The organism is Mesorhizobium sp. M7A.F.Ce.TU.012.03.2.1 (assembly GCF_004006095.1).
Lineage (GTDB): Bacteria > Pseudomonadota > Alphaproteobacteria > Rhizobiales > Rhizobiaceae > Mesorhizobium.
The window spans coordinates 2354600-2455755 of record NZ_CP034779.1; the positions used below are offsets into that span (position 1 = coordinate 2354600).

Genomic DNA, 101156 nt, shown 5'->3' on the forward strand with positions numbered 1-101156 from the left:
ACCGGCTATATGTCCGACGCCGGCATGTGCGGCGACTATGATTCCTCGCTCGGCATGGACAAGGAGGAGCCGCTCAACCGGTTCCTGTCGAAGGTGCCGAAAGGCCGCTTCGAGGCGGCGACCGGACCGGCGACTTTGTGCGGCGTCGGCGTCGATATTTCAGACCGCACAGGGCTGACCGAGCGGATTGCGCCGTTTCGTCGCGGGCCACGGCTGGAGGAAACCGCACCGTCCTTCTGGTCGTGACATTGATATAGGCACGCTTAGTACCTAACTGCCGGCGACACTGCTCTAGATCGTTAAAAGAGGGGACGACCTCCATGCAGCTCATCGAATTCCTGGCGCCGCATTTTCAATTTGTTTCCGACCCGACGGCCTGGGTCGCGCTGCTGACGCTGATTGTGCTCGAGGTCGTGCTCGGCATCGACAATCTGATCTTCATCTCGATCCTGACCAACAAGCTGCCGGAAGCACAACGGGCCCGTGCCCGCCGGCTCGGCATCTCGGCGGCCCTGATCATGCGGCTGGTGCTGCTGGCCACCATTTCGATCATCGTCCAGCTGACCACGCCGGTGTTCACGGCCTTCGGTCACGGTTTTTCCTGGCGCGACCTGATCCTGATCGCCGGCGGCCTGTTCCTGGTCTGGAAGGCGACGAAGGAGATCCATCACACCGTCGATCCCGACGACCACAAGGATACGATGATGGGCGAGACGCTGCAGATCAGCCTTGCCGGCGCGATCTTCCAGATCCTGCTGCTCGACCTGGTCTTCTCGATCGATTCGATCATCACCGCCGTCGGCATGACCGACGAGATCGCCATCATGTACATCGCCGTGATCGTCGCGGTCACCGTGATGATGCTGGCGGCCGGGCCGCTGGCCAACTTCATCGCCAAGAACCCGAGCATCGTCATGCTGGCGCTGGGCTTCCTTCTGATGATCGGCATGACGCTGATCGCAGACGGCATGGGCTACCATGTGCCCAAGGGCTACATCTATGCGGCGATGGGCTTTTCGGCATTGGTCGAGGGGCTCAACATGCTGGCGCGGCGACGTAAGAAGTCGGGCGGCGGGCATTGAGGCAGACCCTGAATACCTAATGTCCTGGCACGCCCTTCGGGTGACGGTCGCCGATCAGGCCGAGCGTCAGGCCCTGTTCCAGCCACGCCTTGGCGCCGGCCAGCACCAGCGTGAAGCCGCCGGTTGAGCCGACGGCCTCTTTCACCTGCTCGTCGCCATCCCCGGCGAAGCCAAAATTGCGAACCTCGAGAAAGGTCGTCTCGTCGGGCATTTCGGTGAAGGTCCAGACCACCGCGGTCGGCGGATCGCTCCATTGCATGACGATCTTTTCATTCGCGACGATCTCGCTGACGTCGACGGTCGTCGAGACACCGTACATGCGCCACTCCCAGAGGACTTGCTTGCCGCTGTCCAGCCGGCCGCTGCCATGGGTGAACCAGAATTTCGTGGTTATGGCCGGATCGACGATGGCCTCGAACACATGGGCGACAGGCCGCCGGATCAGCATGCCGGCTTCGGCGGTCGGCTTTTCGCGGATGTCCATCGGATGCTCCTTTCGGGGTTCGGCGCTCACCAGGCGTCCGGTTCGCGCAGCATGTGAATAATGTTGGCAGGGTTGGTGATCCAGCCGCCGCGGAAGCCCTCGCCCAAAGGCTCAATGGCGTCGCAACGCACAACACCGGCCTTGGCGAAATGATCCGCAGCCATGGGGAAATCCTTGGTGAACAGCTCCAGCCACACCTCGGCCTGGCTCATCATCGGCGCCTCATCGATCCACAGGCGGTTGGGGCCAAGCTCGAAGCCGATGGCCGGTGCTTTGTCTGTGAACGGCTTCAGGCCGACGACGTCGCGGTAGAAGGCGATCGTCGCCTCATATTGGTGCGGCGGTACCTTCATGGCGATGTTGATGCCGCCGGTGATTTTCGTGGTCATAGCTGGCTCCGTTGTCGTGTTCGGCTGTTGTCGCCTTTGCTCAGGCTGGTCATGCGAGATTGATCTGCCAGGAGACCCCGAACCTGTCGTTGAGCCATGCGAAACGGCGGCTGAAGCCGTAATTGTCCGGTGGCATCAGGAACGCGCCGTCCTTGCCCAGCGTCCCGACAATTCGGTTCAGCTCTTCTTCTGAGGAACAGTCCACATAGAGCGAGACCGACGGCGTGAACGTGAAGGCGTGGTGCACGGGGCTGTTGAAGACCATGACTTCCAGCCCAGCGATCGACACCCGCGCCAGCTTGACCGTTCCTTGCGGGCCGTCTTCGCCGGGGCCGTAATTCGTGACGTCAAGCACGCTGCTGCCGGGAATGGTCTCGCAATAGAGGATCATTGCCTCTTCGGCCTTGCCCTCGAACATCAGGAATGGCGATACTTTCGTCATCGCAAGGTCTCCATCTTCCTTCTGTTGCTCGGATATCGGGTCGCTCAAACATTGGTCTCGTTGGCGGGTTCGCCCTTCATCTCGGCGCGGTAGTAGCCGTCGCGCAAATTGATGCCGTATTCGACATAGGCCTTCATGCAGGCCAGCATCTGCGACCAGCCCTCGCAATTGAGGTAGGACTTTTTCAGGCCGACCGCGCCTTCCGGCCAACCGCTCTCGGCGATGGTGACGAAGGTGCCGCCATCGTCCAGCGGCTCGAAATTCATCTCGATGCGGGTCTTGTAGGCCGGCTTGCCGTCGGCGTCGGTGGCATCCCAGCGCAGCACGATGCGGCTGTCCTTGACCACTTCGTCGACCTCGACCGGCACCTTGCCCCACCAGACGACGCCGGCGCCAGCTTCCAGCGGGGCGCTGGCGCCGCCGATCGTGGTGAAGTAGCCGCTCAGTTTCTTCGGATTGACGACCGCGTCGAAGACGTCGGCGACCGGCTTGCCGATGCGTCCGGAGACACTGAATCCAAGTGACATATCCACAACTCCTTCCCTTGATCGGCCCAACAATATGTTATAGAAACATAACATGTCAAGCCAATCGCAAGACGACAATGTTTTCAAGGCGCTGGCGCATCCGCGCCGGCGTGAAATGCTGGATCAGCTGAAGGACACGCCGAAGACGACCGGCATGCTGTGCGAGGCCTTTCCCGACATCGATCGCTGCACCGTGATGCTGCATCTCAAGGTGTTGGAGGACGCCGACCTGATCGTTGCGCGGCGCGACGGCCGCGAGCGCTGGAACCATCTCAACGCGCTGCCGATCAAGCAGATCCACGACCGCTGGATCAGCCAGTATGCCGGGCATGCCCTCAGCATCATCGACCGGCTGAAGTCGGACCTCGAGGCGTGAGCGGCCGCAGCAGGTCATGTCGGCGGGTCCCATGCGTGGTGCGGCTGGACGAATTGAGCCGATTTATCTATAAGCCGGGCCATTCCGACAGAGAACGCCGTGCTTCCACGAGTTGCACCTGGGACGCTCTGAAATTTGAATTCGGGCATTGCGGCAGACGAGGTCAGATCACTTCGCTTCGGGATGCTCTAGCCGAGAAGACGACAGGGGTGCCATGGCTGGCCATTCACAGTTCAAGAACATCATGCACCGCAAGGGCCGCCAGGATGCGGTGCGGTCTAAAATGTTTTCCAAGCTGGCGCGCGAAATCACCGTCGCCGCCAAGAGCGGGACGCCCGATCCGTCGATGAACCCGCGCTTGCGCCTGGCGATCCAGAACGCCAAGGCGGTGTCGATGCCGAAGGACAACATCCAGCGCGCCGTCAACAAGGCCTCGATGGGCGATGCCGAGAACTACGAAGCCGTGCGCTACGAGGGCTATGGCCCGGGCGGCGTCGCCGTCATTGTCGAGGCGCTGACCGACAACCGCAACCGTTCGGCATCCAATGTGCGCGCCGCCTTCACCAAGGCCGGCGGCGCGATGGGCGAAACGGGCTCGGTGTCGTTCATGTGGGACCGTGCCGGCGAGATCTACTATCCGGCATCGGCCGGCAGCGCCGACAAGATCATGGATGCGGCGATCGAAGCCGGCGCCGACGATGTCGAATCCGACGAGGAAGGCCACACCATCTATTGCGGCTTTGAGAACATGGGCGAAGTGTCGAAGGCGCTGGAAGGCGCACTCGGCGAGGCTGAATCGGTCAAGCCGATCTGGCGGCCGCAAAACAACGTTCCGGTCGACGAGGAGCGGGCACAGTCGCTGATGAAGCTGGTCGCCACGCTCGAGGATGACGACGACGTGCAGAGCGTCTACGCCAACTTCGAAGTCGACGACGAGACCATGGCCAAGCTCAGCGCGGCATGAGCGAAGCTCAGTCCGAAATGAGCGGAGCTATACCCGCCACGAGCGAAAAGCCGTTGCCGGTCATCCGCATCACCTATTGCACGCAGTGTCAGTGGCTGCTGCGCGCCGGCTGGATGGCGCAGGAGCTGCTGTTGACCTTCGGCACGGACCTTGGCGAAGTGACGCTGGTGCCCGGCACCGGCGGCATCTTCACCATTTCCTGCAATGACGTGCTTGTCTGGGATCGCAAGCGCGACGGCGGCTTTCCGGACGCGGCCAAACTGAAGCAACTGGTCCGCGATGTCATTGATCCGAACCGCGACCTCGGCCATTCCGATCGGAAGACAAAGGCATAGGGGTCGCCAGCGCTGCCGTCACTTGCGTCGCCACGCACCGACGGCGGCGCCAATCGCAATACCCACGGCAACGCCCATCGGCAGATCATCCAGAGCGGTGCCGATCGCGGCACCGACACCAACTCCGATGGCCATGCCGAAGGCCATATTTGCGTAGTCCTTCATCGGTCGCTCCATCCATCGTCGTCAACGCGCGGCGAACCAGAAAGATGCCAGCGCGGCTATGCCGCTGATGGTGCGGACATGATTCCACATCACCCATTCATTGAGGTAGCGCGACCACACGGTTGCACCGTTGCCGCTTGCCGGATTGACGGCGGCGAGCGCATCGTTCAGCGGGACGTTGAAGATCATCGTCACCACCACGATGCCGATGAGATAGAGCAGGCTGCCGGCAATCAGCCAGAGCGAGCCCGGCTGGCTCCAGCCGATCGCCGCACCGATGGCGACAACAATGCAGACGAGCGCCGTGCCGAACAGCGCCGTCATGAACAGCGGCGTCACCGCTGTGACGTTGATGGAATTCATCGCGGCAATGCCGCTTGCGGCTGGCAGGCGGGCGAGGCCCGGCATGACGAAGCTGGAGAAAGCAAAGAAGACGCCACCGACGACGCCTGTGCCGATTGCGGCGATGAGGATGAGGGTGGGGAGAAGCTTCGCGATCATGTCAGTTGCTCCAGATGCCGGTTGCGGTGGTTTGCGTTGCGTAGGCGGAGAAGTCTCTTGGCTGGCGACCAAGCACGCGCTGGACGCCGTCGGTGAGCGACTCGTTGCGGCCGTCGAGCACCTGGGTGAACAGCTCATTGAGCAGCCAACCGAATTCGGGTGGTAGGTCCTGCGACGCGACAGCGGCAGTGAATTCGTCATGCGAGATCCTGACAAAGCGGATGTCGCGTCCGGCCGCCTTGGCAATCTCGGCGACCGCGTCTGCGAAGCTCAGCAGCCGCGGCCCGGTCAACTCATAGAGCTGGCCGACATGGCCTGGCTCCGTCAGCACGGCAAAGGCGGCGTCGGCGATGTCGTCGGCATCGACAAAGGGCTCGCCGACATTGCCGATCGGCAACGCCACTTCGCCTTCAGCCAGGGACTCGGTGAAGAAGCCTTCGCTGAAGTTCTGCGAGAACCAAGCGCAGCGCAGGATGGTCCAGTCGGCGCCCGAGGCCTTCAGCATCTCTTCGGCGCGCTGGGCTTCCGTTTCGCCGCGCCCCGACAGCAGCACCAGTCGGGTGACACCGTTTTGCACCGCGAGCCTGGCGAAGGCGTCGACGGTTTCAGCGGCGCCCGGCACGGCGATGTCGGGATAGTAGCTGATGTAGACGGCGCTGACGCCTTGCATTGCCGGTCCCCAGGTCGCTGGGACTTCCCAGTCGAAGCGCGGTGTACCGGAGCGCGAGCCGATCCGCACCGGCAGGTCGTGCGCCGTCAGCCGCTCGGCGAGACGGCGGCCGGTCTTGCCGGTGCCGCCGAGGATCAGAATTGGTTTGGTTGTCGTGTCAGTCATAACCGTTTCCTCTATTTAAAATATGAATAATCCTCACATTTGCAAAATGTGATAAACCCTCGTATTTTGCGAGTCAAGCGATTTTGCTGGCATTGGAGTCAGTCATGGAAGACACGGCCGCGCCGGTTTCCGCGCGGGAGCAGATTGCTTCGCCGCGCCGGGCGCCGAGCCAGCAGCGCAGCCGCGAGCGGGTCGAGCGCATGCTGACTGCCGCCTCAGCGCTGATCGCCGAGCAAGGCAGCGACGCCATGCGCATGGGGGAGGTGGCGGAGCGCGCTGGGGTGTCGATCGGGTCGCTCTACCAGTTCTTTCCGGACAAGCGGGCGATCATCTGGGCGCTGGCCGAGCGCTACACCGCCGAAAGCCAGTCCTGCATTTCGGCAGCACTGGCTGGTGTCAGGGACGCCGAAGGGCTCGGCCGGGCGTTTTCGGAACTGGTTGATATCTACTACGGGCTGTTCCTGGCCGAGCCGGTGATGCGCGACATCTGGTCGGGCACGCAAGCCGACAAGGCGCTGCGCCAACTCGAACTCGCCGACAGCCGGGCCAATGCCGAGTTTCTGACCGCGGTGCTGAAACGGCTGCGGCCGGCAGCCGATCCGGTGGCGCTGGAAACGACGGCGTTCCTGATCTGGCAAATGGGCGAAGCCGCCATGCGGCTGGCGATCTCGGTCGATCGGCTGGAGGGCGACAGGCTGGTCGCCGCGTATAAGCGCATGGCGTTGCGAGAATTGCTGGCCGAGTAGGACAGTGCACTAGCGGCCAAAATAGTCCTTCAGCATTTCGCCGCGTTCATCTTCTGTGCACATCGCCATGCGGCCGAGATTGAACCGGCCGCGACAAAGCGCGACGACGGACAATGCGCAGTTCACCGTCTCGTCATCGGTGGAAGTTGCCAGATCCCGCAATGCCAAATGCAGAAGCGTTCGCCACGCTGCCCTGTAATGCGGTTCGATCCAAGCAAGAATCTTCGGGTTCCGGTCGTCGAGTAGGCGCGCTTCTTCGATGGTTGCGGCCAGACCATAGGCACCCCAATAAGCCGGAACGTGACCTTCGGAGATGCGAACGATTTCAACGACCGCTGCGTAAGACGCGTCTCCAACATCCCCCTGATGATGCAACTCATTCCAAAGCTCGTCCCAGACCGTTTTGTCATCATAGCGAAGGGCCAGTGTTCGCAAGGCCGGTCGAGGATCGTAGGCCACCTTGTATCCGCCTTTAAGGCTGGAACATCGATCGTCGTCGAGAATAAACATCTTGCCCTCCGAGAACCATTGCGTTCCACCAAGGCTGCCCCGTGGTCAACAAAAACCCGCCACAAGGGCGGGTTTTTGATCTGCGTAAAGGTCGTCGAGCTTAGATGCCGAAACCTTCGAAACGCTTCTTGAACTTCGACAGGCGGCCGCCGCGGTCGAGCAGGGTCTGCTGGCCGCCGGTCCAGGCCGGATGGGTGGTCGGGTCGATATCGAGGTTCATCGTATCGCCTTCCTTGCCCCAGGTCGAACGGGTCGTGTATTCGGTGCCGTCGGTCATGACGACCTTGATGGTGTGGTAATCGGGATGAATAGCGCTCTTCATGGCTCGGTTCCTGGCTTGCCGGCGCGGCTGACGGGCATAAGCCTGCGTCGATGCGCCTCTTTTTAAAACTCGAAGCCGCAGCTATTGAGGAGCCACGGCTTCTAAAACGGTCGGCGAGCCTATACATCAGCCGGAATTGAATCACAAGGCCGCGGCAAGCGCATATTGAGGCGCAGACCCCAAGGGCGGCTGGAGGAAACATCGGGATGGCGCAAATCACCAGCGCAGACGAGCGCCGGCGTTCGCTCAAGCCGCTCCGGCGCCTGTTCCCCTACATCACGCACTATCGCACACTGGTCGTCGGCGCCATCATCTCGCTGGTCATCGCGGCGGCAACCACGCTGGCGCTGCCGCTGGCGGTGCGACGCATGATCGATCATGGTTTCTCGTCGTCCAGCACCACCTTCATTGCCGAATATTTCGCCGCCCTGGTGGCGATGGCCGCCGTGCTGGCGGCGGCATCGGCCGGCCGCTACTATTTCGTCATCACGCTGGGCGAGCGCGTCGTCGCCGATATAAGGCGCGATGTGTTTGCCCATGTGACGACGCTGTCGCCTGCCTTCTTCGACACCGCCCAGTCGGGCGAGATCGTGTCGCGCCTTGCCGCCGACACGACGCAGGTCAAGTCGGCGGTCGGAGCGACGGCCTCGGTGGCGCTACGCAACGTCATCCTTGGTCTTGGCGCGGTGGGGATGATGGTCATCACCAGCCCGAAACTGTCCGGGTTGGTCATTGCCGCTATTCCTGTCATCGTCCTGCCGCTGGTCGCCTTCGGCCGTTCGGTGCGGCGCAAATCACGCCAGGCGCAGGATACGCTTGCCGATGCCACCGCCTATGCCAGCGAGCAGATCGGCGCGGTGCGCACGCTGCAGGCTTTCACCAACGAGAAGCTGGTTACCGGGCATTTCTCGGCCGCGGTGGAAGCCGCTTTCGAGGCGGCACGCTCCTCGATCTTCGCGCGCTCCTTCCTTACCTTCTTCGCCATCTTCACCATCTTCTCGTCCGTCGTGGCGGTGCTGTGGTTCGGCTCGCGCGACGTGCTCGAAGGTTCGATATCGCCCGGTACGCTCGGCCAATTCCTGCTCTATTCGGTGTTCGCCGCCGGCGCGTTGGGCGCGTTGTCGGAAGTCTGGGGCGAGCTTGCGCAGGCGGCGGGCGCCGCCGAACGGCTGACCGAAATCCTGGCCGAGAAGCCGGCGATCCAGGCTCCCGCCGATCCGAAGCCGCTGCCGGCCGTCGCCAAGGGCGCGATCGCCTTCGACAATGTCTCCTTCTCCTACCCGGCAAGGCCGGACCGTGCCGCCGTGCATGGCTTGAGCTTTCAGGTCATGCCGGGCGAGACGGTGGCGATCGTCGGGCCGTCAGGGGCCGGCAAGAGCACGGTGTTTTCGCTGATCCTGCGCTTCTACGATCCCGAAACAGGCAAGATCCTGATCGATGGCGTCGATGTGCGCGAGGCTGATCCCGTTTCGGTCCGCCAGCGCATCGCGATCGTGCCGCAGGACGTCACCATCTTCGCGGCAAGCGCGCGTGACAATATTGGGTTCGGCCGGCCGGGAGCCAGCAAGGCCGAAATCGAGACGGCGGCGAAGGATGCACTTGCCGACGAATTCATCCTCAAGCTGGAAAAAGGCTATGACAGCCAGGTCGGCGAGCGCGGCGTGACGCTGTCAGGCGGCCAGCGCCAGCGGGTTGCGATCGCCCGCGCCATCCTGCGCGACGCCCCGATCCTGCTGCTCGACGAGGCCACCTCCGCCCTCGACGCCGAAAGCGAGACGCTGGTGCAGACGGCGCTGGAACGGCTGATGCAGGGCCGCACCACGATCGTCATCGCCCACCGCCTGGCAACGGTGCTGAAGGCCGACAGGATCCTGGTCATGGATGGCGGCTCGATCGTCGAGGAAGGCACGCATCAAAGCCTTGTCGCCAAGGGCGGCATCTATGCGCGGCTGGCCAAGCTGCAGTTCGAAACCGGCGCCAGTGCTTTCAGGGGCGCGGCTGAGTAGGCAGAAACATCTGCCGCTGTGCCGGCAAGCCGCTATACGGCTCCGTATCGCTGCTTCAGATGGTTCACGAAATAGGTGGCGTTGAGCTTTTCGCCGGTGGCGCGTTCGAGCAGGTCCGGCGTCGACCAGCGTGATCCCTGCGACCAGATTTTTTCGCGGCGCCACTCGTTGATCGCCTCGAAATTGCCTTTGGCGAGATCGTCATCGGCGGCAGGATGATCCCGCGTCAGCGCTGCCCATTGCTGCGCCGCCATCATCGCGCCCAGCGTATAGGAGGGGAAATAGCCGAAGGCGGCCCCTGGCCAATGCACGTCCTGCATCGGTCCGTCGGCGGGGTTGTCGATGGTGGAGAGGCCGAGATAGTCACGCATCTTGGCGTCCCAGGCTTCGGGCAGATCACCCACCTCCAGCCGGCCCGCGACGAGTTCCTGCTCCAGTTCGTAGCGCAGGATGACATGCAGGGGATAGGTCACCTCGTCGGCATCGACACGGATCAGGCCGCGCTCGACGCGATGCACATGCGGCAGGATATCGTCGAGCGACCAGGCTTCGCCGAGATGCTTTTCGACCACCGGCAGCGCCCAGTTCCAGAAGGCCGGGTTGCGGCCGAGCTGTTTTTCGACGAACAGGCTCTGGCTTTCATGCACGGCCATGCCGCGCGCCTTGCCGAGCGGCCAGTGCGACCATGCCTTCGGCAGGTTCTGTTCGTAGAGCGCATGGCCGGTCTCGTGCAACACGCCCATCAGCGCCGACAGGAAGTCTGTAGTCTTGTAGCGGGTGGTGATGCGCACGTCGCTCGGCACGCCGCCGCAGAAAGGATGGTGCGACACCGACAGCGATCCGTGCGTCAGGTCGAAGCCGACCGCCGCCATCATGGCAAGGCCGAGCTCGCGCTGCCGGTCGATCGCATAGGTGCCTGAGAGCGGCTTCAGCGGGCGCTTGCGCAGCCGTGCGTCCTGGATAGCCAGCGCCTCAGGCACGAAGCCTTTCAGAAAAGCCTTCAGGTCGGTGAACACAGGCGTGATGTCGTCGGTGCGGTTCCCAGGATCGTATTGCTCCATCAGCGCGTCATAGGGGGCTAGGCCGAGCACATCGGCACGCAGCGCCGCCTCCTCGCGCACCAGCGCCACGACGCCCTCCAGCGCAGGCTGGAAGCCCGCCCAGTCGTTCTTGGCGCGCAGGCCGCGCCACAGTTGCTCGCAACGCATGCGCGCGGTCGTCTGGCGTTCGACGAATTCGACCGGCAGGCAGGTCAGGTTGGTGTATTGCCGCCGCAGTTCCGAGACCGCAGTGCGCTGCTCTTCACCCAATGCTTCCTGCTCGGCCGCGGCGATCCAGTCCGCTATCTCCGGCGCCGTTGCCCTGGTGTGATACATGCCGGCGAGTGCCGACATCGCCTCGGCACGTTTCTCGCCACCGCCGACAGCCATGTGGGTGGCCTCGTCGGCGCCGAGGATGGCCAGCGCATGCTCAAGCGCTTCGAGCTTGTGGCCGAGGTCATCGAGTTTCTGAAAGGACATGGTGGCTTCCGTGATTGGGGACGGCGCGAAAAGACACCAACGCAAATGCGTTGGCAACCCTCGGATGCCGTCCGGCAGATGCACCTTGCGCAGGCGAGGCCGCGCATGAAATGCTGCCGGCAACACATCAAGGGGGAAAAAAATGATCGGCAACATCCTTGTCGGGCTGGTGGCCTTGATCCATGCCTACATCGTCTATCTGGAGATGGTGCTGTGGGACACGCCGCGCGGACACAAGGCTTTCAACCTGACCCCGGAATTCGCCAGTGCCTCGAAAGTGCTCGCCGCCAATCAGGGGCTCTATAACGGTTTCCTCGCCGCCGGCCTCATCTGGGGGCTTTACCTCGGGGCGGTCGGTTTCCAGGTCAAGGTTTTCTTCCTGCTGTGCGTGGCTGTTGCCGGCCTCTATGGCGCGGCAACGGTTGGCCGCAAGATCCTGTTCATCCAGACCGTGCCGGCGATTGCCGCGCTGATCGCGGTCTGGCTGGGCTGGTAAAAGGACGCCCGCGGGATGGCTCCCGAAAGCGCCAGGTGGTCCCTTCCTCTTGGACCGTTTCAGCCGCTGTGGTCTCAGCCGTTCGGGTAGTTGCCGCCGTCGTCGCCGTCGCCCATCAGGAAACCGCTGCCGGTATCGACCCTCAGGCGCTGGTCGACATTGTCGAGCCGGCGCAGCAGGTCATGATATTGCGCGGCCGGTATCCTGCCGTGATCGGACGCGGCGACTTTCTCTGCCGCCTGACCGATGTGGGCCGTGCGCATTTCCAGGCGTTCCGCCACGGCCGGGGTGATGTTGTTGGCCTGTCTTGCGTCCACGATGCCCTGCCGGACGCCCTGCACCTGTGCGATAAGCGCCTCGACACGCGGGCCAGTCATGTCGGTCGGATCGGCCGCGTCGAGAGCGCCCTTGTGATGGCCCGCGGCATAGGCGCCGGCAAGCGGAACGGCGATGAGGAGCGCCGTGAGTGTAGCAGTTCTAAGCGAGGTCTTGAAAGAGCGCATCACGCGTCTCCTCTTGTAGAGGAAGGCGGCGGTTGTCCGCCTGCCTTCCGGCCTTGGGCCGTCCGGTTCCGTCGCGTCGCGATGAGGGGGTTCATCGCCGGCGGTTCTCGGCCCGGGCGGCAAGTTAGGATCGCCCTGCGACAATGTGTAATTAAAAAAAGATAATCTTTTCAGGCCTTGTCGGCCTCTATCTGCGCCCTAGAGTTGAGCCGACGAACAAGTTCGCGTGATTTTGGATCAACGTTCGGTGAGCTTCAGTTCAATACGGCGGTTCTTATTGCGCGCCTCTTCGGTGTCGGCGGGGTCGAGCGGCTGGAACTCACCGAAACCGGCGGCTACGAGCCGGTTGGCAGGCACGCCGTTTTCGATCAGGAATTTCACCACCGAGGTCGAACGCGCCGTCGACAGCTCCCAATTGTCGCGGTAGCGGCCGGCGCCGGAGAGCGGCTTATTGTCAGTGTGGCCGTCGACGCGCAGCACCCAGTTGATCTCGGGCGGGATTTCCTTCTGCAACTCGATGATGGCGTCGGCGAGCTTCTTCATCTCGACCTTGCCGGCATCGTTGATCACCTCGGAGCCGGTCGGGAACAGCACTTCCGACTGGAAGACGAAGCGGTCGCCGACGATACGGATGTTCTCTCGGTCGGCGAGGATTTCGCGCAAGCGGCCGAAGAAGTCGGAGCGATAGCGGTTCAACTCCTGCACGCGCTGCGCCAGTGCGACGTTGAGGCGGCGGCCGAGATCGGCGATCTTGGTGTTGGAATCGCGGTCGCGGATTTCTGAGACGTTGAGCGCATCCTCGAGCGCGCCGATCTGCTTGCGCAGTGCCGCGATCTGCTGGTTGAGGATCTCGACCTGGCTCAGCGCCTGCTGGCTGATCTGGCGCTGGCTGTCGAGTTCGCCGCCGAGCGCCGCGGCACGCTGGTTGGCGGCGTCGCCGGCACCGGCACCTTGCGCCAGCAACTGTTCGAGCCGGCTCTTTTCCGCTTGCGCGGCCGACAGCGACGCCTGCAGATTGGCCAGTGAATCATCCTTGTCCTGCGCCGTCGAGCGCTCCAGCGCCAGCAACTGGGTCAGCTCGTTGATCTGCGAGTTGAGGCGCGAGAGTGCCGTATCCTTGCCGGAGATTTCGCGTCCCAGCAGGAACTGCGCCAGCACGAAGACCGTGAGCAGGAACATGATGGCCAAAAGCAGCGTCGACAGCGCGTCGACGAAACCCGGCCAGTAGTCGATGCGGCGATCGGTGCGCCGGCCCCTGGCGAGTGCCACTTCAGTGCACTCCGGGCTTCTTCAGGGCATCGGCGATCTTTTCCAGCGTGTTGCGCATCGCCTTCTGCTCGTCGGACTGGGCCTCGACCCAATCGCGCATGATCTGCTGTTCCGAGCGCATGTTCTTGACCAGGCCGGAAATGCCGTCGGCGAGATTGGCCATGGCGGTGGCGACGCGCGGGTTGGAGCCGCCGCCATTCTCCTGCATCGAGCGCAGCCGTTCCGACAGCACCCGGATCTCGTCGGAGGATTCGGTCTTGGCTGGGTCGGCGACGACGATGTCCGACGACAGGTCGGTCACCGAGGAAAGCCAGTTTTCCAGTTCGGTGTAGAAGCGCGTCTGGGCGCGGCCGGCCTGCAGGTCGAGGAAGCCGAGCACCAGCGAGCCGGAGAGGCCGAACAGCGAGGACGAGAAGGCGGTGCCCATGCCGGCCAGCGGCGCCGAAAGCCCCTGCTTCAGGGAATCGAGCACCGCGGCGGCGTCACCGGTGCCGGGATCGAGCGATTCGATGGTCTCGCGGATCGAACCGATGGTGTTCAACAGTCCCCAGAAAGTGCCGAGCAGGCCGAGGAACACCAGCAGGCCGACGAGATAGCGCGAGGTGTCGCGGCTTTCGTCGAGGCGGGTGGCGATCGAATCGAGCATGGTGCGCATCGAACTGGTCGAGAAGGCCGTCGCCGAGGAGCGGCCGATCATCGCCTTCATCGGCGCCAGAAGCACTGGTTCTGTCGTTTCCGAGCCGGCACGGAAGGAGTTGACCCAGCGCACTTCGCGAAACAGTCGCCCGACCTGGGCGAAGGCCAAAAGGATGCCGACCACCAGCACGCCGACGATCAGGCCATTGAGGCCGGGATTGCTGCCAAAAGCGGTTGAGATCTGTCGGGTGAGGATGGCGGCGATGAAGGCGACGATGACCAGGAAGATCACCATGGTCAGCAGAAAGACCTGCGGGCTCGATAATTTATGCGGGTCGTAGATCAGGACATCAGAACGTCTGCCCATGCCGAAGGATCTGAGAAAAGCCATCCGTGCCCCGTTTCCGATGCCGCCGCCGATCACGTAAACCGCGACTCTAAACGGAATTGTGACCAAATTGAATGGCGCTTGGCAATATTGCCGCGTCGAGAATGTCAGAAGCGATTGATGACCAGACAGTCGACCATGGCGGCCAGATGCAGGCCAGCACCGGTGACGACGAAACCGTGCCACAGCGCGTTGTGGAAGCGCAGCCCCTTCCAGGCGAAGAAGATGACGCCGCAGGAGTAGACGATGCCGCCTGCGACGATGAGCGCTATCGATGTCGTCGGCAGCGTCTGGATAAGCGGCTTGACAAGGATGATGCCGCTCCAGCCGATGGCGAGATAGAAGCCGATTGCCAGCCGGTCGAAACGGCCGGGAAAGAACACCTTGATGGCAATGCCCAGCACTGCTGCGGTCCAGACCAGCACGATCATCCAGCGCGCCAGCGGCGAGCCTTCGAGTTGGGCCAGGAAAGGCGTATAGGTCGCGGCGATCAGCAGATAGATCGCGGCGTGGTCGAAACGCCGCAACACCCATTTTGCCGGCGACGACACCGGCCACAGATTGTAGGTCATCGACACCGAGAGCACGGTGAGCAGCGAAACCACGTAGAAGGCGGCGGCGATGTATTCGCCAGGTCCGACACGAAACGCCGCCAGCGCCAGCAGTGCCGACCCTGCCGCGATCGCCAGCACGATGCCGATCGCGTGGACAACACCGTCTGCGATCATCTCGGCACGCGAATAGTGCCAGCGTCCGATGAACGGGATATCGGGGTAGGGTTGGTTGTCTCTCACTAAGCCGGGTTCCTGCACCGCGCCCTTCAATTTGGGCGCATGCCGGGCAGTATTTCAAGCTTCCATTGCGGTTTTGCGACTGCGGCGCATCAGCGCGGCGTGGCTGTCAGCGGGAGGAGAGCGGCTTCTTCACGACCTTCAGCAAAGCGCGCTGGATGATCTCGTTGCCGGCGACGACCGAGCCGTTGTCGAGCATGTCCTGGCCGCCATCCATGTCGGAGACGAAGCCGCCCGCCTCGCGGATCAAAAGCAGCCCGGCGGCGATGTCCCAGGCCGACAGGCCGGTTTCCCAGAAGCCATCCATGCGGCCGGCGGCGACATAGGCGAGATCGAGCGATGCGGAGCCGAGGCGGCGGACGCCGGAAACCTCGGCCATGACATTGCGCAGTTCCACCAGGAAATTGCCGTGGTGGCCGCGGCCGAGATGCGGCATGCCGCAGCCGATCACGGTGTCGACCAGCTTGATGCGGCCGGCGACGCGCAAGCGGCGGTCGTTCATGAAGGCGCCGCCCCCGCGTTCGCAGGTGTAGAGTTCGTCCATCGCCGGATTGTAGATGACGCCGGCGACGATCTGGCCCTGGCGCTCCAGCGCGATCGAAACGGCAAAGAGCGGAATGCCGTGCAGGAAATTGGTGGTGCCGTCGAGCGGGTCGACGATCCAGCGATGCTGGCCGTCGTCGCCTTCAACCACGCCGCGCTCTTCCATCAGGAAGGAATAGCCGGGCCGAGCCTTGGACAATTCGGCAAAGACGATGTCCTCTGCCTTGCGGTCGGCCTGGCTGACATAATCGCCGGGGCCCTTCATCGAGACCTGCAGGTTCTGCACCTCGCCGAAGTCGCGCGACAGCGAGCGGCCGGCCTTCATTGCGGCCTGGACCATGACGTTGAGAAGGGCTGAGCGTGCCATAGTGCTTTTTCCCGGTGCTGCGCTTAAATTCTGCCTCGATGCATGTCGGTGACCCGGAACCCGGCCACTTTTGGGCGACATGCGTCAGTCGGCGCGGCGCACGTAAGTGATTTCGTTGGTGTCGACGATGATGCGCTCGCCGGCGCCGATGAAGGGCGGCACCAGGACGCGGATGCCGTTCTCCAGGATCGCCGGCTTGTAGGACGATGCCGCCGTCTGACCCTTCACCACCGGGTCGGCCTCGGTGATGGTCAGCGTCACATAGTCGGGCAGCGAAATGCCGATCGGCCGCTCTTCGTAGAGCTGGACCGTCACCATCATGCCGTCCTGCAGGAAGGCGGCGCGATCGCCGACGAAGTCCTTGTTCAATTCGAGCTGCTCGTAGCTCTGGGTGTCCATGAACACCAGTGCGTCTTCCTGCGCGTAAAGGAAGGAAAAATCCTTCAGGTCGAGCCGGATCTGTTCGACGGTCTCGGCCGAGCGGAAGCGCTCGTTGAGCTTGGTGCCGTTGATGAGGTTCTTCAGTTCGACCTGATTGTAGGCGCCGCCCTTACCGGGCTTGACGGTGTTGGTCCTGACCGCCACCCAAAGCCCGCCATCATGCTCGATGACATAGCCGGGACGGATTTCGTTGCCATTGATCTTGGCCATGATGAGATGATCCGGAATGATGCCAACGGCCACGCCGTCGGTATGGATGTTCGCTGGGAAAGCGATTTCGGGCTCCCAAGACCACAAATCGCCAGAAGAGGCAAGGGAGCGGGCAGGTCGGTGCCAGGCGAGGGGAGCCGAGGTTACACTTGCAATGACCGCGAGAACCGCCGTCAAGGCAGCCGGTTGGCCTTCTGCAGCGCCTGCTTGGTCTGGTCGTCGTCCAGCCCCTGCAGGAAGTCGTCCATCTGTGGGTCGATGAGGCCGGCACGGCGGGCGACGACGTACCAGGCGCCGGCAAGCACAAGGTCCGGATCGGTGCCGATGCCTTGCATATAGAGCTTGGCCAGGCGGTTCTGGGCGGCGACATTGCCGCCCTCCGCCGCCTGCTTCATCCAGCCGAAGGCGGATTTCAGGTCGCGCGCACCGCCGCGGCCTTCGATCATCCAGGCGGCGAGATCGATCTGCGCGGTGTCGTAGTTCTGCCTTGCGGCCTGCGCCAGCAGGCGCCTTGCCTGGGCGTCGTCACGTGGCTTGCCACCGACACCGTTGGCGTAGATCTGCGACATTGCATATTGCGCGTCCGCGAGGCCGGTCGCGGCGGCGCGCTCATAGTAGGAAACCGCCTTGGCCATGCCGGCGTCGCCGGGGTCCTGCTGGACCAGCATCTGCGCGAAATTGAATTGCGCCAGCCGGTTGCCGGCTTCGGCGGCGGCCTGCATCAAGGCGTAGGCCTCTTTTCCATCCTTTTTGACGTAGCGGCCGTCGAGCAGCATCAGCGCATACTGGAACTGCGATTCCGGCACACCCTGTTCGGCGGCCAGCGCGTACCATTTCGCCGCTTGCGCCGAATTGACCGGCACACCGAGCCCCCGCGACAGGATCTCGGCCACCAAGGTCTGCGCCGCCGGATCGCCGTTTTGCGCCCGGACCAATGCCAGATTGTAAGCTGTCTTGTAGAGACCGCGCTGGAAGGCGCCATAGGCCGCGTCGGCGGGTTTTGCGCCGAAGCGGTCGGGATTGACCGTGTCGGCCGACGGCAGCGGCGCGGGCTCGGCCGTGGTAGCGGGCTGCGGCAACGGCTTGTCGATCGGCTTGTCGGTGTGGACGCCGATTTCCGGCTTGGGCTGCGGCAGGGGGATGGTCTCCGCGGCGGCAGCCTGGACCATCAGCACCGCAAGCAGAGCCTGGAGGGGAAGCGTCGCCGAGGACATTTCAGTCCTCGAAGCGCGGCGCGGTCTCGTCGAGCAGCGCGTTGGCGGTGGCGACCGCTGTCCTGGGATCGGTGCCGTCGGCAAACACGGCGCTCGACAGCGCCACGAATTCAGCGCCGGTGGCGCCCACCGCTTCGACCGAGGCGATGTCGGATCCGGCCATGACGATGCAAGGGATCTGGATCATGTCCGCCCACCATGCGCCGAGCGACAGGTTGCGCGGGTGCGGTTCGGGCTTGTTGTCGTAACCGAAGCGGCCGAAGAAGATGTAGTCTGGCCGCGTTTCGCCAAGCTCGAGCGCGTCGTCACGTGTCTTGGCGCCGCCGGTGCCGACCATCATCTTTGCCTGGAAATGCTCGATCGTCTCGGCAAGTTCGGCCTTGGAGACCTCGACATGGATGCCGTCGGCCTGGACGCGGCCGGCTATGCGGGTGTCGCCGGCGATGATGACAGCAACGCCGGCGGCTTGCGCTGCTGGCACGATCTGTTCGGCGAAAGCCTGGAAGGAGGCTTCATCCATGCCGTTCTCGGGCAGGATCAGCGAAGCGACATCGCCGCCATCGAATGCCGCGACAATACGGGCCGCCGGCACGCCGGACGGCGCGATCAGCACGATGCGACAGCGATTGGGGGGCGTTGCTTCATTCATGGTTCTTCGGGTCCCGCGTTTCGCCTATGCCGGGCGAAGATGGTTGGATTGCGGCATAGAGCAAAGTGCCCGCTTTGAACAGGCGGGCAGCCGGGATCGCGATGTTTGACCCGCCGGGCATCCGGCGGGGCGCTTCATTTGATCGGGTGCGGGCTCGCCACGGGCGGTTTGCCCTTCCACAGCGTCCAGCCGAGATTCATGCCGGCGGCGGCGATCAGGATGGCGGTGGCGCCGACGACCTGACTCAGATGCAGCCGATGGCCGAAGGCGACGACATCGACCAGGATGGCGACGACCGGATAGATGAAGGACAGCGATCCCTGCAGATGCGTCGGCAGCTTCTGGATGGCGCCGTACATCAGTATGTACATCAGGCCGGTATGGACGATGCCGAGCGTCGCCAGCATGGTCCAGCTCCAGGCATCGGCCGGAAGCTCTGCAAGATTGGCGAAAGGCGCCAGCATGACGACGCCGACGCAGACCTGGATCAGCGCGATGAGGTGCGGCGGCGTGCCCTTGAGCTTCTTGGTGACGATGGCGGCGACGGCCCAGAAGAAAGCCGCGCCCAACGCCATGACGATGCCGGTGAAATAATCCGTGCCGATATCGCCGGCATCGGGAGCCGACTGCACGATCAGAACCATGCCGGCGAAGGCGATGGCCAGCCAGGTCAGCTTGGTCAGGGTCAGCCGCTCGGCGAAGAAAAGCGCACCGAAGCCGACCAGCATGAAAGGCTGCGTGTTGTAGACAGCGGTGGCGATCGAGATCGACGCGCGCGAGAATGCGCTGAACAGCAGCAGCCAGTTGACGACGATGGCGACGCCGCCGAGCGCGGCGATGCCGATGATGCGCAGCGACAGCCTGTTGCGCAGCAATCCCAGCCCGGCGCAGATGATGAGCAGCGTCAGCGCACCGAAAGCGCAACGCCAGAACACCACATCCATGATCGGCTGGCCGGACAGGACGACGAACCATCCGATCGTTCCCAGGATGGCCATTGCGGCTGACATTTCGACCGTGCCGCGCACCGTTTCGTTCACAACAAACCTCCATATCGGTTGAGCCGCCATAATCTCATGCTGCCGCGAAGCTTTCCATCTGATTGGAAAGGGTGTATGGCCGGTTGGCCTAATTATATTAGGAGAAAACTCCAAACTATCGGGAAAGAAAAAGATGCTGGACGATCTCGACCGAAATCTCCTTGAAATCCTGGTCAAGGATGCACGGACCTCGCTGAAGGAACTGGCCGCCCAGGTCGGGCTGTCGTCGCCAAGCGTTTCGGAGCGGCTGCGACGGCTCGAGGAGCGCGGCGTCATCCGGGCGTTCACTGTCGAGATCGATCCGCTGGCGCTCGGTTATACCCTGCAGGCGATCGTGCGCATCCGGCCTTTGCCGGGCAAGCTGCACATCGTCCAGAAGCTGATCGAGGAGATTCCCGAATTCGGCGAATGCGACAAGGTGACGGGCGATGACTGTTTCGTCGCCCGGCTGTTCGTGCGCTCGATCGGCGATCTCGACGGGATTTTGGACCGTATCGCCGACAAGGCGGAGACAAGCACCGCCATTATCAAGGCGCAGCCGATCCGGCGTCGGCCGCCGCCGCTTGACGCAACCGCCTCTCGGGATAGGGCAAAGGTCTTGCAGGCCTCCTGATCGAGTTGGGTGGAAAGCCGGTGGCCGGTTGGTTAGTGTGCCGGCCCAAACGAGGCCGGAACCATGGCGCAGAATATATACGATCGTGAGGATTTCTTCGCAGGCTACAGCCAGCTCGGCCGTTCGGTCGAAGGGCTGGAGGGTGCCGCCGAGTGGCCGGCACTGCGCGCCATGCTGCCCGATGTCGGCGGCTTGAGGGTCGTCGATCTCGGCTGCGGCTTCGGCTGGTTCTGCCGCTGGGCCCGCGAGCATGGGGCGGCGCAGGTGCTTGGCCTGGATCTGTCGGAGAAGATGCTTGCCCGGGCAAGGGCCGCCGGCCCCGATGCTGGCATAAGCTATGAGACGGCCGATCTCGATCGGCTCAGCCTGCCGGAAGCCAGCTTCGATCTCGTCTACAGCTCGCTCGCCTTGCACTATGTCGAGGATGTGTCGCGTCTGTTCGGGACCGTGCATCGGGCCCTGGCGCCTGGCGGGCGTTTCGTCTTTTCGACGGAACATCCGATCTTCATGGCGCCGACCAAACCCGGCTGGGTGATCGATAGCGAAGGCCGCAAGACGTGGCCTGTCGACCAATATCTGGTGGAAGGACCGCGCAGCACCGACTGGCTGGCCAAGGGCGTGGTGAAACATCACCGCACGATCGGCACCACCCTCAACGCACTGATCCGGTCCGGCTTCTCCATCGGCCATGTCGAGGAATTCCGGCCGACCGATGCGCAAATCGCAGCCAAGCCGGAACTGGCGGAAGAGCTCGAGCGGCCGATGTTCCTGCTGGTCTCGGCTCGGCGCTAGGCACTGGCCGGCGTCGGCCGAGTGTGCCGCCGCCACGCTCATATTTGCTGTCGCTCCGCCGGGCATTCTGGGCTATTCAAGCGTCGACCCGCTTTCCCTCCGGACCAGTCCCCCCTCCCATGTCAGGCCTGCTTCTCGATCCGTGGTTCTATGCGGCTGCCATTCCGGCGGTCATTCTGGTCGGCCTGTCCAAGGGCGGCTTTGGCGGCGCCGTCGGTTTCGTCGGCGTGCCGCTGATGGCGCTGACCATGCCGCCGGTGCAGGCGGCGGCCATCCTGCTGCCGATCCTGTGCCTGATGGACATCGTCTCGGTATGGACATGGTGGGGCGTTTACGACCGCAAGATGCTGGTCGACATGATGCCGGGCGCCGTCATCGGCATCGGCCTTGGCTGGCTGACGGCGGCACTGGTGACCGAAGAGGCGGTGCGGCTGATCGTCGGCGCCGTCGCCATCATCTTCGTCCTGCGCTGGCTCTATCTGCAGTTCCGCCATGGCGCCGATCACGCTGCCGCGCCCAACCGCGTCGCCGCCGCGGTCTGGGGCACGGTCGCCGGGTTCACCAGCTTCGTAGCCCATGTCGGCGGCCCGCCCTTCCAGGTCTATGCCTTGCCGATCCGGCTCGATCCGAAGGTTCTGTCGGGCACGGCGGCGATCTTCTTTGCCGCCACCAATGCGCTGAAGCTGGTGCCCTATTTCGCGCTCGGCCAGTTCGACACCGCCAACCTGACGGCATCGGCGGTGCTGATGCCGCTGGCGCCGCTGTCGACCATTGCCGGGGCCTGGCTGGTGCGCCGGATGCGGCCGGAAACCTTCTATCCCTTCACCTACGCAACCGTCGCGGTCGTGGCGCTGAAGCTGCTGTGGGATGGCATCGCAGGTCTGATGTAGAAAGGCGGCTGCGCCGCCGCCCGTCATCAGGGTAAGGCAGCGCTCGGCACGAGACGGCGGTTGCCGCCAAAGGCCAGTGTGGCGCCGATCAAGACGGCTAGCACCATCCCGGCAAGGATGCCGATGTCATGCACGGTCGGCTTGAGCACCATGTCGGCAATGATGACCACCATCACGGCATAGTCGAAGCGCGCCGCGCTCATCATACGCTGGCCGATGGCAAGAACCTCTGGTGTGACGCCCTCCCTGGCGATCATTGCGTCCATGCGCTCGCCGGTCGGTTTGAAGATGAACATGCCGATCGAAAAGGTCGTGGCGTAGCCGGCCAGGCCGATGAGGATCCACAGGTCGGAGAAGCCGACCCAGAACCAGCACATGATGAGGCCAAAAATCAGCGTCAGCATCGACATCGGCGCGAAGAACCTGCCGCCCAGCTGACCGCTGGCGCGCATTGCCTGCAGTTTTTCCTCTATGTTGCCCGCCCGCTCGGCAAGTATGCCCAGCAGGAACAGCACGAAGCCGCCTCCGACCCACAGAATGGCGGTAGTGACGTGGAGGAATTTGACGATCGTGTACCAGTCCATGGGTTGCTCCTGCAGTGTTCCGGTCAGGTTGCGGCGGCGCTGATTTGCGCCGGCCGTCAGAGGAGCGGGCGTTTAGCGTGGCGCCTGTTTCGGAACGATGTCGCGAAAAAACCGGATCTGTTTCAGGCAATGAAGAAGCGGCTGAGATAGTGAACGCGCTATCTGATTTCCTGCTAATGTACGAATCGTCGGGAGGGGTTGGCGCGACATCGTCCGGAAACATCGCTGATGCTAATGCGCCGACGCCGGGAGCCCGGTGGCGACAAAAGTCGTCTGACGATCAACCCATTCCCGCAAACGGGAAAAGGCAATTCGGGGGACAGACATGCAAGGGGTAGCACGGAATTTCTTCACACTGGCCGTCATCTATTCGCTGTGCGGCATGGCGCTCGGCCTGCACATGTCGATCAGCCAGGATCACGGCCAGATGCCGACTCACGCCCACACGATGGTGGCCGGATGGCTGATGTCGGCGGTCTTCGCCTTCTTCTACCATTTGTTCCCTGCCATCGGGCAAAAGACACTCGCCACCGTTCATTTCTGGCTGACTGCAATCAGCGGCATCGGCCTGCTGATCGGCCTCTACTTCCTGCTTGCCGGCAATGCCGCGATCGAACCACTGGTGGCGGCCTCTTCGATGGGCTTCTACGCAGCCATGCTGCTGTTCGCCTTCATCGCGCTGCCGGCCGTCTGGAGGACGGCCTGAGCTGGACCTGAGGTAAGGTGAGGCTGTGCCGGCGATCTGGAGGACAGCCTGAGCTAGCCTGAGGCCGGAAATGCTGTCCTGTTACGGCACAGTATGGCGGCGTTCGGCCAAAAAACATCCGCGCCGTTAAGGCTTCATTAAGCTTTACAGGTGTTTACTATGTTCATCCAGTGATCTGGATTCTTACCGAGTGGTTGGAGCCACTTTGTTTGACGCCTCCCTGTTAAACTCCTGAGAGCCGCCTTATCCGCGGCTCTTTTTTTGTCTTCATTTCTCTTTTTTGTCCGCATCTCAGCGGGGCCGCCCAATGGTGGCTCGCCGTTAACCTTCTGTTAAACATGTGCTTGCCTTCGCCGGTGACGAAGCGCATTTTCAAGCTTCAGTCAGATAGGGTTCCGGGTGTATCGGCAGGAAGCCGAATCGGCCGGTTGCAAGTGCAGGGGCGTATCAATGAACGAGCCTTCGAAGGGCAGTGCGAAAACCGTCAAGCTGGCGGAGCGCCGGGTTTTCTCGCAATCCTTCAAGCCGCTTTACCAGGAAGGCATGGGTCTGGTCGAACAGGCCGCCGAATATCTCGACGGCAAGGGCCGGGCCGAGGCAAAGAAACTGTCGCGGCTGGGCGCCACGCTCTATGCGGCCGAATCGATGAGGCTGACCACCAGGCTGATGCAGGTTGCGTCCTGGCTGCTTTTGCAGCGCGCCGCCAATTCCGGCGAGATGACCCGCGACCAGGTCGCGTCGGAAAAGTCCAAGGTGCGCCTCGACACCGCTTCCGCCCATGATGAAGCCGGCGGCTGGGCCGAGCTGCCCGAGGATTTCCTCGATCTCGTCACCCGCTCGCTGCGCCTCCAAGCACTGGTGCGCCGCATGGACGAGGAGATCTATGGCTCCGGGGCCGTGGTCGACATGCAACCGATGGCTCGCCGCCTCAATCCAGTTTCCGACCAGATCAGCCTGCTCAACACGGCTTTCGCTCGGGGTTAGACCCCGGTCTGTCTTCTGTTTCCGGTTTGTTCACATTTCGCTGGCATCGCTGTGGGCCGGAGGTAAAGTCGGCAAATGGCGGAAGCGATTCGCATCATCGGTATCGATCCTGGGCTTCGACGCACCGGCTGGGGCATCGTCGAAAGCCTCGGCAATTCGCTGCGCTTCATTGCTTCCGGGACCGTGAAGTCCGAGGATAAGGCGGCGCTGGCAACGCGGCTGTGCCAGCTGCATGACGGGCTCGCCGAAATCCTGCACAGCGCGATGCCGCACGAGGCGGCGGTCGAACAGACCTTCGTCAACAAGGACGCGGTGGCAACGCTGAAGCTCGGCCAGGCGCGTGGCATCGCCATGCTGGTGCCGGCGCGTGCGGGGCTTGTCGTTGCAGAATATGCGCCCAACGCGGTGAAGAAGGCGGTGATCGGCGTCGGCCATGGCGACAAGAAGCAGATCCACATGATGGTGAAGGTGCTGTTGCCGAAAGCCGTCTTCGATACCGAACATGCCGCTGATGCACTGGCCATCGCCATCTGCCACGCGCATCACCGGCAGAGCGTGGCCTACAGGATGGCGCTGGCCGGCTAGCTATGTTCTTGACTTGTTCACGCTGCAGGGATAAGTAATACCGCAGAGGTATTACCATGCGCGTGACCACCAAGGGGCAAGTCACAATCCCCAAGCCGATAAGGGACCGTCTGGGCATCGCCCCGGGCTCCGAGGTGGAGTTCGTGGCCACCGACGAGGGTGTTCGGCTGGTTGCCGTCAACGAGAACCTCTCCCAGGAAGAGAAATTGCGCAGGTTCAGCGATGTCCTCGACCAGATGGAGGGGACGTTGGATTTGGGAGGCATGACCACCGATCAGTACATGGAGTGGTTGAGGGGGCCGCGTGAAGATCTCGACGTTGATTGACACAAATGTCCTGATCGATGTTTGGGGGCCAGCCGGACCGATGAAAGGATGGTCGGCATCGGCAATCGCCTCCTGCCGCCGCGACGGCGCGTTGGTGGTCAACACGATCGTCTGGTCCGAGTTGGCGCCGCTGATTGCGACGGAAACGGCGCTTCGAAAAGCAGTCGACATGCTTGGAATGGATCGCGAACTTGTATCTTGGGACGCGGCGTTCCTTGCCGGCGTCACGCATTCCCGCTATCGCCGGGCCGGTGGCGTCAGGGAAAGAACCTTGCCCGATTTCTTTATCGGCGCTCACGCGACCGTCGCTGGACATCGTCTTTTGACCCGCGACGCTGCTCGTTACCGCAGTTACTTCCCGGAGCTCGACATCATCTCTCCTGAGACGCACCCATGAGAGCCCATCTTCCATGAAAGGTCTGGCATGATCGGCAAGCTCAAGGGCACGCTCGACGAGGTCGACGAGGATCATTGCCTCGTCGACATCCATGGCGTCGGCTACGTCGCCTATTGTTCGGTGCGCACGCTGGCGGCGTTGCCTTCGCCGGGCGAAGCGGTGGTGCTGTTTATCGAGACCTATGTGCGCGAGGACATGCTGCGCCTCTACGGCTTCCAGTCGGTGCTGGAACGCGAGTGGTTCCGGCTGCTGATGAACAATGTTCCGGGCGTCGGCGCCAAGGTGGCGCTGGCCATCCTGTCGACGCTGGCGCCGGCGGATCTCGCCAACGCCATTGCGCTGCGCGATATCGCCATGGTTTCGCGCGCGCCCGGCGTCGGCAAGAAAGTGGCCGAGCGCATCGTCACCGAGTTGAAGAACAAGGCGCCGGCCTATGCCGGAACCGCCTCGGGCACCATCGGCCTGAAACAGGAACTCGGCGACGGCGTGGCATCCGCGCCCATCACCGACGCGGTCTCGGCGCTGGTCAATCTCGGCTATTCGCGCGACACCGCCGCCAATGCTGTGGCGGCGGCGCTGAAGACGGCGGGCGAGGATGCCGATGCGCCAAAGCTGATCCGCTTCGGGCTGAAGGAACTGGCGCGGTGAACTGTCGCTTGTTCAGCTCCTTGCCGTGTGCAAGGAAGGCGTCATGAGCCTGTCGCCCCGCCTGATTGCGCCGGAAAAACGCGGCGAGGATGCCGAGCAGACCTTGCGGCCGCAGACGCTCGACGATTTCGTCGGCCAGGCGGCGGTGCGGGCCAATCTCAAAGTGTTCATCGAGGCCGCCAAGGGCCGCAACGAGGCGCTCGACCATGTGCTGTTCGTCGGGCCGCCCGGTCTCGGCAAGACGACGCTGGCGCAGATCATGGCGCGCGAACTCGGCGTCAATTTCCGCTCGACCTCGGGTCCGGTCATCGCCAAGGCGGGCGATCTTGCCGCCCTGCTGACCAATCTCGAGGAAGGCGACGTGCTGTTCATCGACGAGATCCACCGGCTGAGCCCGGCGGTGGAGGAAATCCTCTATCCGGCGATGGAGGATTTCCAGCTCGACCTGATCATCGGCGAGGGACCGGCGGCGCGCTCGGTCAAGATCGACCTCGCCCGCTTCACCCTGGTTGCCGCCACCACGCGGCTCGGCCTGCTGACCAATCCCTTGCGCGACCGTTTCGGCATTCCGGTACGGCTCAATTTCTACACGGTCGAGGAGCTGGAGCAGATCGTGCGGCGCGGCGCGCGCATCCTGCAGATGCCGCTCGGCGACGACGGTGCGCTGGAAATCGCGCGGCGTGCGCGCGGCACGCCACGCATCGCCGGCCGGCTCTTGCGCCGCGTGCGCGATTTCGCCTCGGTGGCCGGCGACGGCCACATCGACCGCAAGATCGCCGACGAGGCGTTGACCCGGCTGGAAGTCGATGCGCTCGGCCTCGACGCGCTCGACCGGCGGTATCTCAGCATGATCGCGCGCAATTTCGGCGGCGGGCCGGTCGGCATCGAGACGATCGCCGCCGGCCTGTCCGAGCCGCGCGACGCCATCGAGGACATCATCGAGCCCTATCTGATCCAGCAGGGCTTCATCCAGCGCACACCGCGCGGCCGCATGCTGACGGCCAATGCCTGGCGCCATCTCGGCCTCGACGCGCCGAAGGATCTGGCGCAGCAGCAGATCAACCTGTTCCAGGAAGAGTAATTTTCCAGTGCGCCGCCCGTCGTCTCGGGTATTGGCTCAGCACTGCGTCGGTACGTTTTTTGAATGCGCCCGGAATCTTCTCGGTCGATCTTGGCTGAGCGATCAATGCAGCCCGCGGATCACGTCCATCACATCCGGCTCGGCCTTGTCGCCATTGAAGGCGTCGACGATGCCGAAGGCGCCGCCATAACTCCACACCGACCATGAGAAGCCATGTGCTTCGGCACGCCCGATCATGTCCCTGACATAGGCGGCCCGGTACCCGGCGGGCATCACATAGGAATTGCCATATTCCTGGCGGATCATGCCGAACTCGCCCAGCGTGATGTTTTCGGGCCTGATGCCGTTGGCCTTCGCCCATGCCTCGACCTTTTTGAACGGCGCATCCATGAGGCCCAGCAACTTGTCGGGACTGTCCATGCTGGCGACCTGTTCGTCGAGATAGGCAAGCAGGCCGCTCTGCCGTGTCCACGGGGCCTCGGCCTTGATCCTGGCGCGGATGGTGTCGAGCGTCACGTCGAGCTGTGCCTTGGGCACCGCGGTCAACGGATAGGGCAGGCCAGTCACATAGGGGATGAAGTCGCCGGCCCAGGTCGCGCCCTGATGGGTGAGCAGGAACGGATCATAGGAGTGGAACGTCCAGATGACATTGTCGTCAGGGATCGTCTTGGGATCGATCTTCTCCAGCGAGCTCGCGGCGGAGTAGCAGGCGCCGGTCAGCACTAATGTCAGTTTCGTCGCCGAGGATCGCGCCGCGGCGAACAGTTTGCGTTGGCGGTCCGGCCACAGGCTGGTGCCGTCGCTGTCGCAGTCGACGATTGGTTCGTTCATTGGCTCAAAAGCGACCTGGGCGGGATTTTCGCCGGCCAGCGTGCGGGCCATCTTGCGGACCATCTCGAGATAGGCGTCGAAGGTCCGCGGGTCGTCCATCACTTGCGCCATGCCGATCTTGCGGCTGCCGCCGGCCGGGATCAGGTGCATGTCGACGATAACCTTCAGGCCGGCGCGGTTGATCATGCGCACGGAGTCCAGCACGCCGGCATAGAGATCGTCACGCAAGGTCACGGTCTGGTCGGACAGGAAGGGCGATGGATCGACCGGCATGCGCAGGAAATCGAAGCCGGCGTCCTTCAGTGCCTTGAGGTCGTTCTCCCCAAGGAATTTGCGCCATTCCGGATAGGGTAGGATGGCTTTGGCGTCGCCCCACTGGTCTTCGCCGGGCCATGTGACCCATTGGTCGAGGTTGAGGCCGCGCTTCATCGAGAATGTTGCGGCCTGGCCAGGCAGCGCCAAAGCCACGAGCACGAACAGCGCCGCCGTCAAACTCTTGATCATCGCCGTCAACAGTGCCATCCGATGTTATGTTCCGCGGGAAACTGGTGCCTCGTCGGGGCTGAAAAAGGAAGTGCAATGGGCGATCATGGTGAATCGGCGACGCTGCTGGCCGGGCTTTCCGGCGCGCTGACCACGTTCGGCCACCGGCTGATGGCGCGGGTCTATTATGCCGACACCGATTTCTCCGGCGTCGTCTACCATGCGCGCTATCTCGAATTCTTCGAACGCGGTCGCTCCGACTATCTCCGGCTGACCGGCGTGCACCACACAGAGCTTGCCGATGGCAAGCATGGCGAAAGAATAGTCTGGGTGGTGCGGCGCATGGAGATCGACTTTCGCGGCCCCGCCCGTATCGACGACATCCTGACGGTCGACACCCGCACCGACGAGATTTCCGGTGCGCGCATCTTCATGGCGCAGCAGCTCAAGCGTGGCGACGAACTGCTGGTCGAGGCCAAGGTCGAGGCGGCGATCATCGGTGAGAATGGCCGCCCAAGGCGTTTTCCCAGGGAATGGGTGGCGGCATTCATGCCGAGGGTGCGCTGATATTCAGGTGATGCCGGCCTGCAAACAGCAGCTTCCTGCGCTTCCCCGTTCTACCGCATCGCGGTAGAACTGTGCTCACGTACGAAAAGTACGCTCCGCTCCGGTTCTCGGAATCTACCGTTTTCGGCTCGGCCTGACCTGAATCTCAGCACACCCTAGGCGCAGCCATTGAATTGATGGCCTTGCCATTGGGCGTGGCAATGCGCCGCGCCTTATATACTAACCCATCCTTAACCATAACGGTTCATGAAGAGATTGGTGAAGATTGGCGTTATCGAACGCCTTCCTTTCACCAATATTTGCCCCGAAAAGGCCGATGATGGCACAGTTTGGGGTTGTTCCGGTAGCTTCGTGCGAACCGACCACAAGGGATGCCAGGGGCCAGCCGCCAGCTTCGCCCGGAAAATCTTAAGGACGTAACGATGGAAAATATCGCACTCGCCGACCCGGGCGCGCAATTGTCGGTTTGGTCGCTGTTCGTTTCGGCCAGCTGGGTGGTCAAGCTGGTCATGATCGGCCTGCTCTGCGCCTCGGTCTGGACCTGGGCGATCATCGTCGACAAGCTGGTTTCCTATGCCCGTATGCGGCTGGCGCTCAACCGGTTCGAACAGGTGTTCTGGTCGGGGCAGTCGCTGGAAGAGCTTTACCGCACGCTCGCCGATCGCAAGACAACCGGCATGGGCGCCATTTTCGTCGCGGCCATGCGCGAGTGGAAGAAGAGTTTCGAGAAGGGCGCCAAGTCGCCGCTCGGCCTGCAGACCCGCATCGACAAGGCGATGGACCTAGCGCTGACCCGCGAGATGGAAAAGCTGGAAGGCCGCCTAGGTTTCCTCGCCACCACCGGCTCGGCGGCACCTTTCATCGGCCTGTTCGGCACCGTCATCGGCATCATGACCTCATTCCAGGCGATCGCCGGCTCCAAGAACACCAGTCTCGCGGTGGTTGCGCCCGGCATTGCCGAAGCGCTGCTGGCGACGGCCATCGGCCTGCTGGCCGCCATTCCGGCCGTCATCGCCTACAACAAGTTGTCGTCCGACGCGAGCAAGATAGCCGTGCGCATGGAAGGGTTCTCCGACGAGTTCTCCGCCATACTCTCGCGCCAAATCGATGAAAAAGTGGCCCCCAAGGCCTGAGGAGTAGCAGATGGGTATGTCCATGGGCATGGGAGGACGGGGCGGGCGCGGCCACAGGCGGCGCGGCCGTCACCATGCACTGATGTCCGAGATCAACGTCACGCCGATGGTCGACGTGATGCTGGTGCTGCTGATCATCTTCATGGTCGCCGCACCGATGCTGACGGTCGGCGTGCCGATCGACCTGCCGGATACGCAGGCCAAGGCGATGAATGCCGACACGCAGCCGATCACCGTCTCGATCAACGCCGCCGGCCAGATCTATCTGCAGGAAACCGAGATCCCGATCGAGGAGCTGGTGGCCAAGCTGCAGGCGATCTCGAAGACCGGCTATGAGGAGCGCATCTTCATCCGCGGCGACAAGTCCACCGACTATGGTACGGCGATGAAGGTGATGGCCCGCATTTCGGCCGCTGGCTACAAGAACATCGGCCTGGTTTCACTGCAGGAACAGGACCAATAGACGCGCGATGAAGACCGGCCTCACCACATCGGTGATCTTGCATGCGGCGGCGCTGACCTTCGGCCTGTTCACGCTGACGGCGCCGGCGGCACTTCCGTCGTCCGACGTCGAGTCGGTCGCGGTCGATATCGTGCCCATGGAAGCCATTGCGCAGACGTTGCAGGGCGACAAGAAGGCCGTGATGCATGAAAAACCGGCACCCGTGCCGACGCAGCGCCCGGACATCGTTCCGGACGCGCAGAAGGTCGGCGAGAACAGCGTCGACACCGACAAGCCGATAACGCCGGAAGCCAAGCCGAAGCCCGTCGACATGACCTCGGCTCCGCCGCCCGCGCCGACCCCGATCGAAAAGCCGAAGCCCGAGGACGTGCCGAAGCCGCAGGAAAAGCCTAAGCCCACCCCGGCAACGGAAGTGGCGCCGGCGCCGACGCCCAAGGAAGAGGTTAAGCCCGAGCCGGTCAAGCAGGCCGACCCCAAGCCGACACCGGCCAAGCCGGCGCCAACCCCGCCACCGCAGGACAAGACCGCAGCCATCGATCCGACGCCCGACGCCGTCGCTGAAGCCATAGCGCAGGAGCCGCCCGCCGAGGCGACGCAGCTGCCGGATTCCGCTCCCGCGCCGGAAGCGCGGCCGAAGCCGCAGCCGGCGCAGGCCGAAAGCGCCAAGGCGCCGGAACGCAAGAACGCCGACAAGCCGGTCAAGGAAGCGTCGTCGAAGCCGAAGTCCGACGACAAGCAATTCAACGCCGACGAGATTTCGGCGCTCCTAGACAAGCAGAAACCATCCGGCGGCGGCGCCAAGCGCTCGACCCAGCAGGCGTCGCTCGGCGGCGACAAGGATCAGGGCCAGAAGCTTTCCAGGTCCGAAATGGGTGCCCTGGAAAGCCAGCTTGGCGGCTGCTGGACCCTTCCCGCGGGCCTTGAAGGTTCCGAGAACTTCGTCGTCGTGGTGCGGTTCAACCTGGATGCCTCCGGCAAGCTGGATGGACGCCCGGCGGTCGAAACGTCGAGCGGAAACCGCCAGTTCGACGAAAGTGCCGTTCGTGCGGTGCAAAAATGCGATGTCACCGGCCTGCAGGTTCCCGCCGGCAAGCAGGACATCTGGGCCGACGTCCGCGTCACCTTCGATCCAAGGGAGATGCTGGGCCTCTAAGGCGGCCCGCGTATCCGGAAATCAGTACGAGAAGCGAGAAGACATGAAATCAATCCTCAAGCCGCTCCTGATGGTCGCAGCAATGGCGATGGGCATGACCGCTGCCAGCACGTTGCCGGCGCTGGCGCTGGTCGAGCTCAACGTCAACAAGGGCAATGTCGAGCCGCTGCCGATCGCCATCACGGATTTCCAGGGCGGCGACGCGCTTGGGGCGCAGATTTCGCAGATCGTCACCGCCGATTTGAAGCGTTCGGGTCTGTTCGCTCCGATCGACAAGAGCGCCTTTATCGAGAAGATCACCAACCCCGATGCAGCACCGCGCTTCGACGACTGGAAGGTGATCAACGCGCAGGCGCTGGTCACCGGCAGCGTCAGCAAGGAAGCCGACGGCCGCATCCGCGCCCAGTACCGGTTGTGGGATACCTTTGCCGGCCAGCAGATGGCCGGCGAGCAGTTCTTCGCCAACGACGCCAATCAGCGGCGTGTCGCCCACATCATCGCCGACGCCATCTATGAGCGGCTGACCGGCGAAAAAGGCTATTTCGACACCCGCGTCGTCTTCATCGACGAATCCGGCGCCAAGAATGCGCGCAAGAAGCGCCTCGCGATCATGGACCAGGACGGCGCCAATGTGCGCTATCTCTCGGACGGCAGGTCGATCGTGCTGACGCCGCGTTTCTCGCCGAACCGGCAGGAAATCACCTATATGTCGTATGAAAGCGGCCAGCCGCGGGTCTATCTGCTGCAGATCGAGACCGGCCAGCGCGAACTGGTCGGCAATTTCCCGGGCATGACCTTTGCGCCGCGCTTTTCGCCCGACGGCCAGAAAGTCATCATGAGCCTGCTGCGCGACGACGGCAATTCCAACATCTTCGCCATGGACCTGCGCAGCCGCTCGACGACGAGGCTGACCAACTCGACCGCCATCGACACCTCGCCGTCCTATTCGCCCGACGGCAGCAAGGTGGTGTTCACCTCCGACCGTGGCGGCCGCGCGCAGATCTACGTGATGGGCGCCGACGGCTCGGGCCAGACCCGCATCTCCTTTGGCGACGGCGTCTATTCGACACCGGTATGGTCGCCGCGCGGCGACCTCATAGCCTTCACCAAGCAGACCGGCGGCGAATTCCAGATCGGCGTCATGAAGACCGACGGCTCGGGCGAGCGCATCCTGTCCTCCGGCTTCCAGCAGGAGGGGCCGACCTGGGCGCCGAACGGCCGCGTGCTGATGTTCTTCCGCGATTCCGCCGGTGGGCCCAAACTGGTTTCGGTCGATCTGACCGGACGCAACGAGCAATCGATCCCGACGGCGAACTTCGCTTCGGACCCGGCCTGGTCGCCGCTGCTTGAATAGAGGAATTGAGGAACTGGGGAATTGAAGAACTGAAGAATGGAGAAGGCGGGCGGCTACATTAATCGCGCGAAGGATCTAGAGGTATATAAGCGCGCTTATGTGGTTTCTCTTGACGTCCATAAAGCTACGCTCGCTTTCCCGAAAATGGAGCAATACGCACTGGCTGATCAGTTGCGTCGCTCCAGCAAAGGAATCTGCGCCAATTTGGCTGAAGGATTTGCCAAGCAGACTCACTCCAAACCCGAATTCGCGCGGTTCATTTCGATGGCAATGGGGTCATGCAGCGAGGTGGAGACGTGGATTTCCTATGCGTTCGACCTTGGATACATCAGCCAGGCACAACACGACGATTGGCTGCGATCCTATGCGCATATCTACGGCATGCTGATCAATCTGAGAGAAAAGCTGAAGTGAATTCTCTCTTCAGTTCCTCAATTCCCCAACTCTTCAATTCCTCATTTCCATCTCTTTGTCGCGTTTTGGCCGTATTTACGCCTAGGGTCCGCGTGAAATGTGGCTTCAGGCCAAAACGGCTGCGGACGGGCAGCTTAAACCAAAATTTAACCGTGTTTCTTGAATGCCGGTTAACCCAAACGTGGTTACTGGGTGATCAACGAAATCACTCAAATTAGATCACTCGAAATACGAAGGAGAGGCGGCATGGGCCGTATTGCAGCACTTACCAGAAACCCGGTCATGATCGCGCTGGTGGCGATGCTCGCCATCGCAGGTTGCGCCTCGAAGAAGACGCCGAACAACGCGGCCGATCTTGGCCTTAACGGCGCCGGCGCCGCAACACCCGGTTCGGCGCAGGACTTCACCGTCAACATTGGCGACCGCATCTTCTTCGATACGGACTCGACCTCGATCCGTGCCGACGCTCAGACGACGCTCTCGCGCCAGGCGCAGTGGCTGAACCAGTACAAGCAGTATGCCATCGTCGTCGAAGGTCATGCCGACGAACGCGGCACACGTGAATACAATCTGGCGCTCGGCGCCCGCCGCGCCGCCGCCACCCGTGACTTCCTTGTCGCCAAGGGCGTCTCGGCCAGCCGTCTCAAGACCATTTCCTACGGCAAGGAACGTCCGGTCGCGGTTTGCGACGACATCTCCTGCTGGTCGCAGAACCGCCGCGCGGTCACCACGCTTAGCGGCGCTGGCTCCTGAAGCATCACGCAGCCGACCGGCGCGTCAAGAACGGCGGCCGTCTAGCGGTAAAAATGCAACATACCTGTGCGAAAGGCGGCCCTGGGGCCGCCTTTTTCATATCCGGACGCTCGAAACAAAATTTGGCCGAAGTCTCGGCTCCTGCTATGAGCCGAGGGCGCTTGGCTGGTCCCATTCTGATTGGAAGGCGCGAACAAGCTAACGAAATCACTGCGAGAGGCACATGCATTTGAGATCGGTTCTGAGCGGCACGCTTGCGCTGCTGCTCCTATCAGGCATCACCGCCCTGGCTAGCGGCACCGGGGCGAGCGGCACGGGGCAATCAACCGACAGCGGCTTTACCTTCCATCTTCCCAGTGTCGAATTGCCCAACCTTTTCGGTCAAAAGAAGAAACCGGACCAGGTTCAGCTGGTGCAATCCGATCCTGCCGCTGTCACCAGCCTGGAAGAGCAGCTGCGGCAGATGAACGGCAAGATCGAGGAACTCAATTTCCAGGTCCTGCAGATGCAGGAGCAGATCCGCAAGCAGCAGGAAGACAATGAATTCCGCTTCCAGCAGCTGGAAGGCGGCGGCACGCAAGGCGGGCAGCCGCCGGCGCAGAAGAAATCGGACGCCACCACCGGCACCGACAACGATGTGGCGGCGGCCCCGGCGATACGGGCGCCGGCCGATGCCGGCGCCGCGCCCGCCAACGATCAGTCGGCAGGCGGCAAGACGGTCGAGGATGTCATCGTCGAATCTCCCGACGGCAACCCCGGAAAGGTTATTCCCGGTACGGGAGCGCCGGAAAAGAATTTCGGCACCATCACCGTCGACAAGAACGGCAATGTGATCGATGCCGGCGGCAACACGCAATCGACCGCGCCGGCGCAGGACACCGCGCCAGTCGCCGGGGCGGCGCCCAAGGCCGGAAAATCCGATACGGTGGTCGCGGCGTTGCCCGCCACCAACAACCCGGAAGAGCTTTACCGCAACTCCTACCAGTTCATCCTCTCGGGCGACTACGGCACCGCCGAGCAGGGTTTTCGCGACCACATCGCCCGCTTCCCAAGGGATGCGAAGGCGGCGGACGCGCATTACTGGCTGGGCGAGTCATTGCTCGGCCAGCAGAAATACCGCGACGCGGCCGAGACGTTCCTTGCCGCCAGCAAGGACTACCCCAAGGCCAAGAAAGCTCCCGACATGTTGCTGAAGCTCGGCGTGTCGCTGGTCGGCCTCAAGCAGCATGACGTTGCCTGTGCCACCTTCAGCGAGGTCGGCAAGCGTTACCCTGATATTTCCAGTGCGCTCAAGGAACGCGTCAAGCAGGAGAAGGCTCTGGCTGCCTGCTGATCCTTGTCCTACATGTCGTTGTCCTGAAACCGGGATCACTTTTGGGCGACATGCATTATGCTCGACACCGAGCCGGACCTTTCGACTAACCCTTTTTCGCATATCGATTTTACCAGCGGCGCTGTTGCGGCCGTGTCCGGCGGCAGCGACTCGACCGCCCTGCTCCTTCTTCTCAGACACCATCTCGACCGTAAGGCGCCGGCAACCAGGCTGCTGGCGGTAACGATCGACCACGGTTTGCGGTCCGGTTCGGCTGCGGAAGCGCAAACAGTGGCGAAGCTGTGCGCCAGATTCGGAATTTCACACCGCATCCTGACATGGTCGGGCCCCAAGCCATCGACCGGCCTGCCCGCGGCTGCTCGCGAGGTGCGCTACCGGCTGCTGGCCGAGGCGGCACAAGCTGAAGGCATCGGCCTGATCCTCACCGGCCATACCGCCGATGACCAGGCAGAGACGGTGCTGATGCGGCAAGCGCGCGAAGAAGGATTGGCGCGGGACGGGGGCCAAGGCCATGCCGAAATGGCAGGCCGGGGACTTGCCGGCATGGCGCCGGCCACCTTGTATGACTGGCGCGAGTGGATTGTTCGGCCGCTTCTCGGGTTGCGGCGCGAGGCGCTGCGCGACGTCCTGCGGCGTGAGAATGTCGGCTGGGCCGACGACCCCACCAATATCGACGCGGCCTTCGAGCGGCCGCGTGTGCGGGCCGCCCTTGCCGACAGCAACGGTGCGCAGCGCATCGACGATGCACTGGCGCTGGCCGCGCATGAGGGCCGCGCGCGCAGTCAACTCGGCCTCGCCGCCGCAAGTTTGATCGGCGATTTCGCGACCAGGCTGTCCTGCGGGCTCATTCGTCTTGATCCGCTCTTGCTGAACACAGGCGACGAGCGAGCGGCCGTCTATGCGTTGCGTATCCTGCTGGCCATGACCGGCGGAATTGCCTTCCTACCGGATCAGGCCCGCAGCGAGGCTCTGTTCGGTCGGCTGAGGGCTGGATTTCTTTGCGCCACATTGTCGCGGACGGTTGTCGATTCCCGGCGCTCCGGCATCTTCCTGCGCCGCGAGGCGCGCGGCCTGCCCGCCGCCGCAACCCTTACTGGCAGCACCCTGTGGGATGGCCGCCGGCGCATCACATTGAACGACAGCAGCAGCGCATTGTTGATTGCCCCGCTAGGCACGGCAGCGGCGAAGCGGCTGGCGACGGGCCAAGGAAAAGCCCCGCCGAGCCTGATGCGCGCCGCGCTCGCGGCCGAACCGGCGTTGTGGCACGCCGGGGAATGCCTTGGTTTGCCTGGATATGGACTGAAGTCTGCGATGATGGAAGTGCGGCCGGTCGTTACCCCCTTTGCCCGCTTCCTGCCTTCCTTCGACCTGGCGCCGGCGCAGGCCGTCGCCGGGCTGATTGGCGCGGCCCCGGTCCCGCCCTTGCCTTTCAGCGGCCATAGTGCCGGCTGATGGTTGCGCGAAAGCTTAACCCAGACGTGCTGTTATGCTTGGCAAGGGGAGGTGCTCTCCCTATGTTAGGCGCAAGTTTCCTCTCATGACGCGTGTCCGCCCCGCGGACACCAACGGGACAATTGATGAATCCGAACTATCGCAACCTCGCGCTCTGGGCGATCATAGCGGTCCTGCTCATAGCCCTGTTCAATCTGTTCCAGACGCCGCAGACGCGAGGGGCTTCCAGCGATGTGCCTTATTCGCAGTTCCTGCAGGATGTCGCGGCGGGCCGGGTCAAGACGGTAACCATCGCGGGCGCCCGCATCAGCGGCACCTACACCGACAATGCCAGCGGCTTCCAGACCTATTCGCCCGGCGATCCTTCGCTGGTCTCGCGGCTGCAGGACAAGAACGTCACCATCAATGCGCGGCCTGAAACAGACGGTTCCAATTCGCTGTTCGGCTATCTGATCTCTTGGCTGCCGATGATCCTCATACTCGGCGTCTGGATATTCTTCATGCGCCAGATGCAGTCCGGCTCCGGCCGCGCGATGGGCTTTGGCAAGTCGAAGGCCAAGCTGCTCACCGAAGCGCATGGCCGCGTCACCTTCCAGGATGTTGCCGGCGTCGACGAAGCCAAGGAAGATCTGGAAGAGATCGTCGAGTTCCTGCGCGATCCGCAGAAATTCCAGCGGCTCGGCGGCAAGATTCCGCGCGGCGTGCTGCTCGTCGGCCCTCCGGGAACCGGCAAGACGCTGCTCGCCCGCTCGGTTGCCGGCGAAGCCAATGTGCCGTTCTTCACCATTTCCGGTTCTGACTTCGTCGAGATGTTCGTAGGCGTTGGTGCAAGCCGCGTCCGCGATATGTTCGACCAGGCCAAGAAGAACGCACCCTGCATCATCTTCATCGACGAAATCGACGCTGTCGGCCGTCATCGCGGCGCCGGCCTCGGCGGTGGCAACGACGAACGCGAGCAGACGCTGAACCAGCTGCTGGTCGAGATGGACGGCTTCGAATCCAATGAAAGCATCATCCTGATCGCCGCCACCAACCGGCCCGACGTGCTTGACCCCGCCCTGCTCAGGCCAGGCCGCTTCGACCGCCAGGTCGTGGTGCCGAACCCTGACATCGTCGGCCGCGAGAAGATCCTCAAGGTGCATGTGCGCAACGTGCCGCTGGCGCCCAATGTCGACCTCAAGGTGATCGCGCGCGGTACGCCGGGCTTTTCCGGCGCCGATCTGATGAACCTCGTCAACGAATCCGCGCTGATGGCGGCACGGCGCAACAAGCGCCTCGTCACCATGGCCGAATTCGAGGACGCCAAGGACAAAATCATGATGGGCGCCGAGCGCCGCTCGTCGGCCATGACCCAGGCCGAGAAGGAGCTGACCGCCTACCATGAGGCCGGCCACGCCATTCTCGCGCTCAACGTGCCATCGGCCGATCCGCTGCACAAGGCCACGATCATTCCACGCGGTCGCGCGCTCGGCATGGTCATGCAGTTGCCCGAAGGCGACCGCTATTCGATGAGCTACAAATACATGATCTCGCGTCTCGCCATCATGATGGGCGGCCGCGTCGCCGAGGAGTTCAAGTTCGGCAAGGAGAACATCACCTCCGGCGCCTCTTCGGATATCGAGCAGGCGACCAAGCTGGCCCGCGCCATGGTCACGCGCTGGGGCTTTTCCGACAAGCTCGGCCATGTCGCCTATGGCGACAACCAGGAAGAAGTGTTCCTCGGCCATTCGGTGGCGCGCACGCAGAACGTCTCGGAAGAAACGGCGCAGATCATCGACGCCGAAGTGCGCCGCCTGATCGACGAGGCCTATTCGTCGGCGAAGTCCATCCTGACCAAGAAGAAGAAGGAATGGATCGCGCTGGCACAGGGCCTGCTGGAATATGAGACGCTGTCCGGCGAGGAGATCAAGCAGTTGATCGCCGGCCACAAGCCCGCGCGCGACCTTGGCGACGACACGCCGCCCAGCCGTGGCTCGGCCGTGCCGAAGTCCGGCGGCCGGCGAAAGAAGGGTCCTGAGCCCGAAGGCGGCATGGAACCGCAGCCATCGAGTTGAGCTTGACCACTGATTTCATCGAACGCCGCGGCTTGCTCCGCGGCGTTTTTTGTTTTTGGCGTTGGGGAGGAGTTGTCCGCGACCTCGCATCTGCGACGGTGACGATTGGCGAAAGCCAAGGTGATAGCTAATCTCCCCGCAAGGGGGAGATTGGCAACGTCGCCGCTGGCGTGCCCTCGAAGGCAACAAAAAGGCCCGCGAACCCTGCGGTTCGCAGACCTTCTCTTCTTCAGATGTCTTGTCGCTCAGCTCTTCAGCTTGGCATTGCACAGGCTGTAATAACCGCCGCCCTTCTGGATCCAGCGAAGGCCGTTCAACGTGCCCGCGTCCTTGTTGCCATGGTAGCCCTGCAGACAGGTCTTCATGCGCGCCTTCGCGGGCTTTTCGGTCTTGAACTCGGCGGCCAGCGTGGTCGGGAATGTCACGCCCGCGGGCGCTACAGTGGGGGCGACCGCCGCGCTGGTTTCCTTTTTCGTCTGCGGCTCGGTTTTGACCGTATCCTCGCTGACACTGTCCGCTGCTGATGTCGCGCACTTCTCCTTGCGAAAAGCCGTCCAGTCCATGCCGTTCAGAGTGCCGCCTTCCTTGGCTGTTCGATAGGTCTCGCCGCATTCCTTCATCGTCAGTGCGCTTGCGGGGGCGACGCTCCAAGCGACAAATGCGGTCGCAGCCAATACCGCCAATCTCAAACCGTGCATAAGACCCTCCTGGTTGATAATAAGTTTGACGTCTTTTTGTATATGGTTTGTTCTTGATATGTTCAACCAGAATCTTTACGGGCTACCGATGAGCTTGGCGGTGGGCAGTGTAGGCGAATTGATGATGCCGACAGCCCGGCGACATGCAGATGCGAGCAAGGCAGTGTGCGTCTTCGCGCAACAAAAAAGGCCCGCGCATCTTGCGATGCGCGGGCCTTTGTTTGGAGACTATGGCTAAGCGATCAGCCCTTCAGCTTGGCATTGCACAGGCTGTAGAAGCCGCCGCCCTTCTGGATCCACTTCAGGCCGCCGAGCGCGTTGGCGTCCTTGAGGACATAGTACTGGTCGAGGCAGGTGTGCATGCGGCCCTTTCCGGGGGTCTCGCTGGCATATTTCGCCGAGATCGCGGACGGGAACTTGACGCCCTTGGGCGCAGCCGTCGTCGGCTTCGCCGGCTCCTTGGTGTAGCTGGCCTCGTCGGCGGCCGGCACCGTGTCGTCATCCGATGCGCCGGCGCCGCATTCGGTCTTGCGGAAGTCGTTCCACTTCATGCCCTTCAGCGTGTTGGCCGTCTTGGCGGCCTGATACTTGGTGCTGCATTCGGCCATGCTCAGACCCTTGCCGTCGGCGGGGGCCGCGGCAGCCTTGGTGGTTGCCGGCTTGGCGGCGGCAGCGGCGGATGCACCGGCGGCGCATTCGGACTTGCGGAAGTCGTTCCACTTCATGCCGTTCAGCGTGCCGGCAGCCTTCGCCGCCTGGTATTTGGTGCTGCATTCCTTCGCCGTCAGGCCCTTGGCCGTGCTGTCGTCCGCAGCGGCGGCAGCCTTGGCCGCCTTGGCCGGCTTCGTCTCGGCAGCCTTCTTGGTATCGGCCGGCTTGGCGTCGGTCGTCGCGGCGGCGTCGGTGCCGCACTGAGCCTTGCGGAACTGGTTCCAGGTCGCGCCGGCGAGTGTCCCCGCATCCTTGGCGGCGTTGTATTTCGTGCTGCACTCGGCCATCGTCAGTGCGTTGGCTGGCGCGGCCAGGAACAAGGTCGCGACGGCGAGGCCGGTCAAAGTGGCAAGTCGGTGGATGAGCATAGCGTTTCTCCGTTGCAGCAGCCCATGAGACGTCCCTGCAGATCAATATCGCTCAACGGGCGGTTGCGCCAGATGCTAAGTGGCGTATATATCGCCGAAAACCGGTTTCTCCCGATAAGGTGATGAAATCGTTGTCCGTTGTCTGGTTCAGAGCAAGATTTTCCTCGTGCATCCGCGCTGAAAGGCTCGCATGACTTGTATATTGCAACATGGCAGTCTGGGCATGTCAGGTTGCGGCCACATGTGTGCAGTGCACAACAATGGTTTTCTAAGGATTGGTAACGTACAATCACACAATGTGATCATAGCGCCCTGGCCAATTGTGGCATGACGTGCCGGGGAAGAAACGTCGAGGAAGCTGACTAGCATGGCAGGGAATTATTTCGGCACCGACGGCATTCGCGGACGCGCCAACAAGTTTCCGATGACGGCTGAAATCGCTATGCGGGTCGGCATGGCCGCCGGCCTTTCCTTCCAGCGCGGCAGCCATCGACATCGTGTCGTGCTCGGCAAGGACACCAGGCTTTCCGGCTATATGATCGAGAATGCCATGGTCGCCGGTCTTTGTGCCGCCGGCATGGACGTGTTCCTGCTCGGCCCGATCCCGACGCCGGCTGTCGCCATGCTGGTGCGTTCGCTGCGCGCCGATATCGGCGTCATGATCTCGGCCTCGCACAACCCCTATTACGACAACGGCATCAAGCTGTTCGGACCCGACGGCTACAAGCTCTCCGACGAAATCGAGGAGCGCATCGAGAGCATGCTCGACAAGGATATCGAACTGGCGCTCGCCGATTCCGACGGGCTTGGCCGCGCCAAGCGCGTCGACGGGGTGCATGACCGCTACATCGAATTCGCCAAGCGCACCTTGCCGCGCTCGATGTCGCTCGCTGGCTTGAGGATCGTTGTCGATTGCGCCAATGGCGCGGCCTACAAGGTGGCGCCCGAGGCGCTGTGGGAACTGGGCGCCGAAGTCGTCGCCATCAATGTCGAGCCCAACGGCTTCAACATCAACAAGGAATGCGGCTCGACCCATCCGGCCGGCCTGCAAAAGAAGGTGCACGAAGTGCGCGCCGACATCGGCATCGCGCTCGACGGCGACGCCGATCGTGTCGTTATCGTCGATGAAAACGGCGCGATCGTCGATGGTGACCAGATCATGGCGCTGATCGCCGAATCCTGGCACCAGAGCGGGCGGCTTGCCGGCGGTGGTGTCGTCTCAACCGTGATGTCCAATCTGGGCCTCGAACGCTTCCTCGGCGACATGAAGCTGCAATTGCACCGCACCAAGGTCGGCGACCGTTATGTCGTCGAGCATATGCGTGCGCATGGCTTGAATGTCGGCGGCGAACAGTCGGGTCATATCGTGCTGTCCGACTTTTCGACGACCGGCGACGGCCTGGTCTCGGCGCTGCAGGTGCTCGCCTGCATCAAGCGGCAGGGGCGGCCGGTCAGCGAACTGTCGAAGAAATTCGAACCCGTGCCGCAACTCCTGAAGAACGTCCACATTTCCGGCGGCAAGCCGCTTGAGGAGGCGCCGGTCAAGGCCGCCATCGAAGACGCCCGCAACCGCCTCGGCAAGACCGGACGGCTGGTTATCCGGCCATCAGGGACAGAGCCGCTGATCCGCGTGATGGCCGAAGGCGACGACCCGCAACTGGTCGAGTCCGTGGTCAATGGCATAGTGGACATCATCTCGGAAACGCGCAGCGCCGCTTGATCCCAGCGCGTCCAGCAGGACGTGGATCTGACAACCAGGCGCGCCGCGCTCCCTTAACCGGTCCAAGGCCCGCCCCTCGGCGGGCTTTTTCTTGTCAGCCGCCACTTTGTTCGGTGTCCGTAAATCTCGCGCCTATCCCTAGAAGTTTCGAGATTCGTGGTTAAGCAACAGGGTTAAACGCCTTTTAACCTTTGCAATTCATTATCCACGACTGAAAGCCAATCGCATTTCGGGCGGGTTCGCCGTTCCGAGCTTCTCAGGGGTGACAAGCATGTTCAAGACAGCAAGAAAGGCCCTGCTCGCCTTCCTGTTCGCAGGGTTGGCAGGGCCGTTGTTCGCGGCCGATCTGCCGGAGCCAATGGTTGAAGAGGCTCCGCCTCAGGCCATCTACGAGCAGCCGGTCGAGGTCGGCGGCTGGTATATCCGCGGCGATATCGATTATCACAAGTCGAAGGTAGGTGACATTGACTACATCACTTACGGAGCCGAGCCTTGCCCTTGCGGACCTCCTGTCGGAGTCGCCGGCAGCAAGTCCTTCGACTACGGCAAGCTCAAGGGCGGCTTCTCGCTCGGCGCCGGCGTCGGCTACAAGATCAACGACCGCTTCCGTACCGATCTGACCGCCGACTATTGGTTCAAGTCGAACTTCAATGGTGGCACCTCGGATGCCACCACGACCTCGACCGAAGTGTCGAAGATGAGCGCCCTGCTGCTGCTCGCCAACGCCTATGTCGATATCGGCACCTGGCACGGCATCACGCCCTATGTCGGCGCCGGTATCGGCGGTGCCCGGGTCAAGTGGGATACCGTCTACGACCCGAACACCACCGAGACCAACCCCGGAGCATCCAACTGGCGCTTCGCCTACGCAGTCATGGCCGGCGCCTCGTACTGCCTCACCGACAAGGTCATCCTCGACGCCGGCTACCGCTTCTCCCATATCCAGGGCGGCCGCATGTTCGAATTTGATACGAGCAGCGCGGGGCCGGGCTTCGATCACGGCTTCAATACCCACGAAGTGCGCGGTGGCCTACGCTATCAGTTCGGCGGCAGCAACGGTTGCGCCGCGCCGGTCGTGGCCTACCAGCCCGAACCCGAGCCGATCTACACCAAGTAACAGCATCTACATTACTTGCATTCTTCACAAACCGCCCGGCCTCAGCCGGGCGGTTTTTCGTTGGGCCGCCTGGAATCGACAGGGGAAATGAATTCGCTAACGCTCTGTTAGCCTTAACCGGCACTTAACCACTATGGTTAACAATGCTCCTTGAAACGATGGCTGCCGCTGCGATTGCGGGCTGCGCCAAATTCGGGAGTCGGGGACCATGAAACTTACATCGCGTATGGCGCTGGCGCTCGGTGCACTGGCCTTCCTGCCGCTGACGCCGGTGCACGCGGCCGACTACGATCCGCCGATCTATGTCGACCAGGCGCCCGACTACGTCCCGGTCGAGGTCGGTTCCGGCTGGTATCTGCGCGGCGACGTCTCCTATCTGGCGCAGAAGAGCTTCGACAATCATGATTTCGCCACCGAAACCGCAGCCTTCAGCGACAAGGAAGATCCGATCTTTGCCAGCATCGGCTTCGGCTACCATTTCAACGACTATCTGCGCGCCGACCTCAATCTCGGCTATCTGCCCGGCAACGAGATCGGCGTCGGCTATGACGATTCAGCGACTGCCGCAGAGCCGACCGTGGCGTCGGCATCCCTTAAGAACTACGCCTTGTCGGGCATACTCAACGGCTATGTCGATCTTGGCACCTATGTCGGCATCACACCCTATCTCGGCGCCGGTATCGGCATCGTCCGCAGCAAGCGCACCCTGTCGGCAAGCTATTTCACCGACAATGGCGACGACACGGACGATTTTGCTGTAAGTGACAGCAAGACCCAGTACTCGCTGGCCTACACGCTGAATGCGGGCCTCGCCTATCAGGTATCGAAGAACGTTTCCGTCGACCTGGGCTATCAGTATTTCTCCGCCCCGGACGCCGAATATGTAGCCGCCGAGAGCCTAGATTCCTATCCGATCCGCAAGGGGATCAGCAATCATCAGGTCAAGCTTGGGCTGCGCTACGATCTTTGGTAGTAGGTACGGCATGCACGAAAACGCAGACGGCGGATCTTTCGGGGTCCGCCGTTTGCGTCTGAAGTCACGACATCCTGATCAGGGATCGCCGGTATCCCGGCAGCGACAAAAACTTTCCTCTTGACGCCCGAAGTCTGAACGCATATCGCCGTCCGTGGGCCACCCCTCCCCAACGAGGGGCCACTATCTGGAAGGATAGACCACGATGACGACGCATACGAAGCCCGGACTCCGTCCGGCAAACCCCAATTTTTCCTCAGGTCCCTGTGCAAAACGTCCCGGCTGGTCGGTCGAGGCGCTGAACAATGCCGCGCTCGGCCGTTCCCACCGCGCCAAGATCGGCAAGACCAAGCTCGAACAGGCGATCGAGCTGACGCGGGAAATTCTCCAGGTCCCGGCGGGTTACCGCATCGGCATCGTGCCGGCGTCGGACACCGGCGCGGTCGAGATGGCGCTGTGGTCGCTGCTCGGCGAGCGCGGCGTCGACATGGTCGCCTGGGAGAGCTTTGGCTCCGGCTGGGTCACCGACGTGGTCAAGCAGTTGAAGCTCGCCGACGTGCGCAAGATCGAAGCCGGCTACGGCGAACTGCCTGATCTCACCAAGATCGATTTCGACCGCGATGTGGTCTTCACCTGGAACGGCACCACGTCGGGCGTGCGCGTGCCGAACGGCGATTTCATTCCCGCGGACCGCAAGGGCCTGACCGTCTGCGATGCGACTTCCGCCGCATTCGCGCAGAGGCTCGACTTCGAAAAGCTCGATGTCGTCACCTTCTCCTGGCAGAAGGTGCTGGGCGGCGAGGGCGCTCACGGCATGCTGATCCTGTCGCCTCGCGCCGTCGAGCGGCTGGAGACCTACAAGCCTTCATGGCCGCTGCCGAAAATCTTCCGCCTGACCTCGGGCGGCAAGCTGATCGAAGGCATCTTCAAGGGCGAGACCATCAACACCCCCTCGATGCTGTGCGTCGAGGATTACCTCGATGCGCTCAACTGGGCGAAGTCGACCGGCGGCCTCGACGCGCTGATCGCCAGGGCGGATGCCAATGCGGCCGTCCTCGATCGCTTTGTCGGCAAATCCTCCTGGCTCGGTCATCTCGCCGTCCAGCCGGCGACACGGTCGAACACGTCCGTCTGCCTGTCCTTCACCGACCCGGACGTGTCCGCGCTCGACGCCGAGGGGCAGGCGGCTTTCGCCAAGGGGCTGGTGTCGGTGCTCGACAAGGAAGGCGTCGCCTACGATATCGGTGCCTATCGCGACGCACCGCCCGGCCTGCGCATCTGGTGCGGCGCGACGGTCGAGACGTCGGATCTCGAGGCGCTGCTGCCCTGGCTCGACTGGGCCTTCGCCGCGCAGAAGGCGTCGCTCAAAGCGGCGGCCTGAGATCATTCGCGGCGGCCTTCGGGCCGCCCATTCCCATCAGGATCAAATCCATTTCAAGGAGGCCGCCATGGCGCCCCGCGTTCTCGTCTCAGACAAACTCTCCCCCACCGCCGTGCAGATATTCAAGGATCGTGGCGTCGAGGTCGACTATCTGCCCGATCTCGGCAAGGACAAGGAAAAGCTCGCCGAAGTGATCGGCCAGTATGATGGCCTCGCCATCCGCTCGGCGACCAAGGTCACCGAAAAACTGATCAACGCCGCTACCAATCTCAAAGTCATCGGCCGTGCCGGCATCGGCGTCGACAATGTCGATATCCCGGCGGCAAGCCGCAAGGGCATCATCGTGATGAACACGCCGTTCGGCAATTCGATCACGACAGCCGAACATGCGGTGGCGATGATCTTCGCGCTTGCCCGCCAGATACCGGAAGCCAACGCTTCGACCCATGCCGGCAAATGGGAAAAGAACCGATTCATGGGCGTCGAGATCACTGGCAAGACGCTGGGCGTCATCGGCTGCGGCAACATCGGTTCGATCGTCGCGACGCGCGGCGTTGGCCTCAAGATGCACGTCATCGCGTTCGACCCGTTCCTGTCGGACAGCCGTGCCGAGGAGCTTGGCGTCGACAAGGTCGAGCTCGACGAACTGTTCGCCCGCGCCGATTTCATCACCCTGCACACGCCGCTGACCGACAAGACGCGCAACATCATCGATGCCGCGGCGATCGCCAAGATGAAGAAGGGCGTGCGCATCATTAACTGCGCTCGTGGCGGGCTGGTCGTCGAGGCCGACCTGATCGCGGCGCTGAAGAGCGGCAAGGTGGCCGGCGCCGGCGTCGACGTCTTCGAGGTCGAACCGGCCGAGAACAACGAACTGTTCGGCATGGAGAATGTGGTGGCGACGCCGCATCTCGGCGCCTCGACGACGGAGGCCCAGGAGAATGTCGCGCTCCAGGTTGCCGAGCAGATGGCCGACTATCTGATCAAGGGCGCCGTCTCCAACGCCATCAACATGCCGTCGATCACCGCCGAGGAGGCGCCGCGGCTGAAGCCTTTCGTCAAGCTTGCCGAAGTGCTCGGCGCCTTCGTCGGCCAGGTCACCGAGGATCCGATCAAGGAGGTCGAGATCCTGTTCGACGGCTCCACCGCGACGATGAATACGCGCGCGCTGATCAGCGCCGCACTCGCCGGGCTGATCCGGCCTCAGGTCTCCGACGTCAACATGGTGTCGGCGCCGATCATGGTGAAGGAGCGCGGCATCATCGTCGCCGAGGTCAAGCGCGACAAAACGGGCGTGTTCGACGGCTACATCAAGCTTACGGTGAAGACCGAGCACATGACGCGCTCGATCGCCGGCACATGCTTCTCGGATGGCAAGCCACGCTTCATCCAGATCAAGGGCATCAACCTCGATGCCGAGGTCGGCCAGCACATGCTCTACACCACCAATGCCGACGCGCCGGGCATCATCGGCCTGCTCGGCACCGTCTGCGGCGAGAACGGCGTCAACATCGCCAACTTCCAGCTCGGCCGCAACCGGCCGGGCGGCGATGCCATAGCGCTGCTCTATCTCGACGCGCCGTTCCCGGAAGCCGTGCTGGAAAAGGTCAAGGCGCATAAGTCGATCGACTCGGCCAAGCGGCTGCAGTTCGACATCAACGCGATGTGATCGAGGACAGGCGGTCGCCGACCCCCTCGTTGAGGCCGGCCGCCGCGGCGGCCGGTTCAGGTCAACTCGTCGGATCCATCGGAGACAGCCACGCGATGTCGGTAGACCAGTTCCCAACCCTTCCAGCCCGTAAACAGCAGGATGAGAACCACGATCAGCGATAGGACGAAGCCGGTTGGCATCACGGCCGCCGCTCCGCCGGCATACCGCGAGTACCAGTTGTAAAGCTCGATCAACACGACGAGTACATTGCCGCCGGCATGGAGCCATGCCGTCGTGAGATTGCGGATCTGAACATCGCCGAGAACATCCGTCAGGCCGGCAAGCGCAGCCAGGGCTGCCATGATCAGGCCTGCGCCGAGAAGCCAAAGCGACCCGGTGACCCATCCGGGATCGGCTGTTCGCCAGAAGATAAGATCGCAAACGAAGGCGCCGACAAAAAAGGCAATCGGAAACGGAATCAGCATGGGATGGATAGGGTGACCGGCAATGCTTGCCGTGCTGCGAGGGTTCGGGCTCATCATGTCGCCTCCCTGCCGTTCAAACTCCGCTGGAGGTGAAATGTTCCAAGTGAGGACGCGGCAGGGTTTATGCCGCTGTTTCCGGGCCATTGGCTAGATCCATGCTGTTCGCGTGAATCGCTGCAACGGGGAGAGCGTCAGCCGCCACATGTCATCTGCGGTGGTCCGCCACCGCCATCTTGCGCCCGCTGTATTCGGCAAGCCCGATGCCGCCCAGCACGAGCACCAAAGCCAGTGCCTGATAGAGGTGGAACGTCTCGCCGACGATCAGCGCCGACAGCAGCGTGCCGAAGATCGGCACCAGATTGATGAACAGGCCGGCGCGGTTGGCGCCGATCAGTTCGTTGCCTCTGATGTAGAAGATCTGCGAAACGACGGAGGCGCCGATCGCCGTATAGACGATGACGGTCCAGCCGCGCGCATCGGGCATGATGACCTTGCCGGCGACGACCTCCCACAGGAAGAACGGCAGCGAAGTGACGAGTGCCGCAACCGACAGGGCCAGCATCAGGCTCTGCCAATGCATCACCGGTTTCAACCGCAGTCCGACCGAATAGCCGCTGTAGAGAAACACGGCGACCAGCATGATGGCATCGCCGAAATTGAGTTCCAGCGTCAACAGCCGGCGCGGGTCGCCATGGCAGGCGGTGAGGATCACGCCGGCGATGGTCAGCACGACGCCGACAATCTGCGCCCAGTTCACGCGCAGGCGGAAGAAGACGAAATTGGCAGTCATGATCAGGATCGGCATCGCCGCCTGTTCGATCGAGACATTGATCGCTGTCGTGTAGTTGAGCGCCGTGTAGAAGATGGTGTTGAACAGGGTGAAGCCGCTGGCGCCGAGGGCGACCAGCACGAACCAGTGCTTGCGGACGACCGGCCAGTCCTTCTGGATGGTCTTCCAGCCGATGGGCAGCATGATCGCCACGGCCAGAACCCAGCGCAGGAAGACCAGCGTCATCGGCGAGACGTGATCGACCGCCAGCTTGCCGGCCACCGAATTTCCGCCCCAGAGCAAGGTGGTGAGCAGCAGGAATATGTAGGCGCTTCGATGCATCGCGGGATTCCAGTCGCCGGAGCTGCGGTGTTTGCCGGCCTATTGCCCTCGCTCGCCCAAGTAAATGATGTCAAAGCCGAAAATTGTTGTGCCTCAGGGCATTTTCGACGGCAAAGAAAGGTCGCGCTCGCGAGGTCTTGACGTTATAGAGGCCTGTCGTTTCGAACCATATTCAAGCCGCTTGGCGGCGTCTCAAGGGAAAAGAAACATGGCCAATGTGGTGGTCGTCGGCTCGCAGTGGGGTGACGAAGGCAAGGGCAAGATCGTCGACTGGCTGTCGGAGCGGGCCGATGTCGTGGTGCGTTTCCAGGGCGGCCACAATGCCGGCCATACGCTGGTCGTCGACGGCAAGGTCTACAAGCTGTCGTTGCTTCCGTCGGGCGTCGTGCGCCAGGGCAAGCTGTCCATCATCGGCAATGGCGTCGTGTTCGACCCTCATGCTTTCGTCGCCGAGGTGGCCAAGCTCAAGGCGCAAGGTGTCGAAGTCGCACCGGATCGCCTGAAAATAGCCGAAAACACAGCGCTTATCCTGTCCCTGCATCGGGAGCTGGACGGATTCCGTGAGGACGCCGCATCCAATTCCGGGACGAAGATTGGCACGACCCGTCGTGGCATCGGCCCCGCCTACGAGGACAAGGTGGGCCGGCGCGCGGTCAGGGTGATGGACTTGGCGGATTTGGAAACACTGCCCGTGAAGGTTGACAGGCTGCTGACGCACCACAATGCGCTGCGTAGGGGGCTTGGCCATGCGGAAGTCACGCATGACGCGATCATGCAGGAATTGACCTCGGTCGCCGACGACATCCTGCCCTATATGGACCGGGTCTGGAAGATCCTCGACGACAAGCGCCGGGCTGGCGAGCGTATCCTGTTCGAGGGCGCGCAGGGCACGCTGCTTGACATAGACCACGGCACCTATCCGTTCGTAACCTCGTCGAACACGGTTGCCGGACAGGCTGCCGCCGGCTCCGGCGTCGGCCCAGGCGCCATCGGCTATGTGCTCGGCATCACCAAAGCCTATACGACACGCGTCGGCGAAGGTCCGTTCCCGACCGAGCAGAAGAACGAGGTCGGCGAATTCCTCGGCACGCGCGGCCATGAATTCGGCGTCGTCACCGGCCGCAAGCGCCGCTGCGGCTGGTTCGACGCGGTGTTGGTACGCCAGGCCGTCGCTGTCAACGGCATCAAGGGAATCGCGCTGACCAAGCTCGACGTGCTTGACGGGCTGGACGAGATCAAGGTCTGCACGGGTTATCGTCTCGACGGCGAGATGATCGATTATCTGCCGGCCAGCCAGGGCGCGCAGGCACGCGTCGAACCGGTCTACGAGACGCTCGAGGGCTGGAAAGGCACCACTGCCGGCGCGCGCAGCTGGAACGATCTGCCGGCCCAGGCCGTCAAATACGTCCGCTACATCGAAGAGCTGATCGGCGCCCCGGTCGCACTCCTTTCCACCAGCCCGGAACGGGACGACACGATACTTGTGACCGATCCGTTTCAAGTGGCGACGAGACGCCGGAAAAGCGTACGCGCATCTATGCCAGCGTTCGCACCATGCTGGCGAAGAAGCTTGAGGAATATTCGCCGCCGCCGGCCGCCGAAGCCATAGCCACGCAGATGCGTTCGCTGGAAGACGCGATCGCGAGTGTCGAGCGGGACTATGCCAAGAGCCTGCCGGAGACCGATCCGCTGGCGGAGCTGGAACACATCTTTTCATCGATCGATCGCAACAAGAATCAGCCGAGCCATACACGGCAGCCGGCCAAGGCTGAATCGGCCTGGCCCGCACCGCCCGCTGCAAAGCCTGAATCTTATCAGCCCGCGCCACCACCTGCCGCCAAGGTCGAGCCGAGCTGGCAAAGGGCGACGCCGGCGCCTTCCCAGCAGGCTCGCGCCGACACGCCTCTTCCAGGTATGGATGCCGACGAGGCGGAGGACGAGGCAGATGTCTTTTCCAGCGACGAAGAGCCGGTGTCGGACACCTTCCAGCGCCTGCGTCCCGCCGAGCGCAAGCGCAGCTATGGTGGGCTGATCGCGGCCGTCGTCGCTCTTCTGGTCGTAGCCGGCGGCGGCTACGGAATCTGGCTGAACAAGGATGCCTTCGGCAAAATGCTTGGGCTTGGCGGCAATCAGGTCGCCAAGACCGAGCCGGTGAAACCAGCGCCTGCCAAGCCGGCAACCGATGCCGCGGCAACGCCTCCGGCGCCCGCGGCTGGCGGCACGGAGGCCGAAAGCACGAAATTCACGCAGCGGCTGACGCCGCAGGGCAGTGAAGTCGACCCGGGTCCGGCCGGTGGCCAAAGCGGCATCGGCGAAGGCGAATCGGTCGCCGCGCTGACCACGCCGCCCTCGGCGACGAACGCACCGGCGATTTCCGCTCCGGCCGCAGGCACACCTGCCGCGGCAGCGCCCCCCGCTACAGGTGCCGCCCCCGCAACGCCGCCTGCCAACGGAGCTGCCCCGGCAGCGCCGCCCGATGCTGCCGGAACGCCGCCCGCACCGGCAGCTGCGCCTGTGGAAACCGCTCTGCCTGTCGGCCAGAAGGCGATCTTCTACGAGGAGCGCACCAGCACCGCCCAGGGCTCCGCCGAGCCCGGCAATATCGTCTGGTCGCTGGTGCAGGAATCGCCCGGTGGCGACCTTCCGCCGGAGCCGGCGATCCGTGCCGAGGCCACCATTCCCGGCAAGGACATCCAGTTGCGCATGACCATCCGCCGCAACACCGATCAGACACTGCCGGCCAGCCATATCATCGAGATGATCTTCCTGACGCCCGACGGTTTCGAGGGCGGCGGTGTCGACAACATCCTGCGCGTCGCCATGAAGGGTTCGGAACAGGATGCCGGCAGCCCGTTGATCGGTATCCCGGCGAAGATCGCCGACGGCTTCTTCCTCGTCGCGCTCAACGATACCAAGGCCGACGAAGACGCCAACATGACCCTGCTTCGCGGCCAGGACTGGATCGACGTACCGGTCGTCTACAAGACCGGACGGCGGGCACTGCTGACCATGGAAAAGGGCATTCCCGGCGAGAAGGTGTTCGACGAGGCGATCAAGGCCTGGCAGGCCAAGACGGCTGGCTGAGAAGGAGCAGTTCAGAAGCCTTGGAACAGCATGTCGAGCGCGGAGACAATCTCGTCATGGTGCCTGGAAAGGCTTCCTTCTGGATCCGGCAATTCCGAGGCAGAGAAGGCTGACATAAACTGGGTGACCATCACATGATCTTTGCCATTTACGGCGAAGGTCGGGTTTAATCGGCGACCAGGAACCGGGGCTATCTTGGGCGGCATCAGCGGAATAATGATCCTGGTGCTTAGTCCTTCAAGAAGGTCTGATTGCACGTCGAGAAGATAACCGCCGCCCGCGGCATTCCTGTAGAAATCATAACGCGCCATCAGAACGGCCGTTGTTTGGCCAGTGGCAGTCCGTTGTGTCTGACATACTCATTGGAGCTGTCGATGGCTTCCTTATTTTCTTCCTGCCATCGGCGCGTTTTTTCTGCCGAGATTGCTTTTGCAATGCCTTCTTCGGCGGCGCGTGAGATATTGATGCCCAAAGCTTTCGCATCGCTGATCAACCGAGAGTCGATGGACGTATTCACAGATTGTCGCTGAGGTTTTGACGTCGATTGAAGCATAAAGATCGCCTCCTTTTATGCGCATAATCTAGGCGCATAAAAGCCCCCACGCAATCCTTCACCCTTCCATTTCCTCGCGCAACATCTCCAATTCCAGCCATTCTTCCTCCAGCGCCGCCAGCGTCGCGCGCTCCTTGTCGAGGGCGGCGATGGTTTTCTGGAAGGAGGCCGGGTCGCGCTCGTAATAGGCCGGATCGGCGATGTTGTTCTCCAGTCTTGAGATCGAAGCTGTCACAGCCTCGATTTTCTTGGGCAGCGATTCCAGAGCGAATTTCTGCTTGAACGACAGTTTCTTCGCCGGCCCCTTTGGCGCGGCCGCTTCACTTCTGGTCGTCACTGGCGCTTCGCCGTTCTCGGCCTTCGCGCGCGCCTTGCGGTCGTCTAGCCTGGTGCCGCCGCGCTGCGCCAGCATGTCGGAGTAGCCGCCGGCATATTCGATCCAGCGGCCTTCACCATCCGGCGCGATCAGGCTGGTCACGGTGCGGTCGAGGAAATCGCGGTCGTGGCTGACCAGGATGACGGTGCCGGCGAAACCGGCGACCAATTCCTGCAGCAGTTCCAGCGTCTCCATGTCGAGATCGTTGGTCGGCTCATCGAGCACCAGAAGGTTTGCCGGTCGCGCCAGCACGCGCGCCAGCAAGAGCCGCGCCCGCTCGCCGCCGGATAACTCGCGCACCGGCGTGCGCGCCTGCTCCGGCTTGAACAGGAAATCCTTCATGTAGGAGACGACGTGGCGCTGCTCGCCATTGATGACGAGGTTCTCGCCGCGCCCGTCGGTGAGATATTGCGCCAGCGTCTCCTGCGGGTCTACCGCCTCGCGCTTCTGGTCGAGCGTGGCGATCTCCAGATTGGTGCCGAGCCGCACCGAACCGGCGTCCGGCTTCATCTCGCCGGTCAGCATCTTCAAGAGCGTCGTCTTGCCGGCGCCGTTCGGCCCGACCAGGCCGACGCGATCGCCGCGCTGGATGCGGGTCGAAAACCCCTTGACCACGGTGAGATCGCCAAAGCTCTTCTCGATGTTCTTCGCCTCGATCACCAGCTTGCCGGACTCGGCGGCGTCGCTCGCCACCATGGTCGCCGACCCTTCGGCACCGCGATGGCCGCGAAAACGCTGGCGCATGGTCTGCAACTCGCCGAGCCGGCGCATATTTCGCTTGCGCCGCGCCGTCACGCCGTAGCGCAGCCAATGCTCTTCGCGAACGATCTGGCGGCCGAGTTTATGCTGCTCGCGCTCTTCTTCCTCCAGGACCAGGTCGCGCCATTCCTCGAAATGGCCAAAGCCCTTGTCCAGCCTGCGGGTCTGGCCGCGATCGAGCCAGATGGTGGCGCGCGACACACGTTCGAGAAAGCGGCGGTCGTGCGAGATGACGATCAGTGCCGAGGAGGTGCGGATGAGTTCTTCTTCCAGCCATTCGATGACCGAGAGGTCGAGATGGTTGGTCGGCTCATCGAGCAGCAGGATGTCTGGCTCCGGCGCCATGACGCGGGCAAGGGCAGCACGCCTCGCCTCGCCGCCCGACAGATCGTTGGGCCGCTCCTCGCCCGACAGTCCGAGATGCTCCATCAGATAGCTGGCGCGGTAGGGATCGTCGGCAGGGCCAAGCCCGGCCTCGACATAGGCGCGGACAGTGGCAAAGCCCTCCATGTCGGGCATCTGCGGCAAATAGCGGACAGTTGCCGAAGGCTGGCGGAACACCTCACCGTCCTGCGGCTCGATCAGGCCAGCGGCGATCTTCAGCAGGGTCGACTTGCCCGACCCGTTGCGGCCGACCAGTGCGATCTTGTCGCCGGCCGAAGCCGTCAAGGCGGCGCCGTCGAGCAGCGGCGTGCCGCCGAAGGTCAGTTTTATCCCGTCGAGGTTGAGAAGAGGCGGGGCCATGTCAGCTTTCAGGTAAGGGATAGGGATGAGCGAGCAGCATCGCGCGGCCATGGCCGAGCGCGATTTCGAGGCGGCCCTTGACCTCGTTGGAAATGGTCAGCGACGAACCGAAGGCCACCTTGACGTGGTTCAGCGGCCATTTGGCGCGGGTGACGGTCAACCCGGCAAGCTCGGAAAAGCCGAGCACCGAAAACAGCGTGCCATCGGCATAGTCGAAGCCGGCCGTTCCGCGCAGCAGGGGAATGCCTTCCTGGGCGCCGCTGGTCAGGAGCACATCGGTCCCTGCTTCGGCCAGCCGCAAGGCAAGCGCCAGATGCAGGAAAGCGTGGTCGGCGCGCTTGCCGCCGAAAGCACCGGCGAGCACCAGCCGGGTCGCGCCGCGCTCGAGTGCTGCGGCGATGGCCAGTTCGCCATCGGTCTGGTCCTTTTCCGCCGGGAAGGTCCGGCGCGGCACGGAAGCGAGATCGTCCGGCAGGTTCGCCGGCACGGAATCGAAATCACCCACCCACAGCTCCGGCACGAGGCCCAGCAACTGCGCATGGCCTATGCCGGCGTCGGCGGCGATGACGCGGGAGCCTTCGACCTGACGGTCGAGCCGTGGCGTGCGGATGAGATCGCCGCCAAGCAGGATGGTGAATGTGCTCATATCGTGTGGCCCTTACCAGCCCGGCACGGGAAACGGAAGGCGGCAAACTCCCACTTGCGTGGCGGATCGGGCCGGCCTATGTGTCGAAACGCTCTAACGGGGTGCCGGACGCGATCTTCGCGGACCGGCTGAGAGGCAGTCTCGCCAACCCGCTGAACCTGATCCGGTTTGTACCGGCGGAGGGATTAGACGTTTCGGACAGTCCGACGCCTCAATTCCTTTCAATTCGAACGAAGGAGGCGCCGATGCGCACGCTTTTATACGCTCTTGTTTCAGCAACGGTCGTGGCCTTGTCCGGACCGGCCTTGGCCAAGGACAAGCTCACCGTCTACACCTATGAGAGTTTTACCGCCGACTGGGGTCCGGGTCCCGTGGTGAAGAAGGCGTTCGAGGCCGAATGCGGCTGCGATGTCGAGTTCGTCTCGGTCGCCGACGGCGTCGCGTTGCTCAACCGCGTCAGATTGGAAGGCGCATCGACCAAGGCCGATATCGTGCTTGGCCTCGACACCAATCTCACCGCCGATGCCAAGGCCTCAGGCTTGTTCGCGCCGCATGGCGGCGTAACTGATGTCAACGTGCCGGGTGGCTGGAGCGACGATACTTTTGTCCCCTTTGATTACGGCTATTTCGCTGTCGTCTACGACACCGAGAAGCTGAGGAACCCGCCGAAAAGCCTGAAAGAGCTGGTCGAAGGCAGTGCCGACGACAAGATCGTCATCCAGGATCCACGCACCTCGACGCCGGGCCTCGGCCTGCTTCTGTGGGTCAAGTCGGTTTATGGCGACAAGGCGCCGGAGGCCTGGGCCAAGCTCAAGCCGAAGGTGCTGACCGTGACGCCGGGCTGGAGCGAGGCCTATGGGCTGTTCACCAAGGGCGAGGCGCCGATGGTGCTGTCCTACACGACGTCGCCGGCCTATCACATGATCGCCGAGAACACCGGGCGCTACCAGGCCGCCTCCTTCGAGGAGGGCGAGTATCTGCAGATCGAGGTGGCGGGTATCACCACGACGGGGGCCAAGAATCCGCTGGCGGCCAAGTTTATGGCCTTCATGACCGGACCTAAATTCCAGGATGCCATTCCCGAGACCAACTGGATGTTCCCGGCCGGCAAGACCGACAAGCCGCTCAATCCGGCCTTTGATAAACTGGTCAAGCCGACCAAGACCTTGCTGTTCAGCCCGCAAGAGGTCGCTGCCAATCGCAAGGCCTGGGTCGATGAATGGCTTGCGGTGATGAGCAAATAAGTTTGCTATCGAAGATGAGTGCTCTACGGCGCCCCCCTCTGTCCTGCCGGACATCTCCCCCGCTTGGGGGGAGATTGGCTGCCATCGGCGATTTCGCCAATCGCCAATGCTGCTGGAGTGAGCGAGGCGTCGAAATTGCCAATCTCCCCCCTTGTGGGGGAGATGTCCGGCAGGACAGAGGGGGGCGCGAAGGAACGCAATCCTTTGTAAGTGCCGCGATCCGGAGATTGGTGGTCCGGCGTGCGACGCGCAGCCTCTGATCCCCGCGTCAGCGCCGGCATTGTCGCGCTTGCCGCGATCGCGCTGCTGATCGGCGGCGCGTTTGCCGGCCTGCTTTTCGAGGGCGCCCATGATTTCTCGGGCGCCTGGGCAGCCTTCGATCCCTATCTGCTTCGCGTCATTCGCTTCACGCTCTGGCAAGCGGCGCTCTCGACGCTGCTTTCGGCCATCCCGGCGCTGTTCGTGGCGCGCGCTCTGTCGCGACATCCACGTTTCTTCGGCCGCGCCTTCATCCTGCAGATCTTCGCCGTGCCGTTGGCGCTGCCGGCTATTGTCGCAGCGCTCGGCATTCTGGCGCTTTATGGCCGTGCCGGCTATTTCGCCGGCGTGCTTGCCTTGATCGGCGGCGGAAGCTGGCCGGGTATCTATGGCCTGTCCGGCATCCTCGTCGCCCATGTCTTCTTCAACCTGCCGCTGGCGACGCGGCTGTTCCTCGAGGCGCTGCAGACCATACCGGCCGACCAATGGCGGTTGGCGAGCCAACTCGGCATGGCGGCGCGGCCGGCGTTCCGGCTGATCGAATGGCCAACGCTGCGCGCCGCACTGCCCGGCGTCGCCGGGCTTGTGTTCATGCTCTGCATCACATCCTTCACGATCGTGCTGACGCTCGGCGGCGGGCCGGCCGCGACGACGCTGGAGGTCGGCATCTACCAGGCCCTGCGCTTCGATTTCGATCCCGCGCGGGCCGTTACACTGACGCTGTTGCAGATCGCCCTGACCTTTATCGTTGTGCTGGCCCTGACGCGCCTGGGCGCCAATGTGGTCGGCGACACCAATTTGCCGGTCGCGCAACGCCGCTATATCTCGGTGAATCGGAGCGAGACCTGGTTGAACGCGCTAGTCATCATCCTGGCGCTGCTGTTCGTCGTTGGGCCGATGGCGGCAACCGTGATGGCCGGGTTGGGTGCGGATCTCGGCCGTTTGGCCAGCGAGGCCACTGTCCGGCAGGCAACGCTGACCAGCGCGGCGCTCGCCTTCCTGTCGGCACTGCTCTCGGTGATGCTGTCGCTGGCGCTGACCATGGCGCGGCGGGCACTGGCGCTGAACCGCCGTGCCGGCGCAAAGACACTGCTCGAACGCGCCGCCGATACAGGCGCCGGCTTTGTTCTTGTCGTGCCGCCGATCGTCGTCGGCGCCGGCTGGTTCCTGTTGCTGCGCCATGCCGGCGATGTCTTTGCCATCGCCCCGGTCATGGTCGTCACCGTCAACGCGGTGATGGCGATGCCGTTCGCCCTGCGCGCCGTGCGTCCCGCCTATGATGCGGCGAGCGAGCGTCACGAACGGCTCTGCGCACAGCTCGGCATTGCGGGCTGGAACCGGCTGATACTGGTCGACTGGCCGTCGCTGCGGCGCCCGCTCGCCACGGCCTTCGCTTTCGCCATGGCGCTGTCGCTGGGCGATCTCGGTGTCATTGCCCTGTTCGGCAGTGATTCCGTGCAGACATTGCCCTACCTTCTTCTGGCTCGGATGGGCAGCTACCGCACCGAGGATGCCGCCGGCCTGGCACTCCTGCTCGGCCTCGTCTGTCTCGCGTTGATCGTGGCGGCGCACTGGCTGGGAAGGGAGAAGGTCCGGGATGCGTGACGGGGCGGCCAGCAGGCTTGAAAAGGGCGCATCGGTGCGGCTGGACAAGGTGTCGTTCAGTTATGGTGAGGTGCCACTTGTCTTCGACGTCGAGTTCGCCACGGCGAAGATCACCGCCATCATGGGTCCGAGCGGTTCGGGCAAGTCGACGCTGCTCAATCTGGTCGCCGGCTTCGAGACCCCACAATCGGGCCGCGTGCTGATCGGCGGGGCCGATGTCAGCGCCGAGCCGGCCTCGGCGCGGCAGGTGTCGATGGTGTTCCAGGAGAACAATCTCTTCGCGCATCTTTCCGTCGAGCAGAATGTCGGGCTCGGTCGCTCGCCCTCCCTGGGACTGACCGAGGCGGACCGCGCCGCGGTCGCCGAGGCGCTTGCGCGCACCGGTCTCGCGGGCAAGGAGAAACGCCTGCCGCGCGAGCTCTCCGGGGGCGAACGCCAGCGCGTCGCACTGGCCCGCGTGCTGGTGCGCGACCGACCGGTGTTGCTGCTCGACGAGCCATTCGCTTCGCTCGGACCCGCTTTGCGCGACGAGATGCTGAATCTGGTTGCTGCCGTTCATGCCGAACGCGCCATGACGGTGCTATTTGTCACCCACCAGCCCGAGGATGCACGCCGCATCGGCGAGCACATGGTGTTTGTCGACAATGGGTTGGTGGCCGCAACCGGCAAGGCTGATGATTTCTTTACCGGGGCTGGTCCGGAGGCGTTCCGGCGCTATATCGGCGCGGGTGCTGGATATTCCACATCACGCGATGTTGCCCGGAAGCGGACATAATTTACGGTCAAACCGGCTCCAGGCGATGTGGCGTTTGCTTGCCATGACCGGGGGAGTGTGGCTAGGTCGCCCTACCGGTCCGGCACAGGCCGTGATTTGCCTGCAGTATCCGCCGCCCGCCCTAAGGGACGGGCAACGGATGCTGCAGCAGTTTGAGATAGCGCATGACGCGTTCCGAAGATCGCCCCCGATTTTCGTGGTCATGCGCCGGGACCCGAAAGGAAGCCGTTCTGGCGATCGGCGCTAACACATTGGGAATGAAACCGCTGGCGCGTTTTCTCGCGCTGGCCGGTTTTGCCGTGGCGTTGGCAAGCTGCCAGATGTTCACGCCGCCGGAAGTTCAGGAATCCGGCTTCCAGCCTTCCGACAAGCCGATCACAGTGGACAATGTCGGCGCCAACAACAAGCTCGCCGAATTGGCCAAGGCGCAGCACCCGCGCATCCTGGCGACTTACGGCGGTGAATATTCCGACCCCAAGCTCGAGCGAATGGTCGCCAAGGTGGTCGGTAGTTTGACGGTGGTGTCCGCCAACCCGACACAGACCTATCGCATCACCATTCTAAATTCGCCCAACGTCAACGCATTCGCGCTGCCGGGCGGTTATCTCTACATCACCCGCGGCCTCCTGGCGCTGGCCAATGATTCGGCCGAGCTTGCCGCTGTAATCGCGCATGAGATGGGCCACGTCACCGCCAATCACGGCCTGCAGCGCCAACAGCTCGAGGCAGAGGAAGGCCTAGCGACCAAGGTGGTCTCCGATGTGCTCGGCGACAGCCCGACCGCCAAGGCGGCGTTGATCCGCGGCAAGCTGAGGCTGGCGCAATTTTCGCGCAACCAGGAGCTGGAAGCCGACGCCATCGGCATCAAGTCGATCGGCGAGGCCGGCTACGATCCTTTCGCCGCAGGCCGCTTCCTTCAATCGATGTCGGCCTATACCGATTTCCGCTCGATCAGCGGCGCCACCGACGCTAGCCTGGACTTCCTGGCCACGCACCCCAACACGCCGCAGCGCATCGATCTGGCGCAGCGCCATGCCCGCCAGTTCGGCGCGCCGGGCGTCGGCACGCGCGACCGCGATTCCTTCCTCGCCGGCATAGACGGCCTGCTCTATGGCGACACGCCCGAGGAAGGCTACGTGCGCGGCGAAACCTTCCTGCACCCGGGCCTTGGTGTGTCGTTCACGGTGCCGGACGGCTTCATCATCGACAATTCGGCAGCAGCGGTGACGGCCACCGGCCCCGGCGACATAGCGATCCGTTTCGATGGCGTTTCCATCGACAAGAACCGGGCGCTGACGGACTATATCCGCAGCGGCTGGGTGGCTGGTCTCGTCGACAGTAGCGTCAAGCAGGAAACCATCAACGGCAATGAGGCGGCGACCGCGCATGCCGGCGCCGAAGGCTGGCAATTCGACATAGCGGTGATCCGCGCTGGCGGCCAAGTCTACCGGCTGCTGACCGCGGCCCCTTCCGCCAGCGCGTCTCTGGACACGATCGCCCGTTCGGTAAGCGGCTCGTTCCGGATACTGAGTGCTGCCGAAAAGGCGGCGCTGAAGCCGCTGCACATCCGCGTCGTCACCGTCCAGCCTGGGCAGACGATGGGTTCACTTTCGGCGCAGATGGTCGGCGTCGACCGCAAGCTCGACCTGTTCCGCGTCCTCAACGCGCTGTCGCCCGGTGCCGCCGTTTCGGCCGGCGACAAGGTCAAGATCGTCACCGACAAGTAGGCGCCGCTGGACGCCTGCCGCCGTTCAGGCGGCAGTCGCCATGAACTCCGGGTTCTGCTTCACCAATGCGACCTTGAGCTTTTCCATGGCGCGGGCCTCGATCTGGCGGACGCGTTCCTTGGAGATGCCGAGGGTTTCGCCGAGCGCTTCGAGTGTCGCGCCCTCGTCGTTCAGCCGCCGTTCCTCGATGATCCTAAGCTCCCGTGCGTTGAGCGCGCGAAGCGCCTCCCTCAGCCAGAGCGAGCGGCGCGCGACATCGATCTTGTCGCCGACGATCTCGTCGGGCAGCGGATCGTCCGAAATCAGGAAATCCATGCGCTCGGTCGAACCCGCATCGTCGGCAATAGGCATGTTGAGCGAGGAGTCGGGCGCCGAGAGCCGCGAATCCATCATCGCCACATCGGCTTCGGAGACGCCAAGCGCCTCCGACACTTCGCGATAGAGCGTGGCGTTGGAGAGCGGCTCCGTGCCATTCGCCAACCGCGCGCGCAGGCGTCGCAGGTTGAAGAACAGCGCCTTCTGGGCCGAGCTGGTGCCGCCACGCACGATAGACCAGTTGCGCAGGATATAGTCCTGCATCGAGGCGCGGATCCACCATGTCGCATAGGTCGAGAACCGCACCTCGCGCTCCGGCTCGAAGCGGGCGGCGGCCTCGAGCAATCCGACATGACCCTCCTGGACCAGATCGCCGAGCGGCAGGCCGTAATGGCGGAACTTGGAGGCCATGGAAATGACCAGCCGCATATGGGCGACGGTGATTGAGTGCAGCGCGTTCTGGTCGTTGTCCTCTTTCCAGAGCAATGCAAGCCGATGCTCTTCGTCACGCTCGAGGTAGGGAGCCTTCATTGCCGCGCGGACCATGATCCGTCCTGCCGTGTCTTCCATCATGAGGCGCTCCCTGGGTGGTGCGAATGACTTTGCAAAGTTGGCTGCCGCCCGGGTTGAAATGCCGGCGTCGTGCCCTAGAACAGCCAGAACTGCCATGCGCGGGAAAGGTTCCGCGACCGCAGCGGCGCGATTGTGTTGCCTGAAGGATTCTCAGGGGGTCCGAGATGGCTGCAATCACGAGTGGAAAGTACCGTTTAGAGAATATGGTTTCATAAACCCGCTGTTTTTGAAATTCAGTTCCTTATTTTTTCGGCTTGCATCTGTCAGTTTCCAGCGCTCACAAATATGCCGGCCAGCCGGCCAAGGACGGGATCACAGAAAAATGAAATGGCTCAAGTCGCTCATTATCGCCGGAACGCTGCAGGCCCTGGCTGTCGCTTCAGGTCATGCCGGCCCCAATCTCGACCAGATCAAGCACGCCGGTGTCATCAAGATCGGCACGGAAGGCACCTATGCGCCGTTCACCTACCATGACACGTCCGGTGCACTGGTCGGCTTCGACGTCGAAATCGCCAAGGCGATTGCCGAGAAGCTTGGTGTCCAGGCCGAGTTCCTCGAAGGCAAGTGGGATGGACTGATCGCCGGCCTCGACGCCAATCGCTACGACGCCGTCATCAATCAGGTCGGCATCACCGATGCCCGCAAAGCCAAGTACGATTTCTCCGATCCCTACATCGCCTCCAAGGCGGTGCTGATCGTGCGCGGCGACAACACCGACATCAAGAGCTTCGCCGATCTCAAGGGCAAGAAGTCGGCGCAGTCGCTGACCTCGAATTTCGGCAAGCTGGCCGAAACGAACGGCGCCGAGCTGGTCGGCACCGATGGCTTCGACCAGTCGATCCAGCTGCTTTTGACCGGCCGCGCCGACGCCACGATCAATGACAGCCTGTCGTTCCTCGACTTCAAGAAGCACAAGCCCGAAGCCAATGTGAAGATTGCCGCGCAAGAGGAAAACGCCGACTATTCCGGCGTCATCGTGCGCAAGGGCGATCCGGAACTGGTCGCCGCGATCAACAAGGCGCTGGCCGACATCAAGGCCGACGGCACCTATAAGAAGATCGCCGACACCTATTTCGGCCAGGATGTTTCGAAGTAATCTACGAGGCGAGCCGCTCCGCGGCCATGAGACACATAGAGCGGCGAGCCGTCTTTGACGGCCCGCCGCTTTTGTCGTGATATGGCAGACGCATTCTCCCTTGACCAAGCTGCTTCGACCAATCTGGAGGGTCATACGTGCCGCACTGGCTGCAACTGATGCTGGAGTCGCTGCCTTCGCTGCTGTGGGCGGCGCTGATCTTCACCGTGCCGCTGACGCTGTTGTCCTTCGCCTTGGGGCTGGCCGTTGGGTTGGGTGCTGCACTCGCCCGGCTGTTCGGCCCCAAGCCGCTGGTCGCGCTTGTGCGCTTCTATGTCTGGATCTTCCGGGGTACGCCACTTTTGGTGCAGCTGTTCCTCATCTTCTACGGCCTGCCGTCGGTCGGCATCCTGCTCGACGCCTTCACGGCGGCGTTGATCGGATTCACGCTCAACATCGGCGCCTACACGTCGGAAATCATCCGCGCGGCAATAGGCTCGGTGCCGAAAGGCCAGTGGGAAGCCGCCTATTCGATCGGCATGACCTGGGGCCAGGCGATGCGGCGTACCATTCTGCCGCAAGCCGGCCGGGTCGCGGTGCCGCCGCTCTCCAACACCTTCATCTCGCTGGTCAAGGACACGTCGCTGGCCGCCGCCATCACCGTGCCGGAGATGTTCCAGGCGGCGCAGCGCATCGTCGCCACCACCTATGAGCCGCTGATCCTCTATGTCGAGGCGGCGATCCTCTATTTGGCGCTGAGTTCGGTGCTGTCGGCCTTGCAGACGCGGTTGGAGACCCGGCTCAACCGCTATGGCGGCTTCCTGGAGGCGCGCTCATGATCGGCCTCAGCAACATCGAAAAGCGCTTCGGCGACAATCTCGTGTTGAAGGGCGTGACGGTCACCATTGCCGAAGGCAGCGTCACGGCGCTGGTCGGTCCGTCGGGCGGGGGAAAGAGCACCCTGCTGCGCTGTATCAACCTCCTGGAGATCCCGACCTCGGGCACGGTGCGCATTGGCGACGAGACGCTCGAATTCCACCCCGGCGGCAGGGTTCCGGCCAGGGATATCCAGCGCCTGCGGCTGCAGACTGGCATGGTGTTCCAGAACTTCCAGCTGTTTCCGCATCGCACTGCGATCGAGAACGTCATGGAAGGGCTGGTGACGGTGTTGAAATGGTCGCCTGAGAGGGCACGCGAGCGGGCACTGGCTCTGCTGGAGAAGGTCGGGATGGTGCACAAGGCAGACGCCTGGCCGGCGACGCTGTCGGGCGGCCAGCAGCAGCGCGTGGCGATCGCCCGCGCGTTGGCGCCGTCGCCGAAAGTGTTGCTCTGCGACGAGCCGACCTCGGCGCTCGACCCGGAACTGGCGCAAGAGGTGGTCGAGGTGCTTGGCAAGCTCGCCAGCGAAGGCACGACCATGGTGATGGCGACGCATGATCTGCGCCTCGCCTCCAAGATCGCCCAGGAAGTGGTGTTCCTCGATGCCGGCGTCGTCGTCGAGAAGGGGCCGGCCGCGGTGCTGTTCAACAATCCGCAGCAGCAACGGACGAAGCGGTTCATCGCAACGCTGAAGCAGGAGGCTGAGAAGGAAGGCGGCGGCGCGTAAGCGCGCGACCCAGAGTATGTTGATTCGGGCGACGGCCCTAAAAGGGGCGCTGGTTTCCGGGATATCTTGCCCGGTGCGCGAGCTGGCCGTGAGCCACCCTCCGGCATACTGGCCCTTGCTGCCGGCAGCCGCCAAAATTCCACCGTCGGCTCTCCCCTGACGCCGCGGCTTTTCATTTGCAGGTTCAGATATGATGGCTGACGAGCGCCACGCCAAGTCCGATGAGGATCGAACCGCATGTCTTGGGGATCACCCATCCGGCGCCGCCGCCAGTGAACCGGCCAACGGCGAGCGAGGCGATGCCGACCGCCGCCAGGTCGGCCATCGAGAAGATGAGATTGACGACGATGCCGAGGATGAGGAATTGCAACCCTACGGCAATGGCGGCTGACGGATCCACGAACTGCGGCAGGAAGGTCAGGAAGAACAGTGCCGTCTTGGGATTGAGGATCTCGACGACCATGCTGTCGCGGAATGTGTTCGGGGCCGGCCTGGCACCGTCCTCGCCCATCCGGTTCCAGCCCAGGAACATGGCAAGGCCTAGCGAAATGAGATATGTGGCGCCCGCCAATCGGATCATCGAGAAAGCGACCGGCGCGTGTTCCATCAGTGCGGCGAGTCCGACCGCCGCGGCCAGGATGTGCACGTAACAGCCGAGATGAACACCCAGTGCCGCCATCAATCCCGCCTGACGGCCATGGGCCAGCGTCTGCGCGGTCATGTAGAGAATCGCCGGCCCCGGCATGCAGGCGAAGGCGAGCGTTGCGAGGGCGAACGGAATCCAAAGATCCAGCGACGGCATGACGGCTCCTCCCATGTGATCAAGCCGTGGGAGGAGTAGGCTGGGGGTCAGGCCGAAAACATACGGCAGATGCCGTATTTGGATCGTGATCGGGCTTGGCTAATCTGCCGATGGTTAAGGGGACGTTGCCGAGCGGCTGCGATATCAGCCGGCGGGCAATCCCAGACGAACCGCGTAGGCGGTCAGTTCGGCGGTGTTGTGGAGATTGAGCTTGCCCATCAGGTTTTCGCGATGCTTGCGAGCGGTCGGCAGGCTGATACCCAGCCGTTCGGCGATGTCGCGCGTGACCATGCCTTGCGCCACCAGTTGAAGGATCTGCCGTTCGCGCCGCGTCAGCGGCACCGGGGAGAGGATTTCCTGTGCGGCTATCGGCTCGCTGCCCCTGCCCATATCGCTGACGGCGAAGCGAACGGTTTTCGCCAGATAGGTGCCCCCGTTCTTGACCGCTTCGATGGCGGCGCCGAGTTCCTCGGGATCGCCGTCCTTGGTCAGGTAGGCGCTGGCGCCGGCACTGAGCGCGGCGCGCACCGTCCTCGGCTCGATATTGGCCGTCAGCACCACGACCCGCAGGCGTGGCGCCAAGGTCCTGATGGTGGTGATGAACTGCATCCCGGCGACACCTGGCATGCCGAGGTCGAGGATCAAAAGGTCGGCGCGCGTGCTTCGCAGCTGGCCAAGCAGCGCCTCGCCATCCGCAGCCTCGGCGACGACCGAGACATTGTCCATAGCCGAGATGAGCAGCTTCAGCCCCTCGCGCACGCTGGCATGGTCGTCGGCGAGTATGGCGGTGAGCGGGCAATTCATCAGGGCACCATCCAGGACTGCAGCGGCGTATATGGATCGATCGCCAACTTATGCGAAACAGGTTGCCGGTAGATCAACGGTACCGGGGAAGACCGCCCGGAGAATACTTGGGGCAATTGGGGGATTCGATGCAGGAAGACAAGATACGCCAGGCCCTGATCGAACTCCTGTATCGCAATTCCTACGGCGTGGTCATCTCCAATATCGTGATCTCGATGGCGGCGGTCTATGTGCTGAGAACGGCCGTTTCCACCAATTGGCTGATCGGCTGGCTGGCGGCGCTGTATCTGCTGACGGCTATCCGGGTGCTGGCGTCGCGCCGTTTTTTCAGCCGCGCCCGGGATCGCCACTCGATCTTGCGCTGGGCATGGCTGGCGACGGCATTTTCCTGCATGTCAGGCCTTCTGTGGGGTGTGCTTGGCTGGGTCGGATTCATGCCCGAGGCGCCGATCGTGCTGTCCTTCACGGTCATCGTCCTGACTGGTCTCGTCTGCGGCACCGTGCCGTCTCTGTCGGCCTTTCCGCCGGCGCTGGTTGGTTCCATCCTGGCAACGGTGGTGCCGGTCGCCCTGCGCTGCCTGACCACCCAAAGCGATATATCCGGCGCCTTCCTGTTCCTGCTCGCGTCGCTGGTGGCGATCAATTTCTACTACTGCCGTATCACCTACCGCATGCTGCGCGAAACCGTCAGCCTGCGACTGGAGAACGAAACGCTGGTCGAGCATCTGCAAGAGGAACGCGACAGGGCGCAGACCGCCGACCGTGCCAAGACGCGTTTTCTGGCGGCGGCGAGTCACGATCTGCGCCAACCGATCCATGCCCTGAGCCTGCTGGTCTCGACGCTTGCCGTTTTGGGGCAGCGCGGCGACGTACCCTCCGGCGAGGCGCGCGACCTGGCCAGCCGGGCGAAATCGGTTGTCAGCAACTTCAGTGGGCTGCTCAACGCTTTGCTCGATATCTCCCGGCTCGATGCGGGCATCGTCACGGTCGCGAGCGAGGCGGTGCCGCTGCGCGACCTCTTTGGTGATCTTCGCAATGAATTCGCCGCCGAGGCGAAGCAGCGCGGACTTACGTGGCGCGTGGTCGACAGCGACATCTACGTCGACAGCGACCCGATGATGCTGAAGCGCATCCTCAACAACCTGGTGTCGAATGCCCTTCGTTACACCAAGCAAGGTGGTGTCCTGTTGGGCTGTCGCCGGCGCGGCGCACGTGTGGAGATACAGGTCCTCGACAGCGGTCCCGGCATCCCCGCCGATCAGCAGGGGATGGTCTTCGAGGAGTTCGTGCAGTTGCAGAACCCGGCGCGGGACCGCACGCAAGGCCTGGGACTCGGGCTCGCCATCGTTCGTCGCACCGCCGAACTGTTGGGGCACCCCCTGAAATTAGCTTCGACACCAGGACGCGGTTCCCTGTTTTCCATCACCGTCGCGAAGGCCGGCGCGGTGCAGGCTCGCTCAGAGGTCGACACGACATCGCCGGCCAGCAGTGCCGCCGGCATCATGGTGGTCGAGGATGAGGGCGACGTTCTCGATGCCATGGTGCGCTTGCTCAGCCTGGAAGGACATCGTGTCTATCCCGGCCGCTCCGCCGCAGAGGCACGGAAGGCCCATGCGGCGGCGCTGGCTGCCGGCGATGCGCCGGTCGACCTGATCATCGCAGACTACCGTCTCGAGAATGACACCACCGGCACCGACGCGATCCGTGCGCTTCACGCCCATATCGGCCGCGTTGTCCCGACCATCATCATCACCGGCGATACCTCGCCTTCGCGCCTCAAGGAGATCAGCGCCAGCGGCAGCCGCATCCTGCACAAGCCGATCGCCGACGAGGAATTGCGCGAAACCATTGCTGCGGTCTGCTTTGCTGGCAAGGCGACAAGTGGGGACACACGTTAAACGAAAACGCGCGCTGGACGGCACCACGGTTCGGCGCGCCGGCAAGCCGTGATGCAGCACGCTGGCGCGCGGTGCATCTTCAACATCGAAGCTGCCGCCCAAAAGCAAAAGAGGCCCCGGTCAAACCGGAGCCTCCAATCGTTTCAGGCAGGATCTCTCGAAAAGGCGAGAAGGATCAGGCAGCTTCTTCCTGCTCGGCCTCTTCATTGTCGGCCTTGGCGCCCCGCTTAGGGCCCTTGTTGAGGTTGACCTCGATCAAGCGCACGGCTTCGGTTTCCGACATGCGGTTGACGGCCGCGATCTCGCGGGCCATGCGGTCGAGCGCCGCCTCATAGAGCTGGCGCTCGGAATAGGACTGCTCCGGCTGGTTGTCGGCGCGGTAGAGGTCGCGCACGACTTCCGAGATCGAGATCAGGTCGCCCGAATTGATCTTCGCATCATATTCCTGGGCGCGGCGCGACCACATGGTGCGCTTGACACGGGCGCGGCCCTGCACGACCTTCAGCGCGCGCTCGACATAATCCTCCTCCGACAGCTTGCGCATGCCGATGGAGGTCGCCTTGGCGACCGGCACCTTCAGGCGCATCTTGTCCTTCGAAAAGTCGATGACGAACAGTTCCAGCTTGTGTCCAGCAACTTCCTGCTCGTCGATCGAGACGATCTGGCCGACGCCGTGCGCCGGGTAGACGATGTACTCGCCGGTCTTGAAACCGTGACGCGCAGCGGTGGACTTCTTCTGCGGGGTGATCGTTGCCATTACGCCCTGAACTCCTTGTTGTGGCACCGGCGTCCTGCCGGTCCGAACTCGCGCGATCGGGGAAGCCGATCGTTAGCCGCACAACAGATGAACCCATCGGAAAAGCCGGACCGGCAAACCGCAACATCGCGACCGCCTGGCCCAGATCGCTCTGGTCCGAATGGGATTTTCACCTTTCAGTGATTTGGGGCGTCTGCGCCATAAATCGACGTTGTGTCACCGGCATGTTTCGCTGATGTAACACAAAAAGTCGGAAGAATCAAGGTTTTGCTGCATACGCGAAGGCCACAGGTCAGCGCCGGCTGTCAAGCCGGTTAATGTGACGTGCCTCTTACCCAGCGTAATACCGGCCTTTGCGGCCGTGTTGTCAATCGCCTTCGCCGGGCTCGGCCGAGAAGTATTTCTCAAACTTGCCGGCCTCGCCGTCGAAGGATTTGGCGTCTGCCGGCGGTTCCTTCTTGGCGGTGATGTTGGGCCATTTCTCGGCGTATTCGGTGTTGACCTGCAGCCATTTGTCGAGGCCGGGTTCGGTGTCCGGCTTGATTGCGTCGGCCGGGCATTCCGGCTCGCAAACGCCGCAGTCGATGCACTCGTCGGGGTGGATGACGAGCATGTTCTCGCCTTCGTAGAAACAGTCGACCGGACAGACTTCGATGCAGTCCATGTATTTGCATTTGATGCAATTGTCGGTCACGACATAGGTCATCGGTCGGCTCCGGGACGTCCCATTTTGTTGGGCTTTTTCCGTCAGGTAACGCCTTTGTCGACCGCTTGCAAGGGTAGCCATTGCGGACGGTGCCGGTGTTTCCGGAATGGAATTCCAGACTGCAGGCCCGGCGGAAGTCAGTCATGTCCCGCAGAGCGTCTGTTTGCCGGGCTCAGTTCTCGCCTCAGGCGTGCCGTTGTCCCAGAACCACTGCGTGTTTTTGGACGCCAGGCATCAATCTTCGCCGAGCAATCGGTCGGTCTGGCGACGTTCCTTCTTGGTCGGGCGGCCGCTGCCGGCCTCGCGCAGCCCCGGAATTGCATCGGGAGGGGCTTCGCCCTTCGGTGCGGGCGGTGGCGACATATCCTCGTAGAGCGTCCGGGCCTCCTCGGCCGGGCCGCGCCGTGCACCGGCACCAAGCACCTTCCAGATGAAGATGCGGCGTTCGAGCGTGATGGTCAGGACGTCGCCTGGCTTGACTTGGTCGGAGGCCTGCGCTGCTTTGTCGCGATTGATGCGGACGCGGCCGGCGACGACCAACTTCGCCGCCAGCGAGCGCGATTTCACGGCGCGGGAGAAGAACAGCCATTTGTCGATGCGCTGGCGGCCTTCGGCAACCATCGAAGCGAGCCGGGTTCTACTTCTTCAGCTGGTCGCGGAGAGCGGCGAGCTTGGCGAAGGGCGAATCCGGATCGAAACGCACCGGGCGCTCCTCGCGCGGCTTCGGCTGGAAGGCCGGCTTGCCGCCTTGCGGGCCACCTTTGCCATCCGGCCTGCCACCCTTCCAGTCGGGACGGCCTTCGCGGCGGTCGGGACGTTCGCCCTGCGGCCTGCCATCACGTCGCTGTTCGCCTTCGGCCTGCGGCTTGGGCTTGAATTTCGAGCGGTCGAAGCGCGGCTTGCCGGCTCCATCGCGACGGCCTTCATGGGCCGGACGTTCGCCGGGTGCAGCGGCGGCGGCCGGTGCGCCGGCGGCATCCGCAGGCGCATCGCTTCGGCCGCGCGCTTGTCCGTTGCGCGGGCGATTGTTCCTGCGGTTGTCATCGCGGTTGCGCGGCCGCTGTTCGAAGCGGCCCTGCCGCCACAACAGGATGGGTTTTGGCCCTTCGGCTTCCGGAGCGGGTTCGCCGACGGCTGCTTCAGTCACCGCCACAGGTTCGTCCGGCGCGGCGTCCGTTGCCGGCGCGGCATTTGCCGCCAGCTCGGGCGTTGCGGCTTCTTCTGCCGCTGCAACTTCGATCTCGGCAGTCTCAGTCTCTGCCTGCGGTTCAACCGGCGCCGGTTCGGCGACGTCGGCCGCAGCCTCGGCTACAGGCGCTTCGTCTTGCACGGTTTCGACTGGAGCGTCCGCCTGTTCTTCCACGGCTGGCGCAGCAGGTTCCGCCGCGGCGTCGGAGGTGATTTCGGCGGGAATTTCGACCGTGGTTTCCGAAACGGCCACTGCGTCCGATGCCGGCTCCGACCCTTCGACGGCTGCCTCTGCTGCGGCATCCGTTGCCGCGGCTTCCGCCGCTTTGGCCTGCTCGGCTCGTGCAGCTTCTTCCGTCGCCAGTTTCGCCACCGCCGCTTCGCGGGCGGCGTTGTCCTGCGCTTCGAGCCGCGCCTTGACCTCGACGGCCGGCTTAGGCTCGGCACGGTAGCCGAGACCCTTGAGAATTTCTTCCATGTCGTCGGCGGTGGCGCCGAGGATCGACATCATCGGCGGCGTCACCATGAAGGACTGGCCGTCATAGGCGCCGTCCGGGCGCTGGCCGAGGCCGGGCTTCCAGTTGGTCGCCGGACGGATCAGATCCGCCAGCCGTTCCAGTATGTCGATGCGCACGGCGCGACGGCCGAGATTGCGGTAGCCGGCAAGCTTATAGAACGTCTTGTCGAAAGCAGGGTCGATCACCACCGAGGTGCGACCCGAGGCGAGCGCATGGACCACGTCGCCAAAGCCCGGCTTGTCCTTGCCGTCGTTCTTCAGCGCCCATAGCAATGTCAGCAGCCCGGCAGGCGCCGGCTTGATCAGCGCCGGCACGAAGACATGGTAGGCGCCGAAGCGCACACCAAGCCGGCGAAGTGCGGCGCGGCCTTCCTGGTCGAGCGACTTCATCTCCTCGGCGATGTCGCGGCGGTTGATGAGGCCGAAATTCTCGACCAGCTGGAAGGCGATGCCGCGGCCGATGCCGGAAATCTGGTCGGCGTTCCTGAGGTCGACCAGCGGCTTCAGCAGCGACTCGATCTGGAAATTGACGAATCGCTCGGCACGCGCGGCGACCTTGTCGCGCGCCGGGCCGGTCAGCTGCTCGTCGGCCAGCAGCACCAGCCGCGGCTTCAGCGCGTCTTCGCCTGATACAAGCGTGCCGATCGGCGCGCCGATCCAGCGCAGCGTGCCGTCCGAGCCGAGCGCGATGTCGCCATTGGCCGAGGCGCCGAAGCGTTCGGCGCGCGATTCGAACTCGGCGGCCAGCGCCTTCTGGGCAGCGGTGCGCACCGCCTTGGCCTCTTCGCCGCCGGCGGTCTGGTCGGCGGTGAAGCGGAACCCTTGCAACTCGCCGACATGGTGGCCTTCGACAAGGACGGTTCCGGTAGGGCTAATTTCGGCTTCAGGCATGGTATTTTCTCTAAGGCGCCGCATGAGGACGGAAGTCCTGCGGTCTACGAAGCGTTTCGTCAACCGCTCATGCAGCGCATCCGACAATCTGTCTTCGATTTCGCGCGTCTTTTCCTGCCAGTGTGCCTGATCGGCCAGCCAGCCGGGCCGGTTCGACACGAATGTCCAGGTGCGGATCTGGGCTATGCGATGCGACAGCGTGTCAATGTCGCCCTCGGTGGTGTCGGCGCGGCGCACCTGCTCGGCCATGTAATTCTCGTTGACATGGCCGTGGCGTGCGAGGTCCGTGTAGATCGAGGCAATGAGGTCGGCATGCTGCGCCGGCGCGATCCTGCGGTAGTCGGGCAGCGCGCAGGCTTCCCACAGCAGCGCCACGCGCTTGGCATTGGTGGTGAGCGCGCGGATGTCTTCGTCGCGCGACAGATGCTCGAGCGCCTGTGCGTCGACGGCAGGCAATGCCCGCGTCAGTCCCTCGACCGGAGCGTTGGTCTCGATCGAGCGCTTCAGCGCGTCGAGGCTGGCAAAGTCGAAATGCGCGGTGCGCCACTGCAGCACCTTCACCGGATCGAAATCGTGGCCTTCGATCTTCTTGATCAGCTCTTCGTCGAGCGGGTCGACCTGGCCGGTGACACCGAACGTGCCGTCGCGCAGATGCCGGCCGGCGCGGCCGGCGATCTGGCCGAGCTCGGCCGCGGTCAGGTTGCGGTACTGGAAGCCATCGAACTTGCGGTTCTGGGCGAAGGCGACGTGGTCGAGATCGAGATTGAGACCCATGCCGATGGCGTCGGTGGCGATGAGGTAGTCGACATCGCCGGACTGGAATAGCGCCACCTGGGCGTTGCGGGTGCGCGGCGAGAGCGCGCCGAGCACGACGGCGGCACCGCCCTGCTGGCGGCGGATCAACTCGGCGATGGCGTAGACCTCGTCGGCGGAGAAGGCGACGATTGCCGTGCGCCGCGGCAGGCGGGTCAGCTTCTTGGAGCCGGCATAGGCAAGATGCGACAGCCTCGGCCGCGTCACCACCGAGACACCCCTCAGCAGGCGCTGCAGGATACCGTGCATGGTGGCGGCACCCAGTAGCAGCGTCTCCTGGCGGCCGCGCAGGTGCAGGATGCGATCGGTGAAGATGTGGCCGCGCTCGAGGTCACCGGCGAGCTGCACCTCGTCGATGGCGACAAAGGCGGCGTCGGTCTCGCGCGGCATGGCCTCGACGGTGCAGACCGAATATCTGGCGCCCGGCGGCTGGATCTTTTCCTCGCCCGTGATCAGCGCGACCTTGTGGGCGCCAACCTTTTCGCAGACGCGGGCGTAGACCTCGCGCGCCAGAAGCCTGAGCGGCAGGCCGATGATCCCACTCTCATGCGCTACCATGCGCTCGATGGCGAGATGGGTCTTGCCGGTGTTGGTGGGCCCGAGCACGGCGGTCACGTCGCGGCCCGACAGGATCAGCGGCTCTGTGTGTTTGGGCTGGATGTTCATCAACCTAGAATAAGGCTTCCGGGATCTGGAAATAAGGCTTCTGGCCTCTGGTTGTCGGGAGCGCTGCCTCAAATGGCGCGTATGACAGGCGACACATAGGGATTTCGGGCGCGAAGCGAAAGCGGAATGTTCCGCCGGCGGCGAGAAGGTGGTTTTGTCAAGCTTCCAATCGGCTGCGGATTAACGGATAGAACGAGTCTGGAACGAATCGGCGACGAATCAGTGACTCCTGCAGATTCAGCTTTTGTTCACGGCTACATGTGGATTTCGCGGCCGCGAGTCGCACCACATGCTGAATCGCTGAACTGGCCCGTTTCATGCTAAGAGGGGTGTTGCCGTTAACCTTTGCCTGGAAACAATCACGGTGGCTAGGCGCCTCGACCAACATGATGAAATTGTTGATCTTTCTTAACCTGCGTTAAGCAGTTGGGCAGGCGATTCCGGCTGTCGTCGTTAACGTTCGGCTCATAGCCGGAACGAATCAGCGACGAATCAGCGATGGCGTGATTTTCCTGATTTGTTCACCCCAATATCTTGTGTTGTGAACAGCTTATCCACCGAGAATCCACAGGTTACGAAGCAGCTTTCGCACAGGGCGGCGGGTGGCTGTTAACCTCCGCGTGCTGCTTCGGCACAGATTGGTTGCATGCTTTGGCTAGGTGCAGCCGCTGCATGTTGACGGGTCCGGCCGGACCGCTGGTTCAGGCCGTGTCCTCTCCAGTGGCATAGCGTTGCAGCGCAGGGCCGACGTTCCGGATGATCTCGTCGTGTGACAGAGCGACGACGGGCGGTAGCCGCAGCACATATCGGCACATCGCCAAACCCAGCAACTGGCTCGAAATGAGCCCGGCCCTTCGACCGGCGTCGGCGAGATCGCCGACCGCCGCAACCACCGGCCTCACCTGGTTGGCGAATATCTCGCGCATTTTTTCGGCGGCGAATTCGTTCGACGCCGCGGAACGCAGCAGAATTGCCATGCCGGGTCCGCTGGCCGGGCCTTCCCAGACTTCGAGAAACCGCCTGATCAAAGTTTCGCCGACGGTGGCCGGGTCGATCACCCGAAGTGCCGGCAGTTGCAGGTCGACGAGTGCCGCCCGGGCGAACAATTCGTCCTTGCTGTGGAAATAGCGGATCACCATGGCCGGATCGATCGAGGCGCGGGTCCCGACATCGCGGATCGACGCGCCGTCATAGCCGTGCTCGGCAAACAGATCTCTGGCGGCATCCAGGATTTGCCCTCGGGTGCGATCCGACTTGCTCGGCTTTTTCGAATGATTCGTGCTCATGAAAATCAAATATCAACGAGCGTTGACAAACTCAAGCACCCAAGATAAAAGTCACCAATCGTTGACAAATGGAGAGAGAAAATGCTGCCTGATACCACCGAAGTCCTGGTCATAGGCGCCGGCCCGACCGGCCTGGCGCTGTCCATTGCCCTGCATCAGGCAGGCGTCGATCACGTCGTGGTCGACCGCCTCGCCGAAGGCCTCAACACCTCACGTGCCGGAGTGATCCACGCGCAGACGCTGGAGACACTCGAGCCGCTTGGCGTTACGGGGCGGCTGGTCGAACTCGGCCTGAAGCTTGACAACTTCGCCATACGTGATCGCGACCGGGTCCTAATCAACCTCGATTTCTCGAGCCTGCCCTCGGCGTATCCCTACGTGCTGATGATTCCGCAGAACCTAACCGAGAAGGTCCTCACTGAGCGCATCGCTGGGTTGGGCGGTGTCGTCCATCGCGGCGTCGAGGCGAAGGAGGTATTGCAGGGGGTCGATGGCGCACACGTCACGGTCGTCCAGAATGGTCGCGAAAAGACGATCTCGGCGCGTTACGTCGTCGGTGCGGACGGCATGCACAGCGTGGTACGCGAGGCCGCCGGCATAGGCTTCGATGGCGAGGCCTATGCAGGGTCTTTTGTACTCGCCGACGTGCGCCTTGATTGGCCGCTCGGGCCAACGGAGGTGTCGCTGCTGTTCTCCCCGGCCGGACTGGTCGTCGTCGCGCCACTGCCGGACGGATCATATCGCATCGTAGCGACCATGGATGAGGCGCCTGAGCGGCCTGGCATTGCCGACATACAGGCGCTGCTCGACAGTCGCGGCCCGTCGGCCAGCCCGGCGCAGGTGCTCGACCTGACCTGGAGTACACGGTTCCGCGTGCATCACCGCCTTGCCAAGTCCTACCGCCAGGGGCACCTGTTTGTCATGGGCGACGCCGCCCATGTGCACAGCCCAGCCGGCGGCCAAGGCATGAACACCGGCCTGATCGATGCCGTGGTGCTGGGAGAACTGCTCGGCGACGTGATCAACGGTGTCCGCCCGGAAAGCGAACTCGACCTCTACGAGACGCTTCGGCGTCCCGCGGCACAAGAGGTGATCGAACTGGCGGGCAGGCTGACAGGCATGGCGCTTGTCCGCACACCGCTGCGGCGCGTCTTGCGCAATTTCGTGCTCGGCGTCGTCAACATGATGCCGTTCGTCAAGCGCAGGATCTCGATGAAATTGTCAGGTCTCAGCCGGGCCGAAATGGCGACGCTGCCGGCGTCGTCGCAGCCGGGCGGGCGCAAGCAAGCGATGAAACGGGAGCTCAAGCTGGTTGCCTGATCTCGAGGCGCCGGACAACTACCGGCGCTGTATCGGAGCAGCGGTTCTAAAGACGAACGTGCCGGCGACACCCCCGGCACGTGCACATTTCAGCCACGTGGTTCTGGTCAGGCGAAGTATTGGCCGCCATTGGCCGTGATGGTCGAGCCGGTGATGAAGCCTGCATCTTCGGATGCGAGGAAGACGACGCAGCGCGCGATCTCTTCCGGTTCGCCGAGGCGGCCGACGGGGATTTGCGGGATGATGCGGTCGTTGAGCACCCTCTCGTCGATCGCCTTGACCATCTCGGTGGCGATGTAGCCAGGGCAGATGACGTTGACGGTGATGCCCGCGCGAGCTCCCTCTTGAGCGAGGGCTTTGCTGAAACCGATGTCGCCAGCCTTGGCGGCGGAATAGTTGACCTGGCCGGCCTGGCCTTTCTGGCCGTTGATCGAGGAGATGGTGATGACGCGGCCGAACTTGCGGTCGCGCATGCCGCTCCACAGCGGATGCGTCATGTTGAAGACGCCGGACAGGTTGGTGTCGATGACCTCTTTCCACTGCTCGCGCGTGATCTTGTGGAACATGGCGTCCCGGGTGATGCCGGCGTTGTTGACCAGCACCGAGACCGGGCCGAGATCGGCCTCGACTTGGCGGATGCCGGCGGCGCAGGAATCATAGTCGGCGACCGACCATTTGTAGACCGGAATGCCGGTCTCGGCCTTGAATTTCGCCGCTGCGGCGTCATTGCCGGCATAGTTCGCGGCAACCGAATAGCCGACGGTCTTCAATGCGATCGAGATCGCCGCGCCGATGCCGCGCGATCCTCCTGTGACGATTGCTACCTTGGTCATGCGTGTTCCCTCCCTTTGGTCGGGAGAGCGAATAGGGAGTAGCGAATAGCGAGTAGGGATCTGTCCCGTCGCGCTGACGCAATTCTTCCCTATTGACTACTCCCTGTTTGCTACTCACTTCTTTTTCAGAGTGCTTCGATGCACATGGCGACGCCCATGCCGCCGCCGATGCACAAGGTGGCGAGGCCTTTCTTGGCGCCGCGCCGGCGCATCTCGAAGACCAGTGTGTTGAAGACACGGGCGCCGGAAGCACCGATCGGGTGGCCGATGGCGATGGCGCCGCCATTGACGTTGACGATCGAGGGATCCCAGCCCATGTCCTTGTTGACGGCGCAGGCCTGTGCCGCAAAGGCCTCGTTGGCCTCGACAAGGTCGAGATCGCCGACCGACCAGCCGGCCTTTTCCAAGGCCTTGCGCGATGCTGGGATCGGGCCGGTGCCCATGATCTGCGGATCGACGCCGGCGGTTGCCCAGGACACGATGCGTGCCAGCGGGGTGATGCCGCGCCTCACCGCTTCCGCCTCGCTCATCAGCAGCGCGCCGGCGGCACCGTCATTGATGCCGGAGGCGTTGGCGGCGGTCACCGTGCCGTCCTTGTCGAAGGCCGGCTTCAGCTTGGTCATGGCGTCGAGCGTGGCGCCGTGGCGGATGTATTCGTCCTGGTCGACAATGGTGTCGCCCTTCTTGCCCTTGAGTGTGACGGCGACGATCTCGTCCTTGAACTTGCCGGCCTTCTGCGCGGCCTCGGCCTTGTTCTGCGAAGCCAGCGCGAACTGGTCCTGGTCTTCGCGGGTGATCTGGAACTGACGCGCGACGTTTTCGGCGGTGTTGCCCATGTGATAGCCGTTGAAGGCGTCCCACAGCCCGTCCTTGATCATGGTGTCGATCAGCTTGAAGTCGCCCATCTTGACGCCGGCGCGCAGGTGCTGGGCATGCGTCGAAAGCGACATCGATTCCTGGCCGCCGGCGATGATCACCTTGGCGTCGCCGATGGCGATCTGCTGCATGCCGAGCGCAATGGCACGCAGGCCCGAGCCGCAAACCTGATTGAGGCCCCAAGCGGTGGTTTCCTTGGGCAGACCGGCATTGATCGATGCCTGGCGGGCCGGGTTCTGGCCTTGCGCGGCGGTCAGCACCTGGCCGAGGATGACCTCGTCGACCTCGCCTGGTTCGACACCGGCACGTGACAGCAATTCCCTGATGACGACGGCACCGAGCTCATGCGCAGGGGTGGCGGCAAAGGCGCCGTTGAAGGAGCCTACCGGCGTGCGCGCCGCACTGGCAATGACGATGGAAGCGGACATTTTCTTCTCCAGACTTCAAGGGTGTTGCTCTGTCGTTGGGGACTTTTCTTGCCCTTTCCCAACCCCAAGTCAAACCGGAAATGGGCATGGCGCCCATGCGCCGCAAGCAGGCCGTGCCTTTGCCATGGCGACCATTCGTCCATTGCTGCGCAGCATATTTTGCCTGCTATGCAGCATTTAGTGATCCCGCACTGCACAAACTGCTTGGAATTGTGAAGCTTTTGCGCATATCCTCAAAAAAAAGGCACAATCGTTATCGGCGGCTTGCTCAGAGGCGCGCCGGTGTCCCCGGGAGGATGTAGATGGCCGCTAAAGACGATCCGATCATCATCAAGAAATACGCCAATCGCCGCCTCTACAACACCGGCACCAGCACCTATGTGACGCTCGAGGACCTCGCCGAGATGGTCAAGAAGGGCGAGGAGTTCACCGTCCAGGACGCCAAGACCGGCGACGACATCACGCATCCGGTGCTGACACAGATCATCTTCGAACTGGAGAACAAGGACGGGCAGAACATGCTGCCGATCCCGTTCCTGCGCCAGCTCATCGCTTATTACGGCGACCAGATGCAGATGATCGTGCCGAGCTTCCTCGAACAGTCGATGCTTGCCTTTTCCAAGGAGCAGGAACGCTTTCGCGAGCAGATGAAGGGGGCGATCGGCAAGTCGCCGCTCGACATGATGAAGATCACCACGCCGATCAAGGCGCTGGAGGAACAGACACGCCGCAACATGGAAATGTTCCAGAATGCGATGCGGCTGTTCACGCCGTTCCCGCCCGCCGGCACCGCGCCAGCCGCCGCGCCGTCGCCCGAGCCGGCCAGGAAGGAAACGTCAGAAAAACCCGACGATCTTCAGGAACTGAAGGACCAGATCGCGGCCATGCAGCGCAAGCTCGACACGATGTCCTGAGCGCTTGGCGCTCTTGCAACCCTACACCAGCACGCCCCCATAGCGGCCGCGCGGCCTGATGACACTTCCGCTTGTGATCTGTTCGACCGTGTGCTCGGCCCAGCCGACGCTGCGTGCGAGCGCAAACAGGCGAAACGGCGCATCGCGCGGCAAGCCAAGGCTGCGCGTCAGCGCTGCCAGCCCAAAGTCGATGTTGGGAAGCGCGCCGGTCGCGGCAAGGGCAGCATCGCGCAGCGACGATAGTGTGCCGTCAACCTCGATCACCGACAGTAGCGCCGCCCCCCGGGGATCGCCGTCGGGATAGAGCTGATGACCGAACCCCGGCAATGGCCGGTCGTGGCTGAGCCAGCGCCGGATCGTCGCATCGGCGCCATGTCGGGCCGCATCCTCGGCCAGTTGCATCACCGCCTCGCCGGCACCGCCATGGCGAGGGCCTGACAGCGTCGCGAGCCCGGCCAGCAGGCAAGCGGCCAGCGGCGCGCCGGTCGAGGCTGCGACGCGCGCGGCGAAGGTCGACGCATTCAGTTCATGATCGGCAAGCAGGACAAGCGCGCGGCGGATCGCATTGGCGCCGCCGGCGTCCACCGACCAGGCCTGCGCCAGCCGCTGATGGACGGGATCTGGTCCTGCCGGTGCGCCCAGCGCGGCGACCAGCACGCCGACAGCGTGCGCGGCATCGGCATGCAGCGAGGCCCGGTTGCGCCCAAGCGACGGGCGCCCTTGGCCGGCAAGCACGGCAAGTTGCGCAAAAGCCGAGGCCCGGCCGGCTTGATGGGGCACATCCGGCGACGGTGCTTCGAAAGCCACCGGTTCCGGCAGAGCCCAGAGAATGGCGGCGGCTTCTTCCAGTGTGGCGTGCCCGGAGAGCACTGCGGCGTCCTGCCCGCGATAGATGAGCCGACCGTGCGAGACGGTCGAAATCGCCGTTGCGATTGAGGGTTCGCCCCAGGCAATGGCGCTTTCAGCGATGACTGATGGGCTCCGTCCGCGCGCCCGGCGGGTCGCCAGTGCGGCGATATCGTCGGCGCGGTACTGGCTGCGGCGCGGATCGGCGCGGTCGGGCCGCATGCCGATGCGCCCACGGCTGACATAGGCGTACAGCGTCTGCGCCCGCACCTTGAGGCGCTCAAGCGCCTCTTCCCGGGACAACCACTCGGACATATCGAGCCCTGATATTGATTCTATTGATCAAGATTGATGGAAACGTTGCCCATCTCTATCTCCGATCCGGAAATGCTTCAAGGAGACAGGCTATGGCGAATGGGCTCGATGATGTGGTGGCGGCGGAAACCGTGCTTTCCGATGTGGATGGTCTTGGTGGCCGTCTGACGATCCGAGGTCATTCGCTGCCGGAGCTGGCCGGCCGCTTGAACTATGCCCAGGTGATGCGGCTGCTGCTCGACGGCTTCTTCGACGACCTTCCCGATGAGGCGCAACTGACGCGGGCACTGGGCCAAGCACGCGCTGAGGTGTTCGAACGGCTCTTGCCCTCGCTGCCCCTGCTGGCGTCGCTCGATGTTTACAGCGCCATGCGCGCCGGCATGGCGCTGCTGCCGGACGGCGAGACCTTGACCGATGCCTTGCTGCTCATCGCAGCGCCCGCCGTGCTGACGCCGGCCCTGCTGCGCCTGCAGCGCGGCGAGCAGCCGATCGCGCCGGACAGCCGCGCCGATCATGCCGCCGACATGCTGAGGATGCTGAGCGGCAGCGTCGCCTCGACGGCGCTGGCGAAGGCGCTCGATACCTATCTCGTGACCGTCTGCGATCATGGCCTCAATGCGTCGACCTTTGCGACGCGCGTGGTGGCCTCGACGCAGGCCGGCCTGACATCCTCCGTGCTGGCCGGACTCGGCGCGCTCAAGGGGCCGCTGCATGGCGGCGCGCCTGGCCCTGTCATCGAGATGCTGGATGCGATCAAGGCGCATGGCGATGCCGCCGGCTGGCTGCGCGACGAGATCGCGCACGGCAGGCGCATCATGGGGTTCGGACATCGCATCTACCGTGTGCGTGATCCGCGCGCCGATGTGCTGAAGGCCGTCGTGCGGCAACTCGGCGGCGAGGGCGAAACCGGCCGCCGGCTGGCATTCGCGGAGACAGTGGAACAGGTAGCGCTCGACGTGCTGCGGATCGCCAAGCCGTCGCGCTCGCTGCAGACCAATGTCGAGTTCTACACCGCGCTGCTGTTGGAGGCGGCGGGTTTTCCGCCACAAACCTTCAGCAATGTCTTTGCCGCCGGGCGCGTCGCCGGCTGGATCGCGCATGCGCGTGAACAGCAGACGACCGGGCGGCTAATCCGCCCGCAGTCGCGTTATGTCGGGCCGGTGCCGGACCTGGTTGCCTGAGGTCTTTTGGCGCCTGGCGAGCGACCGGCGATCCAAACGATATCCTCCTGGTGAGCGGCCGTGTGGCCGCTCATGACGAAAATTTCATCTCCTCAAAAATTCTGGCCGCTGTTATTGCGTCGCATTGAGCATATATGCTGCAGTGCAACATAAGCTCGCTCTTGCCGCAACCAGAGGACTCCGCCCTTGGCCGCCAGAAAAACCGCAGTCATCACCGGCTCCACATCGGGCATTGGCCTGGCCATCGCCCAGGCGTTGGCGGCCGAAGGCCATAATGTCGTCGTCAACTCTTTCTCCGACACGGCCGCCGACCACGCCATCACTGATGCGATCGCCAAACACCACGGGGTGAAAACCGCCTACATCAAGGCCGACATGTCGAAACCGGCCGAATGCCGGGCGCTGATCGCCAAGGCGGCTGAGACATTCGGATCGGTCGATATCCTCATCAACAATGCCGGCATCCAGCATGTCGCGCCGGTTGAGGACTTTCCGATCGAGAAATGGGACGCCATCATCGCCATCAACCTGTCGTCGGCGTTCCACACCATTGCAGCCGCGATCCCGCTGATGAAGGAGGCCGGCGGTGGCCGGATCGTCAACATCGCCTCGGCGCACGGCCTGGTCGCGTCGCCGTTCAAATCGGCCTATGTCTCAGCCAAGCACGGCATCATGGGATTGACCAAAACGGTCGCACTCGAACTGGCGCGCGAAAAAATCACCTGCAACGCCATCTGCCCGGGCTATGTCCTGACGCCGCTGGTCGAGGCGCAGATCCCCGACCAAATGAAAGCCCATCAGATGGATCGCGAGACCGTCATCCGTGAGGTCATGCTGGACAAGCAGCCGACCAAGGAATTCGTCACGGTGGAGCAGATCGCGGCAGCGGCGGTGTTCCTGTGCTCGGACGCGGCAGCGCAGATCAACGGCACGCATCTCTCGGTCGATGGCGGCTGGACCGCCGCGTGAGGCGCAAAATCTTCTCATCTATCCAAAACGAACCAAGGACGACGCCATGACCAAAAACGGCAAGGCGGAGGAGACAAAGAAGAAGATCAACATCGCGCTTCAGGGCGGCGGCTCGCACGGGGCCTTTTCCTGGGGTGTGCTCGACCGCCTGCTGGAGGACGGACGGCTGGAGATATCAGCAGTGTCCGGCACCAGCGCCGGCGCCATGAACGCGGTGGCGCTGGCCGACGGATATGTGCGCGGAGGTGTCGAGGGAGCGCGGCAGAAACTTGACGATTTCTGGCGCGCGGTGGCGGCCAAGGGCCGGTTCAGCCCGGTACACCGCATGCCGTGGGATGTCGCCTGGGGCAACTGGTCGATCGAGAATACGCCTGGCTATGTCTTCTTCGACACCATGTCGCGGGTGTTCTCGCCCTATGTCGCCAATCCGCTCGGCTTCAACCCGCTGCGCGACGTGGTTCAGCAGGAGATCGATTTCGACAATGTCCGCGCCTGCAAGTCGATGGAACTGTTCATCTCGGCGACCAATGTCGAGACCGGACAGTTGCGCGTCTTTTCCGATGGCGAGATCGACCTCGACACGGTGATGGCCTCGGCCTGCCTGCCGCAACTGTTCCGTGCTGTGGAGATCAAGGGGGTGCCCTATTGGGATGGCGGCTATGGCGGCAACCCGGCGCTTTATCCGTTCTTCAAGACGGCTGCGACCGAGGACGTGCTTCTGGTGCAGATCAATCCGGTGGTGCGGGAGGGAACACCAAGAAGCGCCAACGAGATCCAGAACCGCATCGACGAGATCGCCTTCAACGCCGGGTTGCTGCGCGAATTCCGCTCGATCGCCTTCGTCAAGGAACTGATCGCCGCCGGCCGTCTGCCGCATGGCGAGTATCGCGACATCCGCATGCACCGCATCGATGCCGACGAGGCGTTCAAGGACCTGTCGGCGTCCTCGAAGGTCAACGCCGAATGGGCGTTCCTGACCTACCTGCGTGATCTCGGCCGCACCGCCGCCAGCGACTGGCTGGAAGAGAATTACGAGGCCGTCGGCAAGCGACCGACGCTCGATCTCTCCGGCGAACTCGATGACGGCTTCAAGCCGGTGCGCGGTCCGGCACCTGGCCGGCGGGTCAAGGAATTTCTTGCGGCGCGCAAGAACCCGGAGGCAGAGCGCCGGCGCGCCTGAGCGACCAATCAATGTGCATCGATTGGTCCGCAATCATGCCTTCAAGGTCAGGTCGATCACCCTGATCAGGGCAGCGGCTGCCTGCCGCTGCCCCTCCGGATCTCTGATCCGCGCCTTCATGCCTTCCAGCCCGTCGAGCAGCATGTCGGCAAGCAGTTGCGCCGACAGGCCTCTGGCCGCCAGGTCGACGCCGTTCCTGGCTGCCTCGCGCTCGATCGCGGCGCTGATGTGTTGGCCAAGCCCGCCGCGCCAGCAGCCCACCAGATCGCCAAGGCTCGATTTCATGTCCAGCAATTCGGCGCCGTGCGGCGAAGCAACGACCGCGCCCATCATTGAGATGAATGCCTCGTCGATGGCCCGCATCATGCGCTCGGTGAAAGGACCATCGCCGGATAGGGCAATCTTTGCCGCCTCGACCGAGCGTGACAGGATCATCATGGCGATGGCGCGGAAAATGTCGGTCTTGTTCTTGAACAGGAGATAGAGCGCCGGGCGCGACATGTCTGCGGCGCGGGCGATATCGTCCATGGTGGTGCGCGAGAAACCATAGGCCAAAAACACCTTCATCGCGCCATCCAGGATACGGACGCGTTTGGGGTCTGTGGCGGTGATGTCTTCGATCTGGTTCATGGAGCAATTCTATCCTGCAAAATCCTATTTGACAAAATGACGAAATTTGTCAATCTGTATTAGGTGAAATGGCCGAGAGGACGCTTCGCCCTTGGCAGCGGACGACAACAAAGGGTATCCCCATGCGCCTTACCGTCGACGGGCAGTCATTCGATATCGATGCCGATCCGGACATGCCGCTGCTGTGGGCGCTGCGCGATCTCATTGGCAAGACCGGGCCGAAATTCGGCTGCGGCATCGCCGCCTGCGGCGCCTGCACAGTTCACGTTGACGGTCAGCCGGTGCGTTCCTGCTCACTCCCGGTTGGGCAGGTCAGCGGCGCTATCACGACCATTGAAGGCATCGGCACCGCGGGGAAGCTGCATCCGGTGCAGCAGGCATGGCTGGAGGAACAGGTCGCGCAATGCGGCTACTGCCAGGCCGGCCAGATCATGAGCGCGGTGGCGCTGCTCGATGAAGTCGCCGACCCAAGCGATGCCGACATCGACAACGCCATGGGCGGCAATCTCTGCCGCTGCGGCACCTATCCCAAAATCCGCTCGGCCATCAAGAAGGCCGCGGCGCTCAAGACGGCGGGTCTCTGACCATGGCCAGTGTCGGAAAGATCGCCCGCCGCACGTTTCTGATCGGCGCTGCCGCTGTCGCGGGCGGCGTTGCCGTCGGCTATTACTACTATCGCAAGCCTTTTCCGAACCCGCTCGAGGCCGAACTCGGCAAGGGCGAGGCGACGTTCAACCCCTATGTGAAGATCGGCGCCGACAACACCATCACCATCGTCGCGCCGCGCGCCGAGATGGGGCAAGGCATCTCGACGACGCTGGCGGCCATGGTCGCAGAGGAACTCGACGTCGGGCTCGACCGGGTTAAGGTCGAGCATGGACCAGCATCCCATGCCTACTACAACGCCGCGATCCTTCAAGAGGGCGGTCCGTTCGCCTTCTTCGACGAGAGCATGACGGCGCAAGCGGTGCGCTCGGGTCTCGGCGTGGTTGGCAAGTTCCTTGCCCTGCAGGGCACCGGGGGTTCGGCTTCGACACGCGATGGTTTTGACAAGATGCGGCAAGCGGGTGCCGCTGCCCGGCAGATGCTGATCGCGGCTGCGGCGCAAGAACTGGGTGTTGCCGCAGCCGATCTGGAAACGGCCGACGGTTCGATCCTGCACAAGGCGTCGGGCAAGTCGCTGACCTATGGCGCGGTCGCCGCGGCTGCCGCCGCGATGGCGCCGCCGGACGAAGTCAGGCTCAAGGACAAAGCCGACTGGAAGCTGCTGGGAAAGCCGCAAAAGCGCATCGACATGCTGGCCAAGGTCACCGGGGCGCCGATCTTCGGCATCGATGTCAGGCTGCCGGACATGCTCTACGGCACGGTCAAGATGAGCCCGCGCTTCTGGGCCAAGCCGGTCAAGGCGGACCTTTCCAGGGCCGAAAAAATGCCCGGCGTGATCAAGATCGTGCCGCTTGAGACGAATTATGGCCATGGCTTCGGCATCATCGCCGACAACACATGGGCGGCATTCAAGGCGGCCGAGGCGATCGACGCCCAGTGGTTCGATCCCGAATACCCGCTCGGCAGCGCTGCCATTTCAGATGTGCTGAAGCAGGCGCTTGCCACCAAGGGGTCGGTGATGCGCGACAATGGCGACGTCGATACCGCTTTTGCCGACGCGCCGCGCGAAAGGATCGTCGAGGCAGACTATGCCGTGCCCTATCTGGCGCATGCGACGATGGAGCCGATGAACGCCACGGCGCAGCTCAGGGACGGCGCGCTAGACATCTGGTGCGGGAACCAGGCGCCGACCCTGGTGCGGCAGCTTTGCGCCAACGCGGTCGGCATCGGGCAGGACAAGATCAATGTGCACACCACCTTCATGGGCGGCGGTTTCGGCCGGCGCGTCGAGGTGGATTACGCACTGTGCGCCGCGCTGATGGCGAAGGAGACGGGCGGGCGTCCGGTCAAGGTGACCTGGACGCGTGAAGAAGACATGCGCCACGACGCCTACCGGCCAGCCGCAATAGGCAAGTTCCAGGCGCGGCTCGGCGACGATGGCATGCCAGTGGCCGTCGACATGAAGATGGCCTCGCCATCGGTGATTGCCGGCATGCTGCGCCGGCTGTTCCCCTCGATATCGCCGCTCGGTCCCGACAAGACCATCGTCGATGGCGCCTACGACCAACCCTACTCCATCCCGAATTACCGGGTCACTGGTGTCGCGGCGCCGGTCTCCATCCCTGTCGGCTCCTGGCGCTCGGTCGGCAGCTCGGTCAACGGCTTCTTCCACGAGGGTTTTATGGACGAGATCGCCATTGCCGGAAAAATCGATCAGGTAGAGATGCGCAAGAGACTGATGGCCGCTTATCCCTCGGCGGTGAAGGTGGTGGAGAAAGTCGCCGCGATGGCGAAATGGGGCGAGGCGCTGCCCGCCGGCAAGGCCAGGGGCATGGCCTTCACGCTGTCCTTCGGCAGCTGGGTCGGCGAGATCGTCCAGGTGGCGGACACGCCGGCCGGCATCCGCATCGAGAAGGTGTGGATCGCCGCCGATGTCGGCACCGCGCTCGACCCCGGCATCATCGAGGCGCAGTTGATCTCGGCGGCCATCTACGGTCTTTCGGCGGCGATGGGGCAGGAAATCACCTTCGCCGACGGCATGGTCGAACAGTCGAACTTCCACGATTTCGACGCCATGCGGATCTTCCAGTGCCCGGTATTCGAAGTTGCCATCCTGGAAAACTTCCACAGGATGGGCGGCGTCGGCGAGGTCGGCACACCGCCGGCGGCTCCGGCGCTCGCCAACGCCATCTTCGCGCTCACCGGAAAGCGCATCCGCACGCTGCCGCTGTCGAAAACGGTGGCCTTCGCATGAAGAAGCTCGTCATCATGCTGACGCCTGCTGCCATGCTTGTGCTCGCAGCATCGTTTGCGATCGCGCAAGAGAGCCAGACGCCGACGCCGGTGGCAGTCGACACAGCAAAAGCCCTGTCCGAATGGGACAAGGTCTATGCGGTGTTCTCGCATCCGCGCTGCGCCGACTGTCATGTCGCGGACGAGCGACCGCGCTGGTCGGGTGCGCATTACGGCGGCACGCTCGTGCACGCCTTCAATGTCCAGCGCGGTGCTGACGGGTCGGGCTTCGGCAGTCCGGGCCTGCGTTGCATGACTTGCCATTTCTCCAGCAATTCCAGGGCATTGCACGGGCCGCCCGGGGCCGAGAACTGGCACCTGGCGCCAGCCGAGATGGCCTGGTTCGGCAAGTCCTCGGCCGAAATCTGCGCCCAGATCAAGGATCCCTTGCGCAACGGCAACCGCAGCTTGAAGGACATCGCGGTGCATGTTCGCGACGACAGACTGGTCGCCTGGGGCTGGGCGCCGGGATCGGGTCGTGAACCGGCTCCGGGCTCCGCCGAAGCGACCTATCAAGCGATCGAAAACTGGGCGGCGGCGGGCGCATCTTGCCCGGTGGCGCAATGATCTTGCAACTTTCAGACTATATTGCGGTGCAACTTTGATGTAGAAGCGCGCTTCGCCGATCACGGCAAATTGAACACGGCCCGGCGCGCACCCATATCGGCGACGCGCCCGCGTTATGAGGACGCTGGCCGAACCCGCAGTGGAAAAAACGACGATGAGAATCAGGTTTCACAAGCTTGCAGCCGTTGTTGTGCTCATTGGTTTCGCGGCATGGATGGCGACAGGCGAGTTTTCGTCAGTCGGCAGCGTAGCCGCCAACAAAGCCAAGGCAGCCGAAGCCGAACAGGCCAAGGCGCCCGATGCGGCGAAGCCCAAGCAGGCGGAAGCCGAGCCGAAGGCACCGCTGCGCACGGTCGCTGTGGTGACGCCGCCACGCAAGACCTATGCACGCGCCATCCGCATTTCCGGGCTGACCGAAGCCGACAAGCGGGCGGTGCTGGCGACGCGCGTCGCCGGTGTCATCGACAAGCTGCCTGTCAAGCAAGGCGATCACGTCAAGACGGGGGATCTGGTGCTGATGCTTGCGGCGGAAGAAAAGATCTCGATGGTCGACAACGCCAAGCAATTGGTGGTGCAGCGCCAGGCCGAGCTGGACGCAGCCTTGCGGCTGATGAAATCAGGCAATCTGCCGAAGCTGCAGCTCGACACCGCGCGCTCGAACCTGACCTCGGCGCAGTCGCAGCTGGAAACGGCACAGGCCGAACTCGACCGCAACGAGGTGAAGGCGCCTTTCGACGGCGTTATCGACCGGGTGCCGGTGGAACTTGGCAGCTCCATCATGCAAGGCGGCGAGGTGGCGACCATCCTCAAGCTCGATCCGGTGATTGCCCGCGGCGAAGTCAGCGAGCGCGATCTCGGCTACCTCAAGCTCGGCGACAAGGCCACCATACGGCTGGTCAGCGGCCAGACCGTCCAAGGCACCGTGCGCTACATCAGCCGCGACGCCTCGTCGGCGACCCGCACCTTCCGCGTCGAGGTTGCCGTCCCCAATGCCGACGGCTCGGTGCCGGCCGGCATGACGGCGGAAATCTCGCTCAACGCACAGCCCACCGACGCGGTGCTGCTGCCGCGCTCGGTCGTGACGCTCGGCGACAAGGGCGACCTCGGCATCCGTGCCGTGGGCAAGGACAACAAGGTAGCGTTCTTCCCCATCGACCTCGTCGATGACACGCCGACCGGCCTCGTCCTCGGCGGCATCCCGGCCGACGCCCGCATCATCGTCGCCGGCCAGGAACTGGTGAAGGAAGGCGATCTGGTCAATCCGGTCGAGGCCGACCAAGCGATCATCAAGAAGCTGCTCGGCGAAGCGACGGCCGGCACGCAGTAGGAAGAGATCGCGACGGCCTAGCCCTGGGCGGGGACAATCGGCTGCGACGCAGCTCGTGGAAATTCAAGAACAGGCGTTAGCCATGGATATCGTCAGACTCGCAATCAACAATGCCCGCCTGACCATTTCGGTCCTCGTCTTCCTTCTGCTGGCGGGCTGGGTCGCCTATCAGGCGACGCCAAAGGAAGCGGAGCCCGACGTTCCGATTCCGATGATGTATGTCAGCCTGATCTACCAGGGCATTTCGCCCGAGGATTCGGAGCGGCTTCTGCTGCGGCCGATGGAAAGCAAGCTGAAAAGCCTGAAGGGCCTCAAGGAGATGCGTTCGGCCGCCTTCCAGGGCGGCGGCTACGTGCTGGTCGAATTCCAGCCGCAGACCAATCTGGCCACTGCGCTGCAGGACACGCGCAGCAAGGTGCAGGACGCCAAGGCCGACCTGCCGCAGGCGGCGGAAGAACCCGTCGTCACCGAAGTCAACATTTCCGAATTTCCCGTGCTCGTCGTCACGCTCTCGGGAAATCTGCCCGAACGCGTGCTGACCGCCGCCGCGCGTGAACTGCGCGACCGCATCGAGGAGGTTCCCGGTGTTCTCGAGGGCTCGCTGCAGGGTGCGCGCGACGATCTCGTCGAGGTCGTCATCGATCCGATGAAGCTGTCTTCCTATGGGCTGCAACTCGATCAACTGATCGGTGCGGTCGGCAACTCCAACAGCCTGGTCGCCGCCGGCAATATCGAAGGCTCGGAGGGCAAATACGCCGTCAAGGTACCGTCGCTGATCGAAACGCCGGAGGATGTCGCCGCACTGCCGGTGGTCGCCGGCCCCAATGCCGTGGTGCAGGCCAAGGACATCGCGACGATCCGTTCGACCTTCAAGGATGCCGAGACGGTGACCCGTCTCAACGGCAAGCCGGCCATCGCCATCGAAGTCAAGAAGCGCATCGGCTCCAACCTGATCGACACCATCGCCAAGGTGCGAACGGTGTCCGACGAGTTCGTCAAGTCGATGCCCGAGGGCATGAACGTCACCTACACGCAGGACAAGTCGGTCTTCGTCAACCAGCTGCTCGGCGACCTGCAGAACCATGTGATGATCGCCGTCATCCTGGTGTTCATCGTCATCCTCTACGCGCTGTCCGGACGCGCCTCGCTGCTCATCGGGCTTGCGATTCCGTCGTCCTTCCTGATCGGCATCCTGCTGCTGGCGATGATGGGCTACACGATCAACATGATCGTGCTGTTCAGCCTGATCCTGGCCGTCGGCATGCTGGTCGACGATGCCATCATCGTCACCGAGTTCGCCGAACGGCGGATGAGCGAGGGCATGCCGAAGGAGGAAGCCTTCGCGCTCGCCGCCAAGCGCATGGCCGGTCCGGTCATCGCCGCGACGATGACGCGCATCGCCGCCTTCTCGCCGCTGCTGTTCTGGCCGGGCATCATCGGCGACTTCATGAAGTACATGCCGATCACGCTGATCGTCACGCTATCGGCCTCGATGCTCTACGCGCTTGTCTTCGCGCCGACGCTGGGTGCGATCTTCGCCAAGGCGCCGCCGCATCATGAGGATGACAATCGCGACGGCTGGTACATGGCGATCGTCAAGCAGGCGGTGCGCTTCCCCATCACCGTGCTGGTGCTGACCGTCGCGCTCTTGTTCGGCGTCGGCTTTGCCTATTCGAAATACGGCGCCGGCGTCGAGTTCTTCCCGAATGTCGAGCCGGATTATGGCCTGCTCTACGTGCATGCGCGCGGCAATCTTTCGCTGGCCGAAATGGATACCGCGACCAAGATCGCGGAAGACAGGCTGCTCGGCTGGCCGGGTGTGAAGTCGGTCTACACCCGCGTCGGCAAGACGCAAGGCGGCGGCCAGGATATCCCCGAAGACGTCGTCGGAGTCATCCAGTACGAATTTATCGACTGGCGCGAGCGCAAGTCGGCGAACCACATCCTGGACGATCTGCGCGGCGTCATGGCCGGCATTCCCGGCGTCGATGTCGAGGTGCGCGTGCCGGAAGCCGGTCCGCCGACCGGCAAGCCGATCCAGATCAGGCTTTCGGCCGTCGACCCCAAGGGGCTCGACGACAAGGCCCGTGAGGTCGCGGCGCGCATCGGCAAGGTGCCCGGCGTCATCGATATTTCCGACGGCCTGCCGCCGCCCGGTGTCGACTGGGCGCTCGAGGTGGATCGTGCCAAGGCGGCGCAGTACGGCATCAGCCCAACCTCGGTCGGCACGGTGGTGCAACTGGTGACCAACGGGTTGAAGCTCTCGGAATACCGGCCCGCCGGCGCCGACGACGCGGTCGACATAAGGCTGCGCCTGCCCGAAGACCGGCGCACGCTGTCGACGCTCGACGAACTCAGGGTGCAGACCTCACAAGGCTCGGTGCCGATCTCGAACTTCGTCGTGCGCAAGCCCGAGCCGACGGTCGGCATCCTCAACCGCATCGACGGCGCGCGTACGGTGGTCGTCCAGGCCAACGTCGCCGCCGGCGCTCAGGTCGCGGCTGTGCAGGAGCAGGTCACCAAGGCCGTCTCCGACATGGATCTCGGCAGCGGCATCCGCTGGAAGCTGGCCGGTTCGAACGAGGACAGCGCCGAAGCCAGCGCCTTCCTCAGCAAGGCCTTCGGGGCGGCGATCTTCCTGATCTTCCTGGTGCTTCTGGCGCAGTTCAACAAGTTCACCAGCGTCTGGCTGGTGCTGTCCTGCGTGGTCATGGCGACGATCGGCGTGTTCCTCGGGCTGCTGATAACCGGCGAGACGTTCGGCATCGTCATGTCGGGCATCGGCGTCATCGCTCTGGCCGGCGTGGTGGTGAACAACAACATCGTGCTGATCGACACCTATGACCGGCTGCGTGAAGAAGGCTGGGACAAGGTCGAGGCGGTGCTGCAGACTTGCCGCGAGCGCGCCCGCCCGGTCGTGCTGACGGCTGTGTCGGCCATTCTCGGCGTGCTGCCGATCGCCTTCGGCCTCGGGTTGGAAATCTTCCATCACGAGACGACGATCAACGCGCCGTCGACGCAATGGTGGATTTCGCTCTCCTCGGCGATCGTCTTCGGCCTGTCCTTCGCCACGGTGCTGACGCTGGTGGTGACGCCGTCGATGCTGATGGTGTTCACCCGCGCCAAGGTCAAGCCGGGCGCACGGCGCGGCTTGATCAGCCGTCTGTTCCGGCGCGGCAAGGTCGAGATTTCATCGACCGATGCGCCAGGGCGGGATGCCGGAGCCGGGCCGGATATCGCCTTTCCGAAAGCCGCCGAATAGATCATTGCCGATTTGACCGGCAAAGGCCGCCCGGAACAACCGGGCGGCCTTTTGCATTGTTCTTGGGCGAAAAGTCGAATTGCGGGGTTCTCATGCCGATCACCACCATCGTCATCATCGTCCTGGTCCTTATCCTCATCGGCGCGGTGCCGGCCTGGCCGCATTCGCGCTCCTGGGGCTATGGGCCCTCGGGTATTGTCGGCGTGGTGCTGGTGTTGCTTATGGTGCTGCTGTTGATGGGACGGCTCTGAGGCGCCCTCTCAGTCCGCGGAGATTGTTAATCTGCGGAGGAGCATCGCCCGCTATCGCGGAGGTCAGGCAGCTTTCGCAACGCAGGTCACGGTGGCAATGCCGATATCCCCGAGCGCTTCAGCAACCGCCTGATCCAACGGCGTGTGCGGAATCTCGCCGACGATGCCTTCCAGCCGCATCGAAGCCAGTTGATGCGGCTCGAAGCGCAGGTAGGACATGGAGACGATCTCGCGCCACATCGCTACGAACGGGCTGCCAGCGCGCAGTACCCACCAGGGCATCGAAGTCATCTTGAGCGGACGACCAATAGCCTTCTCGGCAGCGGCCTTGATCTGCAGATCGGTAACCGCGTGGCCCGGAAAGTTCAGCGCTTCATAGAAGCCGAGCTTGTCCAGATTGCGCGCCAGCGCGACGAAGCCCACAGCGAAGTCAGGCAGATAGGCCCATTCATGTACGAGGTCGACCGGGCCAGGCGCGGTGTAGATACCTTTGTTGATCTTGGCGGCAACGATCAGGTCGAACCATGATCCGCTGCCGGTGCCGCCGAAGAAATCGCCGGCCCGCAGAAGGATGGTGCGGACGCGGCCCGCGTCGGCCTCGCGACGAAACAATTCCTCCATGGCGCAGCGGATGCGGCCCTTTTGCGTGCTCGGATGGAAGGGTGTGTCTTCCGATATCACCGCCGGCATCGGTGAGCCGTAATTGTAAACGGTGCCGGGGAAGAGGTGCAGTGCGCCATTCGCATGGCAGGCAGCCATGACATTCTGCGCCATCGGCAGGCACTTGCCCCAGTCGGTGTAGATCGGGTTGAGGCCGTTGAAGATGATATCGACACCTTGCGTGGCGCGGATGAGGGCCACGCGGTCGAGCGCGTCACCGGCAACGGCTGTGGCGCCTTTGAGTTCGGCCGGCACCTTGCCGTTGCGGGTGACTGCGCGAACCTCGTAGCCCGCGTCGATGAAGGCCTTGGCGACCACGCGGCCGAGCCGGCCACTGGCACCGAGAATTGCGATACTGGTCATTGGAAGCACTCCTGGGTTGGGATTTGCGTGGTCGGTCTGGACGCGCGATCGGGATCAGCGACAAGCGCGATCGAGATCAGCGACGAGCGCGATCGAGATCAGCGGCTGCCGAAGAGGTCGCGGTTGCTGCCCTGCGTGACCGGTTGCCGGACGGCCGCATCCGGGTTGTGGATCGAAGCGGTGGTCGTGTTGTCGGTGCTGGTGACAGCCGGCTGGCTGGCGTCGTTCGACCCAAACTTGTCGCTGCCGGCAAAAGCGGCGCTGACGGAAATGAGGATGGCGGCGGCGGTGAGGGCGATCTTGGTCATCTGAGTTCGCCTGGTTGGTGTTTGCAGTCCGTGTTGGTGTCTGCAGCCGGAATATGGTCGCTCCGAATGCGAATGGAAATTGAACTACAGATGGCGTTCTGATATTCATAAATGAATGACTGAAATCGACTGGAACCTGATCAAGAGCTTTGTCGCCGTGGCAGAATCCGGCAGCCTGTCGGCCGCCGCGCGAAAGCTTTCGGCCAGCCAGCCGACGCTTGGCCGTCACATCGGCGAGTTGGAACAGGCGCTGGGCGTCACGCTGTTCCGTCGAGGACGGCACGGCTACGAACTGACGGAGGCCGGCAGCACGCTGTTCGAACGCGGCAAGGCGGTCAGCGAGCAGGCAAGCGCCTTCTCACTCCTGGCGCTGGGTTCGGTCGAGGCCATCGAAGGCACGGTGCGCATCGCCGCCAGCGAGGTCGTGGCGGCCTATGTCCTGCCTGAGATGACGATGCGGCTGGGGATCGAGGAGCCCGGCATCGAGGTCGAGATCGTTGCTTCGAACCAGGTCGAGAACCTGCTGCGTCGAGATGCCGACATCGCCATCCGCATGGTCAAGCCGGCGCAGAACGAGCTGACGGCACGCAAGGTCTGCGATATCGAGCTCTGCGCCTGCGCGGCCAAATCCTATCTCGACAGGCGCGGCCGTCCGCTGAAGCCTGCCGATCTTGTCGACCACGATCTGGTCGGCTTCGATCGCGGCGACGAGATCATCAGGGGCTTTACCCAGCATGGCATCCCCGTCACCCGGAGCAGCTTCCGCTTCAGGGCCGACAACCAGATCGTTTTGTGGGAAGCGGTGCGGGCGGGAAACGGCATTGGCCTCGGCCAGGAGCCGCTGGCCGACAGGGATCCTTTGATTGAGAAGGTGCTGCCTGACCTGCCGCTGCCGGTTCTGCCGGTGTGGCTGGCGATGCATCGCGATGTGCGTACCAGCGTGCGCATCCGCCGTGTGGTGGATTTCCTCCACGAGGAGCTGAAACGCTATTCGGCGGGTGCTGGCGCGAATTCGGCGCGGTGAGCGAGCCCGGCCATCAGCAACACGATGATCAGCAGTCCCGACATGGTGATGAAGATCGGGCCGAAGCTGGAATGCTCGGCAACGAAGCCGATCGCCGACGGCGCCACCAGTATGCCGCAGTATCCGATAGTGGTGACCACGCTCATGCCGGTGCCAGAAGACATGCCTTCCTGGTTGCCGCCGGCCGAAAAGATGATCGGCACCATATTGGCGATGCCGAAGCCGCAAAAGGCAAAGGCTGCAATGGCGAGCCAGGGCGAGGGCGCCAGGCCAGCCACCAGCATGCCGACCGCTGCTACCAGGGCCGACACGCGCAGCGTCGTCACCGCGCCGAAGCGATTGCGTATGCCGTCGCCGAAGAACCGCGTAATCGCCATGACGCCCGAAAATCCGGCGTAGGCGAGGCCGGCAACGGCAAGATCGGCGCCGAGCTCCTGGCGCAGATACAGGGCTGCCCAGTCGAGCACCGCGCCTTCGGAGATCATCGCCAGCAGCGCCATCAGTCCGATCAGATAAACCAGCGGGTTTGCCGGCAGTGCGAATTTGTGGTGCTCGGCTGCCTGCGGGCTGTCTTCGGTGAGGAGATGGCGAACGGCCACCGCGATCACCGCGAAGGCAAACACCGTTACCGCCGCCGCGTGGGCGAGGTGGCCGTAGTGCTGGATGGCAAAGCCGCCGAGGCCGCCGCCGGCGAAGCCGCCGAGACTCCAGAAGCCGTGCGAGGACGACATGACGGCGCGGGAGAGCCGCCGTTCGACCACCACGGCATTGGCATTCATGGCAACGTCCATGCCACCGATCGAGCCGCCGAAGATGATCATGGCCGCGGCCGCCAGCGGTACGTTGGGCGCCAGCGCCACGACCATCAGACCGAGGCTGCCGCACAGGGCGAACCAGCGCAGTACGGTGCGCGAGCCATGTCTGGAGATCAAATGGCCGCACCAGGTCATCGCGACGACGGCACCGACGCCGAATAAGAGAATCAGCAGGCCGAGCGTGAACTTCGAAATCTCCAGCCGGGTCAGGAACACCGGGATCTGCGGCGCCCAGCTGCCCGTCAGGAAGCCGTTGGCGAGAAAAATGGCCGCGAGCGCCCATCGTCCGCGAATGGCAGTCAGCTTGGCAATTGACGCGTTCATGAGGCGAATCCCGCTGAAAATGGCTTCGCGCGGCAAATTAGATCGATTCAATTTTCAGTCAAGGCTCTTTCGGGAAGCATTTTGGGCCAAACATAGCCTTAGGCGATCGCTGGGGCGACGGCGTCAATGATCCTGGGGGCGCCTTGCCTCGAATTCGGCCTTCTTGGCGTCGGAGGCCTCGGTCTGGTTCAGCGCCTGCCATTCCCCATAAGGCATGCCGTAGACGATCTCGCGCGACTGATCCTTGGTGAGATCGACGCCCTCGGCATTGGCTGCCTCGCGATACCAGTTCGACAGGCAGTTGCGGCAGAAGCCGGCGAGATTCATCAGGTCGATGTTCTGCACATCGTTGCGCTCGCGCAGATGCTCGACCAGCCGGCGGAAGGCGGCCGCTTCGAAGTCGCGTTGCTGCTCGTCGCTGAGTTCGGTCATCGAAACCTCCGTCATAGCGGCCCGGTGCGCGAGCCGAACATCTTCACCACATGTATATCGGGACGGCGGTCGATCGCGTCAACGATCGGCGCCAGCCGTTCGGCCCAGGCGAGCGCGCCCTTCTGGTCCGATATCAGATCCTGTCGGATCTCGATCAGCGCATGGGCGAAGCCGTTGACGATGGCGTGCTTGTACATGGTGTCGCCGCGCAGCGCGCCGTCATAGGGTTCGTTGTCGCCAACGACGAGGTTCTTGTCCTGCGACAGCATGTCTATCAAAGGCCGCGCCACGCGGTCGTCGAGGTCCCACAGGATGCCGACGTGCCAAGGACGCTGGATTCCTTGCATGGCCGGGGTGAAGGAATGCACCGAAAAGATGAAGGGCGTCTGGGCGGAAGCCTGTGCGACCGATGCGATCATGGCGCCGACGGCGTCGTGATAGGGCCGGTAGAACCCGTCGAGCCGCCTCTCGCGCTCATCGGCAGTAATGGGGTAATTCCCAGCTACGACAGTGCCGTCATAAAGCTGGCGAATGAGCGTCGGGTCGTCTTCGCCGCGATTGGGATCAATCAGCAGTCGCGAAAAATTGGCGAGCACCGCCGGCACGCCGAGCAGGGCAGCCAGTTCGCGCGTCACCGCCTCGACGCCGATGTCATAGGCGATGTGCCGGTCGAACTCGGCCGAGGGCAGGCCGAGGCTGCCGTAGTCGTCGGGCAGGTCGCGACGGGCATGATCGCCCAACAGCACGATGCCTCGCTTGCGGTCGCCCTCGATGATGTCGAAAGGCGCGAAAACTGTGGATCGGGTCATTGGCGGGAAATGGTCTGTTCGCGGGCTTCCGGGGAGGGTGCTATCGTCATTCCACGAAGACGACGCTTGCGCAATGCCGTTGTTTGGCCAAGGTTTCCCGGGAAATCTGGCACACGTCGGCGAATTGTGCGCCGGAGCCTTTCTAAATCGATTGGAATTGGACAAAACGGTGCGTTGACATGCGCCCGGACTTTTCCGAAAAGGGGCGCAGAGAGATGCTGATGTGGTTTTTGAGGGGTTTTCGGATGAGTTCCGCCGGCGGGCAGCGCATGCGCTCTGCCTTTGCCATGCCGCTCCTCACTTTTGCCATGGGCCTGTCGGCGATGGTCGTGGCTTCGCCGGCGCGTGCCGATTTCCGCGTCTGCAACGCCACGCAGAACCTGGTCGGTGTCGGCATCGGCTATCGCGCCAAGGCCGGCTGGATCACCGAAGGCTGGTGGCACATCGAGGGATCGAGCTGCAAGACGCTGATCGAAGGGCCGCTGTCATCAAGGTTTTACTATCTTTATGCAGAAGACGCCGAACGCGGTGGACGCTGGGACGGCCCGATCAATATGTGCGTGGCTGAAAAAGAGTTCAAGATCGCCGGCGTGACCGACTGCGTCGCCCGGGGCTTCCAGCGCGCCGGATTCCAGGAATATGACACGGGCGAACAGGCAAGCTGGATGGTCCAGCTGACCGATGAGTCCACAACGGGAGGCGCTCCAGCCGCCCCGGGAACAAACAGTCAATGAGACGTAGCCGCAAGGTCAAGATCCTAGCCACCATCGGTCCGGCCTCCTCGTCGGAGGAGATGCTGAAGAAACTGTTCGAAGCGGGCGCCGATGTGTTCCGCATCAATATGAGCCATACCGACCATGAACTGATGCGCACGCTGGTCGGACGCATCCGCGCTGTCGAGGAAGCGGTTGGCCGGCCGATCGGCATCCTCGCCGACCTACAAGGACCGAAGCTGCGCGTCGGCAAGTTCGCCAACGGGAAGGAAGTGCTGACGCAAGGCCAGACCTTCACCCTCGATGACAATCCCGAACCTGGCACCTCGACCAGGGTCTATCTGCCGCATCCGGAAATCCTGAGCTCGGTCGAAGCCGGCCATCGCCTGCTGATCGACGATGGCAAGCTCGAGCTGAAGGCGGTGAAGAGCGACGGCAAGTCGATCGTCTGCACCGTCGTCGCCGGCACCACGATTTCCGACAAGAAAGGCGTCAGCCTGCCCGACACCGACCTCCCGGTCGGTGCGCTGACCGAAAAGGACCGCAAGGATCTCGATGCCGTGCTGGCCACAGGCGTCGACTGGGTTGCGCTGTCCTTCGTGCAGCGGCCGGAGGATCTGGCCGAAGCGCGCAAGATCGCACGCGGCCGGGCGCTGATCATGGCCAAGATCGAAAAGCCGCAGGCCGTCGCCCGGCTGGCCGAGATCATCGAATTGTCCGACGCGCTGATGGTCGCCCGCGGCGATCTCGGCGTCGAGATGCCGCTCGAGGCGGTGCCCGGCATCCAGAAGCAGATCACGCGCGCGGCACGCCGCGCCGGCAAGCCGGTGGTGGTTGCAACGCAGATGCTGGAATCGATGATCACGGCGCCGGTGCCGACCCGCGCCGAAGTGTCCGATGTTTCGATCGCCGTCTTCGAAGGCGCCGATGCCATCATGCTGTCGGCGGAATCGGCGGCGGGTGCCTATCCCGTCGAGGCCGTGGCAATGATGAACCGTATCGCCACCAAGGTCGAAACCGATCCGACCTATGCCGGCATCATCAACGCCCAGCGCTCCGAGCCGGAAGCGACCGGCGCCGATGCCATTTCGCTGGCCGCGCGCGAAATCGCCGAAACGCTGAAGCTGTCGGCGATCATCACCTACACCGCATCGGGCACCACAGGCCTGCGCGCCGCCCGCGAGCGGCCGCAGGTGCCTGTTATCGCGCTGTCGCCGATCCTCAACACGGCGCGGCGGCTGTCGCTTTTGTGGGGCACGCATTGCGTCGTCTCACCCGACGCCGTCGATCTCGACGACATGGTCAATCGCGCCTGCCGCATCGCCTTCGACGAAGGCTTCGGCAAGCCTGGCGACCGCGTCATCATCACCGCGGGCGTGCCGCTGCGGACACCGGGTTCGACCAACATGCTGCGCATCGCCTATATCGGTTCGGACACACAAGTCAGCCGCTAGATTCCTGAAGCGTGTCGCCTCTGAACGGATTCAGGCGGCCCGCTTTAGGTCGGCGCAAGTTCGGCCTGCGGTACCTTGATATCGGCGCATCTGCCGGCGCCGTAGGCGTCGCCGGCGATGCGCGCCTCCACGGTCCTGGCCATCGCCTGCAGGTCTATATTCTTGCCAGCGACCTTCTCGATGGCGCCGACGGTCAGGTCGGTCGCGATCCAGTCTGGCTTGTGACCGAGATTGTGCACCCAGACGAGTTCGGCACCGGCAATGTCGCGCGCCAGGCCGACCGAATGGACATGTGCATAGACCACCTTGTCGCGATCGCCTGAAATCACCACGGTCGGCGCCTTGATCTCGGCGTAACGCGGTGCGGTGGCGAGCGCGTAGCGATAGAGCCCGGCGACATCGGTGGCGTTGGCACGAAAGGCTGTTGGTCGCAGCACCAGCGGGATAGAGGCCGAGCTGAGGTAATTGTCCGGCACCTTGTTGGGCGAAAAGACGCAGGTGGTGGCGTCAGCCATCTGCAGGGCTCCCGCCGGATAGGTGAGCGTTTCGGAAAACAGCCAACCGAGCACCGGCATGGTGGTCAGATCGTAGTACCAGGCGGTTGCGCCGCCCGGCCATGGGTGGGTCGCCGGTGCGAGAAAGACGAGCCCGAGCGTCTTGTCTGGATGTCCCCGGCCAAAGGCCGATGTCACCACGCCGCCGAAGGAATGGCCGACGATGACAGCATTCCTGATGCCGAGATGGTCCATCAGTGCGGCAATGGTGTTGGCCTGCGCCGACGGGTTCTCGTTGGTGGTGCCGCGACCCGACCAGCCATGGCCCGGCCGGTCGAGGAACAGCATTTCGGCGCGGCCTTCGAGCAAGGGGCGCTGCGGCAGCATCTGGTCCCTGAGATTGGCGCTGGCGCCGTGGATGAAGACGATCGGCGGCAGCTCGGCATTGGCGGGCGCCGGAACATGGACATAGTGGATGCGGGCGCCGTCGATGTCGGCGAACTCGCCGATCGGCGGATTGCGACGCTCGATCAGCCATGAGCCGACGCGGGTGACGCCGACAAAGCCGAAGATAAGCGCCATCAGGAAGGCAAGGGCGGCGTAGATCAGGTTCATGAGGGAGATACGAGGTGGAGGGGGATAAGTTGTAGGGGAGTAGGGGAGTAGGGGTCAGGTTCATGAGGGAGATACGAGGTGGAGGGGGATAAGTTGTAGGGGAGTAGGGGAGTAGGGG

At 63.3% G+C, this 101156-nt stretch carries 103 protein-coding genes, 2 pseudogenes and 1 riboswitch (1 of these 106 cut by a window edge); of the genes and pseudogenes, 57 read left to right on the forward strand and 48 right to left on the reverse strand.

Annotated elements, in window-relative coordinates:
• Both EJ079_RS11280 and EJ079_RS11285 read left to right on the forward strand, forming a co-directional pair.
• Positions 1-246, forward strand: partial view of a YmdB family metallophosphoesterase gene (locus EJ079_RS11280; RefSeq protein ID WP_127319132.1) — the 3' end only. The gene continues 579 nt to the left of window position 1, outside the view; the window shows 246 of its 825 coding nt (coding positions 580-825); the start codon falls outside the window, past its left edge; its stop codon occupies positions 244-246.
• Positions 247-320: 74 nt separating this feature from the next.
• Entirely contained in the window at positions 321-1082 is a 762-nt protein-coding gene (locus tag EJ079_RS11285; RefSeq protein ID WP_127269216.1) for a TerC family protein, read from the forward strand.
• A gap of 16 nt (positions 1083-1098) precedes the next feature.
• Here the strand turns inward: EJ079_RS11285 and EJ079_RS11290 are convergent, their stop codons facing one another.
• The 4 genes from EJ079_RS11290 to EJ079_RS11305 are packed head-to-tail and all read right to left on the reverse strand — an operon-like array spanning position 1099 to position 2924.
• Positions 1099-1566, reverse strand: coding sequence for an SRPBCC family protein (locus EJ079_RS11290; RefSeq protein WP_127808999.1), 468 nt, complete (start codon positions 1564-1566; stop codon positions 1099-1101).
• A 26-nt stretch (positions 1567-1592) separates the two neighbouring features.
• Positions 1593-1955 (reverse strand): hypothetical protein, encoded by a 363-nt coding sequence (locus tag EJ079_RS11295; RefSeq protein WP_127269214.1) that lies wholly within the window; start codon positions 1953-1955, stop codon positions 1593-1595.
• Positions 1956-2004: 49 nt separating this feature from the next.
• Positions 2005-2397 carry a VOC family protein gene (locus EJ079_RS11300; protein ID WP_127809000.1) on the reverse strand — a complete coding sequence of 131 codons (393 nt, stop codon included), beginning with the start codon at positions 2395-2397 and terminating at the stop codon, positions 2005-2007.
• Positions 2398-2441: 44 nt separating this feature from the next.
• A complete protein-coding gene (locus EJ079_RS11305) occupies positions 2442-2924 on the reverse strand; it encodes an SRPBCC domain-containing protein (protein WP_127809001.1) in 483 nt (160 codons plus the stop codon).
• Between the two features lie 52 nt (positions 2925-2976).
• Between EJ079_RS11305 and EJ079_RS11310 the strand changes: the two genes are divergently transcribed.
• The 3 genes from EJ079_RS11310 (at position 2977) to EJ079_RS11320 (ending at position 4599) form a co-directional block, all read left to right on the forward strand.
• On the forward strand, positions 2977-3300 hold the full coding sequence (locus tag EJ079_RS11310; RefSeq protein ID WP_127809002.1) for a helix-turn-helix domain-containing protein: 324 nt from the start codon (positions 2977-2979) through the stop codon (positions 3298-3300).
• 214 nt (positions 3301-3514) lie between these two features.
• Positions 3515-4264: a YebC/PmpR family DNA-binding transcriptional regulator gene (locus tag EJ079_RS11315; RefSeq protein WP_023811824.1), complete on the forward strand. Its 750-nt coding sequence runs from the start codon at positions 3515-3517 to the stop codon at positions 4262-4264.
• Positions 4265-4281: 17 nt separating this feature from the next.
• Positions 4282-4599 carry a SelT/SelW/SelH family protein gene (locus tag EJ079_RS11320; RefSeq protein WP_164873769.1) on the forward strand — a complete coding sequence of 106 codons (318 nt, stop codon included), beginning with the start codon at positions 4282-4284 and terminating at the stop codon, positions 4597-4599.
• Positions 4600-4617: 18 nt separating this feature from the next.
• On the opposite strand, the gene EJ079_RS11325 is transcribed toward EJ079_RS11320, so the two are convergent.
• Genes EJ079_RS11325 through EJ079_RS11335 form a run of 3 tightly spaced genes read right to left on the reverse strand, consistent with a single transcriptional unit; the run spans position 4618 to position 6100 of the window.
• Positions 4618-4764: a hypothetical protein gene (locus tag EJ079_RS11325; protein WP_127398423.1), complete on the reverse strand. Its 147-nt coding sequence runs from the start codon at positions 4762-4764 to the stop codon at positions 4618-4620.
• Between the two features lie 21 nt (positions 4765-4785).
• Positions 4786-5265 carry an anthrone oxygenase family protein gene (locus EJ079_RS11330; protein ID WP_127809004.1) on the reverse strand — a complete coding sequence of 160 codons (480 nt, stop codon included), beginning with the start codon at positions 5263-5265 and terminating at the stop codon, positions 4786-4788.
• Position 5266: 1 nt separating this feature from the next.
• The gene (locus tag EJ079_RS11335; protein ID WP_127398427.1) at positions 5267-6100 is read right to left on the reverse strand and encodes an NAD(P)H-binding protein; all 834 of its coding nucleotides are present in this window, start codon (positions 6098-6100) and stop codon (positions 5267-5269) included.
• Between the two features lie 104 nt (positions 6101-6204).
• On the opposite strand from EJ079_RS11335, the gene EJ079_RS11340 reads away from it, so the two are divergent.
• A complete protein-coding gene (locus EJ079_RS11340; RefSeq protein ID WP_127809005.1) occupies positions 6205-6846 on the forward strand; it encodes a TetR/AcrR family transcriptional regulator in 642 nt (213 codons plus the stop codon).
• A gap of 9 nt (positions 6847-6855) precedes the next feature.
• Here the strand turns inward: EJ079_RS11340 and EJ079_RS11345 are convergent, their stop codons facing one another.
• Both EJ079_RS11345 and rpmE read right to left on the reverse strand, forming a co-directional pair.
• Positions 6856-7356, reverse strand: coding sequence for a hypothetical protein (locus EJ079_RS11345; RefSeq protein WP_127809006.1), 501 nt, complete (start codon positions 7354-7356; stop codon positions 6856-6858).
• A gap of 100 nt (positions 7357-7456) precedes the next feature.
• Entirely contained in the window at positions 7457-7678 is a 222-nt protein-coding gene (gene rpmE, locus EJ079_RS11350) for a 50S ribosomal protein L31 (RefSeq protein WP_023811830.1), read from the reverse strand.
• A gap of 206 nt (positions 7679-7884) precedes the next feature.
• Here rpmE and EJ079_RS11355 point away from each other — a divergent pair, with 206 nt between their 5' ends.
• Entirely contained in the window at positions 7885-9684 is a 1800-nt protein-coding gene (locus EJ079_RS11355) for an ABC transporter transmembrane domain-containing protein (RefSeq protein WP_127809007.1), read from the forward strand.
• A gap of 32 nt (positions 9685-9716) precedes the next feature.
• On the opposite strand, the gene EJ079_RS11360 is transcribed toward EJ079_RS11355, so the two are convergent.
• Positions 9717-11204 (reverse strand): carboxypeptidase M32, encoded by a 1488-nt coding sequence (locus tag EJ079_RS11360; RefSeq protein ID WP_127809008.1) that lies wholly within the window; start codon positions 11202-11204, stop codon positions 9717-9719.
• A 142-nt stretch (positions 11205-11346) separates the two neighbouring features.
• Here EJ079_RS11360 and EJ079_RS11365 point away from each other — a divergent pair, with 142 nt between their 5' ends.
• Positions 11347-11700: a DUF1304 domain-containing protein gene (locus EJ079_RS11365; RefSeq protein ID WP_127397799.1), complete on the forward strand. Its 354-nt coding sequence runs from the start codon at positions 11347-11349 to the stop codon at positions 11698-11700.
• 74 nt (positions 11701-11774) lie between these two features.
• Here EJ079_RS11365 and EJ079_RS11370 read toward each other — a convergent pair whose 3' ends face one another.
• The 9 genes from EJ079_RS11370 to EJ079_RS11410 form a co-directional block, all read right to left on the reverse strand.
• Positions 11775-12203 carry a hypothetical protein gene (locus EJ079_RS11370; protein ID WP_127269091.1) on the reverse strand — a complete coding sequence of 143 codons (429 nt, stop codon included), beginning with the start codon at positions 12201-12203 and terminating at the stop codon, positions 11775-11777.
• Positions 12204-12440: 237 nt separating this feature from the next.
• Entirely contained in the window at positions 12441-13472 is a 1032-nt protein-coding gene (locus EJ079_RS11375) for a peptidoglycan -binding protein (protein WP_127809009.1), read from the reverse strand.
• A gap of 1 nt (position 13473) precedes the next feature.
• Positions 13474-14499 carry a MotA/TolQ/ExbB proton channel family protein gene (locus EJ079_RS11380; RefSeq protein ID WP_027037204.1) on the reverse strand — a complete coding sequence of 342 codons (1026 nt, stop codon included), beginning with the start codon at positions 14497-14499 and terminating at the stop codon, positions 13474-13476.
• A gap of 104 nt (positions 14500-14603) precedes the next feature.
• The gene (locus tag EJ079_RS11385; protein ID WP_164873770.1) at positions 14604-15290 is read right to left on the reverse strand and encodes a hemolysin III family protein; all 687 of its coding nucleotides are present in this window, start codon (positions 15288-15290) and stop codon (positions 14604-14606) included.
• A gap of 106 nt (positions 15291-15396) precedes the next feature.
• Complete coding sequence (locus EJ079_RS11390) at positions 15397-16197, reverse strand: inositol monophosphatase family protein (protein WP_013529126.1); 801 nt, start codon at positions 16195-16197, stop codon at positions 15397-15399.
• 84 nt (positions 16198-16281) lie between these two features.
• Positions 16282-16848, reverse strand: a complete 567-nt coding sequence (gene efp, locus EJ079_RS11395; protein WP_013529127.1) for an elongation factor P — start codon at positions 16846-16848, stop codon at positions 16282-16284.
• Between the two features lie 173 nt (positions 16849-17021).
• Positions 17022-18062, reverse strand: coding sequence for a tetratricopeptide repeat protein (locus EJ079_RS11400; RefSeq protein ID WP_127270840.1), 1041 nt, complete (start codon positions 18060-18062; stop codon positions 17022-17024).
• Position 18063: 1 nt separating this feature from the next.
• Positions 18064-18711 carry a thiamine phosphate synthase gene (locus EJ079_RS11405; protein ID WP_127272276.1) on the reverse strand — a complete coding sequence of 216 codons (648 nt, stop codon included), beginning with the start codon at positions 18709-18711 and terminating at the stop codon, positions 18064-18066.
• Between the two features lie 134 nt (positions 18712-18845).
• Entirely contained in the window at positions 18846-19751 is a 906-nt protein-coding gene (locus tag EJ079_RS11410; RefSeq protein WP_127268482.1) for a DMT family transporter, read from the reverse strand.
• Positions 19752-19884: 133 nt separating this feature from the next.
• Between EJ079_RS11410 and EJ079_RS11415 the strand changes: the two genes are divergently transcribed.
• From EJ079_RS11415 to EJ079_RS11425, 3 genes are all read left to right on the forward strand, one after another.
• The gene (locus tag EJ079_RS11415) at positions 19885-20364 is read left to right on the forward strand and encodes an Lrp/AsnC family transcriptional regulator (protein WP_127268483.1); all 480 of its coding nucleotides are present in this window, start codon (positions 19885-19887) and stop codon (positions 20362-20364) included.
• A gap of 63 nt (positions 20365-20427) precedes the next feature.
• Positions 20428-21156 (forward strand): class I SAM-dependent methyltransferase, encoded by a 729-nt coding sequence (locus EJ079_RS11420; RefSeq protein ID WP_127809011.1) that lies wholly within the window; start codon positions 20428-20430, stop codon positions 21154-21156.
• A gap of 119 nt (positions 21157-21275) precedes the next feature.
• Positions 21276-22046: a sulfite exporter TauE/SafE family protein gene (locus EJ079_RS11425; RefSeq protein WP_126066730.1), complete on the forward strand. Its 771-nt coding sequence runs from the start codon at positions 21276-21278 to the stop codon at positions 22044-22046.
• Positions 22047-22072: 26 nt separating this feature from the next.
• Here EJ079_RS11425 and EJ079_RS11430 read toward each other — a convergent pair whose 3' ends face one another.
• The gene (locus EJ079_RS11430) at positions 22073-22630 is read right to left on the reverse strand and encodes a DUF2269 family protein (protein ID WP_127809012.1); all 558 of its coding nucleotides are present in this window, start codon (positions 22628-22630) and stop codon (positions 22073-22075) included.
• A 325-nt stretch (positions 22631-22955) separates the two neighbouring features.
• Here EJ079_RS11430 and EJ079_RS11435 point away from each other — a divergent pair, with 325 nt between their 5' ends.
• The 7 genes from EJ079_RS11435 (at position 22956) to ruvB (ending at position 27357) form a co-directional block, all read left to right on the forward strand.
• Complete coding sequence (locus EJ079_RS11435) at positions 22956-23336, forward strand: hypothetical protein (RefSeq protein WP_127320882.1); 381 nt, start codon at positions 22956-22958, stop codon at positions 23334-23336.
• Between the two features lie 450 nt (positions 23337-23786).
• Positions 23787-24320 carry a DUF1465 family protein gene (locus EJ079_RS11440; protein WP_127809013.1) on the forward strand — a complete coding sequence of 178 codons (534 nt, stop codon included), beginning with the start codon at positions 23787-23789 and terminating at the stop codon, positions 24318-24320.
• A 75-nt stretch (positions 24321-24395) separates the two neighbouring features.
• Positions 24396-24905: a crossover junction endodeoxyribonuclease RuvC gene (gene ruvC / locus EJ079_RS11445; RefSeq protein WP_127320884.1), complete on the forward strand. Its 510-nt coding sequence runs from the start codon at positions 24396-24398 to the stop codon at positions 24903-24905.
• A gap of 56 nt (positions 24906-24961) precedes the next feature.
• Positions 24962-25231: an AbrB/MazE/SpoVT family DNA-binding domain-containing protein gene (locus tag EJ079_RS11450; protein WP_127268490.1), complete on the forward strand. Its 270-nt coding sequence runs from the start codon at positions 24962-24964 to the stop codon at positions 25229-25231.
• Entirely contained in the window at positions 25209-25628 is a 420-nt protein-coding gene (locus tag EJ079_RS11455; protein ID WP_127809014.1) for a type II toxin-antitoxin system VapC family toxin, read from the forward strand. The genes EJ079_RS11450 and EJ079_RS11455 overlap by 23 nt, the downstream gene beginning before the upstream one ends.
• A 27-nt stretch (positions 25629-25655) precedes the next feature.
• Complete coding sequence (gene ruvA / locus EJ079_RS11460; protein ID WP_127809015.1) at positions 25656-26276, forward strand: Holliday junction branch migration protein RuvA; 621 nt, start codon at positions 25656-25658, stop codon at positions 26274-26276.
• A 43-nt stretch (positions 26277-26319) separates the two neighbouring features.
• Positions 26320-27357 carry a Holliday junction branch migration DNA helicase RuvB gene (gene ruvB / locus EJ079_RS11465; RefSeq protein WP_127809016.1) on the forward strand — a complete coding sequence of 346 codons (1038 nt, stop codon included), beginning with the start codon at positions 26320-26322 and terminating at the stop codon, positions 27355-27357.
• Positions 27358-27459: 102 nt separating this feature from the next.
• Here the strand turns inward: ruvB and EJ079_RS11470 are convergent, their stop codons facing one another.
• Positions 27460-28710, reverse strand: a complete 1251-nt coding sequence (locus tag EJ079_RS11470; RefSeq protein ID WP_127809017.1) for a cellulase family glycosylhydrolase — start codon at positions 28708-28710, stop codon at positions 27460-27462.
• A 57-nt stretch (positions 28711-28767) separates the two neighbouring features.
• Here EJ079_RS11470 and ybgC point away from each other — a divergent pair, with 57 nt between their 5' ends.
• From ybgC to ftsH, 10 genes are all read left to right on the forward strand, one after another.
• Positions 28768-29238 (forward strand): tol-pal system-associated acyl-CoA thioesterase, encoded by a 471-nt coding sequence (gene ybgC, locus EJ079_RS11475; protein WP_127809018.1) that lies wholly within the window; start codon positions 28768-28770, stop codon positions 29236-29238.
• 422 nt (positions 29239-29660) lie between these two features.
• Positions 29661-30371: a protein TolQ gene (gene tolQ, locus EJ079_RS11480; RefSeq protein ID WP_013529145.1), complete on the forward strand. Its 711-nt coding sequence runs from the start codon at positions 29661-29663 to the stop codon at positions 30369-30371.
• A 10-nt stretch (positions 30372-30381) separates the two neighbouring features.
• Positions 30382-30834, forward strand: coding sequence for a protein TolR (gene tolR, locus EJ079_RS11485; RefSeq protein ID WP_023811855.1), 453 nt, complete (start codon positions 30382-30384; stop codon positions 30832-30834).
• A 7-nt stretch (positions 30835-30841) separates the two neighbouring features.
• On the forward strand, positions 30842-31987 hold the full coding sequence (locus tag EJ079_RS11490; protein ID WP_127809019.1) for a TonB family protein: 1146 nt from the start codon (positions 30842-30844) through the stop codon (positions 31985-31987).
• Positions 31988-32030: 43 nt separating this feature from the next.
• Entirely contained in the window at positions 32031-33341 is a 1311-nt protein-coding gene (gene tolB / locus EJ079_RS11495; protein WP_127270138.1) for a Tol-Pal system beta propeller repeat protein TolB, read from the forward strand.
• 36 nt (positions 33342-33377) lie between these two features.
• Positions 33378-33755 (forward strand): four helix bundle protein, encoded by a 378-nt coding sequence (locus EJ079_RS11500; protein WP_127809020.1) that lies wholly within the window; start codon positions 33378-33380, stop codon positions 33753-33755.
• Between the two features lie 246 nt (positions 33756-34001).
• Complete coding sequence (pal, locus tag EJ079_RS11505; protein WP_013529149.1) at positions 34002-34508, forward strand: peptidoglycan-associated lipoprotein Pal; 507 nt, start codon at positions 34002-34004, stop codon at positions 34506-34508.
• Positions 34509-34731: 223 nt separating this feature from the next.
• Positions 34732-35841, forward strand: coding sequence for a tol-pal system protein YbgF (gene ybgF / locus EJ079_RS11510; protein WP_127809021.1), 1110 nt, complete (start codon positions 34732-34734; stop codon positions 35839-35841).
• A 57-nt stretch (positions 35842-35898) separates the two neighbouring features.
• Positions 35899-37293, forward strand: a complete 1395-nt coding sequence (tilS, locus tag EJ079_RS11515) for a tRNA lysidine(34) synthetase TilS (protein ID WP_127809022.1) — start codon at positions 35899-35901, stop codon at positions 37291-37293.
• Between the two features lie 125 nt (positions 37294-37418).
• Positions 37419-39347 (forward strand): ATP-dependent zinc metalloprotease FtsH, encoded by a 1929-nt coding sequence (gene ftsH, locus EJ079_RS11520; protein WP_023811859.1) that lies wholly within the window; start codon positions 37419-37421, stop codon positions 39345-39347.
• A gap of 245 nt (positions 39348-39592) precedes the next feature.
• On the opposite strand, the gene EJ079_RS11525 is transcribed toward ftsH, so the two are convergent.
• Positions 39593-40045 carry a hypothetical protein gene (locus EJ079_RS11525; protein WP_127397625.1) on the reverse strand — a complete coding sequence of 151 codons (453 nt, stop codon included), beginning with the start codon at positions 40043-40045 and terminating at the stop codon, positions 39593-39595.
• 242 nt (positions 40046-40287) lie between these two features.
• A complete protein-coding gene (locus tag EJ079_RS11530) occupies positions 40288-41124 on the reverse strand; it encodes a hypothetical protein (RefSeq protein ID WP_127809023.1) in 837 nt (278 codons plus the stop codon).
• A gap of 367 nt (positions 41125-41491) precedes the next feature.
• On the opposite strand from EJ079_RS11530, the gene glmM reads away from it, so the two are divergent.
• The 5 genes from glmM to serA all read left to right on the forward strand — a co-directional run bounded on the left by glmM (position 41492) and on the right by serA (position 47984).
• Complete coding sequence (gene glmM, locus EJ079_RS11535) at positions 41492-42844, forward strand: phosphoglucosamine mutase (protein WP_127267139.1); 1353 nt, start codon at positions 41492-41494, stop codon at positions 42842-42844.
• A gap of 271 nt (positions 42845-43115) precedes the next feature.
• On the forward strand, positions 43116-43961 hold the full coding sequence (locus EJ079_RS11540) for an outer membrane protein (RefSeq protein ID WP_127809024.1): 846 nt from the start codon (positions 43116-43118) through the stop codon (positions 43959-43961).
• Between the two features lie 208 nt (positions 43962-44169).
• Positions 44170-44934 (forward strand): outer membrane protein, encoded by a 765-nt coding sequence (locus EJ079_RS11545; RefSeq protein ID WP_127267137.1) that lies wholly within the window; start codon positions 44170-44172, stop codon positions 44932-44934.
• A gap of 205 nt (positions 44935-45139) precedes the next feature.
• The gene (locus EJ079_RS11550) at positions 45140-46315 is read left to right on the forward strand and encodes a phosphoserine transaminase (RefSeq protein WP_127397218.1); all 1176 of its coding nucleotides are present in this window, start codon (positions 45140-45142) and stop codon (positions 46313-46315) included.
• Between the two features lie 67 nt (positions 46316-46382).
• Positions 46383-47984: a phosphoglycerate dehydrogenase gene (gene serA, locus EJ079_RS11555; RefSeq protein ID WP_127809025.1), complete on the forward strand. Its 1602-nt coding sequence runs from the start codon at positions 46383-46385 to the stop codon at positions 47982-47984.
• 56 nt (positions 47985-48040) lie between these two features.
• Here the strand turns inward: serA and EJ079_RS11560 are convergent, their stop codons facing one another.
• Both EJ079_RS11560 and EJ079_RS11565 read right to left on the reverse strand, forming a co-directional pair.
• Positions 48041-48505, reverse strand: coding sequence for a DUF2231 domain-containing protein (locus tag EJ079_RS11560; protein ID WP_127399338.1), 465 nt, complete (start codon positions 48503-48505; stop codon positions 48041-48043).
• A gap of 151 nt (positions 48506-48656) precedes the next feature.
• Positions 48657-49562: a DMT family transporter gene (locus EJ079_RS11565; protein ID WP_127809026.1), complete on the reverse strand. Its 906-nt coding sequence runs from the start codon at positions 49560-49562 to the stop codon at positions 48657-48659.
• Between the two features lie 208 nt (positions 49563-49770).
• Here EJ079_RS11565 and EJ079_RS11570 point away from each other — a divergent pair.
• Together EJ079_RS11570 and EJ079_RS11575 are read left to right on the forward strand one after the other, a co-directional pair.
• Positions 49771-51063: pseudogene (locus EJ079_RS11570) on the forward strand (adenylosuccinate synthase); the annotation flags it as partial.
• Positions 51064-51116: 53 nt separating this feature from the next.
• Entirely contained in the window at positions 51117-52646 is a 1530-nt protein-coding gene (locus EJ079_RS11575) for a hypothetical protein (RefSeq protein ID WP_127809027.1), read from the forward strand.
• Between the two features lie 11 nt (positions 52647-52657).
• Here EJ079_RS11575 and EJ079_RS11580 read toward each other — a convergent pair whose 3' ends face one another.
• From EJ079_RS11580 to EJ079_RS11595, 4 genes are read right to left on the reverse strand one after another with little or no spacing between them, the layout of a single operon-like run.
• On the reverse strand, positions 52658-52957 hold the full coding sequence (locus EJ079_RS11580) for a CcdB family protein (protein ID WP_127809028.1): 300 nt from the start codon (positions 52955-52957) through the stop codon (positions 52658-52660).
• Positions 52957-53199, reverse strand: a complete 243-nt coding sequence (locus tag EJ079_RS11585) for a type II toxin-antitoxin system CcdA family antitoxin (protein WP_127809029.1) — start codon at positions 53197-53199, stop codon at positions 52957-52959. Before EJ079_RS11585 ends, EJ079_RS11580 begins: the two co-directional genes overlap by 1 nt.
• A 58-nt stretch (positions 53200-53257) precedes the next feature.
• Positions 53258-55078 carry an ABC-F family ATP-binding cassette domain-containing protein gene (locus EJ079_RS11590; protein ID WP_127809030.1) on the reverse strand — a complete coding sequence of 607 codons (1821 nt, stop codon included), beginning with the start codon at positions 55076-55078 and terminating at the stop codon, positions 53258-53260.
• A 1-nt stretch (position 55079) separates the two neighbouring features.
• Positions 55080-55724 (reverse strand): thiamine diphosphokinase, encoded by a 645-nt coding sequence (locus EJ079_RS11595; RefSeq protein WP_127809031.1) that lies wholly within the window; start codon positions 55722-55724, stop codon positions 55080-55082.
• 87 nt (positions 55725-55811) lie between these two features.
• Positions 55812-55926, forward strand: a riboswitch (TPP riboswitch).
• A gap of 43 nt (positions 55927-55969) precedes the next feature.
• Here EJ079_RS11595 and thiB point away from each other — a divergent pair.
• Positions 55970-56968, forward strand: a complete 999-nt coding sequence (thiB, locus tag EJ079_RS11600; RefSeq protein WP_127809032.1) for a thiamine ABC transporter substrate binding subunit — start codon at positions 55970-55972, stop codon at positions 56966-56968.
• A 27-nt stretch (positions 56969-56995) separates the two neighbouring features.
• Here the strand turns inward: thiB and EJ079_RS33870 are convergent.
• Positions 56996-57156, reverse strand: a pseudogene (locus tag EJ079_RS33870) (precorrin-3B synthase); the annotation flags it as partial.
• Between the two features lie 52 nt (positions 57157-57208).
• Between EJ079_RS33870 and thiP the strand changes: the two are divergent.
• From thiP to EJ079_RS11620, 3 genes are all read left to right on the forward strand, one after another.
• Positions 57209-58831 carry a thiamine/thiamine pyrophosphate ABC transporter permease gene (gene thiP, locus EJ079_RS11610; RefSeq protein ID WP_127809034.1) on the forward strand — a complete coding sequence of 541 codons (1623 nt, stop codon included), beginning with the start codon at positions 57209-57211 and terminating at the stop codon, positions 58829-58831.
• On the forward strand, positions 58824-59606 hold the full coding sequence (gene thiQ / locus EJ079_RS11615) for a thiamine ABC transporter ATP-binding protein (protein ID WP_127809035.1): 783 nt from the start codon (positions 58824-58826) through the stop codon (positions 59604-59606). The genes thiP and thiQ overlap by 8 nt, the downstream gene beginning before the upstream one ends.
• Positions 59607-59863: 257 nt before the next feature.
• Positions 59864-61333, forward strand: coding sequence for a M48 family metalloprotease (locus tag EJ079_RS11620; RefSeq protein ID WP_127809036.1), 1470 nt, complete (start codon positions 59864-59866; stop codon positions 61331-61333).
• 24 nt (positions 61334-61357) lie between these two features.
• Here EJ079_RS11620 and EJ079_RS11625 read toward each other — a convergent pair whose 3' ends face one another.
• Positions 61358-62221, reverse strand: a complete 864-nt coding sequence (locus EJ079_RS11625) for an RNA polymerase factor sigma-32 (RefSeq protein ID WP_023814301.1) — start codon at positions 62219-62221, stop codon at positions 61358-61360.
• A gap of 322 nt (positions 62222-62543) precedes the next feature.
• Here EJ079_RS11625 and EJ079_RS11630 point away from each other — a divergent pair, with 322 nt between their 5' ends.
• The 3 genes from EJ079_RS11630 to EJ079_RS11640 all read left to right on the forward strand — a co-directional run bounded on the left by EJ079_RS11630 (position 62544) and on the right by EJ079_RS11640 (position 64902).
• Positions 62544-63317, forward strand: a complete 774-nt coding sequence (locus tag EJ079_RS11630) for an amino acid ABC transporter substrate-binding protein (protein ID WP_127809037.1) — start codon at positions 62544-62546, stop codon at positions 63315-63317.
• 137 nt (positions 63318-63454) lie between these two features.
• Positions 63455-64135 carry an amino acid ABC transporter permease gene (locus EJ079_RS11635; RefSeq protein ID WP_127267252.1) on the forward strand — a complete coding sequence of 227 codons (681 nt, stop codon included), beginning with the start codon at positions 63455-63457 and terminating at the stop codon, positions 64133-64135.
• Positions 64132-64902: an amino acid ABC transporter ATP-binding protein gene (locus EJ079_RS11640; protein ID WP_127267253.1), complete on the forward strand. Its 771-nt coding sequence runs from the start codon at positions 64132-64134 to the stop codon at positions 64900-64902. Before EJ079_RS11635 ends, EJ079_RS11640 begins: the two co-directional genes overlap by 4 nt.
• A gap of 184 nt (positions 64903-65086) precedes the next feature.
• On the opposite strand, the gene EJ079_RS11645 is transcribed toward EJ079_RS11640, so the two are convergent.
• Together EJ079_RS11645 and EJ079_RS11650 are read right to left on the reverse strand one after the other, a co-directional pair.
• Positions 65087-65704: a LysE family translocator gene (locus EJ079_RS11645; RefSeq protein WP_127267254.1), complete on the reverse strand. Its 618-nt coding sequence runs from the start codon at positions 65702-65704 to the stop codon at positions 65087-65089.
• Between the two features lie 144 nt (positions 65705-65848).
• Entirely contained in the window at positions 65849-66508 is a 660-nt protein-coding gene (locus EJ079_RS11650; protein WP_127809038.1) for a response regulator transcription factor, read from the reverse strand.
• A gap of 128 nt (positions 66509-66636) precedes the next feature.
• Between EJ079_RS11650 and EJ079_RS11655 the strand changes: the two genes are divergently transcribed.
• Positions 66637-68406, forward strand: a complete 1770-nt coding sequence (locus EJ079_RS11655) for an ATP-binding protein (RefSeq protein ID WP_127809039.1) — start codon at positions 66637-66639, stop codon at positions 68404-68406.
• A gap of 175 nt (positions 68407-68581) precedes the next feature.
• Here the strand turns inward: EJ079_RS11655 and EJ079_RS11660 are convergent, their stop codons facing one another.
• The 5 genes from EJ079_RS11660 to EJ079_RS11680 form a co-directional block, all read right to left on the reverse strand.
• On the reverse strand, positions 68582-69163 hold the full coding sequence (locus EJ079_RS11660) for a CarD family transcriptional regulator (protein ID WP_013529179.1): 582 nt from the start codon (positions 69161-69163) through the stop codon (positions 68582-68584).
• Between the two features lie 367 nt (positions 69164-69530).
• Complete coding sequence (fdxA, locus tag EJ079_RS11665) at positions 69531-69869, reverse strand: ferredoxin FdxA (protein WP_013529180.1); 339 nt, start codon at positions 69867-69869, stop codon at positions 69531-69533.
• 234 nt (positions 69870-70103) lie between these two features.
• Positions 70104-70490, reverse strand: a complete 387-nt coding sequence (locus tag EJ079_RS11670) for an RNA-binding S4 domain-containing protein (RefSeq protein WP_023814308.1) — start codon at positions 70488-70490, stop codon at positions 70104-70106.
• Positions 70491-70506: 16 nt separating this feature from the next.
• On the reverse strand, positions 70507-73944 hold the full coding sequence (locus tag EJ079_RS11675; protein ID WP_127809040.1) for a helicase-related protein: 3438 nt from the start codon (positions 73942-73944) through the stop codon (positions 70507-70509).
• A 701-nt stretch (positions 73945-74645) separates the two neighbouring features.
• Entirely contained in the window at positions 74646-75230 is a 585-nt protein-coding gene (locus EJ079_RS11680; protein ID WP_127397678.1) for a TetR family transcriptional regulator, read from the reverse strand.
• A gap of 81 nt (positions 75231-75311) precedes the next feature.
• Between EJ079_RS11680 and EJ079_RS11685 the strand changes: the two genes are divergently transcribed.
• On the forward strand, positions 75312-76550 hold the full coding sequence (locus EJ079_RS11685; protein WP_127809041.1) for an FAD-dependent monooxygenase: 1239 nt from the start codon (positions 75312-75314) through the stop codon (positions 76548-76550).
• A 107-nt stretch (positions 76551-76657) separates the two neighbouring features.
• Here EJ079_RS11685 and phbB read toward each other — a convergent pair whose 3' ends face one another.
• Together phbB and EJ079_RS11695 are read right to left on the reverse strand one after the other, a co-directional pair.
• Positions 76658-77383, reverse strand: a complete 726-nt coding sequence (gene phbB / locus EJ079_RS11690; protein WP_127399245.1) for an acetoacetyl-CoA reductase — start codon at positions 77381-77383, stop codon at positions 76658-76660.
• Between the two features lie 125 nt (positions 77384-77508).
• Positions 77509-78687, reverse strand: a complete 1179-nt coding sequence (locus EJ079_RS11695; RefSeq protein ID WP_127809042.1) for an acetyl-CoA C-acetyltransferase — start codon at positions 78685-78687, stop codon at positions 77509-77511.
• Positions 78688-78989: 302 nt separating this feature from the next.
• Here EJ079_RS11695 and phaR point away from each other — a divergent pair, with 302 nt between their 5' ends.
• Entirely contained in the window at positions 78990-79601 is a 612-nt protein-coding gene (gene phaR, locus EJ079_RS11700) for a polyhydroxyalkanoate synthesis repressor PhaR (RefSeq protein ID WP_027037157.1), read from the forward strand.
• Positions 79602-79622: 21 nt separating this feature from the next.
• Here the strand turns inward: phaR and EJ079_RS11705 are convergent, their stop codons facing one another.
• Positions 79623-80762 carry a citrate synthase gene (locus EJ079_RS11705; RefSeq protein ID WP_127809043.1) on the reverse strand — a complete coding sequence of 380 codons (1140 nt, stop codon included), beginning with the start codon at positions 80760-80762 and terminating at the stop codon, positions 79623-79625.
• A 92-nt stretch (positions 80763-80854) separates the two neighbouring features.
• Here EJ079_RS11705 and EJ079_RS11710 point away from each other — a divergent pair, with 92 nt between their 5' ends.
• From EJ079_RS11710 to EJ079_RS11720, 3 genes are all read left to right on the forward strand, one after another.
• On the forward strand, positions 80855-81943 hold the full coding sequence (locus tag EJ079_RS11710) for a citrate synthase/methylcitrate synthase (protein ID WP_127809044.1): 1089 nt from the start codon (positions 80855-80857) through the stop codon (positions 81941-81943).
• Positions 81944-82129: 186 nt separating this feature from the next.
• Positions 82130-82912 (forward strand): 3-hydroxybutyrate dehydrogenase, encoded by a 783-nt coding sequence (locus EJ079_RS11715; RefSeq protein WP_127809045.1) that lies wholly within the window; start codon positions 82130-82132, stop codon positions 82910-82912.
• Between the two features lie 46 nt (positions 82913-82958).
• The gene (locus tag EJ079_RS11720; RefSeq protein WP_127270167.1) at positions 82959-84092 is read left to right on the forward strand and encodes a patatin-like phospholipase family protein; all 1134 of its coding nucleotides are present in this window, start codon (positions 82959-82961) and stop codon (positions 84090-84092) included.
• A 33-nt stretch (positions 84093-84125) separates the two neighbouring features.
• On the opposite strand, the gene EJ079_RS11725 is transcribed toward EJ079_RS11720, so the two are convergent.
• Positions 84126-84722 (reverse strand): TetR/AcrR family transcriptional regulator, encoded by a 597-nt coding sequence (locus EJ079_RS11725; RefSeq protein WP_127809046.1) that lies wholly within the window; start codon positions 84720-84722, stop codon positions 84126-84128.
• A gap of 122 nt (positions 84723-84844) precedes the next feature.
• On the opposite strand from EJ079_RS11725, the gene EJ079_RS11730 reads away from it, so the two are divergent.
• From EJ079_RS11730 to EJ079_RS11755, 6 genes are all read left to right on the forward strand, one after another.
• Positions 84845-85306 (forward strand): (2Fe-2S)-binding protein, encoded by a 462-nt coding sequence (locus EJ079_RS11730; protein ID WP_127327650.1) that lies wholly within the window; start codon positions 84845-84847, stop codon positions 85304-85306.
• A gap of 2 nt (positions 85307-85308) precedes the next feature.
• Positions 85309-87582, forward strand: coding sequence for a xanthine dehydrogenase family protein molybdopterin-binding subunit (locus tag EJ079_RS11735; protein WP_127809047.1), 2274 nt, complete (start codon positions 85309-85311; stop codon positions 87580-87582).
• The gene (locus tag EJ079_RS11740) at positions 87579-88187 is read left to right on the forward strand and encodes a hypothetical protein (protein ID WP_127809048.1); all 609 of its coding nucleotides are present in this window, start codon (positions 87579-87581) and stop codon (positions 88185-88187) included. The genes EJ079_RS11735 and EJ079_RS11740 overlap by 4 nt, the downstream gene beginning before the upstream one ends.
• A 154-nt stretch (positions 88188-88341) precedes the next feature.
• Positions 88342-89514: an efflux RND transporter periplasmic adaptor subunit gene (locus tag EJ079_RS11745; RefSeq protein WP_127809049.1), complete on the forward strand. Its 1173-nt coding sequence runs from the start codon at positions 88342-88344 to the stop codon at positions 89512-89514.
• An 82-nt stretch (positions 89515-89596) separates the two neighbouring features.
• Entirely contained in the window at positions 89597-92776 is a 3180-nt protein-coding gene (locus EJ079_RS11750; RefSeq protein WP_127266905.1) for an efflux RND transporter permease subunit, read from the forward strand.
• Between the two features lie 92 nt (positions 92777-92868).
• Positions 92869-93027 (forward strand): DUF3309 family protein, encoded by a 159-nt coding sequence (locus EJ079_RS11755; protein ID WP_127809050.1) that lies wholly within the window; start codon positions 92869-92871, stop codon positions 93025-93027.
• Positions 93028-93090: 63 nt separating this feature from the next.
• Here EJ079_RS11755 and EJ079_RS11760 read toward each other — a convergent pair whose 3' ends face one another.
• Positions 93091-94050 (reverse strand): SDR family oxidoreductase, encoded by a 960-nt coding sequence (locus tag EJ079_RS11760; RefSeq protein WP_127809051.1) that lies wholly within the window; start codon positions 94048-94050, stop codon positions 93091-93093.
• Between the two features lie 98 nt (positions 94051-94148).
• Positions 94149-94358: a DUF680 domain-containing protein gene (locus EJ079_RS11765; RefSeq protein ID WP_127321943.1), complete on the reverse strand. Its 210-nt coding sequence runs from the start codon at positions 94356-94358 to the stop codon at positions 94149-94151.
• 115 nt (positions 94359-94473) lie between these two features.
• On the opposite strand from EJ079_RS11765, the gene EJ079_RS11770 reads away from it, so the two are divergent.
• Positions 94474-95382 carry a LysR family transcriptional regulator gene (locus tag EJ079_RS11770; protein WP_127809052.1) on the forward strand — a complete coding sequence of 303 codons (909 nt, stop codon included), beginning with the start codon at positions 94474-94476 and terminating at the stop codon, positions 95380-95382.
• Here the strand turns inward: EJ079_RS11770 and EJ079_RS11775 are convergent.
• The 3 genes from EJ079_RS11775 to EJ079_RS11785 form a co-directional block, all read right to left on the reverse strand.
• On the reverse strand, positions 95346-96521 hold the full coding sequence (locus tag EJ079_RS11775; protein ID WP_127809053.1) for an MFS transporter: 1176 nt from the start codon (positions 96519-96521) through the stop codon (positions 95346-95348). The genes EJ079_RS11770 and EJ079_RS11775 overlap by 37 nt on opposite strands.
• Before the next feature lie 123 nt (positions 96522-96644).
• Positions 96645-96953 (reverse strand): DUF1244 domain-containing protein, encoded by a 309-nt coding sequence (locus EJ079_RS11780; RefSeq protein ID WP_027037142.1) that lies wholly within the window; start codon positions 96951-96953, stop codon positions 96645-96647.
• Between the two features lie 11 nt (positions 96954-96964).
• Positions 96965-97762 (reverse strand): N-formylglutamate amidohydrolase, encoded by a 798-nt coding sequence (locus tag EJ079_RS11785; protein ID WP_127809054.1) that lies wholly within the window; start codon positions 97760-97762, stop codon positions 96965-96967.
• A gap of 245 nt (positions 97763-98007) precedes the next feature.
• Here EJ079_RS11785 and EJ079_RS11790 point away from each other — a divergent pair, with 245 nt between their 5' ends.
• Both EJ079_RS11790 and pyk read left to right on the forward strand, forming a co-directional pair.
• Positions 98008-98496 carry a DUF1036 domain-containing protein gene (locus EJ079_RS11790; RefSeq protein ID WP_127327661.1) on the forward strand — a complete coding sequence of 163 codons (489 nt, stop codon included), beginning with the start codon at positions 98008-98010 and terminating at the stop codon, positions 98494-98496.
• Positions 98493-99929 (forward strand): pyruvate kinase, encoded by a 1437-nt coding sequence (gene pyk / locus EJ079_RS11795; protein WP_013529204.1) that lies wholly within the window; start codon positions 98493-98495, stop codon positions 99927-99929. The genes EJ079_RS11790 and pyk overlap by 4 nt, the downstream gene beginning before the upstream one ends.
• A gap of 44 nt (positions 99930-99973) precedes the next feature.
• Here the strand turns inward: pyk and EJ079_RS11800 are convergent, their stop codons facing one another.
• Entirely contained in the window at positions 99974-101038 is a 1065-nt protein-coding gene (locus tag EJ079_RS11800) for an alpha/beta hydrolase (RefSeq protein ID WP_127809055.1), read from the reverse strand.
• Positions 101039-101156 lie beyond the last annotated feature (118 nt).

Coding starts and splice junctions, on each gene's coding strand:
- EJ079_RS11285 (WP_127269216.1), top strand. CDS start 321: ATGCAGCTCATCGAATTCCTGGCGCCGCATTTTCAATTTGTTTCCGAC.
- EJ079_RS11290 (WP_127808999.1), bottom strand. CDS start 1,566: ATGGACATCCGCGAAAAGCCGACCGCCGAAGCCGGCATGCTGATCCGG.
- EJ079_RS11295 (WP_127269214.1), bottom strand. CDS start 1,955: ATGACCACGAAAATCACCGGCGGCATCAACATCGCCATGAAGGTACCG.
- EJ079_RS11300 (WP_127809000.1), bottom strand. CDS start 2,397: ATGACGAAAGTATCGCCATTCCTGATGTTCGAGGGCAAGGCCGAAGAG.
- EJ079_RS11305 (WP_127809001.1), bottom strand. CDS start 2,924: ATGTCACTTGGATTCAGTGTCTCCGGACGCATCGGCAAGCCGGTCGCC.
- EJ079_RS11310 (WP_127809002.1), top strand. CDS start 2,977: ATGTCAAGCCAATCGCAAGACGACAATGTTTTCAAGGCGCTGGCGCAT.
- EJ079_RS11315 (WP_023811824.1), top strand. CDS start 3,515: ATGGCTGGCCATTCACAGTTCAAGAACATCATGCACCGCAAGGGCCGC.
- EJ079_RS11320 (WP_164873769.1), top strand. CDS start 4,282: ATGAGCGGAGCTATACCCGCCACGAGCGAAAAGCCGTTGCCGGTCATC.
- EJ079_RS11325 (WP_127398423.1), bottom strand. CDS start 4,764: ATGAAGGACTACGCAAATATGGCCTTCGGCATGGCCATCGGAGTTGGT.
- EJ079_RS11330 (WP_127809004.1), bottom strand. CDS start 5,265: ATGATCGCGAAGCTTCTCCCCACCCTCATCCTCATCGCCGCAATCGGC.
- EJ079_RS11335 (WP_127398427.1), bottom strand. CDS start 6,100: ATGACTGACACGACAACCAAACCAATTCTGATCCTCGGCGGCACCGGC.
- EJ079_RS11340 (WP_127809005.1), top strand. CDS start 6,205: ATGGAAGACACGGCCGCGCCGGTTTCCGCGCGGGAGCAGATTGCTTCG.
- EJ079_RS11345 (WP_127809006.1), bottom strand. CDS start 7,356: ATGTTTATTCTCGACGACGATCGATGTTCCAGCCTTAAAGGCGGATAC.
- rpmE (WP_023811830.1), bottom strand. CDS start 7,678: ATGAAGAGCGCTATTCATCCCGATTACCACACCATCAAGGTCGTCATG.
- EJ079_RS11355 (WP_127809007.1), top strand. CDS start 7,885: ATGGCGCAAATCACCAGCGCAGACGAGCGCCGGCGTTCGCTCAAGCCG.
- EJ079_RS11360 (WP_127809008.1), bottom strand. CDS start 11,204: ATGTCCTTTCAGAAACTCGATGACCTCGGCCACAAGCTCGAAGCGCTT.
- EJ079_RS11365 (WP_127397799.1), top strand. CDS start 11,347: ATGATCGGCAACATCCTTGTCGGGCTGGTGGCCTTGATCCATGCCTAC.
- EJ079_RS11370 (WP_127269091.1), bottom strand. CDS start 12,203: ATGCGCTCTTTCAAGACCTCGCTTAGAACTGCTACACTCACGGCGCTC.
- EJ079_RS11380 (WP_027037204.1), bottom strand. CDS start 14,499: ATGGCTTTTCTCAGATCCTTCGGCATGGGCAGACGTTCTGATGTCCTG.
- EJ079_RS11390 (WP_013529126.1), bottom strand. CDS start 16,197: ATGGCACGCTCAGCCCTTCTCAACGTCATGGTCCAGGCCGCAATGAAG.
- efp (WP_013529127.1), bottom strand. CDS start 16,848: ATGGCCAAGATCAATGGCAACGAAATCCGTCCCGGCTATGTCATCGAG.
- EJ079_RS11400 (WP_127270840.1), bottom strand. CDS start 18,062: ATGTCCTCGGCGACGCTTCCCCTCCAGGCTCTGCTTGCGGTGCTGATG.
- EJ079_RS11405 (WP_127272276.1), bottom strand. CDS start 18,711: ATGAATGAAGCAACGCCCCCCAATCGCTGTCGCATCGTGCTGATCGCG.
- EJ079_RS11415 (WP_127268483.1), top strand. CDS start 19,885: ATGCTGGACGATCTCGACCGAAATCTCCTTGAAATCCTGGTCAAGGAT.
- EJ079_RS11420 (WP_127809011.1), top strand. CDS start 20,428: ATGGCGCAGAATATATACGATCGTGAGGATTTCTTCGCAGGCTACAGC.
- EJ079_RS11425 (WP_126066730.1), top strand. CDS start 21,276: ATGTCAGGCCTGCTTCTCGATCCGTGGTTCTATGCGGCTGCCATTCCG.
- EJ079_RS11430 (WP_127809012.1), bottom strand. CDS start 22,630: ATGGACTGGTACACGATCGTCAAATTCCTCCACGTCACTACCGCCATT.
- EJ079_RS11435 (WP_127320882.1), top strand. CDS start 22,956: ATGCAAGGGGTAGCACGGAATTTCTTCACACTGGCCGTCATCTATTCG.
- EJ079_RS11440 (WP_127809013.1), top strand. CDS start 23,787: ATGAACGAGCCTTCGAAGGGCAGTGCGAAAACCGTCAAGCTGGCGGAG.
- ruvC (WP_127320884.1), top strand. CDS start 24,396: ATGGCGGAAGCGATTCGCATCATCGGTATCGATCCTGGGCTTCGACGC.
- EJ079_RS11450 (WP_127268490.1), top strand. CDS start 24,962: ATGCGCGTGACCACCAAGGGGCAAGTCACAATCCCCAAGCCGATAAGG.
- ruvA (WP_127809015.1), top strand. CDS start 25,656: ATGATCGGCAAGCTCAAGGGCACGCTCGACGAGGTCGACGAGGATCAT.
- ruvB (WP_127809016.1), top strand. CDS start 26,320: ATGAGCCTGTCGCCCCGCCTGATTGCGCCGGAAAAACGCGGCGAGGAT.
- EJ079_RS11470 (WP_127809017.1), bottom strand. CDS start 28,710: ATGGCACTGTTGACGGCGATGATCAAGAGTTTGACGGCGGCGCTGTTC.
- ybgC (WP_127809018.1), top strand. CDS start 28,768: ATGGGCGATCATGGTGAATCGGCGACGCTGCTGGCCGGGCTTTCCGGC.
- tolQ (WP_013529145.1), top strand. CDS start 29,661: ATGGAAAATATCGCACTCGCCGACCCGGGCGCGCAATTGTCGGTTTGG.
- tolR (WP_023811855.1), top strand. CDS start 30,382: ATGGGTATGTCCATGGGCATGGGAGGACGGGGCGGGCGCGGCCACAGG.
- EJ079_RS11490 (WP_127809019.1), top strand. CDS start 30,842: ATGAAGACCGGCCTCACCACATCGGTGATCTTGCATGCGGCGGCGCTG.
- tolB (WP_127270138.1), top strand. CDS start 32,031: ATGAAATCAATCCTCAAGCCGCTCCTGATGGTCGCAGCAATGGCGATG.
- EJ079_RS11500 (WP_127809020.1), top strand. CDS start 33,378: ATGGAGAAGGCGGGCGGCTACATTAATCGCGCGAAGGATCTAGAGGTA.
- pal (WP_013529149.1), top strand. CDS start 34,002: ATGGGCCGTATTGCAGCACTTACCAGAAACCCGGTCATGATCGCGCTG.
- ybgF (WP_127809021.1), top strand. CDS start 34,732: ATGCATTTGAGATCGGTTCTGAGCGGCACGCTTGCGCTGCTGCTCCTA.
- tilS (WP_127809022.1), top strand. CDS start 35,899: ATGCTCGACACCGAGCCGGACCTTTCGACTAACCCTTTTTCGCATATC.
- ftsH (WP_023811859.1), top strand. CDS start 37,419: ATGAATCCGAACTATCGCAACCTCGCGCTCTGGGCGATCATAGCGGTC.
- EJ079_RS11525 (WP_127397625.1), bottom strand. CDS start 40,045: ATGCACGGTTTGAGATTGGCGGTATTGGCTGCGACCGCATTTGTCGCT.
- EJ079_RS11530 (WP_127809023.1), bottom strand. CDS start 41,124: ATGCTCATCCACCGACTTGCCACTTTGACCGGCCTCGCCGTCGCGACC.
- glmM (WP_127267139.1), top strand. CDS start 41,492: ATGGCAGGGAATTATTTCGGCACCGACGGCATTCGCGGACGCGCCAAC.
- EJ079_RS11540 (WP_127809024.1), top strand. CDS start 43,116: ATGTTCAAGACAGCAAGAAAGGCCCTGCTCGCCTTCCTGTTCGCAGGG.
- EJ079_RS11545 (WP_127267137.1), top strand. CDS start 44,170: ATGAAACTTACATCGCGTATGGCGCTGGCGCTCGGTGCACTGGCCTTC.
- EJ079_RS11550 (WP_127397218.1), top strand. CDS start 45,140: ATGACGACGCATACGAAGCCCGGACTCCGTCCGGCAAACCCCAATTTT.
- serA (WP_127809025.1), top strand. CDS start 46,383: ATGGCGCCCCGCGTTCTCGTCTCAGACAAACTCTCCCCCACCGCCGTG.
- EJ079_RS11560 (WP_127399338.1), bottom strand. CDS start 48,505: ATGAGCCCGAACCCTCGCAGCACGGCAAGCATTGCCGGTCACCCTATC.
- EJ079_RS11565 (WP_127809026.1), bottom strand. CDS start 49,562: ATGCATCGAAGCGCCTACATATTCCTGCTGCTCACCACCTTGCTCTGG.
- EJ079_RS11575 (WP_127809027.1), top strand. CDS start 51,117: ATGCTGGCGAAGAAGCTTGAGGAATATTCGCCGCCGCCGGCCGCCGAA.
- EJ079_RS11580 (WP_127809028.1), bottom strand. CDS start 52,957: ATGGCGCGTTATGATTTCTACAGGAATGCCGCGGGCGGCGGTTATCTT.
- EJ079_RS11585 (WP_127809029.1), bottom strand. CDS start 53,199: ATGCTTCAATCGACGTCAAAACCTCAGCGACAATCTGTGAATACGTCC.
- EJ079_RS11590 (WP_127809030.1), bottom strand. CDS start 55,078: ATGGCCCCGCCTCTTCTCAACCTCGACGGGATAAAACTGACCTTCGGC.
- EJ079_RS11595 (WP_127809031.1), bottom strand. CDS start 55,724: ATGAGCACATTCACCATCCTGCTTGGCGGCGATCTCATCCGCACGCCA.
- thiB (WP_127809032.1), top strand. CDS start 55,970: ATGCGCACGCTTTTATACGCTCTTGTTTCAGCAACGGTCGTGGCCTTG.
- thiQ (WP_127809035.1), top strand. CDS start 58,824: ATGCGTGACGGGGCGGCCAGCAGGCTTGAAAAGGGCGCATCGGTGCGG.
- EJ079_RS11620 (WP_127809036.1), top strand. CDS start 59,864: ATGAAACCGCTGGCGCGTTTTCTCGCGCTGGCCGGTTTTGCCGTGGCG.
- EJ079_RS11625 (WP_023814301.1), bottom strand. CDS start 62,221: ATGATGGAAGACACGGCAGGACGGATCATGGTCCGCGCGGCAATGAAG.
- EJ079_RS11630 (WP_127809037.1), top strand. CDS start 62,544: ATGAAATGGCTCAAGTCGCTCATTATCGCCGGAACGCTGCAGGCCCTG.
- EJ079_RS11640 (WP_127267253.1), top strand. CDS start 64,132: ATGATCGGCCTCAGCAACATCGAAAAGCGCTTCGGCGACAATCTCGTG.
- EJ079_RS11645 (WP_127267254.1), bottom strand. CDS start 65,704: ATGCCGTCGCTGGATCTTTGGATTCCGTTCGCCCTCGCAACGCTCGCC.
- EJ079_RS11650 (WP_127809038.1), bottom strand. CDS start 66,508: ATGAATTGCCCGCTCACCGCCATACTCGCCGACGACCATGCCAGCGTG.
- EJ079_RS11655 (WP_127809039.1), top strand. CDS start 66,637: ATGCAGGAAGACAAGATACGCCAGGCCCTGATCGAACTCCTGTATCGC.
- EJ079_RS11660 (WP_013529179.1), bottom strand. CDS start 69,163: ATGGCAACGATCACCCCGCAGAAGAAGTCCACCGCTGCGCGTCACGGT.
- fdxA (WP_013529180.1), bottom strand. CDS start 69,869: ATGACCTATGTCGTGACCGACAATTGCATCAAATGCAAATACATGGAC.
- EJ079_RS11670 (WP_023814308.1), bottom strand. CDS start 70,490: ATGGTTGCCGAAGGCCGCCAGCGCATCGACAAATGGCTGTTCTTCTCC.
- EJ079_RS11675 (WP_127809040.1), bottom strand. CDS start 73,944: ATGAACATCCAGCCCAAACACACAGAGCCGCTGATCCTGTCGGGCCGC.
- EJ079_RS11680 (WP_127397678.1), bottom strand. CDS start 75,230: ATGAGCACGAATCATTCGAAAAAGCCGAGCAAGTCGGATCGCACCCGA.
- EJ079_RS11685 (WP_127809041.1), top strand. CDS start 75,312: ATGCTGCCTGATACCACCGAAGTCCTGGTCATAGGCGCCGGCCCGACC.
- phbB (WP_127399245.1), bottom strand. CDS start 77,383: ATGACCAAGGTAGCAATCGTCACAGGAGGATCGCGCGGCATCGGCGCG.
- EJ079_RS11695 (WP_127809042.1), bottom strand. CDS start 78,687: ATGTCCGCTTCCATCGTCATTGCCAGTGCGGCGCGCACGCCGGTAGGC.
- phaR (WP_027037157.1), top strand. CDS start 78,990: ATGGCCGCTAAAGACGATCCGATCATCATCAAGAAATACGCCAATCGC.
- EJ079_RS11705 (WP_127809043.1), bottom strand. CDS start 80,762: ATGTCCGAGTGGTTGTCCCGGGAAGAGGCGCTTGAGCGCCTCAAGGTG.
- EJ079_RS11710 (WP_127809044.1), top strand. CDS start 80,855: ATGGCGAATGGGCTCGATGATGTGGTGGCGGCGGAAACCGTGCTTTCC.
- EJ079_RS11720 (WP_127270167.1), top strand. CDS start 82,959: ATGACCAAAAACGGCAAGGCGGAGGAGACAAAGAAGAAGATCAACATC.
- EJ079_RS11725 (WP_127809046.1), bottom strand. CDS start 84,722: ATGAACCAGATCGAAGACATCACCGCCACAGACCCCAAACGCGTCCGT.
- EJ079_RS11730 (WP_127327650.1), top strand. CDS start 84,845: ATGCGCCTTACCGTCGACGGGCAGTCATTCGATATCGATGCCGATCCG.
- EJ079_RS11735 (WP_127809047.1), top strand. CDS start 85,309: ATGGCCAGTGTCGGAAAGATCGCCCGCCGCACGTTTCTGATCGGCGCT.
- EJ079_RS11740 (WP_127809048.1), top strand. CDS start 87,579: ATGAAGAAGCTCGTCATCATGCTGACGCCTGCTGCCATGCTTGTGCTC.
- EJ079_RS11745 (WP_127809049.1), top strand. CDS start 88,342: ATGAGAATCAGGTTTCACAAGCTTGCAGCCGTTGTTGTGCTCATTGGT.
- EJ079_RS11750 (WP_127266905.1), top strand. CDS start 89,597: ATGGATATCGTCAGACTCGCAATCAACAATGCCCGCCTGACCATTTCG.
- EJ079_RS11755 (WP_127809050.1), top strand. CDS start 92,869: ATGCCGATCACCACCATCGTCATCATCGTCCTGGTCCTTATCCTCATC.
- EJ079_RS11760 (WP_127809051.1), bottom strand. CDS start 94,050: ATGACCAGTATCGCAATTCTCGGTGCCAGTGGCCGGCTCGGCCGCGTG.
- EJ079_RS11765 (WP_127321943.1), bottom strand. CDS start 94,358: ATGACCAAGATCGCCCTCACCGCCGCCGCCATCCTCATTTCCGTCAGC.
- EJ079_RS11770 (WP_127809052.1), top strand. CDS start 94,474: ATGACTGAAATCGACTGGAACCTGATCAAGAGCTTTGTCGCCGTGGCA.
- EJ079_RS11775 (WP_127809053.1), bottom strand. CDS start 96,521: ATGAACGCGTCAATTGCCAAGCTGACTGCCATTCGCGGACGATGGGCG.
- EJ079_RS11780 (WP_027037142.1), bottom strand. CDS start 96,953: ATGACCGAACTCAGCGACGAGCAGCAACGCGACTTCGAAGCGGCCGCC.
- EJ079_RS11785 (WP_127809054.1), bottom strand. CDS start 97,762: ATGACCCGATCCACAGTTTTCGCGCCTTTCGACATCATCGAGGGCGAC.
- EJ079_RS11790 (WP_127327661.1), top strand. CDS start 98,008: ATGAGTTCCGCCGGCGGGCAGCGCATGCGCTCTGCCTTTGCCATGCCG.
- pyk (WP_013529204.1), top strand. CDS start 98,493: ATGAGACGTAGCCGCAAGGTCAAGATCCTAGCCACCATCGGTCCGGCC.
- EJ079_RS11800 (WP_127809055.1), bottom strand. CDS start 101,038: ATGAACCTGATCTACGCCGCCCTTGCCTTCCTGATGGCGCTTATCTTC.